At 71.8% G+C, this 111413-nt stretch carries 108 protein-coding genes, 4 tRNA genes, 1 pseudogene and 1 CRISPR repeat array (2 of these 114 cut by a window edge); of the genes and pseudogenes, 71 read left to right on the top strand and 42 right to left on the bottom strand.

Annotated elements, in window-relative coordinates:
• Positions 1–360, top strand: partial view of a hypothetical protein gene (locus HNP84_RS41320; protein ID WP_185055523.1) — the 3' portion only. It extends 93 nt beyond the left edge of the window; the window shows 360 of its 453 coding nt (coding positions 94–453); its start codon lies off the left edge, out of view; its stop codon occupies positions 358–360.
• On the opposite strand, the gene HNP84_RS41315 is transcribed toward HNP84_RS41320, so the two are convergent.
• Positions 357–740 (bottom strand): VOC family protein, encoded by a 384-nt coding sequence (locus tag HNP84_RS41315; RefSeq protein ID WP_185055522.1) that lies wholly within the window; start codon positions 738–740, stop codon positions 357–359. The genes HNP84_RS41320 and HNP84_RS41315 overlap by 4 nt on opposite strands.
• Before the next feature lie 41 nt (positions 741–781).
• The gene (locus HNP84_RS41310; RefSeq protein ID WP_312926862.1) at positions 782–1576 is read right to left on the bottom strand and encodes a class I SAM-dependent methyltransferase; all 795 of its coding nucleotides are present in this window, start codon (positions 1574–1576) and stop codon (positions 782–784) included.
• A gap of 141 nt (positions 1577–1717) precedes the next feature.
• On the opposite strand from HNP84_RS41310, the gene HNP84_RS41305 reads away from it, so the two are divergent.
• Together HNP84_RS41305 and HNP84_RS41300 are read left to right on the top strand one after the other, a co-directional pair.
• The gene (locus HNP84_RS41305; protein ID WP_185055521.1) at positions 1718–3541 is read left to right on the top strand and encodes an acyl-CoA dehydrogenase; all 1824 of its coding nucleotides are present in this window, start codon (positions 1718–1720) and stop codon (positions 3539–3541) included.
• 1150 nt (positions 3542–4691) lie between these two features.
• Positions 4692–4922, top strand: coding sequence for a hypothetical protein (locus tag HNP84_RS41300; RefSeq protein ID WP_185055520.1), 231 nt, complete (start codon positions 4692–4694; stop codon positions 4920–4922).
• Positions 4923–4934: 12 nt separating this feature from the next.
• Here the strand turns inward: HNP84_RS41300 and HNP84_RS41295 are convergent, their stop codons facing one another.
• From HNP84_RS41295 to pdhA, 4 genes are all read right to left on the bottom strand, one after another.
• Positions 4935–5228, bottom strand: coding sequence for a Dabb family protein (locus HNP84_RS41295; protein WP_185055519.1), 294 nt, complete (start codon positions 5226–5228; stop codon positions 4935–4937).
• 84 nt (positions 5229–5312) lie between these two features.
• Positions 5313–6671 carry a dihydrolipoamide acetyltransferase family protein gene (locus HNP84_RS41290; RefSeq protein ID WP_185055518.1) on the bottom strand — a complete coding sequence of 453 codons (1359 nt, stop codon included), beginning with the start codon at positions 6669–6671 and terminating at the stop codon, positions 5313–5315.
• Positions 6672–6683: 12 nt separating this feature from the next.
• Entirely contained in the window at positions 6684–7670 is a 987-nt protein-coding gene (locus HNP84_RS41285) for an alpha-ketoacid dehydrogenase subunit beta (RefSeq protein WP_185055517.1), read from the bottom strand.
• Complete coding sequence (gene pdhA / locus HNP84_RS41280) at positions 7667–8770, bottom strand: pyruvate dehydrogenase (acetyl-transferring) E1 component subunit alpha (protein ID WP_185055516.1); 1104 nt, start codon at positions 8768–8770, stop codon at positions 7667–7669. The genes HNP84_RS41285 and pdhA overlap by 4 nt, the downstream gene beginning before the upstream one ends.
• A gap of 341 nt (positions 8771–9111) precedes the next feature.
• On the opposite strand from pdhA, the gene purS reads away from it, so the two are divergent.
• Complete coding sequence (gene purS, locus HNP84_RS41275) at positions 9112–9357, top strand: phosphoribosylformylglycinamidine synthase subunit PurS (protein ID WP_185055515.1); 246 nt, start codon at positions 9112–9114, stop codon at positions 9355–9357.
• 226 nt (positions 9358–9583) lie between these two features.
• The gene (locus tag HNP84_RS41270) at positions 9584–9982 is read left to right on the top strand and encodes an ATP-binding protein (protein WP_185055514.1); all 399 of its coding nucleotides are present in this window, start codon (positions 9584–9586) and stop codon (positions 9980–9982) included.
• Between the two features lie 272 nt (positions 9983–10254).
• Positions 10255–10525: a CRISPR direct-repeat array (repeat unit 28 nt; unit sequence GGACCACCCCCGCGTGCGCGGGGAGCAC).
• Positions 10526–11262: 737 nt separating this feature from the next.
• On the opposite strand, the gene HNP84_RS41265 is transcribed toward HNP84_RS41270, so the two are convergent.
• Both HNP84_RS41265 and HNP84_RS41260 read right to left on the bottom strand, forming a co-directional pair.
• Complete coding sequence (locus HNP84_RS41265) at positions 11263–11661, bottom strand: hypothetical protein (protein WP_185055513.1); 399 nt, start codon at positions 11659–11661, stop codon at positions 11263–11265.
• Between the two features lie 81 nt (positions 11662–11742).
• Positions 11743–11955 carry a DUF397 domain-containing protein gene (locus HNP84_RS41260; protein ID WP_185055512.1) on the bottom strand — a complete coding sequence of 71 codons (213 nt, stop codon included), beginning with the start codon at positions 11953–11955 and terminating at the stop codon, positions 11743–11745.
• 204 nt (positions 11956–12159) lie between these two features.
• Between HNP84_RS41260 and HNP84_RS41255 the strand changes: the two genes are divergently transcribed.
• The 7 genes from HNP84_RS41255 (at position 12160) to HNP84_RS41225 (ending at position 22247) form a co-directional block, all read left to right on the top strand.
• On the top strand, positions 12160–13491 hold the full coding sequence (locus tag HNP84_RS41255) for a hypothetical protein (RefSeq protein ID WP_185055511.1): 1332 nt from the start codon (positions 12160–12162) through the stop codon (positions 13489–13491).
• Positions 13492–13494: 3 nt separating this feature from the next.
• A complete protein-coding gene (locus HNP84_RS41250; protein WP_185055510.1) occupies positions 13495–14046 on the top strand; it encodes a GNAT family N-acetyltransferase in 552 nt (183 codons plus the stop codon).
• Between the two features lie 434 nt (positions 14047–14480).
• The gene (gene purQ / locus HNP84_RS41245; protein ID WP_185055509.1) at positions 14481–15164 is read left to right on the top strand and encodes a phosphoribosylformylglycinamidine synthase subunit PurQ; all 684 of its coding nucleotides are present in this window, start codon (positions 14481–14483) and stop codon (positions 15162–15164) included.
• A gap of 44 nt (positions 15165–15208) precedes the next feature.
• On the top strand, positions 15209–17428 hold the full coding sequence (gene purL / locus HNP84_RS41240; RefSeq protein WP_185055545.1) for a phosphoribosylformylglycinamidine synthase subunit PurL: 2220 nt from the start codon (positions 15209–15211) through the stop codon (positions 17426–17428).
• Positions 17429–17870: 442 nt separating this feature from the next.
• Positions 17871–19973 carry an adenylate/guanylate cyclase domain-containing protein gene (locus HNP84_RS52160; protein WP_221337377.1) on the top strand — a complete coding sequence of 701 codons (2103 nt, stop codon included), beginning with the start codon at positions 17871–17873 and terminating at the stop codon, positions 19971–19973.
• 93 nt (positions 19974–20066) lie between these two features.
• Positions 20067–20741 (top strand): Crp/Fnr family transcriptional regulator, encoded by a 675-nt coding sequence (locus HNP84_RS41230; RefSeq protein WP_185055508.1) that lies wholly within the window; start codon positions 20067–20069, stop codon positions 20739–20741.
• A 21-nt stretch (positions 20742–20762) separates the two neighbouring features.
• A complete protein-coding gene (locus tag HNP84_RS41225; RefSeq protein WP_185055507.1) occupies positions 20763–22247 on the top strand; it encodes an MFS transporter in 1485 nt (494 codons plus the stop codon).
• Here HNP84_RS41225 and HNP84_RS55565 read toward each other — a convergent pair.
• Positions 22151–22837 carry a TetR family transcriptional regulator gene (locus tag HNP84_RS55565; RefSeq protein ID WP_185055543.1) on the bottom strand — a complete coding sequence of 229 codons (687 nt, stop codon included), beginning with the start codon at positions 22835–22837 and terminating at the stop codon, positions 22151–22153. The two genes, HNP84_RS41225 and HNP84_RS55565, sit on opposite strands and share 97 nt — an antisense overlap.
• An 80-nt stretch (positions 22838–22917) precedes the next feature.
• On the opposite strand from HNP84_RS55565, the gene HNP84_RS41215 reads away from it, so the two are divergent.
• Together HNP84_RS41215 and HNP84_RS41210 are read left to right on the top strand one after the other, a co-directional pair.
• Positions 22918–24357: an MFS transporter gene (locus tag HNP84_RS41215; protein ID WP_185055506.1), complete on the top strand. Its 1440-nt coding sequence runs from the start codon at positions 22918–22920 to the stop codon at positions 24355–24357.
• 277 nt (positions 24358–24634) lie between these two features.
• Complete coding sequence (locus HNP84_RS41210) at positions 24635–25504, top strand: helix-turn-helix domain-containing protein (RefSeq protein WP_185055505.1); 870 nt, start codon at positions 24635–24637, stop codon at positions 25502–25504.
• Positions 25505–25551: 47 nt separating this feature from the next.
• Here the strand turns inward: HNP84_RS41210 and HNP84_RS41205 are convergent, their stop codons facing one another.
• A complete protein-coding gene (locus HNP84_RS41205) occupies positions 25552–25755 on the bottom strand; it encodes a DUF397 domain-containing protein (protein ID WP_185055504.1) in 204 nt (67 codons plus the stop codon).
• Positions 25756–25884: 129 nt separating this feature from the next.
• Here HNP84_RS41205 and HNP84_RS41200 point away from each other — a divergent pair, with 129 nt between their 5' ends.
• The 4 genes from HNP84_RS41200 to HNP84_RS41185 all read left to right on the top strand — a co-directional run bounded on the left by HNP84_RS41200 (position 25885) and on the right by HNP84_RS41185 (position 30583).
• Positions 25885–26859: an AfsR/SARP family transcriptional regulator gene (locus HNP84_RS41200; protein ID WP_185055503.1), complete on the top strand. Its 975-nt coding sequence runs from the start codon at positions 25885–25887 to the stop codon at positions 26857–26859.
• Between the two features lie 987 nt (positions 26860–27846).
• A complete protein-coding gene (locus HNP84_RS41195) occupies positions 27847–28986 on the top strand; it encodes a hypothetical protein (RefSeq protein WP_185055502.1) in 1140 nt (379 codons plus the stop codon).
• Positions 28986–29795, top strand: a complete 810-nt coding sequence (locus tag HNP84_RS41190) for a hypothetical protein (RefSeq protein ID WP_185055501.1) — start codon at positions 28986–28988, stop codon at positions 29793–29795. The genes HNP84_RS41195 and HNP84_RS41190 overlap by 1 nt, the downstream gene beginning before the upstream one ends.
• Before the next feature lie 14 nt (positions 29796–29809).
• Positions 29810–30583, top strand: a complete 774-nt coding sequence (locus HNP84_RS41185) for a hypothetical protein (RefSeq protein ID WP_185055500.1) — start codon at positions 29810–29812, stop codon at positions 30581–30583.
• 12 nt (positions 30584–30595) lie between these two features.
• On the opposite strand, the gene HNP84_RS41180 is transcribed toward HNP84_RS41185, so the two are convergent.
• The gene (locus tag HNP84_RS41180) at positions 30596–30928 is read right to left on the bottom strand and encodes a hypothetical protein (RefSeq protein WP_185055499.1); all 333 of its coding nucleotides are present in this window, start codon (positions 30926–30928) and stop codon (positions 30596–30598) included.
• Between the two features lie 57 nt (positions 30929–30985).
• On the opposite strand from HNP84_RS41180, the gene HNP84_RS41175 reads away from it, so the two are divergent.
• From HNP84_RS41175 to HNP84_RS56930, 3 genes and pseudogenes are all read left to right on the top strand, one after another.
• On the top strand, positions 30986–31426 hold the full coding sequence (locus HNP84_RS41175; RefSeq protein WP_185055498.1) for a GNAT family N-acetyltransferase: 441 nt from the start codon (positions 30986–30988) through the stop codon (positions 31424–31426).
• 219 nt (positions 31427–31645) lie between these two features.
• The gene (locus HNP84_RS41170) at positions 31646–32959 is read left to right on the top strand and encodes an AAA family ATPase (protein WP_185055497.1); all 1314 of its coding nucleotides are present in this window, start codon (positions 31646–31648) and stop codon (positions 32957–32959) included.
• A pseudogene (locus tag HNP84_RS56930) lies at positions 32956–33375 on the top strand (RloB family protein); the annotation flags it as partial. The gene HNP84_RS41170 and the pseudogene HNP84_RS56930, both read left to right, overlap by 4 nt.
• A gap of 242 nt (positions 33376–33617) precedes the next feature.
• Here HNP84_RS56930 and HNP84_RS41165 read toward each other — a convergent pair.
• Positions 33618–35726: a PhoX family protein gene (locus HNP84_RS41165; protein ID WP_185055496.1), complete on the bottom strand. Its 2109-nt coding sequence runs from the start codon at positions 35724–35726 to the stop codon at positions 33618–33620.
• A gap of 134 nt (positions 35727–35860) precedes the next feature.
• On the opposite strand from HNP84_RS41165, the gene HNP84_RS41160 reads away from it, so the two are divergent.
• Positions 35861–36322 carry a sterol carrier family protein gene (locus HNP84_RS41160; protein ID WP_185055495.1) on the top strand — a complete coding sequence of 154 codons (462 nt, stop codon included), beginning with the start codon at positions 35861–35863 and terminating at the stop codon, positions 36320–36322.
• Positions 36323–36344: 22 nt separating this feature from the next.
• Here HNP84_RS41160 and HNP84_RS41155 read toward each other — a convergent pair whose 3' ends face one another.
• Positions 36345–37079: a DUF4190 domain-containing protein gene (locus HNP84_RS41155; protein WP_185055494.1), complete on the bottom strand. Its 735-nt coding sequence runs from the start codon at positions 37077–37079 to the stop codon at positions 36345–36347.
• 572 nt (positions 37080–37651) lie between these two features.
• Between HNP84_RS41155 and purF the strand changes: the two genes are divergently transcribed.
• Both purF and purM read left to right on the top strand, forming a co-directional pair.
• Positions 37652–39097 (top strand): amidophosphoribosyltransferase, encoded by a 1446-nt coding sequence (gene purF, locus HNP84_RS41150; protein ID WP_185055493.1) that lies wholly within the window; start codon positions 37652–37654, stop codon positions 39095–39097.
• Complete coding sequence (gene purM / locus HNP84_RS41145; RefSeq protein ID WP_185055492.1) at positions 39094–40119, top strand: phosphoribosylformylglycinamidine cyclo-ligase; 1026 nt, start codon at positions 39094–39096, stop codon at positions 40117–40119. The genes purF and purM overlap by 4 nt, the downstream gene beginning before the upstream one ends.
• 118 nt (positions 40120–40237) lie before the next feature.
• On the opposite strand, the gene HNP84_RS41140 is transcribed toward purM, so the two are convergent.
• Positions 40238–40471: a DUF3073 domain-containing protein gene (locus HNP84_RS41140; protein ID WP_185055491.1), complete on the bottom strand. Its 234-nt coding sequence runs from the start codon at positions 40469–40471 to the stop codon at positions 40238–40240.
• 152 nt (positions 40472–40623) lie between these two features.
• A complete protein-coding gene (locus tag HNP84_RS41135; RefSeq protein WP_185055490.1) occupies positions 40624–41769 on the bottom strand; it encodes a Leu/Phe/Val dehydrogenase in 1146 nt (381 codons plus the stop codon).
• Positions 41770–41887: 118 nt separating this feature from the next.
• Between HNP84_RS41135 and HNP84_RS41130 the strand changes: the two genes are divergently transcribed.
• On the top strand, positions 41888–42814 hold the full coding sequence (locus tag HNP84_RS41130; protein WP_185055489.1) for a DUF8083 family protein: 927 nt from the start codon (positions 41888–41890) through the stop codon (positions 42812–42814).
• Between the two features lie 324 nt (positions 42815–43138).
• Positions 43139–43342, top strand: a complete 204-nt coding sequence (gene bldC, locus HNP84_RS41125) for a developmental transcriptional regulator BldC (RefSeq protein ID WP_013133571.1) — start codon at positions 43139–43141, stop codon at positions 43340–43342.
• Between the two features lie 1522 nt (positions 43343–44864).
• On the opposite strand, the gene HNP84_RS41120 is transcribed toward bldC, so the two are convergent.
• Positions 44865–45569 (bottom strand): TetR/AcrR family transcriptional regulator, encoded by a 705-nt coding sequence (locus HNP84_RS41120; protein WP_312926856.1) that lies wholly within the window; start codon positions 45567–45569, stop codon positions 44865–44867.
• A 232-nt stretch (positions 45570–45801) separates the two neighbouring features.
• Here HNP84_RS41120 and HNP84_RS41115 point away from each other — a divergent pair, with 232 nt between their 5' ends.
• The 4 genes from HNP84_RS41115 to HNP84_RS41100 all read left to right on the top strand — a co-directional run bounded on the left by HNP84_RS41115 (position 45802) and on the right by HNP84_RS41100 (position 49563).
• Positions 45802–46890 carry a LacI family DNA-binding transcriptional regulator gene (locus HNP84_RS41115; protein ID WP_185055488.1) on the top strand — a complete coding sequence of 363 codons (1089 nt, stop codon included), beginning with the start codon at positions 45802–45804 and terminating at the stop codon, positions 46888–46890.
• A 255-nt stretch (positions 46891–47145) separates the two neighbouring features.
• Positions 47146–47403: a hypothetical protein gene (locus HNP84_RS41110; RefSeq protein ID WP_185055487.1), complete on the top strand. Its 258-nt coding sequence runs from the start codon at positions 47146–47148 to the stop codon at positions 47401–47403.
• A 106-nt stretch (positions 47404–47509) separates the two neighbouring features.
• The gene (locus tag HNP84_RS41105; RefSeq protein ID WP_185055486.1) at positions 47510–48433 is read left to right on the top strand and encodes an N-acetylmuramoyl-L-alanine amidase; all 924 of its coding nucleotides are present in this window, start codon (positions 47510–47512) and stop codon (positions 48431–48433) included.
• A gap of 38 nt (positions 48434–48471) precedes the next feature.
• Positions 48472–49563, top strand: a complete 1092-nt coding sequence (locus HNP84_RS41100; RefSeq protein ID WP_185055485.1) for a quinone-dependent dihydroorotate dehydrogenase — start codon at positions 48472–48474, stop codon at positions 49561–49563.
• A 142-nt stretch (positions 49564–49705) separates the two neighbouring features.
• Here the strand turns inward: HNP84_RS41100 and HNP84_RS41095 are convergent, their stop codons facing one another.
• Both HNP84_RS41095 and HNP84_RS41090 read right to left on the bottom strand, forming a co-directional pair.
• Entirely contained in the window at positions 49706–51340 is a 1635-nt protein-coding gene (locus HNP84_RS41095) for a beta-N-acetylhexosaminidase (protein WP_185055484.1), read from the bottom strand.
• Between the two features lie 28 nt (positions 51341–51368).
• Complete coding sequence (locus tag HNP84_RS41090; RefSeq protein ID WP_185055483.1) at positions 51369–51827, bottom strand: ATP-binding protein; 459 nt, start codon at positions 51825–51827, stop codon at positions 51369–51371.
• 228 nt (positions 51828–52055) lie between these two features.
• Between HNP84_RS41090 and HNP84_RS41085 the strand changes: the two genes are divergently transcribed.
• The 4 genes from HNP84_RS41085 (at position 52056) to proS (ending at position 55851) form a co-directional block, all read left to right on the top strand.
• A complete protein-coding gene (locus HNP84_RS41085; RefSeq protein ID WP_512700971.1) occupies positions 52056–52946 on the top strand; it encodes a Sco1979 family transcriptional regulator in 891 nt (296 codons plus the stop codon).
• A gap of 244 nt (positions 52947–53190) precedes the next feature.
• Positions 53191–53424, top strand: a complete 234-nt coding sequence (locus tag HNP84_RS41080) for a DUF397 domain-containing protein (protein WP_185055481.1) — start codon at positions 53191–53193, stop codon at positions 53422–53424.
• Between the two features lie 99 nt (positions 53425–53523).
• Complete coding sequence (locus HNP84_RS41075; protein WP_185055480.1) at positions 53524–54399, top strand: DUF2268 domain-containing putative Zn-dependent protease; 876 nt, start codon at positions 53524–53526, stop codon at positions 54397–54399.
• Positions 54400–54408: 9 nt separating this feature from the next.
• Positions 54409–55851, top strand: a complete 1443-nt coding sequence (gene proS / locus HNP84_RS41070) for a proline--tRNA ligase (RefSeq protein ID WP_185055479.1) — start codon at positions 54409–54411, stop codon at positions 55849–55851.
• A 13-nt stretch (positions 55852–55864) separates the two neighbouring features.
• Here proS and lpdA read toward each other — a convergent pair whose 3' ends face one another.
• Together lpdA and HNP84_RS41060 are read right to left on the bottom strand one after the other, a co-directional pair.
• Positions 55865–57253, bottom strand: a complete 1389-nt coding sequence (gene lpdA / locus HNP84_RS41065; protein ID WP_185055478.1) for a dihydrolipoyl dehydrogenase — start codon at positions 57251–57253, stop codon at positions 55865–55867.
• A 22-nt stretch (positions 57254–57275) separates the two neighbouring features.
• Positions 57276–58445 carry an alkaline phosphatase PhoX gene (locus HNP84_RS41060; RefSeq protein WP_185055477.1) on the bottom strand — a complete coding sequence of 390 codons (1170 nt, stop codon included), beginning with the start codon at positions 58443–58445 and terminating at the stop codon, positions 57276–57278.
• 327 nt (positions 58446–58772) lie between these two features.
• On the opposite strand from HNP84_RS41060, the gene HNP84_RS41055 reads away from it, so the two are divergent.
• From HNP84_RS41055 to HNP84_RS40985, 15 genes are all read left to right on the top strand, one after another.
• Positions 58773–59417, top strand: a complete 645-nt coding sequence (locus HNP84_RS41055; RefSeq protein ID WP_221337375.1) for a hypothetical protein — start codon at positions 58773–58775, stop codon at positions 59415–59417.
• Between the two features lies 1 nt (position 59418).
• The gene (locus HNP84_RS55560; protein ID WP_185055541.1) at positions 59419–60555 is read left to right on the top strand and encodes an SRPBCC family protein; all 1137 of its coding nucleotides are present in this window, start codon (positions 59419–59421) and stop codon (positions 60553–60555) included.
• The gene (gene gvpJ / locus HNP84_RS41045) at positions 60552–60938 is read left to right on the top strand and encodes a gas vesicle protein GvpJ (protein ID WP_185055475.1); all 387 of its coding nucleotides are present in this window, start codon (positions 60552–60554) and stop codon (positions 60936–60938) included. Before HNP84_RS55560 ends, gvpJ begins: the two co-directional genes overlap by 4 nt.
• Before the next feature lies 1 nt (position 60939).
• On the top strand, positions 60940–61683 hold the full coding sequence (locus HNP84_RS41040) for a GvpL/GvpF family gas vesicle protein (protein ID WP_185055474.1): 744 nt from the start codon (positions 60940–60942) through the stop codon (positions 61681–61683).
• Between the two features lie 12 nt (positions 61684–61695).
• Entirely contained in the window at positions 61696–61908 is a 213-nt protein-coding gene (locus tag HNP84_RS41035) for a gas vesicle protein GvpG (protein WP_246519311.1), read from the top strand.
• Positions 61909–61951: 43 nt separating this feature from the next.
• A complete protein-coding gene (gvpO, locus tag HNP84_RS41030; RefSeq protein ID WP_312926852.1) occupies positions 61952–62254 on the top strand; it encodes a gas vesicle protein GvpO in 303 nt (100 codons plus the stop codon).
• Positions 62251–62670 carry a gas vesicle protein gene (locus HNP84_RS41025; RefSeq protein ID WP_376772033.1) on the top strand — a complete coding sequence of 140 codons (420 nt, stop codon included), beginning with the start codon at positions 62251–62253 and terminating at the stop codon, positions 62668–62670. Before gvpO ends, HNP84_RS41025 begins: the two co-directional genes overlap by 4 nt.
• Entirely contained in the window at positions 62660–63451 is a 792-nt protein-coding gene (locus tag HNP84_RS41020; protein ID WP_185055472.1) for a GvpL/GvpF family gas vesicle protein, read from the top strand. The genes HNP84_RS41025 and HNP84_RS41020 overlap by 11 nt, the downstream gene beginning before the upstream one ends.
• Entirely contained in the window at positions 63429–63641 is a 213-nt protein-coding gene (locus tag HNP84_RS41015) for a gas vesicle protein (protein ID WP_185055471.1), read from the top strand. Before HNP84_RS41020 ends, HNP84_RS41015 begins: the two co-directional genes overlap by 23 nt.
• Positions 63641–63931 (top strand): gas vesicle protein K, encoded by a 291-nt coding sequence (locus tag HNP84_RS41010; RefSeq protein WP_185055470.1) that lies wholly within the window; start codon positions 63641–63643, stop codon positions 63929–63931. The genes HNP84_RS41015 and HNP84_RS41010 overlap by 1 nt, the downstream gene beginning before the upstream one ends.
• Before the next feature lie 266 nt (positions 63932–64197).
• On the top strand, positions 64198–64338 hold the full coding sequence (locus HNP84_RS41005; RefSeq protein WP_185055469.1) for a hypothetical protein: 141 nt from the start codon (positions 64198–64200) through the stop codon (positions 64336–64338).
• A 258-nt stretch (positions 64339–64596) separates the two neighbouring features.
• Entirely contained in the window at positions 64597–66306 is a 1710-nt protein-coding gene (locus HNP84_RS56480; protein WP_185055468.1) for an RICIN domain-containing protein, read from the top strand.
• Positions 66307–66416: 110 nt separating this feature from the next.
• A complete protein-coding gene (locus HNP84_RS40995) occupies positions 66417–66626 on the top strand; it encodes a hypothetical protein (protein WP_185055467.1) in 210 nt (69 codons plus the stop codon).
• Between the two features lie 30 nt (positions 66627–66656).
• A complete protein-coding gene (locus tag HNP84_RS40990) occupies positions 66657–67001 on the top strand; it encodes a hypothetical protein (RefSeq protein WP_185055466.1) in 345 nt (114 codons plus the stop codon).
• Positions 67002–67219: 218 nt separating this feature from the next.
• Entirely contained in the window at positions 67220–69385 is a 2166-nt protein-coding gene (locus HNP84_RS40985; RefSeq protein WP_185055465.1) for an MMPL family transporter, read from the top strand.
• Positions 69386–69400: 15 nt separating this feature from the next.
• Here the strand turns inward: HNP84_RS40985 and HNP84_RS40980 are convergent, their stop codons facing one another.
• From HNP84_RS40980 to HNP84_RS40960, 5 genes are all read right to left on the bottom strand, one after another.
• Positions 69401–70003 (bottom strand): TetR/AcrR family transcriptional regulator, encoded by a 603-nt coding sequence (locus HNP84_RS40980; protein ID WP_185055464.1) that lies wholly within the window; start codon positions 70001–70003, stop codon positions 69401–69403.
• Positions 70004–70528: 525 nt separating this feature from the next.
• A tRNA-Phe gene (locus HNP84_RS40975) sits at positions 70529–70602 on the bottom strand.
• A gap of 27 nt (positions 70603–70629) precedes the next feature.
• Positions 70630–70704: transfer RNA gene (locus HNP84_RS40970), tRNA-Asp, on the bottom strand.
• Positions 70705–70791: 87 nt separating this feature from the next.
• Positions 70792–70864, bottom strand: a tRNA-Glu gene (locus HNP84_RS40965).
• Positions 70865–70948: 84 nt separating this feature from the next.
• On the bottom strand, positions 70949–72592 hold the full coding sequence (locus HNP84_RS40960) for a metallophosphoesterase family protein (protein ID WP_185055463.1): 1644 nt from the start codon (positions 72590–72592) through the stop codon (positions 70949–70951).
• Positions 72593–72667: 75 nt separating this feature from the next.
• Here HNP84_RS40960 and HNP84_RS40955 point away from each other — a divergent pair, with 75 nt between their 5' ends.
• Together HNP84_RS40955 and HNP84_RS40950 are read left to right on the top strand one after the other, a co-directional pair.
• The gene (locus tag HNP84_RS40955) at positions 72668–73009 is read left to right on the top strand and encodes a metallopeptidase family protein (RefSeq protein WP_185055462.1); all 342 of its coding nucleotides are present in this window, start codon (positions 72668–72670) and stop codon (positions 73007–73009) included.
• A 277-nt stretch (positions 73010–73286) separates the two neighbouring features.
• Positions 73287–74585, top strand: coding sequence for an MFS transporter (locus HNP84_RS40950; protein ID WP_185055461.1), 1299 nt, complete (start codon positions 73287–73289; stop codon positions 74583–74585).
• Positions 74586–74588: 3 nt separating this feature from the next.
• On the opposite strand, the gene HNP84_RS40945 is transcribed toward HNP84_RS40950, so the two are convergent.
• Positions 74589–74993, bottom strand: a complete 405-nt coding sequence (locus tag HNP84_RS40945; RefSeq protein ID WP_185055460.1) for a PspC domain-containing protein — start codon at positions 74991–74993, stop codon at positions 74589–74591.
• A gap of 136 nt (positions 74994–75129) precedes the next feature.
• On the opposite strand from HNP84_RS40945, the gene HNP84_RS40940 reads away from it, so the two are divergent.
• The 7 genes from HNP84_RS40940 to HNP84_RS40910 all read left to right on the top strand — a co-directional run bounded on the left by HNP84_RS40940 (position 75130) and on the right by HNP84_RS40910 (position 79757).
• Positions 75130–76287 (top strand): acyl-CoA dehydrogenase family protein, encoded by a 1158-nt coding sequence (locus HNP84_RS40940; protein ID WP_185055459.1) that lies wholly within the window; start codon positions 75130–75132, stop codon positions 76285–76287.
• Positions 76284–76688 (top strand): MmcQ/YjbR family DNA-binding protein, encoded by a 405-nt coding sequence (locus HNP84_RS40935; protein ID WP_312926850.1) that lies wholly within the window; start codon positions 76284–76286, stop codon positions 76686–76688. Before HNP84_RS40940 ends, HNP84_RS40935 begins: the two co-directional genes overlap by 4 nt.
• Positions 76689–76756: 68 nt before the next feature.
• On the top strand, positions 76757–77296 hold the full coding sequence (locus tag HNP84_RS40930) for a sugar O-acetyltransferase (protein ID WP_185055537.1): 540 nt from the start codon (positions 76757–76759) through the stop codon (positions 77294–77296).
• Between the two features lie 7 nt (positions 77297–77303).
• On the top strand, positions 77304–77729 hold the full coding sequence (locus tag HNP84_RS40925; protein WP_246519310.1) for a PPOX class F420-dependent oxidoreductase: 426 nt from the start codon (positions 77304–77306) through the stop codon (positions 77727–77729).
• A gap of 32 nt (positions 77730–77761) precedes the next feature.
• The gene (locus tag HNP84_RS40920; RefSeq protein ID WP_312926849.1) at positions 77762–78553 is read left to right on the top strand and encodes a DeoR/GlpR family DNA-binding transcription regulator; all 792 of its coding nucleotides are present in this window, start codon (positions 77762–77764) and stop codon (positions 78551–78553) included.
• Between the two features lie 95 nt (positions 78554–78648).
• Positions 78649–79587 carry a serine hydrolase gene (locus HNP84_RS40915; protein ID WP_185055458.1) on the top strand — a complete coding sequence of 313 codons (939 nt, stop codon included), beginning with the start codon at positions 78649–78651 and terminating at the stop codon, positions 79585–79587.
• Positions 79588–79685: 98 nt separating this feature from the next.
• Positions 79686–79757, top strand: a tRNA-Lys gene (locus HNP84_RS40910).
• A 146-nt stretch (positions 79758–79903) separates the two neighbouring features.
• Here HNP84_RS40910 and HNP84_RS40905 read toward each other — a convergent pair.
• Positions 79904–80383, bottom strand: a complete 480-nt coding sequence (locus tag HNP84_RS40905) for a MarR family winged helix-turn-helix transcriptional regulator (RefSeq protein WP_185055457.1) — start codon at positions 80381–80383, stop codon at positions 79904–79906.
• A gap of 94 nt (positions 80384–80477) precedes the next feature.
• Between HNP84_RS40905 and HNP84_RS55550 the strand changes: the two genes are divergently transcribed.
• Positions 80478–80612, top strand: a complete 135-nt coding sequence (locus tag HNP84_RS55550; RefSeq protein WP_281396433.1) for a hypothetical protein — start codon at positions 80478–80480, stop codon at positions 80610–80612.
• 218 nt (positions 80613–80830) lie between these two features.
• Here the strand turns inward: HNP84_RS55550 and HNP84_RS40900 are convergent, their stop codons facing one another.
• Entirely contained in the window at positions 80831–81064 is a 234-nt protein-coding gene (locus HNP84_RS40900; protein WP_185055456.1) for a hypothetical protein, read from the bottom strand.
• Between the two features lie 365 nt (positions 81065–81429).
• Between HNP84_RS40900 and HNP84_RS40895 the strand changes: the two genes are divergently transcribed.
• From HNP84_RS40895 to HNP84_RS40880, 4 genes are all read left to right on the top strand, one after another.
• Positions 81430–81636 (top strand): cold-shock protein, encoded by a 207-nt coding sequence (locus tag HNP84_RS40895; protein WP_185055455.1) that lies wholly within the window; start codon positions 81430–81432, stop codon positions 81634–81636.
• Positions 81637–82045: 409 nt separating this feature from the next.
• Entirely contained in the window at positions 82046–82504 is a 459-nt protein-coding gene (locus tag HNP84_RS40890; protein WP_185055454.1) for a DUF5994 family protein, read from the top strand.
• A 92-nt stretch (positions 82505–82596) separates the two neighbouring features.
• Positions 82597–82920, top strand: a complete 324-nt coding sequence (locus HNP84_RS40885) for an STAS domain-containing protein (RefSeq protein WP_185055453.1) — start codon at positions 82597–82599, stop codon at positions 82918–82920.
• Between the two features lie 128 nt (positions 82921–83048).
• Entirely contained in the window at positions 83049–84122 is a 1074-nt protein-coding gene (locus HNP84_RS40880; protein ID WP_185055452.1) for an LCP family protein, read from the top strand.
• Positions 84123–84134: 12 nt separating this feature from the next.
• On the opposite strand, the gene HNP84_RS40875 is transcribed toward HNP84_RS40880, so the two are convergent.
• The 5 genes from HNP84_RS40875 to HNP84_RS40855 are packed head-to-tail and all read right to left on the bottom strand — an operon-like array spanning position 84135 to position 87241.
• On the bottom strand, positions 84135–85217 hold the full coding sequence (locus tag HNP84_RS40875) for a serine hydrolase domain-containing protein (protein ID WP_246519309.1): 1083 nt from the start codon (positions 85215–85217) through the stop codon (positions 84135–84137).
• 35 nt (positions 85218–85252) lie between these two features.
• On the bottom strand, positions 85253–85723 hold the full coding sequence (locus tag HNP84_RS40870) for a Clp protease N-terminal domain-containing protein (RefSeq protein WP_185055451.1): 471 nt from the start codon (positions 85721–85723) through the stop codon (positions 85253–85255).
• Between the two features lie 3 nt (positions 85724–85726).
• Positions 85727–85957, bottom strand: coding sequence for a hypothetical protein (locus HNP84_RS40865; protein ID WP_185055450.1), 231 nt, complete (start codon positions 85955–85957; stop codon positions 85727–85729).
• Positions 85958–85967: 10 nt separating this feature from the next.
• Positions 85968–86729, bottom strand: coding sequence for a cytochrome c oxidase assembly protein (locus HNP84_RS40860; RefSeq protein WP_185055449.1), 762 nt, complete (start codon positions 86727–86729; stop codon positions 85968–85970).
• Positions 86726–87241, bottom strand: a complete 516-nt coding sequence (locus HNP84_RS40855; RefSeq protein WP_185055448.1) for a DUF2243 domain-containing protein — start codon at positions 87239–87241, stop codon at positions 86726–86728. Before HNP84_RS40855 ends, HNP84_RS40860 begins: the two co-directional genes overlap by 4 nt.
• A 134-nt stretch (positions 87242–87375) precedes the next feature.
• Here HNP84_RS40855 and HNP84_RS40850 point away from each other — a divergent pair, with 134 nt between their 5' ends.
• Positions 87376–88296 carry an NAD(P)/FAD-dependent oxidoreductase gene (locus tag HNP84_RS40850; protein ID WP_185055447.1) on the top strand — a complete coding sequence of 307 codons (921 nt, stop codon included), beginning with the start codon at positions 87376–87378 and terminating at the stop codon, positions 88294–88296.
• On the opposite strand, the gene ctaD is transcribed toward HNP84_RS40850, so the two are convergent.
• The 3 genes from ctaD to HNP84_RS40835 are packed head-to-tail and all read right to left on the bottom strand — an operon-like array spanning position 88293 to position 91895.
• Positions 88293–89990: an aa3-type cytochrome oxidase subunit I gene (gene ctaD, locus HNP84_RS40845; RefSeq protein ID WP_185055446.1), complete on the bottom strand. Its 1698-nt coding sequence runs from the start codon at positions 89988–89990 to the stop codon at positions 88293–88295. The genes HNP84_RS40850 and ctaD overlap by 4 nt on opposite strands.
• On the bottom strand, positions 89987–91633 hold the full coding sequence (gene qcrB, locus HNP84_RS40840) for a cytochrome bc1 complex cytochrome b subunit (protein WP_185055445.1): 1647 nt from the start codon (positions 91631–91633) through the stop codon (positions 89987–89989). Before qcrB ends, ctaD begins: the two co-directional genes overlap by 4 nt.
• A gap of 1 nt (position 91634) precedes the next feature.
• Positions 91635–91895: a DUF3040 domain-containing protein gene (locus HNP84_RS40835; RefSeq protein WP_185055444.1), complete on the bottom strand. Its 261-nt coding sequence runs from the start codon at positions 91893–91895 to the stop codon at positions 91635–91637.
• A gap of 161 nt (positions 91896–92056) precedes the next feature.
• Here HNP84_RS40835 and HNP84_RS40830 point away from each other — a divergent pair, with 161 nt between their 5' ends.
• From HNP84_RS40830 to HNP84_RS40820, 3 genes are all read left to right on the top strand, one after another.
• The gene (locus HNP84_RS40830) at positions 92057–93733 is read left to right on the top strand and encodes a RecQ family ATP-dependent DNA helicase (protein ID WP_185055443.1); all 1677 of its coding nucleotides are present in this window, start codon (positions 92057–92059) and stop codon (positions 93731–93733) included.
• 68 nt (positions 93734–93801) lie between these two features.
• The gene (locus HNP84_RS40825; protein WP_185055442.1) at positions 93802–94788 is read left to right on the top strand and encodes an SDR family oxidoreductase; all 987 of its coding nucleotides are present in this window, start codon (positions 93802–93804) and stop codon (positions 94786–94788) included.
• Between the two features lie 108 nt (positions 94789–94896).
• Positions 94897–96600 (top strand): carbamoyltransferase family protein, encoded by a 1704-nt coding sequence (locus HNP84_RS40820; protein WP_185055441.1) that lies wholly within the window; start codon positions 94897–94899, stop codon positions 96598–96600.
• Here the strand turns inward: HNP84_RS40820 and HNP84_RS40815 are convergent.
• Entirely contained in the window at positions 96597–97976 is a 1380-nt protein-coding gene (locus HNP84_RS40815; protein WP_185055440.1) for a N,N-dimethylformamidase beta subunit family domain-containing protein, read from the bottom strand. The genes HNP84_RS40820 and HNP84_RS40815 overlap by 4 nt on opposite strands.
• Before the next feature lie 200 nt (positions 97977–98176).
• Between HNP84_RS40815 and HNP84_RS40810 the strand changes: the two genes are divergently transcribed.
• The 4 genes from HNP84_RS40810 to HNP84_RS40795 all read left to right on the top strand — a co-directional run bounded on the left by HNP84_RS40810 (position 98177) and on the right by HNP84_RS40795 (position 105952).
• Positions 98177–98956, top strand: coding sequence for an SAM-dependent methyltransferase (locus HNP84_RS40810; RefSeq protein WP_246519308.1), 780 nt, complete (start codon positions 98177–98179; stop codon positions 98954–98956).
• Between the two features lie 10 nt (positions 98957–98966).
• The gene (locus HNP84_RS40805; protein WP_185055438.1) at positions 98967–99872 is read left to right on the top strand and encodes a TIGR03619 family F420-dependent LLM class oxidoreductase; all 906 of its coding nucleotides are present in this window, start codon (positions 98967–98969) and stop codon (positions 99870–99872) included.
• 75 nt (positions 99873–99947) lie between these two features.
• Positions 99948–102005, top strand: a complete 2058-nt coding sequence (locus tag HNP84_RS40800) for a multicopper oxidase family protein (RefSeq protein ID WP_221337372.1) — start codon at positions 99948–99950, stop codon at positions 102003–102005.
• 110 nt (positions 102006–102115) lie between these two features.
• Positions 102116–105952 carry a WD40 repeat domain-containing serine/threonine protein kinase gene (locus HNP84_RS40795; RefSeq protein WP_185055437.1) on the top strand — a complete coding sequence of 1279 codons (3837 nt, stop codon included), beginning with the start codon at positions 102116–102118 and terminating at the stop codon, positions 105950–105952.
• Here HNP84_RS40795 and HNP84_RS40790 read toward each other — a convergent pair.
• The 5 genes from HNP84_RS40790 to HNP84_RS40770 form a co-directional block, all read right to left on the bottom strand.
• Positions 105946–106479, bottom strand: coding sequence for a hypothetical protein (locus HNP84_RS40790; protein ID WP_185055436.1), 534 nt, complete (start codon positions 106477–106479; stop codon positions 105946–105948). The two genes, HNP84_RS40795 and HNP84_RS40790, sit on opposite strands and share 7 nt — an antisense overlap.
• Before the next feature lie 109 nt (positions 106480–106588).
• On the bottom strand, positions 106589–107149 hold the full coding sequence (locus HNP84_RS40785) for a PadR family transcriptional regulator (RefSeq protein ID WP_185055435.1): 561 nt from the start codon (positions 107147–107149) through the stop codon (positions 106589–106591).
• A gap of 9 nt (positions 107150–107158) precedes the next feature.
• A complete protein-coding gene (locus tag HNP84_RS40780; RefSeq protein WP_185055434.1) occupies positions 107159–110272 on the bottom strand; it encodes an ATP-binding protein in 3114 nt (1037 codons plus the stop codon).
• Entirely contained in the window at positions 110269–110886 is a 618-nt protein-coding gene (locus HNP84_RS40775; protein WP_185055433.1) for a hypothetical protein, read from the bottom strand. The genes HNP84_RS40780 and HNP84_RS40775 overlap by 4 nt, the downstream gene beginning before the upstream one ends.
• Positions 110835–111413: the 3' portion of an endonuclease domain-containing protein gene (locus HNP84_RS40770; protein WP_185055432.1), read on the bottom strand. Its footprint extends 561 nt past the window's final position; only the last 579 of its 1140 coding nucleotides appear in the window; the start codon falls outside the window, past its right edge; the stop codon is at positions 110835–110837. The genes HNP84_RS40775 and HNP84_RS40770 overlap by 52 nt, the downstream gene beginning before the upstream one ends.

Here is a 111413-nt window from a genome sequence, read left to right as displayed (position 1 = left end):
GTCGCGACCGGCGCCAGCCTCGTCATGGGCCTGCTGCCGCCCAACCCGCCGGACGTCACCTGGGCGCTGAGCCTGGGCATCACCCTGTTCACGCTGGTCGCGGCCATCGGCTCGGTCGCCAAGCCGCACGTCGCCGACCGGGTGACCCGCCAGGCCCGGGTGTGGTCGCTGCGCCACCCGTTCCGGTTCTCCCTGTGGCCGGCCGCCGGCGCCGCCGTGCTGATGTACCCCGTGCAGCTCGTCTTCGACGGCGAGGGCCCGTTCGGCGCCGCCTGGGACGCGGCGTGGGGCGGCGCGCTGGTCTACCTCATCGCCGGCGTGCTCACGCTCACCCTCAAGGGCCGTGCCGACGAGCGCTAGGACCTCTCGGCCTCGCTGCGGACGATGCAGAACTCGTTCCCCTCGGGGTCGAGCAGGGTCACCCACCCGGTGCCGTCGGGGTTGCGGTGGTCCTCGTAGGGCTTGGCACCGAGCCCGACCACCCGTTCCACCTCCTCGTCCCTCGTGGCGCCCCCCACGGGCCACACGTCGAGATGCAGCCGGTTCTTGACCGTCTTGCCCTGGGGCACCTTGATGAACAGCAGGTTCGGCTCGTGCGGACGGTCCGAGGGGGCCTCCAGCAGCACCTCGGTGTCGCCCGGCTCGTAGCCCGCGATGCTCCAGCCGGTGATGCGGCCCCACCACTGCGCCAGCTCGTACGGCTCGGCGCAGTCGAAGGTGACAGTGTGAACTCCGATCATGGCCCCAGCCAACCGCGACACCACCAAAGACGTCAAGCCGGTTATCGTACGTCCCAGGTCAAGGTATGCCGGCGCGCCCTGGGCACCGGCCAGACCCCCAGTGCCACCGCGGCCTCCGCGACCTCGCCCGCCCGCCCCGGATCGAGGCACAGCCGCCGGCAGGCGCTGGCCGCCAGCTCCTCCACCGAGGTGAAAGGGTCGTCGGGCGCCTCGTGCGCGTCGTCGCGCACGTCGTGGCCGAGCGCCGCGGCGATGGCCGCGGCATCGTAGGAGGTGGGCCGGCTCGGCCGCTCGATCCCGTGGAAGTGCCGCCACAGCGGCGCCGCCCAGGTGGTGGGATGCAGCTCGGGCAGCTCCACCACGACCCGCCGCCGCGCGTGCGCGGTCAGCGCGGCGAAGAACTCCGGCAGATCGGGCACGTTGAACACGACGTGCGCGCACATCGCCACGTCGGCCACCGGCGTCTCCCCCGCGACGTCCGGCCACCGCCCCCGGATCAGCCGGGCCCCCGGCTCCAGCTCCCCGAGCCGCTCCAGCATCCCGCCGTTCTCGTCCACGGCGACGAGCCGCGCCCCGCGCGCCCGTACGGCCGGCAGCGAGGCGGCCCCGGTGCCCGCCCCCACGTCGAGCAGCGTGCCCCCATCGGGCAGCGCCTCGCACACCCGCTCGTACGTCGGCCCGCCGGGCGCCGCGAGCAGGGCGTCGGTACGCCGTGTGAACCTCGTCACGATGTGGCCCCACGGATCGACGGGCGCCCTGGCCAGGATCTCCTCCGGAATGGCCCACGCCTCAAGCTCGCCGCGCCACCGGCGTCCCAACTCCGCAACCTCGGTCACCTCCCGGTTATAACCCGGAGATGCAATCCGCAGCCCCGCGAACACCCCCTGATCGCAATAAACAGGGTTACCGACGGGTAGCATTACCCAGTAGTGTTACTCGTGAGTAGGGCGCATGAGCAGGGCGGAGGAGCGGCTGGAATGGGTCACTACAAGAGCAACGTGCGCGATCTGGTGTTCAACCTGTTCGAGGTGTTCGATCGCGGACCACTGCTGGGCACCGGCCCGTACGCCGACATCGACGAGGACACCGCGCGGAACATCCTCGACGAGGTGAACCGCCTGGCCACGGGCGTGCTCGCCGAATCCTTCGAGGAGGCCGACCGCACGCCGCCCACCTTCGACCCCGCCACCGCCTCGGTCACCATGCCCGAGGGGTTCAAGAAGTCGTTCGCGGCGCTGATGGAGGGCGGCTGGGCCCACATCGACCTGCCGCCGGAGCTGGGCGGCCCCGGCATCCCGCGCAGCCTCGCCTGGGCGGCCGCCGAGATGGTGCTCGGCGCCAACCCGGCCCTCTACATGTACGCCGGAGGCCCCAACTTCGCCTACCACATGTGGAAGGTCGGCACCCCCGAGCAGAAGCGGTTCGCCGAACTCGCCATCGAGCGCAACTGGGGCGCCACCATGGTGCTGACCGAACCCGACGCGGGCTCCGACGTCGGCGCCGGGCGTACCAAGGCGATCCAGCAGCCCGACGGCACCTGGCACATCGAGGGCGTCAAGCGCTTCATCACCAGCGCCGACCACGACATGACCGAGAACATCTTCCACCTGGTGCTGGCCCGCCCCGAAGGCGCCGGCCCCGGCACCAAGGGCCTGTCCATGTTCCTGGTGCCCAAGTACCACGTGAACCTGGAGACCGGCGAGCTGGGCGAGCGCAACGGCGTCTACGTCACCAACGTCGAGAAGAAGATGGGCCTGAAGGCGTCGGCCACCTGCGAGCTGACCTTCGGCGAGAAGCACCCCGCCATCGGCACCCTCGTGGGCGGCGTCCACGACGGCATCCGGCAGATGTTCATGATCATCGAGCACGCCCGGATGATGGTCGGCACCAAGGCCATCGCCACCCTCTCCACCGGCTACCTCAACGCGCTCGCGTACGCCAAGGAGCGGGTGCAGGGCGCCGACCTCACCCAGATGGCCGACAAGACCGCGCCCCGCGTGACCATCGTCAACCACCCCGACGTACGCCGCGAGCTCATGCTGCAGAAGACGTACGCCGAGGGCATGCGCGCCCTGGTGCTCTACACCGCCACCCAGCAGGACGCGGTCCAGATCGCCGAGGCCGAGGGCCGCAGGGACGAGGCCGCCGAGGCCCTGAACGACCTGCTGCTCCCGCTGGTCAAGGGCGTCGGCTCCGAACGCTCCTACGAGCTGCTGTCGCGGTCGCTGCAGACCCTCGGCGGCTCCGGCTACCTCCAGGACTACCCGATCGAGCAGTACATCAGGGACGCCAAGATCGACTCCCTGTACGAGGGCACCACCGCGATCCAGGGCCTCGACCTGTTCTTCCGCAAGATCCTGCGCAACCAGGGCGCCGCCGTGGGCGCGCTCCTCGCCGAGATCAGGCAGTTCGCGAGCTCCGAGGCGGGCAACGGCCGGCTCAAGGAGGAGCGCAAGCTCCTCGCCCAGGCCGCCGACGACATCCAGGCCATGGGCGACACGATGGCCGGCTGGGCCCTCACCTCCCTGGAGACCCCCCGCGAGATCTACAAGGTCGGCCTGAACACCACCCGGTTCCTGCTCGCCCTGGGCGACCTGGTCATCGGCTGGCTCCTGCTCCGCCAGGCGGAGGTCGCCCTCACCGCCCTCGCCACCTCCGACGAGGACCAGGCGTTCTACACCGGCAAGGTCGGCGGCGCGTCCTTCTTCGCCCGCACCGTCCTCCCCCGCCTGTCCGCCGAACGCCAGATCCTCACCGCCACCCCCCTCGACCTGATGGACCTCCACGAAGACGCGTTCTAATGGCGCGTGCTCCGCACGGGCGGGGCTTGGGCTGTGCTCATGGCCCGTGCTCCGCACGGGCGGGGCTTGGGCTGTGCTTATGGCCCGTGCTCCGCACGGGCGGGGCTTGGGCGCCTCCAGGGTCGTGTCTTCCCTCGTCGGGCGTGAACCCTCCTTCGTCGGGTTCACGCCCTCCTCAGTCCAGACACGACCCGCGCCCAAGCCCACCACCACCCACTCGCGAGATCCCCGCTACAGAACCCGGTGACCCCGGGCGAGTCGCCCGCTTCCGATGCGGTGACGGCGCCCCGCAGAGCGGAGGTAGGTCCTCGCAGCTCAGCTCTTTTGCGCTGCCACGCCCTTTGCCGTGAGATCCGTGATTCCACCACTCGGCCCTCCCCACGGCCCCGGGCCGGGCTCGGGGGCGGTGCCCACCGCCCCCGAGTGCCCTTCTTGGGGGCGTCCAGCCGCTAGGGCCCGGTGGCCGGTGGGTCCCCGCCACAGATTCGGTGCCCGACACGCCCCCGCCCACGGACCTGGTGACCGACGCGTCCCCGCACGGGCCCGTGGCCGGCCATGGCTACCTGGCTGCCGGTTCCGCCTGCGCCCACCCCAGGTGCAGCGATCCGAGCAGGGGATGGCGGCCCTGCGATCACCTCCGCCGCACAACCCGCGAGTGCCCCTTCGCCGTGCACTCCCAAGCGCGCCGACCCCGCCGAATGGATCCCATCCCCACAGGCCGCGAATCCCCCATCGGCGCGCACCCCAAGCGCGCCGAGCCCCGCCGAGCAGGTACCCAATCCCCCCCCCAGCCGCGCGCACTTATAGGCGGCCGCACCCCGAGCGGGTACCCAATCCTCCAACCCGCGCATCGCCCTAGCGGCGCCCACTCCCAAGCGGCCGAGACCCCACCAAGCAGGCCCCGCAATCCCACAGCCCGCGAAATTCCCGCCCCGTCGCGCGCTCCCGACCGCGCCGAGCCCTCTGTCCCGCGCGCGGGTCGTGAGGGCGCGGCCCGCCTCTTAGCCCCAAGCCCCGATCCCCGAGCACCAAGCCGCGAGCCCCGAGCCCTGGGGCACGGGGGTGCGAGGCGCGGGCCATAAACGGGTATGACCGAGGGCGGACGCGATGTTGGAAGTCAAGACTCGCTCTTGACGAAGGGGAGGCCGGGATGGGCGTCGGGGTCAGCGTGTTCTTCCTCACCCTTGGTGCGATCCTGAAGTTCGCCATCGACGACGACGTGCTCGGTGATGCGATCAGCATCGACACCATCGGGCTCATCTTCATGATCGTGGGCGGGGCCGGTGTGGTGCTCAGCCTGGTGATGACCCCGCGGCGCGGTGCCATGCCCGAGGGCCGGCTCATGCACCGGGAGAACCCGCCACGCGACGACGATGACTAGAGGGTGGGGTGACTAGAGCTCGTACTGCACGGCGGCGCGGGCGGCGACGTACGGGTTGATATACTTGTCGATCACCGCGCGGTGCGCCGGGTGGTCGCGGTAGACGAGGTAGCCGGCCGTGTCGTCGAAGTCGGCCACCACCGCGAACTCGTAGTTGCCCTGGTTGACGCCCGCGTCGTGGCCCACGTGGTAGGCGCGGATCTCGGAGATGGTCTCCGGCAGGGCGCGCAGTTCGCGTGCCACCCGCTCCTTGTCCTCGTCGGTCGCGTCCTCGGTCCAGCGGAACAGCACCACGTGCCGGAACATGCTCGGCCCCCTTCACTCGCCGATCGGTGATCGCGGCCCAGCGTACCCACCCCGGGGCCGGCGGCCCCGGGGTGAGGTGCCGGATCAGCTCCAGGCCAGCATGCGCAGCGGGTCCTCCAGCATCGCCCCCACGTCGCGCAGGAACAGCGAGCCCTGCTCGCCGTCGATGATCCGGTGGTCGAACGAGAGCGCCAGCGTGGTCACCTCGCGCGGCACCACCTGGCCGTCCACCACCCAGGGGAGCTGCCTGACCTGGCCGAAGGCCAGGATCGCCGACTCGCCCGGGTTGATGATCGGCGTGCCCGCGTCCACGCCGAACACGCCCACGTTGGTGATCGTGATCGTGCCGCCGGACATGTCGGCGGGCTGGGTGCGCCCGGCTCGCGCGGTCTCGGCCAGCGTGGTGAGCGCCGCGGCCAGCTCGGGCAGCGTGAGCGTGTGGGCGTCCTTGATGTTGGGCACGATCAGCCCGCGCGGCGTGGCGGCGGCGATGCCCAGGTTCACGTAGTGCCTGACCACGATCTCCTGAGCGGCCTCGTCCCAGGCCGAGTTCACGATCGGGTGGCGGCGCGCCGCCACCAGCAGGGCCCGTGCCACCAGCAGCAGCGGCGAGACCTTCACCTCGGCGAAGTCGGGCAGCTCGCGCAGGCGGCGTACGGCGTCCATGGTGGCGGTCACGTCCACCTGCAGGAACTCGGTGACGTGCGGCGCGGTGAACGCCGAGGCCACCATGGCCTGCGCGGTCGCCTTGCGCACGCCCTTGACCGGGATGCGCTCCTCACGGCCGGCCGGCGCGGGCCGCGCCTCCACCGGCGGCGCCTGCCTGGGCGCCGCGGCGGCGTGCACGTCCTCGCGGGTGATCGTCCCCTGCGGGCCGGTGCCGGTCAGCGTGGCCAGGTCCACGCCGAGGTCCTTGGCCAGCTTGCGTACGGGCGGCTTGGCCAGCACCGTCACCCCGCCCCGCTGGCGCGGCACCGACGGGACCACCGGCGCCGGCGCGGGAGCCGAGGGCTGGGGGGCCTTGCGCGGGCGGCGCTTGGCCGCGCCGAGCTTGACCCCGTAGCCCACCAGGACGGGCTGCCGCTCCGGAGCGGCCTGCTTGGGCGCCGGGCTCCCGTGCACGCCCGGCTCCACCGCGCCCTCGGCGGGCGGGGACGGCACCAGGTCCTCGACGGACGAAGTGCGCCCGGGGCCGGCGTCGGGAGCACCCTCCTCGATCGCGATGATCGGGGTGCCGACGTCCACCGTCTGCCCCTCGTCCGCCAGCAGGGCCGCCACCTCGCCCTCGTACGGGCTGGGCAGCTCCACGATCGCCTTGGCCGTCTCGATCTCCACGATGGTCTGGTTGACCGTGACGTGCTCACCCGCCTTGACGTGCCAGCGGACGATCTCGGCCTCGGTCAGCCCCTCGCCCACGTCGGGGAGCTTGAACTCGCGTCGCATCAGCGCCCCTCCTCAGTACGCGAAGCAGCGATCGACGGCGTCGAGCACCCGGTCCAGGTCGGGCAGGTAGTGCTCCTCCAGCTTGGACGGCGGGTAGGGCGTGGAGAACCCGCCGACCCGCAGCACCGGGGCCTCCAGGTGGTAGAAGCAGCTCTCGGTGATCCGGGCCGCCAGTTCGGCGCCGAAGCCGCTGTAGACGGGGGCCTCGTGCACGATCACGCACCGGCCGGTGCGGCGTACCGAGTCGGTGACGAGCGCGGTGTCCAGCGGGTTGAGCGAGCGCAGGTCGATGACCTCGACGGAGCGGCCGTCCTCCTCGGCGGCGGTGGCGGCCTCCAGGCAGGTGCGCACCATCGGCCCGTACGCCAGCACCGTCACGTCGCCGCCGGGGCGTACGACGCGGGCGGTGTGCAGGTCGGGCCAGCCCGCCGCGGCCTCGGGGGAGGTGTCCACCTCGGCCTTCTCCCAGTAGCGCCGCTTGGGCTCGAAGAAGATGACCGGGTCGTCGCACCGGATGGCCTGCTGGATCATGACGTACGCGTCGGCCGGGTTGGAGCAGGCGACGACGCGCAGGCCCGCCGTGTGAGTGAAGTACGCCTCGGGCGACTCGCTGTGGTGCTCCACCGCGCCGATCCCGCCACCGCACGGGATGCGCACGACGACGGGCAGCTTCAGCGCGCCCAGCGAGCGCAGCGGCATCTTGGCGAGCTGGGTGATGATCTGGTCGGCGGCGGGGAACACGAAGCCGTCGAACTGGATCTCGCACACCGGCCGGTAGCCGCGCAGCGCCAGCCCGATCGCGGTGCCCACGATGCCCGACTCCGCCAGCGGCGTGTCGATCACCCGCAGCTCGCCGAAGTCCTTCTGCAGGCCGTCGGTCACCCGGAACACGCCGCCGAGCTTGCCGACGTCCTCGCCCATGATCAGGACCTTCGGGTCGTCCTCCATCGCCCTGCGCAGGCCCTCGTTGATCGCCTTGGCCAAGGTGAGCGTCGTCATCGCCCCTCGCTCCCCTCGAAGCTCGCGAGATACGCGGCGAACTGCTCGCGCTCCTCCTCCATGAGGGGGTGGCGGTGGGCGTACACGTGGTCGAAGATCGCCAGGGGGTCGGGGTCGGGCATCTCCAGGCACCGCTTGCGCACATCGCGCCCGAGCGCGTCGGCCTCGGCGTCGATCGCCTCGAAGTACGCCTGGTCGGCGAGCTGGTTCTTGAACAGGTACGCCTTCAGCCGCTCGATCGGGTCCTTGAGCTTCCACGCCTCCAGCTCGTCGGCGACGCGGTAGCGGGTCGGGTCGTCGGAGGTGGTGTGCGCGCCCATCCGGTACGTGTACGCCTCGATCAGCGTGGGCCCGTTCCCCTCGCGCGCGTTGCGCAGCGCCTGGCGGGTCACGGCCAGGCAGGCGAAGACGTCGTTGCCGTCCACCCTGATGCCCGGGAACCCGAACCCGCTGGCCCGCCGGTACAGGGGGATGCGGCTCTGCTTCTCCAGCGGCTCGGAGATGGCCCACTGGTTGTTCTGGCAGAAGAACACCACCGGCGCGTTGAACACGCTGGCCCAGATGAACGACTCGTTCACGTCGCCCTGGGAGGTGGCGCCGTCGCCGAAGTACACGATCGCCGCCGCCTCGGCGCCGTCGCGCTGGATGCCCATGGCGTAGCCGACCGCGTGCAGGGTCTGGCTGCCGATGACGATCGTGTAGAGGTGGAAGTTGTGCTCGACGGGGTCCCACCCGCCGTGGTTGACCCCGCGGAACAGGCCGAGCAACTTGACCGGGTCGACGTCGCGGCACCAGGCCACGCCGTGCTCCCGGTAGGTGGGGAAGGCCATGTCGGCGTCGGTCAGCGCGCGGCCGGAGCCGATCTGCGCCGCCTCCTGCCCGAGCAGCGAGGCCCAGATGCCCAGCTCGCCCTGGCGTTGCAGCGCCACGGCCTCCAGGTCGATCCGGCGGACCAGGACCAGGTCCCGGTACAGGCCGCGGATCTCTTCGGGGGTGAGGTCGATGTCGTAGTCGGGGTGCTCGACGCGCTCGCCCTCGGGGGTGAGCAACTGCACGAGCTCCGGGGGTGCCTGAACACCACGAGAGGCGTCGATGGTCACGTGCCGCTCCTGTGCGGTCGGGGCCGGCGAGGTGGGGTCGCCACCGCGGTACGGCCGGGTCGCCACGCGCCCGGGCCCGATGGTGGGGGCCCGTCCGCGTACGGGGACATGGTGACAGAGGGGGTGCCACCGAGCGCAAGACCCGATCGCATCACCTCCTCACCCTCCCCCTATGCCAAGATCTACCCGCCTATATCGGTATGTGCGGGAAGTTTTCCCGATGCGCCGGGCCCCAATCGCCGACCTCCGGACTCGCCGCCCGCCCCCTCGGACCGGTGCCCTCACGTCGTGCAGTACCCTGGGCCCGCGCAACCCCAACCCCCGCGAGCAGGAGGAACACCGTGGCACGCGTCATCGTCGACGTCATGCTGAAGCCGGAGATTCTGGACCCGCAGGGGCAGGCCATCGCCCGCGCGCTGCCGCGCCTGGGCTTCTCCGGCGTCTCCGGGGTCCGCCAGGGCAAGCGCTTCGAGGTCGAGCTGGACGGCCCGGCCGACGAGGCGGCACTTGCGGACGTCCGAAAGATGGCTGAGACTCTCTTGGCCAACACCGTGATCGAGGACTACACGGTGCGGGTCGAGGGATAGAACACAGGCCGTCTACCACGTAAAATGTCCCGTACGACCCGGTAAATCGGGCTCCGGACGTGCCACAATCCCACGGGTTGGCCAACAGTAAATAACAACAACGTTATTTTGCGGTTAGGCCGGATTTCACGGGGAAACCTTCCGAAGGTGATGAACCTCGCCGGGGAGGGGTCCGGTGGATATTGAGTTCTCGCTGGCTCTGCCACGAGATGCGGTGGGCATACCGATGGTCCGCCGAGTGTTGGGAGACGCCCTGCGCTCGCTGGGCGTGACGGAGACGTGCGTGGCCGACATCCTGCTCGCCGCGTCCGAGGCCTGCGGAAACGCCGTACGCCACGGCGGCCCGGCCAACCGCTACGAAGTGGGCGCCGCGATCGGCAACGGCCGCTGCGAACTGCGCGTCATGGACGGCGGCCTCGGCCTGACGACGATCCCGCAGCACTACCCCCCGCCCGACATGGAACACGGCCGCGGCATCCTCATCATGCAGTCGGTGGTGGACGAGATCACCTTCGACGTGACCCCCGGCCGGGGCACCACCGTCCACCTCAAGAAGACCCTGACCTGGGACGACCCCACCCCCACCACCCAGACCGAAACCCCCAAGGTCCTCGCCACGGTCTAACCCCTCCAGGTCCTCCGGCGCTACGCGCATCCGCGCGCTCCGCGCGAGCCGGGCAGTGCTCCCTCGGGGGGCACAGCCCCCGAACCCCCAGGCCCAAAGGTCCTCCGGCGCTACGCGCGTCCGCGCGCTTCGCGCGAGCCGGGCAGTGCTTTCTCGGGGGGCACGGCCCCCCGAACCCCCGGTCAGGAGGGGCAAGCCCCTCGTGGCTCCCCGCTGGCGCCCAAACGATCCGAGACCACCCGATCGCCAGATGCGCACGATCGGGGAGCGGGAGACCATCCCCGCATGCGCGGGGGGCACGCGGCCATTGACGAGGTGTACCGGGAGATCTGGACCACCCCCGCGTGCGCGGGGAGCACACACCGCCGACGGTGCGGCTGACCTCCTGGTAGGGACCACCCCCGCGTGCGCGGGGAGCACCTCGCGCTCTGGGCCGCGTGGACTGTGAAGCCCGGACCACCCCCGCGTGCGCGGGGAGCACAGATGCCGTCCTCGCCGCACCACTGCGGGCCGATGGACCACCCCCGCGTGCGCGGGGAGCACACTCGCTGACCTGCCCTTTCATCCAACGCAGAAGTGGTTTTTCATCACTTTCGAAGAAATGGGCATTCCACCCATCCGTGCTGTCAGCCGACCTCGTCTGCTTGTCCCCGCCAAGAAACGCCGTCCGCTCGCTTCCGGTGTCAGGCCGACGTCATGCCTCGGCTGAGAGTCAGCGTATACGCCTGAACCGGGCTGCCCGTGATGAAAATCGATGGAGATCGTTGGAGAAGCTCAGGGCGGGCGAGGTCTGCCGCTCATCAAGGCGTGTAGCGAGCGGTGGGTGTGGAGGTTCTTTCCGGCGGCAAGCGGATCTGGTTCGGTCTCGGTGGAAGGCGATCCGGCGAAGTCGGCAGTCGAGGGGCCAGTTTGGGCCCCAACTGGGAGCCACGAGGGGCTTGCCCCTCGTGACCGGGGGTTCGGAGGGCTGTGCCCCCCGAGGAAGCACTGCCCGGCTCGTGCGAAGCGCGCGGACGGCCGGAGGACGTTGCAAGGACCATCAGCCTGATGCGTCCACGTTCCGCGGGCTCGTACGCCAGGTGAGGTCCAGCAGCCTGCGGGCGCGCCGTCAGCCGAACATGCGCTCGGGCCTGTCGAGCCAGATGTCCTGTCCACCGGAGTGCACGGTCATGCCGAGCCGCCCGCGCCCCGGCTCGCAGTGGGGGACCCATCGGCAGTGGGGGTCCGCTCCCGTGCCGGTGCGCCCCACGCACACCCGTCCACTGAAGGGTCCCGCGTGCTCAACGGGCGCCGGTCGGGCACCGGTGTGTGACGTGCCGGTTCGGGCAGCACACCACTCCCACCGTGACGAACCGTCCCCCCTGCAACCACTCGCCCCACTGCACGTCCACCCCGCGTGCCAGCATGTCGGCCGCGTGTTCCAGCCGCTCGGCCAGCCCAATCCGATCCGGATGCAGGAACAGTCCTTCCGCCATCTTGTACTGCTCGGCCAGCCACACCGTCGCCCTTTGGAGGTCGGTGAAGGTGCCGGCGATCCGGGAAGCGGGCTTCACCAGCCAGTCCCCCGTCCGCATCGGCGGCAGCGGGGAGGTCGCGAACTCCGGCGAGTCCGGACGGCGTTCTGCCTCCCTGCCGCGGTCGGCGCCGGGGCCGGTCCAGGTGTAAGCATGCCAGTGCATGGGACGGCGCCCCCGTACAGTCGTAGGGGGCGGCCCCTGCTTGCCATCATCAGGCAGGGACCGCCCGGCAGTGGATGATCGCTAGACGGTCAGCCCGGCGGCGCGCAGCTCGTCCCCGGTGAACCGGAGCGTCCCGGCGGCCCGGTTCTTGCTGTCGCGCAGCGCGAACGCGTCGTCGAGACCGGCCAGCGGCGCGATCTCCACGCAGCTCTCCATCTCCTCCTCGTCCTGGTTGCCCCCACACAGGCGGCGGAATGAGCCAGGTTCGGTGTTGGGCTGGTACAGATCCACCATCGGATCTCCCTTCGGTCGGCTCCCGGGTCCGAGAGCGAGCGATGTCCCACTCAGAACCCGCCAAGCACTCGCGGCGTCTCGGCGAGTTCCGCTTTCACGGGGGCGCAGTCCCCACAGGTGCCATGATGGGGAGGTCTCGGGCGATTACGAAGAGCGATTATGTGGTCACCTTCAATGACCACGTGACCACGCGAGGAGGGAGCCTTGGCATACCGTTCCGAACCGGTCGATCCCGCCATTTCGCCGCGGCACCTCATGGGCGCGGCGTTGCGGCACTGGCGTGAGGTCGTATGCCAGACCGGTCTGAGGCCCGTGGCCGAAAAAGCCTGGGTGGACGCCTCGAATTTGGCGAAGTGGGAGCGAGGGGAACGTCTGGTCCCTGGCGACGCGGTCGGTCGTCTCGACACCGTCCTGGGCGCGAACGGATTTCTCGTGGCACTGCATGGTGTGGTCATGGCGCTCGAGCACGCGGCCACGGGTGCGCCGGGCTCAAAGGTGGGGCATGCTGAGGAAATGGACGTTGTTCGACGTCAACTTCTTACGGCCTTAGCCGCGCTCGGCGGTACCGCCGCCCTTCCCGTAGAGGGCCTGGAGAATCTGCGGCTCTTAGTCGAAGGGAACATCGGCTCCCCCCGCGTCGAGGACTGGGAAGAGATCGCCCAGGAGCACGCCCACGCGCTCATCAGCCGGTCCGTTCCCGAAGTCATCGGAGACCTGGCGCTCGATGTACTGGCCGTGCAACGGCTCAAGCAGGCCGCGCCGACTGCCGCCGCCCCGGAATGGGCTCTGGTCAACGCGCAGATGACGTGGCTGCTCGCATTGTCCCTGAACCTGGCCGGGCTTGCACGGGAGTCGCGCCGCTGGTGGATCACCGCGCGCCGGGCGGCTGAAGAGACAGGCGACCCACGAAGGATCGCCCTGGTCACAGGGTACGAGGCCATGCAGATGTTGTATGAGCAGCGACCGATGAGCACGATAGTGGAGCGTGCCGAGAATGCACTCGCACTCGCCCGGCGGACGCCTTGCGCAGGAGTCGCCGAAGCGTTGGCCGTATGCGCCCAGGCCCGTGTCCTCCAAGGCGACAGCGCGGGCGCGCGGGCGGCCCTGGACGAGCAGGCCGACGTCTTCGAGCGGCTTCCCGAGGCGACCAAGAGTGACAAGCTGTCAGTTGTCGGATGGCCGGAGACCCGCCTGTTGCACACCCGCTCCTTCGTCGCGACTCACGCCGGTCACGCCGATGCCCCTCAAGCGCAACGCGAAGCGCTCCAGGCGTACCCAACAGGTCATATACGGCCGATAGCCCAGATCCGGCTGCACGAAGCGCTGAGCGCCGTACGCCGCGGCGACATCGCCGAGGGCATCGACCGGGCCCGCAATGTCATCGCCGCGCTCGCGGAACACGACCGGTCGCCTTTCATCCGCCGAACCGCCACGTCGGTACTGGAGGCGGTCCCGGAAACGGAGGTGACGCGACCCGCCGTGGTCGAGTACCGAGAACTGCTCACTGTGCCGATGCCACCAAAGCAGGGGGTCTGAGACGTGGGAATCGCGTTACGCCACCGGTCGGGCGTCGATGCCGCCACTGTTCTCGACAGCTCCTATGGGGATGCGTACGAGGAGATCTACGCGGAACCGCCGTACAACTCGGGCCCGCTGTTCACTCGGGAGCGGTTCCTGGAGCGTACTCGCGACCAGGTGCACCGGTCCGGGTTCGATCTGGTCTCGGCCGAAGATGGATCGACTCTGGCCGGGTTCACGTTCGGGTTCACCATGGCAGCCGAGCGGTGGTGGGGCGGCGAGAGCACACCCCCACCGGCGAAGGTCGCCGGCGTGCCGAAACTCGCCGTGATCGAGCTGATCCTCCGAAAGCCCTACCGGGGACAGGGCATCGGCAAGCGCCTCCTCAGCACCCTGCTTGACGGGAGAGCCGAGCTGTACGCCACGCTGTTGTCACATCCGGAGGCACCGGCGCATGCCCTCTACGAGAGGTGGGGGTGGGAAGTAGCCGGGACCTGCAGGCCGGCGCCGGACGCACCGGTCATGGACATCATGATCCTCGCCCGCAAGCCTCATGCCCCCCGCTCTGCCTGATGCTCTGTATTCAGAGGTGTCCGGTTCCAACCTGGTTAGTGATCGGGCGTTCTTTCAGGCCGTTGGGCGCCAGCGGGGAGCCACGAGGGGCTTGCCCCTCGTGACCGGGGGTTCGGGGGGCTGTGCCCCCCGATGGACACAGCCCGGCTCGCGCGAAGCGCGCGGACGCGCGTAGCGCCGGAGGACCTTTTGCCGGGTGGCCGGATGCGCGAAGCGCGCGGACGCGCGGAGCGCTGGAGGACCTTTGGCCGGGTGGCGGCCGACGTGCGGCCGAGCGGCGGAGGGGGCTGCGGAGGGGATGAACTGGGCGTACGCGCCGGCGGGTGGGTGCTGTGGGGCATACGGGTGGACCGGATAGCCTGAGACGTACCGCCGATTGCCGCCGCCCGGGTTTCCGGGGTGCGGGCGCGAGTTTGTGGAGGGGAACGACAGCCATGAGTGCTGCCCGGGTGGGCGTGGTCACATTTCCCGGAACTCTGGACGATCAAGATGCCGCGCGTGCCGTACGGCACGCGGGCGGTGAGGCCGTGCCGCTGTGGCATGCCGACACCGACCTCAAGGGAGTCGACGCCGTCTTCCTGCCCGGGGGGTTCTCCTACGGCGACTACCTGCGCTGCGGGGCGATCTCGCGGTTCGCGCCGTTGATGGGCGAGCTGATCCCGGCGGCGAAGGCCGGGCTGCCGGTGCTGGGCACGTGCAACGGGTTCCAGATCCTGTGCGAGGCGCACCTGCTGCCGGGGGCGCTGCTGCGCAACGCCGGGCTGCACTACGTCTGCCGGGACCAGCGGCTGCGTATCGAGAGCACCGACACGCCGTGGACGGCCGACTACGCGCCCGGCCAGGAGGTCGTGATTCCGATCAAGCACGGTGAGGGACGTTACGTCGCCGACGCCGAGACGCTGGCGCGGCTGGAGGCAGAGGGGCAGGTGGTGGTGCGCTACCTGGGCTCCAACCCGAACGGGTCGCTGAACGACATCGCGGGGATCAGGAACGAGGCCGGCAACGTGGTGGGGCTGATGCCGCATCCCGAGCACGCGATCGAGGAGCTGACGGGCGGGCCGGGCACCGACGGGCTCGGGTTCTTCACCTCCATTCTGAAGAGGCTGGTGAACGCGTGAACGTCGATACCGTGGCGCGCGCCGCGCAGACGCCCGACGAGCCGATGCCCCACGTCGAGCTGGGCATGAAGGACGACGAGTACCAGCGGGTCAAGGAGATCCTGGGGCGGCGTCCGACCAGCAGTGAGCTGGCCATCTACAGCGTCATGTGGAGCGAGCACTGCTCCTACAAGTCGTCCAAGGTGCATCTGCGGCAGTTCGGCACCAAGGCCCCCAAGTCCGACGCGCTGCTGGTGGGCATGGGCGAGAACGCCGGCGTCGTGGACATCGGCGACGGCTGGGCGGCCACGTTCAAGATCGAGTCGCACAACCATCCGTCGTACGTCGAGCCGCACCAGGGCGCGGCCACCGGTGTCGGCGGCATCGTGCGCGACATCATGTCGATGGGCGCGCGCCCGGTCGCGGTGATGGACTCCCTGCGCTTCGGTGCCATCGACGCGCCCGACACCCGGCGGGTGCTGCCGGGCGTCGTGGAGGGCATCAGCTCCTACGGCAACTGCCTGGGCCTGCCCAACATCGGCGGCGAGGTCGCCTTCGACGACTGCTACATCGGCAACCCGCTGGTCAACGCGCTGTGCGTGGGTCTGCTGCGCAAGGACCAGATCAAGCTGGCCACCGCGCCCGGCCCCGGCAACAAGGTGGTGCTGTTCGGCGCCCTGACCGGGCCCGACGGGATCGGCGGCGCCTCGGTGCTCGCCTCGGCGACGTTCGAGGAGGAGTCCCACGCCAAGCGGCCCAGCGTGCAGGTCGGCGACCCGTTCATGGAGAAGCTGCTGATCGAGTGCTGCCTGGAGCTGTTCGCGGCCGACGTGGTCGTGGGCATCCAGGACCTCGGCGCGGCCGGCGTCTCGTGCGCGACCACCGAGCTGGCCGCCAAGGGCACCGGCGGCATGGACGTACGCCTCGACCTGGTGCCGCTGCGCGACCCGACCCTCCGCCCGGAGGAGATCCTGATGTCGGAGTCGCAGGAGCGGATGATGGCCGTGGTCACGCCGGAGGACATCCCGGCGTTCATGGCGATCTGCGAGAAGTGGGACATCCCGGCCACGGTGATCGGCGAGGTGACCGACACCGGCCGCCTGGTGATGACCTGGCACGGCGAGACCATCGTGGACATCCCGCCGGGCACGGCCGCCGACGAGGGGCCGGTCTACGAGCGGCCGTACCACGAGCCGGCCGGGCAGGCCGCGCTGAACAGCGACGACCCGGCCGCGCTGGACCGCCCGAGCGGGCCCGAGGAGCTGCGCGCGACCCTGCTGAAGGTGCTCGGCTCGCCGAACATCGCCTCCAAGGAGTGGGTGACCGGCCAGTACGACCGCTACGTGCGCGGCAACACCGTGCTCGCCCAGCCCGCCGACGCCGGCGTGCTGCGCGTGGGCGAGGCGATGCCGGGGGCGACCGAGACCAACCGCGGCATCGCGCTCGCCACCGACGGCAACGGCCGTTACGCGCGCCTCGACCCGTACGCGGGCGCCCAGCTCGCGCTGTCGGAGTCCTACCGCAACGTCGCGGTGACCGGGGCCCGCCCGCTCGCGGTCACCAACTGCCTGAACTTCGGCTCCCCCGAGGACCCCGAGGTGATGTGGCAGTTCGCCGAGGCCGTACGCGGTCTGGCCGACGCCTGCAAGGCCCTGGGCGTCCCGGTGACGGGCGGCAACGTGTCGTTCTACAACCAGACCGGCACCGTCGCGATCAACCCCACGCCCGTGGTCGGCGTGCTGGGCGTGCTCGACGACGTGCGGCGCCGGGTGCCGTCCGGGTTCACCGGCGAGGGGCACCGGGTGATCCTGCTCGGCGAGACCGCCGACGAGTTCGGCGGGTCGGCGTGGGCGCAGGTGGCCCACGGGCACCTCGGCGGCCTGCCGCCGCAGGTGCGCCTGGACGCCGAGCGGGCCCTGGCGGGCGTGCTGGCCGAGGCGTCGGCGCGCGGGCTGCTCACCGGCTCGCACGACGTGTCCGACGGCGGCCTCGCGGTCGCGCTGGCGGAGGCGTGCCTGGCGCGCGGCGTGGGCTGCGCGGTCACGCTGCCGGGCGAGGACCCGTTCGTGGACATGTTCAGCGAGAGCACCGCGCGGGCGCTGGTCACGGTCTCCGCCGAGACGTACGACGCGTTCGCCGCGCTGTGCGCCACCAGCGAGGTCGCGTGCACGACGCTGGGCACGACGACCGGCGACGCGATGCTGACGATCGACGGGCTCGCCCCGATCCCGGTCGAGGAGCTGCGCGAGACCTACGAGGCCACCCTGCCGGCGATCTTCGGCTGATCCGGCCCCGGACCAGCCGGCGATCTTCACTGATCCGGCCCCGGACCAGGCGATCTTCACTGATCCGGCCCCGGACCAGGCGATCTTCGCTGATCCGGCCCCGGACCCCGCGGACGGCCGTGCCCTCCCCACAAAGGGCACGGCCGTCCGCTGCTTTCGGCCGCCCTGAAAAAGATGGTGCGGTTGTTGTCGGGCGTGCGGGAGTTACACGGTTGAACCTCTGCCCGGGTTGACCTCGGGGAAATCACATCTCGGACTCGAACCGATACCTGAGGCGGTTCGCGCGCGCCCTCCGCCAAGGGGATAATCGTGATCGTTCGGGGGACCCGCGCCGTTGTCGCGGGCGAACATCTGGGGCCGTCCATCGACGCACGTGGGCGGGCCGCTGACCTGGAGGGCGATCGTGCCGACCAGCCACCCCTTGTCCCCTAATCCAGGAGTGATGAGCCATGCCGCGGGCACACTGAACGGCGAGGCCGCGCCCGAGAGCCCGGGGCGCCAGACGGAGCCGTACCTGCCTCCGGCGACTCACCCCGTGCGCGCGGTGGTGTGGGCCATCCACCTGATCGTGCCGATGCTCGGGCTCTGGCTGCTGCTGGCCAACCCCGACACCCTCGACATCAAGTGGCAGCACGAGCCGAGCCACTTCTGGCTGATCATCGCCGTGGCGGGGATCAACGTCGTGCTCGGCGGGATGATCAGCCAGGCCGCGGCGCGCCGCCAGGACGCCCGGCTGGTGCTGGTCTCGCTGGTGTTCCTCAGCAGCGCCGGCTTCTTCCTGATGCACGGCCTGACCACGCCGAAGATCATCCTGCCCGCGGGCAGCTACGGCTTCGACCTGTCGCAGCCGGTGGGCCTCACCGTGGCCTCGGCCTTCGCGTTCGCCTCGGCGCTGCCGCTGGGCGATCGGGCCGCGCGGTGGGTGCTCGCCAGGACCGGCGTCCTGCGCGGCGCGCTGGCCCTGTTCCTGGTGTTGTGGGGCTTCGCCTCGCTGGTGCCCGACCTGACCCCGCTCAGCGACCGTCCCCCGGCCGACGGGGCGACCCTGGGCCTGTTCTCGCTGGTCGCGGTGTTCCTCTACACGGCCGCGGCGATCATGGTGTTCCGGATGCACCGCAAGCGGCCGTCGTCCATGCTGATCAGCCTGATCACGGCGTACGCGCTGCTGGCCGAGGCCATGTTCGCGGCGATCTCGCACCGCAACTGGGCGCTGTCGTGGTGGGAGTGGCACATCCTGCTGACCTTCGCGTTCGGGTTCGTCGCCTACAGCGCCTACATCCAGTTCCGGCGCGAGGGGTCCAGCGCGGGCCTGTTCGACTCGATCGCGCTGGCCGCCACCGTACGCCGGCTCCAGGCGCAGTACGACGAGGCGCTGGAGGAGCTGGTCGGCCACCTGCGGCGGCGCGCGGAGTCGCCCGTGCCGGTGGCCACCCGCCTGGCCGGGAAGTTCCGGCTCACCGAGAGCCAGGCGGCGGTGCTCGACCGCGCCGGCGAGGCGCTGGCCAACGAGCGCGAGCTGTCGGAGCGGCTGGCCGCGCTGGTGGACGTCGGGCGCACCGCCCGGGTAGGGCTGGACGAGAAGGAGCTGCTGGCCACGGCCCTGGACCGGGTGCGCCAGGCGTACGGCGACGTGCGCATCGGCCTGGTGGCCGACGGCGTGGTGTCGGTCGCCGCGCGCGACTACTCCGAGCACGACTTCCCCGGCGGCGAGCCGGTGCGGCACGACGACGCGCTGGTGCACCCGCTGACGGTGAAGGGCAAGCTGGCGGGCGCGATGCGGGTGCCCATCGGGCGTACGCCGCAGGACGCCGCGCTGGCCGGGCTGCTGGCCGGGCAGATGTCGATCTCGCTGGAGAACGCCCGCCTGTACGGCGAGCTGTCCACGCTGTTCCGCCAGTACATGTCGCCCGATGTGGCCGCCGCGCTGCTGGCCGACCCCGAGCAGGCGGCGCTGGGCGGCTCGCTGGTGGAGCTGACGGCGCTGTTCGCCGACCTGAAGGGGTTCACCACGTTCTCGGAGAAGGTCGCCCCCGGCGAGATCGTGGACATGCTGAACCGCTACCACACCGCGGCCGTGCCGTGCATCCTCGACAACGGCGGCACGATCGTGCAGTTCGTCGGCGACGCCCTGCTCGCGCTGTTCAACGCGCCGGCGCGGCAGCAGGACCACGCGCTGGCCGCGGCTCGGGCCGGGCTGGCGATGCAGCGGGCCGCCGCCCGGGTGGCCGAGGAGGTCGCGGCCGAGCAGGCCGCCGGGCGGCTGAACGGCGTGGAGTGGCCGCAGTTCCGGGTCGGGGTGAACACCGGCATGGCGCTGGTGGGCAACATCGGCAGCCCGGAGCTGCGCGGCTTCAACGCGATGGGCGACAGCGTCAACGTCGCGGCCCGGCTGCAGGCGCTGGCCGAGCCGGGCACGGTGGTGATCGGCTCGACGACGTACGAGCAGCTCGGCACGGGCGCGCGGGTCAGCTCCCTGGGCGACCTGAGCCTGAAGGGCAAGGAGCAGCCGGTGCACGCGTACGTGCTGCACGCCCTGCCCGAATGAGCGGGAAACGACGAAGCAGCGAAATAAGCCATGGCTAGCCCCAGCGATCCAGAAATATCCTTCTTTCGCGGTCCAGCAGGAAGGCTCATCTCCATGAACCAGACGCTCCCCTTGGAACCGGGCGAGTTCCTGTCGTTGCTCGGCCCGGACGAGGTCGAGGCGCTGCGCAAGAGCGGGCGCCCTCGCCGCTGGGACAGGGGCGCCACCCTGATGACCGAGGGCGACACCTCCGACTGGGTGCTCGTGCTCACCTCCGGCCGGGTCAAGGTCTCCTCGCACACGGCGAGCGGCACCGAGGTCGTGCTCGCGATCCGTGGCCCGGGGGCCCTGCTGGGCGACATGTCGGCGCTCGACGGCGGCGCCCGCTCCGGCACGGTCACCGCGCTGGAGCCGGTCGAGGGCATCGTGATCCGCGACTTCTCCGGGTTCCTGCGCGAGCACGGGCGGATCGCGGTCACGCTGATGAAGCTGATCATCAGCAGGCTGCGCGACGCCGACCGCAAGCGGATCGAGTACGGCGCGTTCGACACCACCGGCCGGGTCGCGACCCGGCTGGTGGAGCTGGCCGAGCGCTACGGCGAGCCGAACAACGGCGGCGTACGCGTGGCGCTGCCGCTGTCGCAGGACGAGCTGGCCGGCTGGACCGGCGCGTCGCGCGAGGCGGTCAGCAAGGCCCTGCGCTCATTGCGCGACCGCGGGCTGATCGAGACCGGCCGCCGCCGCGTGGTCATCCACGACATGGAGGGCCTGCGCAAGCGCGCCCGCTGACCCCGCCCGCCGCCGACCGGCATGGCCCCCGCCCCCCAGGAGCTCCCCGGCTCTCCCGAATACCTGCGACGGCTCAGGCACGCCTGGCGGGTCTGCTCGGTGACCAGCCTCGGGCTGATCCTGATCGGCCTCTCGGGCAGCACGCTGAACGTCGCGCTGCCCGAGGTCGTACGGCACTTCCGCGCCGACGCGTTCGGCGCGAGCTGGATCCTGCTGTCGTTCCTGCTGGTGAACACCGCGACGCTGGTGTTGTTCGGCCGGGTGGCGGACCTGCTCGGCCGGCGCGAGGTGTACCTGGCCGGCTTCGCGGTGTTCACCGCGGCGTCGCTGCTGGCCGGGCTGGCGCCGAACGTACCGGTGCTGGTCGCGCTGCGGGCGCTCCAGGCCGTGGGCGCGGCGATGATCCTGGCCAACGGCACGGTGATCATCACCGACGCGTTCCCGCCCGACCGGCTCAGCCAGGGCATGGGCGTCTACATCGGCACGCTGTCGATCGCCCAGCTCGCCGGGCCCACGGTCGGCGGCCTGATCGCGCAGGCGGCCGGGTGGCAGTGGATCTTCTGGGTGAACGTCCCGGCCGGGCTGGTCGCGCTGTTGTGGGGGGCCCGCACGCTGCGCCGGGTGCCGCGCGGCCCCCGGCAGCCGGTGGACGCGGCCGGCAACCTGATCCTGTTCGCCGCGATGACCGCGACGCTGGTCGCGCTGAGCGAGGCCGGCTCGCGCGGCCCGTCCAGCCCGGCCGTGCTCGCGGGCGGCGCGGTGGCGCTCGCGCTGCTCCCGGCGCTGGTGCTGGTCGAGCGGCGGGCCCGGAATCCGGTGCTGGACCTGCGGCTGTTCGGCGCGCGCATGCTCGCCTTCGCCAACCTGGCCGCCTTCTGCGCCGCGCTCGCCCGCTCGGCGCTGATCCTGCTGGCCGCGCTGTACTTCCAGGCGGCGCGGGGCGTTGACGCGCTGACCGCCGGCGTGGCCGTGCTCCCGGTGCCGATCGGCATGGCCCTGGCCTCGCCCGCCGCGGGCGCGCTGGGGCGGCGGGTGCCGGCGTACTGGATCTCGGTGGGGGGCGCGCTGACGAGCGCGGCCGGCCTGCTGATCCTGATGCTCGGGGCCGGCCCCGGCACCCCGTACGCCGTGCTCGCCGCGGGCCTGTTCCTGTGCGGGTGCGGCAGCGGCGCGTTCCTGACCGGGAACACGACGCAGGTGATGAGCGCGCTGCCCCCGGGCAGCATGGGCGTGGTCAACGGGTTCCGGCTGATGGTGATGAACGTCGGCATCGTGCTCAGCACGGCCCTGACCCTCAGCGTGCTGAGCGGGCCGGTGCCGGCGGACGTACGGCACCTGATCTACCAGGGCACGCTGTCGCGGCTGTCGCCGGCCGCGCTGGACCTGCTGATGACGGGCTTCCAGCGGACCTACGCGGTGTTGTTCGGGGTGGCGCTGGCGGGCGCGATCCTGGCCGCCATGGCCTCCACCCCGCACATGAGGAGGTCCAGGCCGAAGGAGAAGTAGCGCTCGACGTCGGGCGCCGCCCTCATCGTCTCGGCGTAGGCCGAGATGTAGGGGTACTCCTGCTCCGGCAGGGCCTCCAGCGCCAGCCGGTGCTGCTTGCGCCGCTCCTCGGCCTCCTCCGGACGGATGCCGCCGGGGCAGTCGGGCCGCCCGTTGACCAGCGTGATCGCCCCGTTGAGCAGGTACGACGAGACCCAGTACCCCTCTTCCAGCGAGAATCCGGCCTCCGCGAGCAGCCCCAGGGCGATGTCGGTGGCCCGGGTGAAGCTGCCGATCCGCTCCTTCTCCGCGACGTGGAACAGCAGCGGCAGCGACGGATGCTCCCGCATCGTCTCGATGAGCGTCCGCACCATCGTCCGCAGCCGTGTCTGCCAGGGCCCGCCGAACTCCGCCGGCCTGGCCACCCCGGCGAGCAGGTGGTCGGCGACCGCGGTGAGCAGCTCTTCCTTGTTCTTGAAGTGCCAGTAGAGCGCCATCGGGGTCACGTCCAGCTCGCCCGCCAGGCGCCGGACGGTCACAGCGTCCACGCCTTCCGCATCCGCGAGGGCCAGTGCGCGCCGGATCACGGCCTCGCGGGACAACTTGCTCATCACGCTTGACAACTATACGCGGTACAGGTTCAACTATGCGACGTACATGTACGGCGTATAGTTACTATAGGGGGCACTTCGTGGACGACAGACGTAGATGGTGGGCACTCGCCGCCGTCACGCTCGGCACTTTCATGACCTACCTGGACAACAACATCGTCAACGTCGCGCTGCCGACGATCCAGCGTGAACTGGAGCTGGACATCGCCGGCCTGGAGTGGATCGTCAGCGGCTACATCCTGGTCTTCGCCGGCCTCATGCTGGTCGGAGGCAGGCTGGCCGACGTGTTCGGGGCGCGGCGGGTGTTCCTGGCCGGGCTCGCGGTGTTCACCCTCGCCTCGCTCGGGGCCGGGCTCGCCGGCGACGGCGGCACGCTGATCGGCGCCAGGGCGGTGCAGGGCATCGGCGCGGCGCTGCTCACCCCGACCTCGCTCGCGCTGCTGTCGTCGACCTTCACCGACCCGCGCGAGCGCGGCACGGCCGTCGGCATCTGGACCTCATCGGGCGCGCTGTCCATGGCGCTGGGCCCGCTGACCGGCGGGTTCATCAGCGAGTACTGGCACTGGGGCTGGATCTACCTGATCAACGTGCCCGTCGGGGCGCTCACGCTCGCGCTGGCCTACTGGGCGGTGCGCCCGCCGCGCGACGGCCGCGTACGGCGGAGCCTGGACCTGCCCGGCCTGGTCACATCGGCCATCGCGCTGTTCGCGCTGACGTACGCGCTGATCGAGGGCGAGGGGGCCGGCTGGACCTCCGGCGAGATCCTGACCGCGTTCGGCGTCGCCGCGGCGGCGGCGGTCGCGTTCGTGGTCGCCGAGACCCGCGCCGCCGAGCCGATGATCGACCTGTCCCTGTTCCGCGCCCGCGCCTTCAGCGGCGGCACGCTGTCGATGGGCCTGTGGTCGTTCGGGGTCTTCGGCATCTACTTCTTCAGCGCGCTGTGGCTGCAGAACGTGCTCGGCTTCACCCCCACCCAGGCGGGGGCGGCCTTCGTACCGATGGCCCTGGTCATGGCGGTCGTGGCGATCAGCGCCCAGCGCATCAGCCGTCTGCTCGGCAACGGCCCCACGGTCGCGCTCGGCCTGGCCCTGATGACCGGCGCCATCTTCGCCATCTCCCGCGTCGGCGCGGGCGCCGCCTACGGCGACATCCTGCCCTGGTTCCTGCTGTACGGCCTGGGCGGCGGCATGCTGGTCCCGCTGACCACCGTGATCCTCGGCGCCCTCCCCACCGGCCGCGCCGGAGTGGCCTCCGGCGTCCTGAACGTCTCCCGCGAGGTCTTCGGCCTCCTCGGCGTGACGGTCCTGGGCGCGATCCTGAACGCCCGCCAGTCGGCCGCCCTGGAGGACGGCACCGCGCCCCTGGCGGCCTTCCTGGACGGCTACCAGATCTCCCTGGCCATCGCCGCCGCCATCGTCCTGATCGGAGTCCCGGTCAGCCTCTACTCCCTGCGCGCCACCGCCCGCCCCGGACGCCCCGCCAAGGACGACGACGAACGACGCGTTCCGGAACCGGTCTGAACACGCGCTCCGCACCCCCGGGCCGCGGTCCGGCACCCCGAGCGCCGGTCCGCGGCCCGTCGCATAGTCAAGAATCATTATGAATCAGACTGCAAGGACAGGCCACCGATTGTAACTAATTCGGGTCGTTCGTTCACTAATCCATGTCATGCCCGGCATTTCACCAACTCGAAGGCGTTGACAGACCCATCGGGAGGTGCTTTAGTCTCGCATTGCCGCGAATCGGAGTGAATTGATGCGCACTCACGCGGCGAGCCGGCATGGGAGGACGTTCGGCATGGATGGGGCCGGGGGGATCGGAGGGCGGCGGCAGCGGCTCGCGCTGGAGTTGCGCCGCCTGCGCGACCAGGCCGGGGTCACCGGGCGCGAACTCGCGCAGGAGGTGGGGATCAGCCAGTCCAAGGTGTCCCGGATCGAGTCCGGTACCGCGATGCCCTCGGTGCCCGAAGTCCGGAAGTGGACCCTGGCCGTCGGCGCGCCGCGGGAGACCGGGGAGAGATTGATCGAGCTGACCGAGGCCGCGCACCAGGAGGTGCAGACCTGGCGCACGGCCCTGCAGGAGCAGGGCCACTTCCAGGAGCGCCTCAGGGACCGCGAGCTGCGGTCCCACCTGGTACGCAACCTGCAGACCGCGGTGGTCCCCGGGCTGCTGCAGACGGCCGAGTACGCGCGCCGCGTGTTCGCGCTGTTCGAGCTGCCCTACACCGACGACGACCTGTCCGCCGCGGTGGCGGCCAGGCTGCGCCGCCAGTTGGCGCTGTACGAGGAGGACCGGCGCTTCGACTTCCTGATCTGCGAGGGCGCCCTGCGGTGGCGTCCAGGCCCGGCACGCGTGCTGGCGGCCCAGCTCGACCGGATCTCCTCGCTCAGCACGCTGGACAACATCTCGATCGGCATCGTCCCCGCCGACGCGGAGGCCATCGCGCTGCCCCTGCACGGCTTCGTCATGTACGAGGGCGACGACGAAGGCTGCGAGACGTTCGTGGAGGTCGAGACCACCCACGCGCGTGTGGTCGCCGCCCGGAGCGAGGAGGTCGCCCTGTACGACAAGCAGTGGCGGCGGCTGAGCGATGTGGCGATCTTCGATGACGAGGCGCGGGCCTTCCTCGCCGCCCTGATCACCGAGGTACGAGGGGGGAGCCGGTGACCGTCGTGCCGGCGGTGGCACGACGGTCACCGGCTCGCATCGTGGTCCTACAACTGGGTCAGGTCGAACTCACCCGCCCGGACCCCGAAGAGGAACGCCTCCCACTCGCCGGTGGTGAACAGCAGCACCGGGCCGTCGGGGTCCTTGGAGTCGCGCACGGCGATGGCCGTGACCGCGGCGACCTCCACGCAGTCGCCGGCACCGCCGCTGGCGGTGCTCTTACGCCAGGAGCACGCGTCGCCGAACTTCATGATGTCTCCTCTCGTCCGCCGGGCGGCCCCGTGCCGCCCGCGCGAGAGGAGTCCATCAGCGGCCACTGCGCCTGAGACTGCGCCGGCGACTGCGCGCACGACTACGTATCGGACTTTCTGGAGGATCGAGTGGAGATCCGGCTCATCGGCGAGGTCCGGGTGCTCTCGGAAGGACGGGGCATCGGACCGGTCAGCCCCACCCGGCAACTGCTCGTGGCCGCGCTCGCGGCCGAACACGGCCGTACGGTCTCCGGGGAGGAGCTGATCAGGCGGGTCTGGAGCGAGCAGGAGCTCGACCATGCCCGCCGGCAGATCCACCAGCACCTGCGGAAGCTGCGCCGTGAGCTGGAGGCCGGGCGCCCCGAGGCGGGCGAGATCGTCCAGGCCCATGCCGGCGGGTGGCGTATCACCCTCGACCCGGAGCAGGTGGACGAGTACCGCTTCCAGGTGCTGCACGGCCGGGTGCTCGCCGCCGGCGATGCCCGAGAGCGGGCGCGACTGGCCGAGCAGGCGCTCGCCGAATGGGCCGGCGACGTCACCGGCGCACCGCCGGTCCCGCTCGCCGGGCTTCCCGGCACCTGGGCCGAGGGGCAGCGGCGCGCCATGCTGGAGGACTACAAGCAGGTCCGGCTCGCCTGGCTGGAGGCGCATCTCGCGCTGGGCCCCGAGGAGTGGATCGTCTCCGACGCCCTGCGCCTGGCCAAGTCGTTCCCGTTCGACGACGGCGTCCAGGCGACCCTGATCCGCGCCCTGCACCGGCTGAACGGCGCCCCGGCCGCGATCGAGGCGTGGGAACGCTACCGCGACACGCTGCGGCAGGCGTACGACACCGAGCCGGGGCCGGAGTTGCACGGCCTCTACCAGGACATCCGGGCGCACACGCACGCGCTCGCCCCCGTGACGAGAAAGGAGCTCCGCGTGGAGCAGGAGGAGCCCGTACCCGACGCCGACGAGGCCGGTGTCAGCGCGGAGAACAAGGGCGTGCTGGCCACCGGCGCGTACGGGGTGGCCATCGGCACGCAGTGGAACGTTTCCGGCAGCCACGCCCGCATCCAGCACGCCGACCGCGACATACGGATCGAGCAACCCGCGGACGAGCGATGAGCGAGGAGGAGCAGCAGGCCGACCAGCTCGTCGAGGAAGAGACCCTCGCCCTGTCGCCGGGCGAGCGGGCCGAGCGGGACATCCGCGAACGCGGCCTGCGCGACGAGAACCTGCGCCGCCTGTTCGCCGACACCATGAGCGCCGTCTCCCTCGACGGCGGCACCGCCATAGGCACCCAGTTCACCCTCGGCGACCACGGCCGGGTACAGAGCGCGCAGCGCGACTTCATCGTCAACAACTTCGGCCCGACGGCCCGGCACGCCTCCGCCGTCCCGCTCGGCGACGAGCACCTCGCCCGGCTGGACCCCGCGTACGTCGTGCGGACCGCCTCCATGACGGAGCTGGCCGCACGCGCCACGCCCGGCAGGGTCAGCGTCTACGCGGGTTCGACGGGCACGGGCCGGACCTTCGCGGTGCTGGCCGCGCTCGCCCACACCGCCGGCAGGCCGGGGTCGCGGGCACGGCCGGCGATGTTCCCGCGCGGCGTGGACGTCTGGCGGCTCCAGCGAACCGACCTCAAGGGTCTCGACGGGGTCGTGATCGACGCCACCGAGGAGAGGTGGGCCAGGCGTCTGGACGAGTCGCTGCTGCGGCACCTCGTCCACCTGGCGACCGGCGCCGGGTGCGCCGTCGTGGTGCTGACCGGCGACGACGTGGAGTGCACCGCGCAGCAGCTCGACCTGTACGTCGTGCGGCACACCCGCCCCGACATCGGCCAGGTGCTGCACCGCTGCCTGGCCTACTACATGGCGCGCGCCGGCATGCCGTACGCCGACGCCCGCGCGTACCGCGTCTCCGGCGACCCGCGCGTACGCGCCGAGCTGGACGACCGCGCCCGCCCGCAGGAGGCGGACCGGTTCGCCCAGTCCTTCGTCGAGCGGGCGCGCACCGAGGCCGCCTTCGACGAGGTGTGCGACAAGGTGATCGACGAGGTGCTGGCCGAGCGGCCAGACCGGCTGCGGGAGCAGGCGCGCGACATGCTGGGCGGTGGCGGCACCATCTACCAGCAACAGCTTCCTGCTGGCCGCGTCGGTGCTGAACGGGGCGTCGATGGTCAAGATGACCTCGGCCGCGCTCGACCTGGCCGGGCGGATCGACAGCACCTCCCCGCCGGACGTCGCCTGGTCGGCCTTCGACGAGACCCTGCAGCAGTGGCTCCAGTACGCCGACGCCGTCGCCGGCGTGGAGGCCGTGCCCGAGGGACGGCGCCGGATCGGCCTGCGGGTGCCCGCGATGAGCCCGGCCATCCTGTACACGGCCTGGCACAACCACCCCGCGCTGCGCGGGCCGATGACCGCCTGGCTGCACGACCTGGCCGGCGATCCGGAGCCCGAGGTGCAGATCTCGCTGGCCCAGGCGATCGGCAAGCTGGCGACGTACGACTTCGCCGAGATCGACGCGGAGTTCATCCGGAAGTGGGCCACCTCGCGCCGGGTCACCTGGCACCGCATGGCCGCCTGGGCGCTGGAGGCGGCGGCGCAGGACCCGCGGTTCACCGAGAGCATCCGCCGGCGCCTCGTGGCGTGGAGCGAGTCCACGCTCTCGCGCCGGTCGGTGGCGGTGCACGCGTACGGCACCTCCCTTGGCCGGGTGTTCCTCCACGACGGGCTCGCGGGCCTGCGCCGGATCGCCGCCGACCCCCGCCCCGGGCTGCGCGACCACGTGGCCCGCTCCACCGTCGAGCACTTCCTCGGCGGGCGGCGTACGGAGATCGTCACCGAGTTGGGCCTGTGGGCGCGCTCGGGCGTGACGGCGCTGCACGACGTCGCCGCGCGTTGCCTGGTCCGCTTGGCGCCGATCCCGGCCGCCGGCCCCGACGCCCCCCGCCCCGCCCTCCTGACCATGTGCGCCGACCACGAGGCCGACATCGCCGGCCTGTGGCGTGCCGCCCTGCTCGACGACCGGACGAGCGGCATGGCCCTGGAGATCCTGCTCGGCTGGGTCCGGCACGCCGAGGACGCGCCCGGCACCGCCGACGTCCTGAGCCGCCTCGTGGCCCGGCTCGGCGCCGAGGAGCCACCGCACCACACGCTCCGGTTCCACCTCACCCTGTGGCGGCACCGAGGTGAGATCTCCGGTCGCCTCTGCACGACGCTGCTCGCCCATCTGGCCAGAAAGGGCCTGTGATGACCACTTCCCTGCGACGACGGCCGGGCCGGTTCGCCCGGTTCCTCGCCCGGCTGGCGGACCTGTTCCGCGCACAGGCCGACATGCGGGCGCTGACCATCATCGATCCCCCCGTCGAGTACGAGACGCCGGCGCTGCACGACGGCTTCGGATTCCGGGTCAAGGTCCGGCTGCAGTGGACCGTGCGCGGCGAAGGCACGGACGCCGACCTGCACCGCGCCGTCAACGGGCGCAGAGAGGGCTTCCGCTGGCTGGTGGCCGACAAGGTGCGCCATGGGGCGCGGCGCTTTCCGCCGCACCTGCCGGAGCAGGCCGAGGCCCACCTCGCCGAGTCGCTGGTGCCGATCGTGGTCACCGAGCACGACGGCACCCAGGTGACGTGCACGCCGTACGTGTGGATCGGCTCGGCCCGGCCGCTGGTGGAGTTCCGGCAGCGGACCTGGCTGGAGCGCCTGACCGCGGAGACCGCGCACGAGACCGCCCAGGCCGACATCGCCCGGCTGCGCGAGCTGCGCGCCCTGTGGCGGGCCTTCCTGTCGGAGGGGATGGACGACTGGATGACCACCTACGCGCTCCGGCTCGCGGAGCGGAAGCAGGACGCGGCCGGCGTCCACACCGAGATGGTGGACCACCGCCGCGAGGACGCCCAGCGCCTGCTGGAGATGGTGGAGAAGATCATCGCCGGGCACCGGATCACGAACGCGTACGAGTTCATGGTGGACAGCGAGACCGTGCTCAAGCGGACCCTGCAGATGATGGGCGTCCCCCTGCCGCCCGCGCCGCCGAACGGCGCCGCGAGCCCGAACTAGGACCCGGCCGATCCATGATCGACGACACGTTCCCGATCGTGCAGTGCGGCGCCTGCGGCGCGCGGGGGCGGGCCGGGGCGGGCTGCGCGGCCTGCGGCAACGGCACGGCCCCCGTCCACCGCCCCCGGCGCGGCAGGCGGCGCCTGGCCCCCATCGTCCTGCCGGTGGCCCTGGTGGCCGCGGTGGGCCTGGTGGCCCTGGTGGCCGTCTCGGCCCCGATCGCCTGGTCACCGTCGGCCCCGGCACGTCACGAACCCCCCGCCCCGCCGTCCGCCGCCCCGCCGTCCGCCCTCTCGACGCCGCCGCCGTACACGCCACCGCACACCCCGCCGATCCCCGAGGCCGACGCGGCGGCCCAGGCCGCGGCGATCGACGCCCTCCTGTCCGAGAGCCAGGACTCCCGCACGGCGCTCCAGCCGGCGCTGAACGAGGTGGCACAATGCGCTGCCGGGGCACTGGCGACCATCCGTGAGATCACCCGGCAGCGCGAGGACCAGTGGGAAAGGGCACGCGAGTTGCCCGTGGACGCCCTGGCCGGCGGCGTGGAGTTGCGGGACGCGCTGACGGAGGCCCTGCGCGCGTCGTACGAGGCGGATGTGGGCTTCCAGTCCTGGGCCCGCCGCCACCTGGATCTCGGCTGCCAGGGCGACCCCGATGCCGACCCGGACTACCAGTGGGCCCTCGACCGATCCGGGGCCGCCGAGGCCGCCAAGGACCGCTTCGCCGCCCTGTGGCAGCCGATCGCCGACGCGTACGGCCTGCCCCGCCGGACCGCGTCGTCCATCTGACCCGGCCGGGGCCTACTCGCCGTAGCGCTCGCTGAGCCGGGCGTCCATCTCGGGGTCGATCTCGGACGGGTGCACGGTACGCCCCGAGGGCAGGTGGACGCCCTGCCGGAACAGGCCCTGGCGGTGGGCGCGGCAGGTGTAGTGGTCGATCCAGCCGTTCTTGAAGTCCGGGGAGTAGACGTACCGGACCACGGCGGCATGGGGATGCGGCGGCCCGAGCCGGTAGCCGTCGAGCCAGAACGTGTAGTGGTCGTTCCACTGCGCGTGCTGCGCCAGCGTGTTGCCGGCCTCGATCTCGGCCCGGATCAGCGGCGCCAGATGCTCGCACGCCAGTTCTTCCCACATGTGCCCGCCACCCCTCCCGCGTTCCTCGCAGTATCCCGTCCGTACCATGGCCCTGTCATGGTGATCGAGGAGCGCGCGGCGGGCGATCCGGGGCTGGCGGCCCTGCTCGACGCCGCCTTCGCCGAACTGGTCGCCCGATACGGCCCCGAGGGCCGCTCCGGCGTCCACGAGCGCGCCCGCTTCCTGGTCGCCCGCGTCGGCGACGAGGCGGTCGGCTGCGGCGCCGTGCAGCCCGCCGAGCCCGGCGTGGCCGAGCTCAAGCGCATGTACGTCGCGCCCGCCTTCCGGGGCCGGGGAATCGCGCGGGGCCTGCTGGCCGCGCTGGAGGACCTGGCCCGCGCCATGGAGTACCGGGCCCTGCGCCTGGCGACCGGGCTGAAGCAGCCCGAGGCCATCGCCCTGTACGAGAGCAGCGGCTACACCCTCACCCCGCCGTACGGCAAGTACGTCCGCCAGCCCGCCACTCGCTGCTACCTCAAGGAGCTGGCGAGGTGCTGAGGACGTAGCACCGTGAGACCGCGGTCAGGGCGCTGATCTTGTTGACCTTGGCGGACCCGGGCCGGCACAAGCGCGACCCGCGTCCGGCAACCGGTGTGACCTGTGGACATCGATCGGCGCTGCGAGATATAACAACAGCTAGGACGCGTTTTCGACGGCCGATTCGTCGTTGATCGCCCTATTTCAAGATCGAACGGCAGGCTGAAGGCGGGTGAGGGCGTGCTCCTGCGCTTTCGGGTCGCGAACCACCACAGCATTCGCGACGTCGCGGAGCTCTCACTCGCCTCCGTCAACCTGACCGGTACGAGACCGGCCGACGGCGACTGGGTGGCTGCGACCACGAGGGTGGCCGGCATCTACGGGGCCAACGCGTCGGGCAAGTCCAACCTGCTCGACGCACTGCACTTTGCAGGATCGGCGGTGCGCAACTCGGCCACGGCATGGGGAGGTGAGGACACCTTCCCGCACCACCCGTTCGCCCTGGACGAAGCGTCGCGGACTCGCACCTCCCTGTACGAGTTCGACCTGGTCGCGTCGGAGGTGCGATATACGTACGGCTTCGAGTCCGCGCCCGATGGCATCCACAAGGAGTGGCTGTACTCCTATCCCACCGGGCGCAAGCGCGTGTTGTTCGAGCGGTCAGGGCTCACCGGAGACGAGATCGAGTTCGGGCGGCACCTGCCCGGCGAGAACATGCGCATCGCCAGGCTGATGCGGCCGAACAGTCTGTACCTCTCTACTGCCCGCAACAGCAACCATGAGTTCCTGAGTCGGATCTACCTCTGGTTCAGGAACGCGATCAACTATGCGGCGTTCACGGAGATGGACAAGCAGTCACGTCTCCAGTGGATCCACACGGTCCTGGAGCATCCGCAGAAGGCGGCTCAGGTGGTGGAGATGCTCAAGTTCGCAGACCTCGGCATCGTGAACCTGACCCTGGAGACCGAAGAACTCGACGAGCGCACGAAGTCGCTGATCAGCGATCTTCTTAAACTCCTGGAAGGCGTGGCTCCACCGCCCAAGATGTCGGTCGAGGACATCTTGGAGAACATAAGCAAGAAGATCAGCTTTACTCATGTAGGGGCTGGATCAAAAACCTTCTCACTTCCCTTGAGCAGAGAGAGCAGCGGCACCGTCGCGTGGCTCTCGCTGGTGGTCCCCGCCCTGATCGCCTTGGAGTACGGCCAGGTGCTCGTCGTGGACGAACTCGACTCCAGCCTGCACCCCCGGCTCGCCGCGGCGCTGGTGAGCATGTTCAAGGACCCGAAGTTGAACCCGCGCGGGGCTCAGCTCATCTTCACCTCCCACGACACGAACCTGCTCGAACACCTCGCGGGACCCGCGCTCTCCCGCGACGAGGTCTGGTTCACAGAGAAGGCCCCTGACGGGGCGACCGAGCTGTTCGCCCTGACCGAGTTCCCCGGACGCCCCACGGACAACATCGAGCGGCGCTACCTGCAAGGACGCTACGGCGCGGTGCCCATGGTGTCACCGGATGATCTGCACGCAGCCGTCCTGCGGCAAGACCGGTGAGAGCGACGCGCACACGCGGCTCGGCCGACCTGCGCAGAGCCAGGAACACCAGGCAGGAGAAGCCGTACATCCTCATCGTCGCCGAAGGCGAGAAGACCGAGCCTCAGTACTTCCGCGGCCTCGCGAGGGAACTGCGCGCGTCAGGCGTCGAGGTCTACCGGCTGGACATAACGGGACTCGGCCGTGATCCGGCGCGAGTGGTCAGGAAGGCCGCGCAGCTTGGGCGGGACAAAGACTACGACCAGGTCTGGTGCGTGGTAGACGTGGACGACCACGTCACCTTGGCGCCCGCCCTGCGCGAGGCGAAGGCGCTGGCGATCCGAATGGCGGTGAGCAGCCCGTGCTTCGAACTGTGGATACTGTGGCACTTCACGGACCAGCGGGCCCACGTCAGCCAAGCCGTGCTCAGCGACAAGCTGAAAAGGTTCGGCGTCACGGACAAGAACCTGCCGCCCGGTTTCCCGTACCGGCAGTACGCGGCGGCTGTGTCGCGTGCCGTGGCATGCGGCGTGCCTGAGGAATACCTCTGCCGCCGAAGAACCCATCGAGTTCGGTGTGCCTTCTTGTCGGGGTCCTGGCCGGAGGCGGTTCCCTCCCGGCTCTGGGCGAAGGCCCGGCCCCCCGGTAGTGCCGGAGGGCCGGGGCGGCGGCGGATGGGTCAGGCGCCGATCTTCTTGCCCTTGCTGTGCCAGGTGACCGCGACGCCCGGGCGGGGCTGGGAGTCGCCGCCGTCGGGCCAGTGGCTGGCCGGGTTCTCGGGGCTGGCGCCGTCCTTCTCGCCCGGGTGCTGGACGGCGACGAACACGCTGCGCTGGTCCGGGGAGATCAGCGGGCCGCAGGTCTCGGCGCCGACGGGGACGCTGAGGAACTGCCGGACGTACCCGCGCTCCTTGCCCTTCAGCGGCATCGCGAACAGGCCGTCGTTGGCGCCGAGCGCGTTGCCGTCGGTGGAGATCCACAGGTTGCCCTCGGCGTCGAAGGCGACGTTGTCGGGGCAGGAGATCGGCGAGACCTTGGACTTGTCGAAGCCGGCGAAGTAGGTGCTCGGGTCGTTCGGGTCGCCGCAGACCAGCGGGAGGGCCCACTTGAAGGTGAGCGCGCCCGCGTCGTTGCGGTCCTCGGTGATCTCCAGGATGTGCCCGTGGCGGTTGGACGGACGCGGGTTGGCCTCGTCCACCTGGGCCGCGGTGCGGTTGCTGTTGTTGGTCAGCGCCACGTAGACCGAGCCGTTGACCGGGTTGCGCTCGACGTCCTCGGGGCGGTCCATCTTGGTGGCGCCCACCTTGTCGGCGGCCAGGCGGGTGTAGACCAGCACCTCGGCGGCGGTCATGCCCTCGACGAAGGACCGGTCGCCGCTGACCAGCTTGATCCACTGGCCGGTGCCGTCGAAGGCGCCGTCGGAGGGCAGCTTGCCGCTGCCGTCGATCTCCGAGGCCGGGCTGTCGCCGGTGAACTTGGCGACGTAGAGCGTGCCCTCGTCCAGCAGGGTGCGGTTGTTGCGGTCGTGGCCGGGGATGTAGCGGTTCTTGGAGACGTACTTGTAGATGTACTCGAAGCGCGAGTCGTCGCCCATGTACGCCACGAGCCGCCCGTCCCTGGCCAGCGTGGTCGTCGCCGCCTCGTGCGCGAACCGGCCGAGCGCGGTGCGCTTGATCGGCGTGGAGTCGGGGTCGAACGGGTCGATCTCCACGATCCACCCGAACCGGTTGACCTCGTTGTGGTGCTTGGCCAGGTCGAACCGCTCGTCCACGCGGTCGAAGCGCCGGCTGCCGCTCGGGATCGCGGTCGTGGTGCTGATGCCGTACCTGGTCAGGGCCGGCTTCTGCGCCTCGGGCACGCCGTTGCCGCCCACGAAGTACTGGTTGAAGTTCTCCTCGGCGGTCAGCACGGTGCCCCACGGGGTGGTGCCGCCGGCGCAGTTGTTCAGCATGCCGAACACCTTGCGGCCGGTCGGGTCGGCGGGGGTCTTGAGCAGGTCGCTGCCCGCCGCCGGGCCGGAGAAGCGCATCTCGGTGGTGGCGGTGATGCGCCGGTTGTAGCGGCGCCGGCCCTTGGTGACCAGCTTCCACTGGCCGCTGCGCCCGACGCGCTCGATCTCCACCACCGAGCCGCCGTGCGCGGCCAGGCCGATCTTGATCTGCTCCTCGGTGGCCGCGGTGCCGTCGGTGTAGCCGCGGAACATGAGCGCTTCGTCGGTGTACTCGTGGTTCACCCACAGCAGGCCGCGGTTCGCGCCCATCGGGAAGAACGTCACGTAGTCGCAGTTGTAGCCGAACTGCTTGGCCTGCGCCTCGGCGGTCTGGTTGTCGAAGTCGAACTCCGGCGCGCCGGGCAGCACCGGGTCGCCCCAGGCCACGACCACCGCGCTCTCGTACCCGGCCGGCACGGTCAGCTTGTCGTCGTTGTTCGGCGGGACGGGGGTGAAGGTGAGGGAGGAGCGGCCGTGCCCCCAGCCGCCGCGCATCGCCTCGGCGTCGCCGCCGGGGTCGGCCGCCGCGGGTACGGCCGCCGCCAGCCCGGCCGCGCCCGCACCGGCCACCATCGCGCCGACGGCCCCGGCGCGCAGGACTCCCCGGCGCGACATCGCCTCGGCGACGATGTCACCGAAGTAGCGGTTGGCACTGGTGTTGGGGACCTCGTGAGCACATGCGTTGCCGCAACGGAACTGGCAGGTCATCGCGCTGCGGCCACCCTCGCGGGAGCCGTTGAGCAGCGGGAGCAGCCTGCGCGGCGAGGGGTTCGCCACTGATCCTCCAGGGTTTTCCATTGATGTTCCGCCGGGACGCTACGGCGATAGGTCGAACCCAAGGTGAACGAAACCAACCCGTGCGATGAACCGTTCTTCCCGCTTGCCGTCCCACCGGCGTCTCCTCCGCCGCCGGGGCGCGGCAAGATGAACGGGTGCCAGCTCTCAAACCCGATCCCGGCAAGGTGCGCGCGGCGCTCGACGCGCAGCTCTCGGCGCTGGGCGAACCGGCGTACGACGGCCCCGACCGGGCGGCCGACCTGCTCATGGCGTGCGTGCCCGTGGTGCTGCGGGCGTACGAGCGGGGGCTGCGGCCCGAGCGCAACGCCGCCCGCTTCGCCGTACGGCACCTGCTCGACCTGCTCGCCGCCGCGGCCCCGGGCCGCAGCGTGGAGGTACGCGTGCCGCCGTACGCGGCCGTGCAGTGCGTGGCGGGGCCCAGGCACACCCGCGGCACCCCGCCCAACACGGTCGAGACCGACGGCCGGACCTGGCTCGAACTCGCCACCGGCAGGCTGAGCTGGGCGGAAGCGGTGGCGAAGGGCGACGTCAGCGCCAGCGGGGCACGCGCCGACCTGTCGCCCTACCTGCCGGTGGTCGGGCGGTTCCAGAGCTAGCCGCTGACAGGCGCGAGCACGGCTAGCGCGTCTGCACCTCCACGCCGAACTCCCGCTCGATGCAGCGCTGCACCTCGCCCTGCGTCGGCAGGTCCATGCAGTGGCTGAAGTTGCCGAAGAACCAGACGACGGCGAGGACGGCGAGGATCAGCGTCAGCGCGCTCAGCAGGATGCCGATCCAGGCGCGGCCCCGGTTCACGCCCCTGGCCACGGCCACGATGCCCAGGACCAGGCCGATGATCGCGGTGATCACGCCGAGCCCGCACACGAGCAGCAGGAACAGGCTGACGATGCCGAGCACCAGCGCCGCGGTGGCCATCCCGCCGCCGGGCCTGGGCGCGCCGTAGCCGTACCCGTAGCCGGGGGCGGGCGCGGGTCCGGGCGGCTGCCCTCCGCCGTAAGCGCCGGTCCCGCCGTAACCTCCGGTCCCGCCGTACCCGCCGGTCCCGCCGGTGCCGCCGGTCCCGCCGGTTTCACCGGGGCCGCCCGCGCCGCCCTGGCCGCCGCCGGTGCCGCCCGTGCCGTACGGCGGCGGGGGCGGCGGGCGCTCGGACTCGCCGCCGGTCGGCGGGTCGTAGCGGGACGGGCTGACCGCGCCCGGCTGCTCGGCGGGCTCGTCGCCGCCCCAGCCCGGGTAGGACTGCCTGGCCCCACCCGGAATCGGGAAGACCTGCGTCTCGGTCTGGTCCTCCCCCCTGCGGGGCTCGGACGGGGGCTGCTCCCCCTGACGGCCCGCGACCTGCTGCGGCTCGGGCACCTCCGGGGCACCCGGCTCGTCGGGGCCTGGCGGCGGCCCGCCCGGCCGCGGCCGGGGCTCGGGAGCGGGCGGCTGCGGACCCGGAGGTTGCGGACCCGGCTCGGGGCCAGGGCCGGGGCCGGGGCCGGGTCCAGGACCGGGGCCGGGGCCGGGGACCGGCGGCTGGGGCTCCCGGGGCCGGGGCTCGCGCGGCTGCGGGCCCGGGGGCGGTACGGGCGCGGGGCCGGGCTCGGGCCCCGGCGGCGGCGGTTCGCGGTCGTCGGCCGGGCGATCCGGCGGATCCTGGCCCGGCCGCGGCTGGTTGGGGTCACCTGGTGTGGTCACTGCGTTCTCCCGACCTGACGAATAGGGCGTGCCGGATACCCCACCCTTGCCGTACGGCGGCCACGAGAACCGGCTGACACGGCAAAGCATCGGTCATCCTTCGATAGGGCTGCCCAAAGGAGGACGCGGATCACCTCCCCGGCATCCCCGGCGTGGAAGGATGTCCGGCTGTGACCGATCTGTGCCGTGGAGTACCCGTGTGAGCCCCGGGGTCGGAGCAGCGCGCGGCCCGACCTAGACTGAAGCATGTGCTGAAAGGCGACGGCCGGCTGGGCCATGATCTCGACCCCCTCGACCGCGCACCGAAGGACGCGTGTGGCGTCTTCGGGGTCTGGGCATCGGGCGAAGAAGTCAGCAAACTCACCTACTACGGGTTGTACGCGCTGCAGCACCGCGGCCAGGAGTCCGCGGGCATCGCCGTGAGCGAGGGCAAGCGCATCCTCGTCTACAAGGACATGGGGCTGGTGTCCCAGGTCTTCGACGAGTCCGTGCTCGGCACCCTGCGCGGACACATCGCCATCGGGCACTGCCGCTACTCCACCACCGGGTCGAGCGTGTGGGAGAACGCGCAGCCCACGCTGAGCTCCACCGACGTCGGCGGGCTCGCGCTCGCGCACAACGGCAACCTGATCAACACCCCCGAGCTGGCGAGCCGCCTCGAACCCGGCACGATCCGGGCCACCACCGACACCGAGGTGCTGACCACCCTGCTCGCGCAGGACCGCGGCCGATCCGTCGAGGACGCCGCGGCGAACCTGCTGCCGCAGGTCAAGGGCGCGTACTCGCTGGTGTTCATGGACGAGAAGACCCTGTACGCCGCGCGCGACCCGCAGGGCATCCGGCCGCTGGTGCTGGGCCGGCTGGAGCGCGGCTGGGTGGTCGCCTCCGAGACCGCGGCGCTCGACATCGTGGGCGCGGCGTTCGTGCGCGAGATCGAGCCGGGCGAGCTGATCACCATCGACGAGCGCGGCGTGCGCTCGCGCCGCTTCGCCCTCGCCGACCCCAAGGGCTGCCTGTTCGAGTACGTCTACCTCGCCCGCCCCGACACCACGATCGCGGGCCGCGGGGTGCAGGTCACCCGGGTCGAGGTCGGCCGCAGGCTGGCCAGGGAGCACCCCGTCGAGGCCGACCTGGTGATCCCGACCCCCGAGTCGGGCACCCCGGCCGCGATCGGCTACGCCGAGGAGAGCGGCATCCCCTACGGCCAGGGCCTGGTCAAGAACTCCTACGTCGGCCGCACCTTCATCCAGCCGTCCCAGACGATCCGGCAGCTCGGCATCCGGCTCAAGCTGAACCCGCTGCGCGAGGTGATCGAGGGCAAGCGCCTGGTGGTCGTGGACGACTCGATCGTGCGCGGCAACACCCAGCGGGCGATCGTGCGCATGCTGCGCGAGGCCGGCGCCACCGAGGTGCACGTGCGCATCTCGTCCCCGCCGGTCGCCTGGCCGTGCTTCTACGGCATCGACTTCGCCACCCGCGCCGAGCTGATCGCGGGCTCGCTGAGCGTGGAGGAGATCCGCGCCTCTCTCGGCGCCGACTCACTGGGCTACATCTCGATCGAGGGCCTGACCGCGGCCACCACGATCCCGGCCGAACGGCTGTGCCGGGCGTGCTTCGACGGGTCCTACCCGATCCCGATCGACCGCGACAACGTGGGCAAGTTCCTGCTGGAGGAGAAGGCGGCGGCCGTATGACCAGCTACGCCGCGGCCGGTGTGGACATCGAGGCCGGCGACCGCGCCGTCGAGCTGATGAAGTCGCGGGTGGCCAGGTCGCGCCGCCCCGAGGTGATCGATGACGCCAGCGGGTTCGCCGGGCTGTTCGACGCCTCGGCGTTCCTGCGCTACCGCAGGCCGCTCCTGGCGACCTCCACCGACGGCGTCGGCACCAAGGTGATGATCGCCCAGGCGCTGGGCAAGCACGACACGATCGGCATCGACCTGGTCGGCATGGTCGTGGACGACCTGGTGGTGTGCGGCGCCGAACCGCTGTTCATGACCGACTACATCGCCTGCGGCAAGGTGGTGCCCGAGCGGATCGCCGACATCGTCGGCGGCGTCGCCGAGGGGTGCCGCCTGGCCGGGTGCGCGCTGGTCGGCGGCGAGACGGCCGAGCACCCGGGCGCGATGGGCCCCGACGAGTACGACCTCGCGGGCGCGGGCACCGGCGTCGTCGAGGCCGACGCGCTGCTCGGCCCCGACCGGGTGCGGGCGGGCGACGTGGTGCTGGCCATGGCGTCCTCCGGGGTGCACTCCAACGGATACTCCCTGGTCAGGCACATCGTGAAGCAGGCGGGCCTGAAGCTGGAGCAGGAGCTGCCGGAGCTGGGGCGTACCCTCGGCGAGGAGCTGCTGCAGCCGACCCGGATCTACTCCCTCGACTGCCTGGCCCTGCTCCGCGCCACCGAGGTGCACGCGTTCGCGCACATCACCGGGGGCGGCCTGGCCGCCAACCTGGCGCGGTCGCTGCCCGCCGGGCTGGGCGCGGTGCTCGACCGGTCCTCCTGGACCCCGCCGCCGATCTTCGGCCTGCTGGCCGAGCGCGGCGGCGTGCCGCAGGAGGAGATGGACCGCACCTTCAACCTGGGCGTCGGCATGTGCGCCGTCGTCCCGGCCGGCTCGGCCGACGCGGCGCTCGCGCTGCTGGCCGAGCGCGGCCTGCCGGCGTGGGTCCTCGGCGAGATCACCGAAGGCGAGAGCGGCACCCGCTACCGGTGACGGGTGACGGGTGCCGGTGAGAAGCGCGTGCCGGTGAAAAGCGCGCACGGAGAAGACACCCGGTGGCGTGATGCCCACCGGGTGTCTTCTCTTGTGTGTCGAACTGCTAAAGGATCACCTAGCTGCGGCGAGACTGCCGGTCGTCCCGGTCGTCGTCACCGTAGTCGTCGGCGTAATCGGCATACCGATCGGCCAGCTCATCGGTTGAGTCGTAAGCATCGTCGTCGTGGTGGTTGGAGTCATGGCTGACTCCGAGCTCCTCGCGAAGACGATCAAGATCGGTGCCGCCGCTGTTGTACTTCAACTGGCGAGCAACCTTCACCTGCTTGGCCTTGGCTCGGCCGCGCCCCATCGGCTCGACCCCCTCATGCGGGGTCGTGCCCGACCCCTCGTCGCTAACGCATCACGCACTGACGCCACCTGACTTCCGGCGTCAGCTCACTCGTTCGCCTATTACCGTACCTGTTTTGCGCCCAGCTCGGTACGCCGTATGGGCGTGGGCCGTCATTGGCCCAACCAAATGGCCCTAATCCGCCCGACTTCCGACATTCTGCGCTCTGCCAGCCTATCGGCTGCGACCGCGGGCGGAACCCCCTCCTCCGCCGCGATCCGGAAAATCTTGAGAGTCGTGTCGTAGATCTGGGCCGCTTTTGCCCTGGCCCGATCCATGTTGAACCCGTGGATCTCGTCGGCGACCTGGATCACTCCGCCGGAGTTGACGACGTAGTCGGGGGCGTAGAGGATGCCGCGGTCGGCGAGCTGCTTCTCGACGCCGGCGTGCGCGAGCTGGTTGTTCGCGCCCCCGCACACGATCCGGGCGTTCATGCCGGCCACGGTGTCGTCGTCGAGCGAGCCGCCCAGCGCGCAGGGCGCGAACACGTCGATCGGCTCGGCGATCAGCTCGGCGCGGCCGGCCACGGCCGCCACCTGCGGGTGGCGGCGGCGTACGCGCTCGACCGCCTGCTCGTTCACGTCGCAGACCACCACCTCGGCGCCGTCCTCGACCAGGTGGTCCACCAGGCGGTGGCCGACCTTGCCCACGCCCTCGACGCCGACCCTGCGCCCGCGCAGCGACGGGGTGCCGTAGACGTGCTCGGCGGCGGCCCGCATGCCCTGGAAGACGCCGTACGCGGTGAGGATCGAGGAGTCGCCCGCGCCGCCGTTCGCCACGGTGCGGCCGGTGACGTACCGGCTCTCCCTGGCGATGACGTCCATGTCCTCGCTGTAGGTGCCCACGTCGCAGGCGGTGAGGTAGCGCCCGCCCAGTGACTGCACGAACCTGCCGTACGCCCGCAGCAGCGCCTCGGTCTTGTCACGGGAGGGGTCGCCGATGATCACGGCCTTGCCGCCCCCGTGGTCGAGGCCGGCCAGCGCGTTCTTGTAGGCCATCGCCCGTGAGAGATTGAGCACATCCGCGAGGGCCGCCTGCTCGCTCGCGTACGGGTAGAACCTGGTGCCCCCGAGGCTCGGGCCGAGGGCGGTGCTGTAGATCGCGATGATGGCGCGCAGGCCGCTGTGCTCGTCGGCACAGAAGACGACCTGCTCGTGCACGCCCTGCGTGCCGGAGGTGCCGGCGCTGCCGGCGGTGCTGACATCGTTGCCTGTCACAGGGCCCGTGTCCTTGTGGGACAGCCCGAAGACGTCGGTCACTGTGGTGACTCCCGGTCCGGTCCGCCGCTCCTTGCGCGGCGGGAGATCACTCTCAGCGTATCCACAAGCGAGCCGGTGAGACCGGACAACAGAGGGTCCTTCATGACACGATGCCATCGTGCTGCCCTATGCCGCGTACCTTCGCGTCTACGAGCCGCTCAGCGCGTTCTCCGAGCAAGAGCGAAAGATCTGGACCGCCTATGCGGCCTCCCGTGACCGGCCGCGCCGCGCCACCGCGCTGCAGGCCGAGCACGGCGAGTCGGTCCGCCGACTGCTGAGCATCCCGCCCCTGCCCGCTCCCGCCCAGGAGTCGCCCAACGCCTACCTGCGCCGGGTGGACGACGTGCTGTACGTCTGCCCGTGGCAGAGCAGGCTGCGCTCCTGGCTGGCCTTCTCCCGCCTGCGCGGCACGACCCCGCTCAAGGTGATGGACCGGTTCCTGCCCAAGGCGATCGTGGAGCAGACCGCCGACGACTTCGACCGCTACAAGCAGCGCGGCGGCTCGGCGGCGCTGCGCACCTACATCCACACCACCACCTGGCACGTGCCCACGGCCTGGTTCGTGCCCTTCGACGCCGCCGAGCGCTGGCTCGTGCTCGACGGCAAGGGCGCCGACGGCAAGCCCGGCCCCGCCGGGGGCAACGGCGCCGACCAGCCCCCCACCGGCCCCCAGGAGCCCGGCTCCACCACCACCGCGCCCATGCGCAACCTCCTGTACGTCACCTCCATGGGCCAGGCGCGCAAGCGGGCGGCCCGCGCACTGTCGGTGATCCGCCGCTACGCCGGCGAGGTGGCGACCGCGGCCGAGGTCGAGCAGGTGGCCCGGTGGCTGGAGGAGTTCCATCCCCACTCCCTGGTCGAGCTCGACTACGGCGGCCTGGTGCACCTGATGGACGACGAGACCCTGCGCTCCGACCAGTCGGTGGCGGAGCTGGCGGCGGCTCTGACCGGTTTAGAGACGGGTCAGCAAGAACTTGCGTTCGCCATGTATCAGAGGGTGATCCTCAGGTGGAAGTCGATACAGCTCCTGGAATCTGCCAACTGAGCCCCAAATCATCCCTCTGACCTGCATCGGTTGGTCAGGTGAGCCCCCGGCGCGCTTCTGCGAACTGAGTAGTTTGCCGTTTTCACTGCGATACCACGAAACGTGTCGCTAGAATCACCGAGCGTGACATCACCACGTGGACATGGAGTTGGGCCCTAGAAGGACTCGCCAATCGCTCTACGTGGCTGTATGGTCACATCGGGTGATGCCGCATATGGCCTGGAAAAGCCGCACGCGAAGGGCCATAAGGGGACATCCGTGACGCAAGCGCAACAGCAGTCGCAGGATCGCTCGCCGGTCCACCACGGAGGAGAGGCCGCACAAATGTCAGCTCGTACACCCGAGGCCGAGCCATTGCTCACGCCCGCAGAGGTCGCCACCATGTTCCGCGTAGACCCCAAGACCGTCACGCGGTGGGCCAAGGCGGGCAAGTTGACGTCGATCAGAACCCTCGGCGGTCACAGGCGATACCGCGAGACCGAGGTCCGGGCGCTGCTCGCGGGCATCCCACAGCAGCGCTCCGAATAGGTTGGGGACCATCTCGACCAGGGGGGATTTCGGCGCGCTCGCGTCATCTCCATCGATGTGAGCGCGCCGGCCGCGGACCCAGGCGCCGCCCGCCCGGCGCCCGGCCGAACGCGCGCCATATCGCCCCCAAGGTCCCCACCACCCCTCCGGCCGACGTCACACCGAGCATGACACCCTAGCCGCCCGCCCGTCCCGGCTCTCCCCGAGCCGCCCAGCGCACACCGGGCGGGCCCCCTCCGGCCGACGTCGTCCGGCCGGAGCCCAGGCGGACACAGAGTGTGACGCGCGTGCGTACACGGCCACGCACTGAGCCCCGGGCACAGACTGTGACGGCACCCAGCGCAGGCGGGCCACCCAGCCCAGGCAGGCCCCGCGCAGGCGGGCCACCCAGCCCAGGCGCACACGCAGCCCAGGCGCGCGGACGGGACCGCGGCACGGGACACGCGGCGCACAGGGGCCCCGGTGCACAGGCGCACAGGCGCCCGGCGCAGAGGGGCGCACGGGACGCACCTGGCAGAGGCAGCCCACGGGGCACGCGGGCGCGGGCGGCGAAGGGCCGCACCCGCCCCACCCCACCGCACGTGGCTCACGTGGGCGCGACGGGGCGCACGCAGTGCAGGCGGGCGCCGTGGCGGGGCCGGAATACAGCCCGGCCAGAGCGGCAGGCGCAGGCACGAACACAGGCCGTCACGCGCACGCGATACCCACACCAGAGCCGCCGAGGGGTGCGTGACCCGACGCGCGCGAGTTTCCGGATTCCTGGCCGCCCCCACCAGAACCCGCGCGGGCAAGCATCGCACCTGCCCCTACGTGGCACGCGACACAGCACCAGATGCCGCGCGCCCCGGAGGCGGCACCAGGGGGCGCGTCAGGCACGACGCCAACGCGAGACGGCGGGTCAGGTGCCGCGCGAGCACGAGACGGCGCGTCAGGTGCCACGCGGGCGCGAGAGGGCCAGGCGTCCGGTAGGCGCACACGACCAAGCGCCTCGCGGCGCTACACCGCCAGCGCCCCGCAACCGCCACACCGCCGACGCCGCACAGCCGCCACACCGCCGACGCCGCACAGCCGCCACACCCCCAAGCACCGCACAGCCGCCACACCGCGAAGCACCTCGCAGCCACCAGACTGCAAGGCATGTGGCGATCCCGGCCCCCTCACACACCGCCTGCCACAAAGCCCGGCGACGGTGCGCCGGAGACGGTGGACATGCCCCGCCGGGTGGAGCGGGCCGAGCGCCATGCCCCTGAGGAAGGCTGACGACCGCGCCAGTCTGACGGGCGTGCCGCGAACGCATCCGCGATCCCCCCTCACACACCGCCTGCCCCCGGCCCGGCGCCCGGTGTACCGGAGACGGTGGGTATGACCGGCCGGGTGGGGTGAGCCGGCCGCAGTGCCCCTGAGGAAGGTTGACGACCGCGCCGGTAGGCCGGGCGGGCCCGCGGACGCATCGACGGCGCGGGCGTGCTGGGCCGTTTCACCTGCACCACGATGCCGACGCTGGGGTGTGGACGAAGGGGCGTCAGGGGGATGGGGGGTCGGGGATCAGGGTGGTGAGGATCTCGGTGGCTTCGGGGGTGTGGGTGGTGGCGGCGCGGAGGAGGGCGATCATTTGGGCGACGAGCAGCTGTTCCAGGGTGGCTCGGTCCATGTCGCGGTGTTCCAGCCAGTCCAGGCCCGCTGTCTCCACCGACGCGATCCAGGATCTCAGGGTGACGCGTAGGGCCGGGGTGGGCTCCGGGACGCGCATCTGCTTGACGATCAGGCGGAACAGGCGCCTGCGTACGCCATCGACGATCTCGCCCACTTCGCCGCTGCGGTTCGCGGGGCCGCCGCGGAGGAGGGCGGCGAAGCCGGCGGCGTGTTCCTCGACGAAGTCGAAGTAGCGGGACAGGCCGGCGGCCAGTTCGTCGAGGGGGCGGCGGGGGGCCTGGGGGGAGTCCTGGGGGCGTAGGCGCTCTTCTAGCTGGGCGGCGGCACTCTTCAGGGCGGCGACGTAGAGTTCCTGCTTGCCGCCGAAGTAGTGGTAGACCAGGGCGCGGGAGGCGCCGGCCGCGGTGGCCACGTCGTCGATGGAGACGTCCTCGGCGTCGCGTTTGCTGAACAGTTCGAGTGCCGCCGCCATGAGTTCCTCGCGACGCCGATCGACGCTGAGCCTGCGGCGCGCAGGCCGGGCGCCGGCGGACATCGGGCCGTCCCGCTCGGCGGCTTCGGAAGTCGGAGCCACAACCCAGACACTAGCCGGTGCGTGGCAGCCCCAACGTGGTGATCACTTAGCGCGACCGCGGGGAGCCGCCGCGTACGGCCGCGCGACGCGCTGCTGATGATCGGATACGCCGCGTCGCGCCCGCGCGGTCAGACCGGCTGAAAACCCGGGTTCTGCCGAACTGGGCCGTACCCTGTGCGGATCTCGATCGTTTGGTGTGGCAGGTGCCCATCCACGCCTCGCGGGGAGACACATGTCAGGACCGCCCGTCAACACCACCACCGCCCGTGCCCGGGATGTGGCCGAGGCCGTCACGTCCGACGCCTACGGCCCGCGTCCCCGGCCCACCATCCGAAACGTCGCCGAGCGAGCCGGTGTCTCCAAATCGCTGGTCTCCCTGGTGTTACGCGGCTCGCCGCATGTCAGCGAGCACCGGCGGCAGGCCGTGCTGCAAGCGGCGAGAGAGCTCGGCTACCGGCCCAACGCGGTCGCGCGCAGCCTGGTCGAGGGCAGGACGCACCTCGTCGGCGCGCTCGTCGCGGACCTGCACAACCCGTTCTACGCCGAGTTCCTGGACGGGCTCCAGGAGAGCCTGCACGGCGACGGGCTGCGCCTGCTGATCGGCAACAGCCAGTGGGAGCCGGCGCTGGAGGACGAGGCCGTGGAGGCGTTCCTCGAACTCCGCGTGGACGGCCTGGTGCTGCTCGGCATCGCGCCGACCAGCGACACGCTGGTGGAGGCCACCTCGTACACGCCGACCGTGGTCGTCGGGGAGCGTGACACCGACCTGGAGGGCGTGGACATCGTCGTGGACGACGACGAGATGGGCGCGCGGCTCGCGGTGGACCACCTGGTCCAGCTCGGGCACCGCCGGATCGCGCACATCGAGGGCGCGCGGTCGTCGTCGGCCAGGTACCGGTGCGAGGGGTACCTCGTGGCGATGCGCAGGCACGCGCTCGCGCCGTACATCATGGTCGAGCACGGCGACTCCACCGAGGAGGGCGGCAGGCAGGCGGCGGCGAGCCTGCTCGGCCGCGACCCGCGCCCGACCGCGATCTTCGCCGCGAACGACATGGTGGCCCTCGGCGTGCTCGCCGCGGCCAGCGAACTGGGCCTGCGGGTGCCCGAAGACCTGTCGGTGATCGGCTACGACAACACCCACCTGTCCGGGGTGCACCACATCTCCCTCACCACGGTGGACCAGCCGCGCCGTGCCATGGGCCGATCGGCGGCGGCGCTGCTCAGCGACCGCATCGGCGATCCGGGCAAGAGCGCGCGCCGCCGTCAGGTGACGCCCAAGCTCGTCGTACGCCGCAGCACCGGCCCCGCCGCGTCCGCGTGACCCGCCGTCGCCCCCGGCCGCGACCGCGACGGGTCGGGGGCGTCTCCGGAGATGGCCAAGGCTGGGTAATCCCGGTGAGCGGCCCGGCACCCCTGGTGTTCACTCGGACGGTGACGACGACCCCCTGCGGGCCGCCCGGCCGGAATCCCCGGTGTCCCGGGGACCGGACCGCTCGCTTGTCACGGAGGCAGCGAGGAGGGGCGCCAGCGTGCCCGCCGGGTGAACGGTCGCCGTCTGACCGGGGGGTGTCACAGTATGCGTGATCCAGAACTGGTGTCCTGCGCCCAGCGCGCGGCGGCGGAGCTCGAACGGGCCTGGAGCCTTTGGCGTACGGCCCGGGGCCGGGAGGGCGAGAGCCTGGCCGAGTCGGTGGCCAGCTACGTCGCCCACTCCATCGACCACCCCTGGGGGCGCCCGCGGGTGGTGCTCGGCCTCGACGCCGAGGACGCGCACGAGCTGGCCGCTCTGCTGCACCGGCAGAAGCAGGAGGTCGGCGAGCGCGTCGGCGGATAGCCGCATCCGGGCCCCGGATCGGGGCGTTAGGCCACGTTCACCTCATCAGGCCACGTAAGTTGGGTAGCTGACGCTTCCACGGGTCGATGGTTTCGAGGGGGACGCAGTGAAGAGTCGAGCGGTCGCGGCGGCGTTGCTCGCGCTGGGCGGGCTGACGGCCACCGCCTGCGGAGGCACGGCGAACGGCGCCGCCACGGCGCCCCCGTCCGCCACCCGGGGCGGTCCCGAGGCGCAGGGCGTGGACGCCGCCGAGCGCACGTCCCCGGCCGAGCCGGCCGCGCCGCAGCCCGGCTCGGGCGCGGGAAGCGATGGCGCGGGGCGCGATGGCGCGGGGCGCGATGGCGCGGGGCGCGATGGCGACACCGCCGCCAAGCCGCTCGCGGGCAAGGTCGTGGTGATCGATCCGGGGCACAACGGCCTGAACTACAAGCGGCCCGACGTGATCAACCGGCCGGTGAACGTGCTCACCAAGCGCAAGCCGTGCGACACGACCGGCACCTCGACCGGCGACGGCTACTCCGAGGCCGCCTTCACCTGGGACGTCTCGCAGCGGCTGGCCAAGCTCCTGCGGGCGCAGGGCGCCACGGTGAAGCTCACCCGGTCCGACAACTCCGGCGTGGGGCCGTGCATCACCGAGCGCGCGGCGATCGGCAACAGGGCCAAGGCCGACGCCGCGATCTCGGTGCACGCCGACGGCGCCAGGCCGAGCGACCGCGGCTTCCACGTCATCATGCCCAAGAAGATCAACGGGCCGGTGGACAAGGTGGTCGGGGCCTCGCGCAGGCTCGGCATCGACGTGCGCGACGCCTTCCGCGACGGCACCGGGCTGCCGTACTCGACCTACATCGGCGACAAGGCGCTCGACTTCCGCGACGACCTGGGCGGGCTCAACCTGTCCACGGTGCCCAAGGTGTTCATCGAGTGCGGCAACATGCGCAATCCGGGCGAGGCGGCCAAGTTCCGCAGCGCGTCCTTCCGCCAGAAGATCGCCCGGTCGCTCGCCGAGGGCGTGGCGAACTACCTGACCTGAGCTGAGGGCCGCCGGGCGCGGCGGTAGTGTGGCGGCTGATGTATCGCTTCGTGTTCTCCCAGATACTCGCGCGCCGCGACGCCGAGGAGGCCCACCATCTCGCGCTGGGCGCGCTGCGGGTGCTCTCGGCGGTGCCGCCCGCGCGCCGGCTCGCCTACCGGCTGCTCGCGCCGCACGACCCGATCCTGCGGGTGACGGCGTTCGGGGTGCACTTCCCCGGGCCGTTCGGGCTGGCGGCCGGCTTCGACAAGGACGCGCGCTGCGTCCCGGCGCTGGGCGCGCTCGGGTTCGGCCACGTCGAGGTCGGTACGGTCACCGCGCACGCGCAGCCGGGCAACCCGCGCCCGCGGCTGTTCCGGCTGATCCGGGAGCGGGCGATCATCAACCGGATGGGCTTCAACAACGCGGGCGCCCCCGCGGCGGCGCGCAGGCTGCGCCGGCCGCGCGGCGTGCCGGTGGTGGTCGGGGTCAACATCGGCAAGACCAAGGTGGTGCCCGAGGCCGAGGCGGTCGCCGACTACGTGGCCAGTGCGAAGGAGCTGGCCCCGCTCGCCGACTACCTGGTGGTCAACGTCAGCTCGCCCAACACCCCGGGCCTGCGCGACCTCCAGGCGGTGGAGCTGCTGCGCCCGCTGCTCGAAAGCGTGCGGCAGGTGACCGAGGGCACGACGCGGCGCACCCCGCTGCTGGTGAAGATCGCCCCCGACCTGGCCGACGCCGACATCGACGCGGTGGCCGACCTCGCGCTGGAGCTGGGGCTCGACGGCATCATCGCGACCAACACCACGATCACCCGGCCGCCGGGCGTGGAGGTGCGGGAGGCGGGCGGCCTGTCCGGGCGTCCGCTCAAGGAGCGCTCGATCGAGGTGCTGCGCCGGCTGCGCGCCCGGGTGGGCGACCGGCTCACGCTGGTCTCGGTGGGCGGCGTCGAGGACGTGGACGACGTGTGGGAGCGCCTGCTCGCGGGGGCGACCCTGGTGCAGGGCTACACCGGCATGATCTACGAGGGGCCGCTGTGGGCCTCGCGCATCCACCGGCAGCTCGCCCGGCGGCTGCGCCGCCACGGCGCGTCGTCGGTGGCCGAGATCATCGGCCGTACGAGCCCGCAGGGCGCCGCTCGGGGCCGGTGAGGCGCCGCCCGGGGCCGGTGAACGCCGCCAGCGGCCGGTGAGCGCCGCCACCCGGCATGAGCCGGTGAGCGCCGCGCCCCGCATGCGGCAGCGCGCGGCGTCGCCGCGTCCGTGGTGGTCTCTGTGGTGGTCTCTGTGGTGGTCACAGGATCGACGGGCGGGTGGAGTCGGCCGCCTCGGTCATGCGGTCGAGCCGGGCGGTCACCGTGGCCACGTCGATCACGCCGGGCCGGTGGGCGCGCCGGCCCGCGCCGCCGCGCTGCCAGGGGCGGGGGCCGTCAAGGGGGCGGTACTCCACGCCGAACGCGTCGAGCCTGCGCAGGTGGGCGGGCAGCCAGGCGGCGAAGTCGGGCGACGGGCCGTGCCAGGTGACCTCGGCCAGGGCGCAGCCGCGCGGCCAGGCGCGGTAGTCGAGGGTGCGGCCGTCGGGGATGCGCTCGCTCCAGAGCTGGAACTGGGCGCCGAGAACCCGGGCGGCCTCCTCGTCGGTCCACGATTCGGGCGCCGGGCGGAAGGCGGCGACGTCGGCCACCGTGATGGCCTCGCCGATGGCCCGCGGCTCGTCGGCGGAGGCCGCCTCGGCGTAGTCGAAGTAGAGCGGGAACACCGGGGTCATCACCACGTCGTGCCCGGCCGCGGCGGCGCGGCGGCCTACTTTGGGGCCGCGCCAGGGCATCACGATGGTGTCGGGCCGCAGCGCGCCGCTGACGAACGCCTCGTCCCACACCACGGCCCGGCTGCCGCGCTCGGCGAGCAGGTCGGCGAGGCGGCGCAGGAACCACGCGTGCAGCTCGGCGGGGGTGGCCAGGCCCAGTGACCGCTGGTACGCCGTGATCTCCGCCGACTCGGCCCACGCGTCGAGCACGCATTCGTCGCCGCCGATGTGCACGTGCGCCGGCGGCCGGCCGGAGATCCCTGTGGCGTCAAGGATCTCCTCGAAGATCGCTGTGAGAAATGTCACAGTGGGTGGCAGGGGCGACAGCAGCGCGGTGGAGATGCCCCAGCGGTCCAGGACCCGGGCGGGCGAGCCGGGGGCGCCGTACTCGGGGTAGGCGGCCAGCAGCGCGGAGGCGTGGCCGGGCACGTCGATCTCGGGCACGATCGCGATCGCGCGGTCGTGCGCGTAGGCGGCGATCTCGGCCAGGTCGGCGAGGGTGTAGTAGCCGCCGTGCGGCACCTCGTCGTAGGCGAGCTCCTCGCCGTAGTGGCTGCTCACGGTGCGGGGGCGGTGGGAGCCCACCTCGTGCAGGCGGGGGAACGCCCGGCTCTCCACCCGCCAGCCCTGGTCGTCGGCCAGATGGAGGTGCAGCCGGTTGAGCCGGTGCGCCGCCATGATGTCGATCATCCGGAGGATCTCGCGTTTGGGCAGGTAGTGCCGGGCGACGTCGAGCATCGCGCCGCGCCAGGCGTACGAGGGACGGTCCTCGACGCGTCCGCAGGGGATGTCCCACCCGCCGCCCACCGCGACGGCCCGGTACGCGTCGGGCGGCGCCATCTGCCGCAGCGCCTGCCCCGCGTAGAACGCTCCCGCGCGGTCTCCCGCCCGCACCTCGATTCCCTCGGGGCTGACGGCCACCGTGAAGCCCTCGGGGCCGAGGACGGGATCGAGGGTGGCCCGGACCGCCGCGTGCCCGTCAGGGCGCAAATCGAGGACGCTCAGCGCCGTGCGCAGCCCGGCCACGGCGTCGGGATCGCCGCCGATCCCCGCGCCCACGTCGAGCCGGTACGCGCCGGTCCCGGCCTCCGCGTGCCGCGGGGCGGGCAGAAGGTGCCACATGCCGCACATCATCCCGCAGCGGGAGGCGTCAGGGGTTCAGTACGGCCCAGACGAGCTTGCCCCGGTCCTTTGTCACGATGCATCCCCAGCAGGCGCTCAGCGCCTCGACGAGGTGCAGCCCGCGTCCGCATTCGGCGAAGCAGTCGTCGTCCTCGGTCATGACCGGGAGCGCCTGGCTTGAATCGGTTACCACGCAGGCAACGTGCTGACCGTCGCGTAAGAGACGGACCTGCACCAGGCCGCCGGCATGGCGGATGGCGTTGGTGACCAGCTCGGAGATGACGAGCTGCGCGTCGAAGACCTTCTCGTCCCGGCCCCACCCCGTCAGTGTCGTCCGGGTGAAGTCCCTGGCGACGCCGGCGGACGCCGGGTCCCCGCTGTCGAGGTCGGCGAGCACGGCATGGCCGTCATCGACCAGTGCCGTGAGCAGCCACTCCGGAGGGGGTCCCCCCGTCGCGGCTTGCCGGCGTGCTACGGGTGTCGTCATGGAGTCCCCAGAGCGATAAGGATGTTACGCGCGGTCCGGGCAAGTCGTGCAGAAGACCATCTTTGCCGTGACCGAATTCTGATGCAAGTACATCAGGACCGTGCGGATGCAAGTCCCGTTGGAAAGGTGCGTTTGCACGTGCATCCGCACATGCAGGGTACTGTACGTAATTCCCGTGTTGTGGGACACTAATTGATTGTTCAGCAGGCTCGGCAGGGAGCACGCGTGATCGGACAGCCGGCGGAGGGCACTGTCGCCCATCCCCCCTCTTCAGGTGGCCCCACCATTCTCAGAATGCTTCTCGGCACGCAACTCCGCAGGCTGCGCGTGGCCAAGGGCATCTCCCGCGAGGACGCCGGACACGCGATCCGCGGCTCGCACGCCAAGATCAGCCGTCTGGAGCTCGGCCGGGTGAGCTTCAAGGAGCGCGACGTCGCCGACCTCCTGACGCTGTACGGGGTCCTCGACCCGGAGGAGCGCGCCCCGCTGCTCGCCCTGGCGCGGCAGGCCAACACCCCGGGCTGGTGGCACAAGTACAACGACCTGCTCCCGGCCTGGTTCGAGGTCTACGTCGGCCTGGAGGAGGCCGCGACCACGATCAGGTCCTACGAGATCCAGTTCGTGCCCGGCCTGCTGCAGACCTGCGACTACGCGCGTGCGGTCATCATGCTGGCGCACGGCGGCGCCCCCGACGAGGAGCTCGACCGGCGCACCTCGCTGCGCATGCGCCGCCAGGACCGGCTGACCGGCCCCAACCCGCCCACCGTCTGGACGGTGATGGACGAGGCCGCGCTGCGCCGGCCCATCGGCGGGCCGAAGGTGATGCGCCGCCAGATCGAGCGCCTGATCGAGCTGACCGAGCTGCCCAACGTGACCGTGCAGGTCGTCCCGTTCGCCCGGGGCGGGCACGCGGCGGCGGGCGGGCCGTTCAGCATCCTGCGCTTCGCCGAGCGCGAGCTGCCCGACGTCGTCTACATGGAGCAGCTCGAAAGCGCGCTCTACCTCGACAAGCGCGAGGACACCGACAAGTACGTCCAGGTCATGGACCGCCTGTGCGTCCAGGCCGAGACCGCGGCGGCGAGCAAGAAGTTCCTGGCCGAGATCCGCGACAGCTTCTGACCGAAACGTTCCCACCGGCGCCCCGGCCCTGCCCGATATGGACGGGGCCGCTTTCATGCCCGTTTCTCCTCATCTAGCGCGACCATGGCCGTACCCATTGTCGTAGTTTCCATGGATCGTTCCGGCCTGGAGGTACTTATCCCGGAGTCAGCAAGGTATAGCCCGCCGGTATGGCGTATCTTGCCACTGCAAGGGCAAATGCACGTGCATTCGTACGCACATGCGCGTCTCCGGGGAGAAGAGCATGGATGAGATCACCAACGGCGTCGCCGCCAACCGGCTGCCGGTCTCATGGCGCAAGAGTCGCTACAGCAACCCCAACGGCAACTGCGTCGAGGTCGCGACGCTGCCGCAGGGTGGCATCGCCATGCGCAACTCCCGGCACCCCGAGGGTCCCGCGCTCATCTACACGCCGGCCGAGATCGCGGCGTTCATCCTGGGCGCGAAGGACGGGGAGTTCGACGACCTGATCGCCTGAGCGCACGACACGGCGGGGAACGTTCCGGCGGAACGTTCCCCGGGCGGTCCGGAAAACGGGCTTGAGCCTCACGTAACGTGAGTCCCTACGGTCGAGGGCATGGAGATCAACGTTCTCGACACACCGTCCGCCATGCTGCGGATGCAGGAGCTGCCGCAGGAGCGGCGGGCCGACGCGCTGCGCGAGATGCTCGCCCCGATGGCCGGGGCGCTGCCGCCGGGCGACCCGGTGCAGATGCACCACTTCGCCGGCGGCTTCCGGGTGGACCGCGACGACCCCCGCTACGCCGAGGCGCTGCGCCGCATGATCGACGCGGACGTCACCGGCCAGATCGAGACCGCGCTCCGGGGCGCGCTCGACCACCTCCGGGCCAAGGTCCCGGGCATCAAGCACGCCGAGAAGCTGCAGGTCATGCTGATCCTCGGCGATCCCGACGACGAGCACCTGATGAAGGTCATCGGCGGCTACTACGGCATGGGCGGCGCGCCCGGCTGGCTCTACCTGGTCGCCTGGCCCACCGAGGAGAACATCGGCAAGATCGCGCACTGCGCCGTGCACGAGTTCCACCACAACGTGCGGCACAGCAACGTGGAGTGGAACCCGGCCACGGTCGTGCTCGGCGAGCACGTCATCTCCGAAGGGCTGGCCGAGGCGTTCGTACGCGAGCTGTCCGGGCCCGAGGCGATGGGTCCCTGGGGGCGCGATCTGTCCCCGGAGGAGCTGGACCGGGCGTACCGGAAGATCACCGAGAACATCGGCATGACCGGGATGTTCAAGTTCGGCGCGTACGTCCTCGGCGACACCACCGCCCGCCGCATGGGGCAGGAGCCGGTCGGCGTGCCCGACATGGCCGGCTACCCCGTGGGCCTGCGCATCGTGGACGCCCACCTCGCCGCCACCGGCCTGACCGTGGCCGAGAGCACCGTGCTGGACACGGCGGAAATCCTTTCGAACGCGGGGGTGGCCACTGACTAGTCTCACACCATGGACGCCGGACGCGACGAGCGGAGCGTGACCCCGCAGAGCGAGGACTTCTCGGCCTGGTACAACGAGCTGGTCCTGCGGGCCGGGCTCGTGGACCGGGGCCCGGCCAAGGGCACCATGGTCATCCGCCCCTACGGCTACCGGCTGTGGGAGCTGCTCCAGGCCGAGCTGGACCGGCGCATCAAGGAGACCGGCCACGACAACGCCTACTTCCCGCTGCTGATCCCCGAGAGCTACCTGCGCCGCGAGGCCGAGCACGTCGAGGGGTTCTCGCCGGAGCTCGCCGTGGTCACCCACGCCGGCGGCAAGGAGCTGGAGGAGCCGCTGGTGGTGCGGCCCACCTCCGAGACGATCATCGGCGAGATGATGTCCAGGTGGATCTCCTCCCACCGCGACCTGCCGCTGTTGCTCAACCAGTGGGCCAACGTGGTGCGCTGGGAGCTGCGTCCGCGCATGTTCCTGCGCACCACCGAGTTCCTGTGGCAGGAGGGCCACACCGCGCACGCCGGCGAGGCCGACGCGATGCGCGAGACCATGCTCGCCCTCGGCCTGTACGAGGAGGTGGCCCGCGACATCGCGGCCATGCCGGTCGTGCCCGGCGAGAAGACCGCGGGCGAGCGGTTCGCCGGGGCGCAGCGCACGTTCACCATCGAGGGCATGATGCGCGACGGCCGCGCGCTCCAGGCCGGCACCTCCCACTACATGGGCACCAACTTCGCCCGCGCCTTCGACATCTCCTACACCTCCGCCGAGGGCCGGCTCGAACCGTGCCACACCACATCGTGGGGCATGTCCACCCGGATGATCGGCGGCGTCATCATGACCCACGGCGACGACAAGGGCCTGGTGCTGCCGCCCCGGATCGCGCCGTACCAGGTGGTGATCGTCCCGGTCGGACGCGGCGGCGAGGAGGTGCTGGCCGAGGCGCGGGAGCTGGCGATCCGGCTGCGGGCGGCGGGCGTACGGGTGCACGTGGACGACCGCCCGCACCTGTCGCCCGGCTACAAGTTCAACGACTGGGAGATGCGCGGCGTCCCGGTGCGCCTGGAGCTGGGCCCGCGCGACCTGGCCGCGCGCACCGCCCTGATGGCCCGCCGCCTCACCGAGCACGGCAAGGAGCCGATCCCGCTGGACACCGCCCCCGGCGTGCTCCCGGAGGTGCTGGACGACTTCCAGGCGCTGCTGCTGCGCCGGGCCACCGCCTTCCGCGACGACCACACCCGCGAGACCGGCGACTGGGACTCCTTCACCGAGGCCGTCGCCACCGGCTGGGCCCTGGCCGGCCACTGCGGCGACCCGGTCTGCGAGGAGGACATCAAGGCCCGCACCGGCGCCACCCCCCGCTGCGTACCGCTCGACGGCCCGCCCTTCAGCGGGCCGTGCGTACGGTGCCACGCGCCCGCCGCGTACGGCAAGCGCGTGATCTTCGGCCGGGCCTACTAGCCCCCGGCCGGCCTCACATGTTGATCATGTGGCCGGCCAGGCCGTGGATCGCCTCCTTGACGGCCTCGCCGAGGGTCGGGTGGGCGTGTACGTTGCGGGCCACCTCGTGCACGGTGAGGTCCCACTGCTGGGCCAGGGTCAGCTCGGGCAGCAGTTCGGTGACCTCGGGCCCGATCAGGTGGGCGCCGAGGAGCTCGCCGTGGGCGCCGTCGCTGAGGATCTTCACGAAGCCCACCGTGTCGCCCAGGCCGTGGGCCTTGCCGTTGGCGGTGAACGGGAACTTCTGCACGCGCACGTCGAAGCCGCGCTGGCGGGCCTGCGCCTCGGTGAAGCCGAAGCTGGCGATCTGCGGCTGGCAGTAGGTCGCGCGCGGGATCATCACGTAGTCGAGCTCCATCGTCTCGGCGTCGCCGATGGTCTCGGCGGCGATGATGCCCATCGCCTCGGCCGCGTGCGCCAGCATCAGCTTGGCGGTGACGTCGCCGATGGCGAAGATGTGCGGCACGTTGGTACGGCACCGCCCGTCCACGTCGATCGCGCCCCGGTCGGTCAGCCGCACGCCGGTGCGCTCCAGGCCGTAGCCCTCCACCCGGGGCTGGAAGCCGATGGCCTGGAGCACCTTGTCGGCCTCCAGTGTGAGCCGCTCGTCGCCGCGCGACACCGTCACGCGTACGCTGTCGCCGGAGTCGTCGATGCCCTCGACGCGGGTGGAGGTCATCACCTCGATGCCGAGCCGCTTGTAGCGGCGGGCCAGCTCGGCCGAGACCTCCTCGTCCTCCAGCGGCACCAGCCGGTCCAGGAACTCCACGATCGTCACCTTGACGCCGTAGCTGTTCAGGACGTAGGCGAACTCGACGCCGATCGCGCCCGCCCCGGCGATGATGATGCTGTCGGGCAGCGAGTCGCTGAGGATCTGCTCCTCGTAGGTGACCACGCGCTCCGACAGCGAGGTGCCCGGCAGCAGCTTGGTGGTCGCCCCGGCCGCGATGATGCAGTGGCCGAACGTGATCGTCTCGCCGTTGCTGAGCGACATCGTGTGCGGGTCGGTGAACGTGCCCCGCGCGTCGTACTCGGTGATGCCGTTCTTCTTCATCAGGTAGTGGACGCCCTTGACCCGCCCGTCGGCGACCTTGCGGCTGCGCTTGAACGCCTCGCCGTAGTCGAAGGTCACCTTGCCGTCCACCTGGATGCCGAAGGTCTTCGCCTCGTGCTGGAAGAGGTGGGCGAGTTCGGCGTTGCGCAGCAGCGCCTTGGAGGGGATGCAGCCCACGTTGAGGCACACGCCTCCCCAGTAGCGCTCCTCGACGACCGCCGTCTTCAGCCCGAGCTGCGCCGCCCGGACCGCCGCCGTGTAACCCCCCGGCCCCGCGCCCAGGACCACCACGTCATAGTGACTGCTCATGCGAGGGACCATAGTGGACGGGTCAACCCCCGGCGCGGAAGGGTCCGGTGACTTCGTAGGTGATGCCACCGCTGCCCGTGGAGGAGCCCGAGGTGCCGCGCTGGGAGGAGAAGTACAGCCTGGTGCCGTCCGGGGAGAACGCCGGGCCGGTGATCTCCGAGGACGACTGGCCGAGGATGCGCAGGAACGGTGCCACGACGCCGGTCGCGGTGATGATGTTGATCTCCATGTTGCCGCCGTCCTCGGCGACGTACAGGTCGCGGCTGTTCGGGGCGCCGGTGATGTTGTCCACCCCGGTCAGCGGGGCGGCCCCGCCGGTCACCAAGGAGTCGTCGTACGCCAGGTCCAGCGACTCGGCCGCGGTGTCGTACGCCCAGACCCGGTTGTCGCCCTTGGTGGTGAAGTAGCAGATCCCCTCGTCGTACCAGCAGCCCTCGCCGCCGTCGAAGCGCTTGGCGGCGCTGACCTGCTTGCGGGTGGGGAGCGGGAAGCCGTCGCGGTCGGGGATGTCCGCCCAGGTGACCGGGCCGGTGACCTGGCCGGCGGGCGCGCAGAGCACCTGGAGCCGCCCGGTGCGCAGGTCGCCCCATGTGTCGGGGATGAACCGGTAGAAGCACCCGTCGGGCTCGTCCTCGGTGAGGTAGACGACCTCCCGCACCGGGTCGCAGGCGGCGGCCTCGTGCTTGAACCGCCCCATCCGCGTACGCTCCTCGCCCGCGCGCCCGCCGCCGGGCCAGGTCTCGAAGACCCGCCCGAGCGCGATCTCCTCGCAGGACAGCCAGGTGCCCCAGGGCGTCGCCCCGCCCGCGCAGTTGAGGTTGGTGCCCGACAGGATGCGGTACGCCGAGACTATCGAGCCGTCGGCCGCGAACCGCACCGCCGAGGCCCCGCCGGCCAGCGGGATCTCGGAGTTGGAGACGTAGATCCAGCCGCTGCCGTCGGGGAAGCAGGCCCCGCCGTCGGGCGCCCAGTGCCAGGTGTATCCGGCGACCCGCTGCCCGGAGCGGGCGATCACCCGGCTGGTGAACCCGGCGGGCAGTTCGATCCCGTTGCCGTCGGCGGCGAGCAGGCCGCCGTACGGGCTGGGGCCGGGCTGGGCGACGGCGCCGAACGCCTCACCCCACAGCGCCCCGGAGAACGCCGCGCCGCCGACCCCGACAATGCCGAGCCGTAATGCCGTCCTACGATCCATCGTCGTACCGCCACCTTCCGGTTCGCCCGATCTCGCACCGACTGACCGGAACGTAGGCCGCCGAGGCGACAGGCGCCACTCGGTCGCGTGAACGGGCAATGTCGTTTCCGCATAGCGAGCGGCGTTCGTGGCCTCGGGACGGGCGGCGCTCGTGGTCTCGGGACGGGCGGCGCCGGGACGTAGATCGTGGGTTTACCGCACGGCAAGTTTCTCCCTCATTGAGAGCTTTGTGATTCCGTATCCGGTTTACGGGCACCAGGACGGACGGGGTGCACGTATCCGGCGCATCCGGCACGGGAGGCGATGATCATGAAAGAGGGAGTACGGGTGGGGCTTGCCGTCGCCGCCGGCTACTACCTCGGCCGACGTCACAAGCTGCGCGCGGCGGCGTCCCTGGGCACGGCGATGCTGCTCGGCCGGCTGCGCGGCCGCCAGGGCGAACTGGTACGCCAAGGGCTCAAGGCGCTCGGCTCGTCCCCGGAACTGGATGAGCTCACCAACCGCGTACGCAACGACCTGATGCAGGTCGGCAAGGCGGCGGCCATGGCCGCGACCAGCAGGCAGATCGACTCGCTGAGCAACAAGCTGCACGAGCGCGCCGAGGCCATCCGCGTCCCCGGCGCGAGGCAGGCCGCGGAGGCCGCCGGCACGGTCAAGGACACGGCCACGGACACGGCCGGGACCGCGAAGGACACGGCCACGGACACGGCCGGGACCGCGAAGGACACGGCCGAGCGAACGGCCGGCACCGTCCGAGACACCGCGACAGACACGGTGAAAGACACCGCCAAGGGCCCGCTCAAGGCGGACACCCTCAAGGACACCGCCGCGACCGCCCTCGGCCGGCAAAGTCGGCAGGGCCGCGAGAGCGGGGAGCCGGAGGGCGAGGAGGAACAGCAGGTGCCGAGGCCGCGCGTCACCAGGCGGCCCGTGACCGTCCGCCGTCGCCCGAGCAGCCGGGGAGGTGACTGAGATGGTCGCGCAGCCCACGGAGCAGGCCGAGCGCGTCACCGAGCAGGCCGAGCGCGTCACCGAGAAGGCGCCGCTGCCGAAGCTGCCCACCGACCGCCTCGCCCATGAGGCGCAGAACCTGCTCGCGGCCGTGGGCGAGCGCATGCTCAGCCGCGCGGCCGACAAGGTGACCGGCCTGACCGGCCGCCTGACCGACTACGTGGAGAACGAGGGGACCGGCCTGGTCTCCGCCATGACCGGCGGCCAGGGAGGGGCCAAGGGCGCCGTCCTCGGCGGCCTCGTCGGCGGGGTGACCGGCGGTATCAAGGGCGCCGTGAAGGGGCTGTTCCGCGGCAAGGGCGGCAAGGGCGGCAAGACCGGCCCGCACAAGGTCACCAACATCGTCGAGTCGATCGACATCGGCGCGCCGGTCCACGTCGTCTACAACCGGTGGACCCGCTTCGAGGACTTCCCGACCTTCATGAAGAAGGTCGAGCACGTCAAGCAGGAGACCGACGAGACGCTGAACTGGAAGGCGCAGGTCTTCTGGTCCCACCGCACCTGGAAGGCGAAGATCGTCGAGCAGGTGCCGGACAAGCGGATCGTCTGGCGCTCCGAGGGCCCGAAGGGCAGCGTGGACGGCGCCGTGACCTTCCACGCCCTCGCCCCCGACCTCACCCGGGTGCTGGTCGTGCTGGAGTACCACCCGCAGGGCCTGTTCGAGCGCACCGGCAACCTGTGGCGGGCCCAGGGCCGTCGGGTGCGGCTGGAGCTCAAGCACTTCCGGCGGCACGTGATGTCGGAACTCCTCCCCCGCCTCGACGAGGTGGAAGACGACGGCTGGCGTGGCGAGATCCACGGTGGCCAGGTGGTGCCCGCGGAGGAGGCGGAGAAGGGGGCCGAGGAGGCCGAGGAGGCCCCGGAGGAAGCCGAGGCAGAGGAAGCCGAGGCAGAGGAACCCGAGGCCGCCGAGGAAGCCGAGGAAGAGGAACCCGAGGAAGAGTACGAAGAGGAAGAGGAGGAGGAAGAAGAGGCGCCGGTGCGTGGCGGTGGCGCCCCGGAGGGCCGTCCCGCTCGGGAGGCTCGGGAACGTCCGGTACGCCGGCGTCGCGAGCCGGCCGTGGTGCGCACGCGCGGACGGGGGCGACCGGGGACATGACCGTTCAGCCTGCGGGCGGCCCGGCCTCCAGCGGCCTCGCCGACGTCATCGACACGATCCTGGACAAGGGCCTGGTGATCGACGCGTACGCGCGGGTCTCCCTCATCGGCATCGAGGTGCTCGCGGTCGAGGCGCGCGTGGTGGTGTCCAGCGTGGACACCTACCTGCGCTTCGCCGAGGCGATGAGCCACCTGGAAGAGGAGATGGAGGAGCGCGCGCCGGCGGAACAGGTCGAGCGCGAACCCCTGCGGGGGGAGATCGAGCGGGAGCCCCAGGAGCGGGAGCTGACCGGTACCGCCGAGGAACTCCAGGCGGAGGAGCTCCGGCCGGAGCAGGCCGAGGAGCGCGCCCGCGTCCGGCGCCGCAGGCGAGAGGAGGACTGAGGTGGCGGCAGCGTCCTATGTGTATGGCATCGTCCCCGCCGACGTGGAGGTAGCCCCGGGCACGCTCGGCGTCGGCGAACCCCCGGGGGAGGTGTCGCTGGTCACCTTCGGCAAGATCGCCGCCCTGGTGAGCGAGGTCGATGTGGAGCGCGGGCCGCTCGGCAGGATGGAGGACCTGCGTACGCACCAGCGACTGCTCGACGAGACCGCCGCCGAGGTGCCCGTGCTGCCGTTCCGCTTCGGCGCGGTGATGACCGGCCCCGGGGCCGTGGCCGACGAACTGCTCGCCCCGCACCACGACGAGTTCGCCTCCGCCCTCGACAAGCTGGAGGGGCGGATCGAGTACGTCGTCAAGGGCCGGTACGTGGAGCGGGAGATCCTGCGGGAGATCCTGGCGGAGAACGAGGAGGCGGCGCGGCTGCGCGAGGCGATCCGCGGCCGGGACGAGGCGGTCACCCGGAACGAGCGGATGCGGCTCGGCGAGATCGTCGAGCAGGCGATCTCGGCCAAGCGGGAGGAGGACACCCGCGAGGTGATCGACGCGCTCGCCCCGCTGTGCGTGGCGGTGAGCGAACGCGAGCCGACCCACGAGCGCGACGCCGCCTACGTCGCCCTGCTCGTGGAGGACGAGCGGCAGGACGACCTGCGCCGGGCGGTGGAGGAGCTGGGCGAACGGGTCCGGGACCGGATCGAGGTACGCCTGCTCGGGCCGCTCGCGCCCTACGACTTCACACCTCCGGAGTGACGAATGGGCCTGATGACGATGATCCTCGGCTTCCCGCTCGCCCCGATCCGCGGCGTGATCAAGCTGGGCGAGCTGCTGCAGGAGCAGGTCGAGCGCGAGCTGCGCGACCCGGCGGCGGTCCGCCGCCGGCTGGAGGAGATCGAGCAGGCCAGGGCCGCCGGCCGGATCTCCGCCGAGGAGGAGGCCGAGGCGGTCAACCGGGTTCTGCGAGGAATGCAGACGTGATGCCGCGAGGGACGCGGGACGTGATACTGCGAGGGATGAGGACGTGATCGAAGAGGAACAGGCGCAGCGGGCCGGGGAGCTGACCGCGGCCGACGCGGGCGGGGCCGGGTCCCGGCACATCGCCGGCCTGACCGGCAAGGAGGTCGAGGGGGTCACCCTGGTGCAGCCCACCGAGACCGGCTGGCTGGTGGGGGTCGAGGTGACGGAGGACCGGCGCATCCCGTCGTCCGGCGACATCCTGGCGCTGTACGAGGCCGAGCTGGACCTGGACGGCGAGCTGGTGTCCTACCGCCGGGTGCGCCGCTACAAGCGCAGCAGCGCCGAGGCTTCCGAGGGATACCGGTGAGCGGCCCGGCCTGGCCTGGCGGCACACCGGTACGCCGCTCGTCCATCCCGGGCGCGCCGGCGCAGCGCGAGTCGGCCAACCTGGGCGACATCCTGGAGCGCGTGCTGGACCGCGGCGTGGTGATCGCCGGGGACATCCGGGTGAACCTGCTGGACATCGAGCTGCTGACGATCAAGCTCCGGCTGCTGATCGCGTCGGTGGACACCGCGCGCGAGATGGGCATCGACTGGTGGGAGCACGACCCGTGGCTCACCGGCGCGAACCGCGAGCTGGACGCGGAGAACCGCAGACTCCGCCGCCGCCTCGCCGCCATGGAGGACGCCCTGGCCCTGCGCGCCCCGGAGGAGAGCGCCCGCGAGGAGCGGCAGGGGCGCGTCCAGGAGGAGGAGGAGGTGGACGAGCGCCATGACCGGTGAGCACGGCGTCTACCTGTACGCGGTGACGCGCGGCGCCCCCCGCCTGTGCCTGGACGACCTGACCGGGGTGGCGTCCCGGCCGGTGCGCGTGATCGAGGAGGGCGAGCTGACGGCGTACGTCAGCGACGTGCCGCTGACGGAGTTCGGCGAGGAGCCGCTGCGCCGCTCGATGGAGGACCTGGCCTGGCTGGAGGAGACCGCCCGCGCCCACCACCGCATCGTCGAGGCCGTGGCGCGCTCGGCGCCCACCGCGCCGGTGCGGCTCGTGACCGTCTACCACGACGACGCCCAGGTACGCGAGCTGCTCCGCGAGCGCCACTCCGACTTCCTCACCGTGCTCGCCCGCGTCGCGGATCGGCGGGAGTGGGGCGTCAAGGCGTACGCCGTCCAGGTCCCGGCCCAGCCGGCCGCCCCCGAGCCGGAGACGGGGCCGGGGACGAGCCCGGGGCGGGCGTACCTGCAACGCCGCCGCACCGCCCTGCGCGGCCGGGAGGAGATGTGGCGCACCGCCGCCGCCCAGGCCGAGAAGCTGCACGACGCCCTGACCGGCATCGCCGCCGCCTCCACCCGGCACCGGGTGCAGGACCCGAAGCTGTCGGGCCGGGAGGAGCCGATGGTGCTCAACGGCGCGTACCTGGTGGACAGCGCACGCGAACGGGAGTTCGCGGCGCTCGCCCGCGACATGACGGACCTGGAGGTGGAGATCACCGGCCCGTGGGCCCCGTACTCCTTCACCGCCCTGCCCGGCGAGGCCGCCCATGACGACTCCGTCGCGCGTTGAACCGAGAGGCTCCCGCCTCGCCGCCGAGGACCGGCTACCGGCCGAGCGCGTCGCGCTGGTGGACCTGCTCGATCGCCTGCTGGCCGGTGGCGTCGTGCTGTCGGGCGACATCGTCCTGTCGATCGCCGACATCGACCTCGTACGCATCTCGCTGCGCGCAGTGATCATGTCCGTACGGTCGGAGCCGTGATGAGCGAGCCGGAACGCGCCTGGCGCCTGAGAACCGACCCCGAAGCGGTGGAACGCGACCTCAGCCGCCTGGTGCTCACCCTGGTCGAACTGATCCGCCAGCTCGTGGAGCGCCAGTGCGTCCGCCGCATGGACCAAGGCGACCTCACCGACGAGCAACTGGAGGCCGTCGGCCTGACGCTGATGCGTCTGGAGGAGGCCATGACCGACCTGTGCGCCCGCTTCGACCTGTCCCCCTCCGACCTGAACCTCGACCTCGGCCCCCTCGGCACCCTCCTGCCCAAGGACTGACCGCCCTCACGATCCGCCGAACCGACGCCTGAGGCAGCGGAGAGGCGTCCGCGGCGCCCCCCTGTGACCTGCACCCGATCTCCGGTACGGAGCACACCCCGCTCGTCCACGGCATCCGCAGGTCCGGCCACTCCCCCGGTCAGGGACGGCTTTTTCGAGCCGGCCGGGCGCGTGCCGCCGGAACCCCCGTCTTCGGTCACGTATTGTTAATCATCCGCCCAGCTCACTCGCCGGGTGGTCCCCGCCCGGCCGGCAAGGAAGGCCCCATGAGCAAGCACGTCCACGTCCGCGTCCGCCAGGGTATGGCCGTCAGCGAGAACGGCGACCTGATCGAGGAGTACCGCTGCGGGTGCGGCGCCACCTGGACCATGGTGCACCGGATCGACGAGGGCCCCGTAGAGCCCTGACGCCCCCCCGCCGACCGACCGGGTGGCCTCCCCCCTCACTCACCCCAACCTTCGAAACTTTCGTCAGCCTCCCATGTATCGCGGCTGGTCAGCAGAGTGCAAACGCTGCCGCTCTCGAAACGTTTCAATGCATTCTTGACACATTTCGGAGCGGCTTCTCAGACTGATCAGCGGCTGGACCTCCGCGCGGTGAACAGCCCGTCCCGCCGATCGCCGGTCGGCGGTCGCTTCCATCACCCACCCGGAAGGAGAGGCTCAGTGATCATCAGCTCGGGCCGCTCTAAGATCCGCACGGCGGTCGTCGCGCTGGGGGCCGCGGCGACGCTCGCGGTCGCTGGAGCGCTGACGACAGGAGACGCCGAGGCCGCCGCGCCCTTCGCGGCCGGTGTCGAGGACGAGGGCGCCGACTGCCCGGTGCCCGGCCTGCCCGACGCGGGATCCCTGCCCACCAACTCCAGGCTCCCCGACCCGTTCAGGAAACTGGACGGCACGCGCATCTCCACGAAGTCCGAGTGGCGGTGCCGGCGGCAAGAGATCAAGAAGCTGGCGGAGAAGTTCGTCTACGGCGAGAAGCCGGCGAAGCCGTCGAACGTCACGGGGACGGTCTCGCGTACCGGCATCAGCGTGAACGTGTCGCACAACGGCAGGAGCTCCAGCTTCTCGGCGAGCGTGGACCTGCCGAGCGGCAACGGACCTTTCCCCGCCGTCGTCGTGCTGGGCGGCTTCGGGGCCGACACCGCCGCGATCAAGGCGGCCGGCGCCGCCGTCATCAACTACGACCCGTACGCCGTCGGCCGCGAGGGCACGCCCCGCACCAACAAGCAGGGCGCGTTCTACAGCATCTACGGCTCCTCCAGCAGCACCGGGCTGCTGGTCGCCTGGGCCTGGGGGGTGAGCCGGATCATCGACGTCATCGAGCAGTCGGGCGGCGGCATCCTCAAGGCGGACGCGACCGGCGTCACGGGATGCTCGCGGTTCGGCAAGGGCGCCTTCGTGACCGGCGCGTTCGACCAGCGCATCGCGCTGACCATGCCCATCGAGTCGGGCAGCGCGGGCGTCCCCATCTTCCGCGGGATCCCCGGTGAAGGCGCCCAGAGCCTGAGCAGCGCGTACGGCGAGCAGCCGTGGCTGGGCGACGCGTTCGGCTCCTTCACCGGCAGCCCGGCCAGGCTGCCGGTGGACACGCATCAGACAGTCGCCATGATCGCGCCGCGGGGACTGTTCATCATGGACAATCCCCACATCACCAACCTCGGCCCCAGGTCCGCCAGCGTGGCGGCCCTCGCCGGCGCGGAGGTCTACAAGGCGCTCGGCGCGGGCCAGAACATCACCTACTGGTCCGACGTCCAGGACGGCAACCACTGCGCCAGCAGGTCCGAATGGCGGACCCCGTTGCAGCAGAGCATCCAGAAGTTCCTGTTGAACACGGGCAACGCTCCCGGCACGATGCGGATCTCGTCCCGGGCGAGCGGCAACCTGTCCGAGTGGCGCGACTGGCAGACCCCGACGCTGGGCGACTCCAGCCCCACAGCCACGCCGACCGTCACCCCCACCGTCACCCCCACGGTGACACCCACCGTCTCCCCGACCGCCACGACCGAGTTCCGCCTGCGCAACGAGGCGTCCGGCCGCTGCGTCGACTCCCCCGACAGCGCCACCGCCAACGGCACCCAGCTCCAGATCTACGACTGCCACAACAACCCCAACCAGCGCTTCGCCTACAGCTCCAACAGACTCCAGACCCTGGGCAAGTGCCTGGACTCCCCGACGAACGCCGGCTCGGGCACCCGCGTACAACTGTGGGACTGCCACGGCAACAGCAACCAGCAGTGGATCTTCAACTCCAACGGCACGGTCACCAGTGCCGCCAACAACCTCTGCCTGACGGCCACCGGCACCGGCAACACCTCCGCCGTGACCGTCGCCACCTGCAACGGCCAGGCCACCCAGCGATGGACCAGGTCCTGACCAGAAGCCGGCCGGCGATGGACTAGGACCTGACCAGAAGCCGGCCGGGGCCGGCCCACCGGGTCCAGGCCGACCACGCCTGGACCCGGCTGATCGCTAGGGTGGCCGTCGTGCTCACCAAACCCCCCGGGTGGCTCTTCATGACGGCCGCCGTCACCGCGACCTGCGTCATCCTGTACTGGGCCAGCGTGCCCTACTGGTACGACATCGAGATGACCCTGTTCGCGATCTTCGTCGTGGGGCCGCTGGTCATCATCTGGTTCATCCGGATCGTGGTGGCCGACCTCAAAGGCGCCCCCTCCCTCGTGGAACGCTTGTAGCGCTGGTTCCTCCCCTGGTTCCTCGTTCCGGTGACCGTGCTCGCCCTCCTCACCGACGCCCCGTTCCGGGTGCGATTCGCGATCTCCAAGCCGAGCCTGGAGACCTTCGCCAAGACCGCGAGCCTCACCGAGGACAAACCCATCGATTCATGCCGCTGGGTGGGCCTGTACTACATGTGCTGGGCATACCGGTACGAGACCGCGTCCGGCGTGCACTTCCGCGGCGGCGCCACGTTGTCGTCCAGAGAATGGGCCATCGAGACCAACACCGGCTTCGTCTACCTCCCCAAGGGCCGGCCCGAGGAGACTCTCGACGACAGCTACCGTCACCTGGGCGGACCTTGGTACGGCTGGCACGGCTGGGACAGTTGGTGACCGCGCCCAGAGAGCACCGGCGCCTCCCCTCATGCCCAGAAGGCAGACGCCCCGCCTGATCGACCGCCTCCTGAACATGATCGCCCACCTCCCCCCGGACAGCCGTCCCATACCAAGCGGCCTCTCCACAGGTCCCCCCACCTGCGGTTGACATCGTCAACCGGCCGGGCTAGGTTGACGCCGTCAACCTAGCGGATCTCTTTCGCAGAGGCGATGTCATGTTCGTTGTCCTCGGACGGTTCGTCCGCGAGCGCCGCCGGCTCGTACTCGTCGCGACTGCCGTGCTCACGGTCCTGGCAGGCGTGTGGGGAGCCGGCGTCTTCTCGGCGCTCGGTGGCGGCGGCTATGACAATCCCGCCTCCGAGGCGGCGCGGGCGGCCGCTCTGATCGAGCGCGAGTTCGGCCGGCAGGACGCGGTCGATGCCGTCGTGGTGTACCGCGCCCAGGGCGGCGACCTGAAGGTGGACGACCCGGCCTTCGCCGACGTCGTGAACGCCGCGCTCGGGGCGATCCCGCCGTCCCGGGTGAGCGAGGTGGTGAGCTACTGGACACCGGGCCTGACCGCCGGCAAGCGCGCCGAACTCGTCTCTCGGGACCGCACGGCGACCGCCGTCGAGCTGACCGTCGCGGGAGAGACCGAGGCGGAGCGCCTGGCCAACTTCCAGGCCGTGTCCGGCGCCCTGCGCGTCGAGGGACTCGACACCTACCTCGGCGGCGGGCTCGCCGGCCTCGACCAGCTCAACACCGCCGCGGCGAGCGACCTCACCCGCGCCGAGCTCATCGCCATGCCCGTGCTCATCGTGCTCCTGATCGTCCTGCTGCGCGGCGTGGTGGCGGGCCTGCTGCCGCTGCTGACCGGCGTCATCGCCATTCTCGGGGCGATGGCCCTGCTCCGCGCGGTCACCTACGTCACCGACGTGTCGATCTTCGCGCTCAACATCGCCACACTGCTCGGCCTGGGCCTCGCGATCGACTACGGGCTGTTCGTGGTCAACCGCTTCCGCGAGGAGCTGGCCCGCGGACGCGACGTCCCCGACGCGCTCACGAAGACCGTCGCCACCGCCGGCCCGACCGTCGCCTTCTCCGGTGTCCTCATCGCCATCGCTTTCTCCGGCATGCTCTTCTTCCCGACCGCCGCACTTCGCTCGATCGGGTGGGGCGGGATCGCGATCGTGCTGGTGGACGTACTGGCTGCGCTCGTGGTGCTCCCCGCGCTCCTCGCCGTCCTCGGCCGCCGGGTGGACGCCCTGCGCCTGCCGGGGCGACGGACAGCGGCCGCCGGCGGGCGCTGGGCGGGCATCGCCGCCGTGGTCATGCGACGTCCCCTCGCCTGGCTGCTCGCGGTGGGCGCCGTGCTGCTCGTGGCCGGCGCGCCCCTGGCCTCGCTGCAGCCGGGCACCGTCAACCATCGCTACCTGCCGCCGGGCAGCGATGACCTCATGGTCGTGAAGATCCTCGACGAGGAGTTCGCCTCGCGGGGGAAGTACTACGTGGACGTCGCGGTCTCCGGGGACGTCGCCCGTACCGAGCTGGACCGCTACGCGGCCGATCTCGCCCGCCTGCCCGGAGCGTTCGGCGCGGAGGTGTTCCGCACGAGCGGGGATGTCGGCCACGTACGGGTCGGCGTCATCGGCGAACCGGACACCGACGTGAACCTGCAGCTCGTCCGGGAGATCCGGGCCCTGCCGGAGCCACGGGGAGCCGGCGAGGTACTGGTCGGCGGCCAGCCGGCGGCGACCGTCGACAACGTCGAGGCACTGGTCACCTCCGCGCCCCTGGCCCTGCTCTTCGTGGCGGCCCTGACCTTCGTCGTGCTGTTCTGCGCCTTCGGCTCGCTCATCCTGCCGATCAAGGCACTGCTCGCCGCGTTCCTCTCGCTCGGCGCCTCGGCCGGGGTCATGATCTGGGGCATCCAGGACGGCGCACTGGCCCCCCTGCTCGGCTTCACTCCGGCGGGAACCACGGACCTCGGCAACCTGATGATCGTCCTATTGATCATCTTCGGCCTGGCGACGGACTACGAGCTGTTCCTGGTCAGCCGGATCCGCGAGGAGTATCTCGCCACCGGCGACAACGCCCGTTCGGTGGCGACCGGCCTGCAGCGTACGGGCTCGATCATCACCAGCGCCGCCGTACTGCTCGGCGTGGTGCTGGCCACCATGGGGCTGACGTCAAGCGGCCTCGTACTGACGACCATCGGAGTCGGCATGACGGTGGCCCTGGTCGTAGACGCCACGCTCGTACGCACCATCCTGGTCCCGGCGACGATGCGACTGCTCGGCGACCGGAACTGGTGGCTCCCCAGCCCGCTACGCCGCCTGCACGACCGAGTCGGCCTGTCCGAAGAGGACCACTCCGACCCGGCCCCCGCCCCCGCCCGCTGACCGCCCCACCTCACCTCAGGTGCAAGAAGAACTCCCCGCCGCCACCCTCGCACTGACCCGCAGATACCCGAACAGATCCTCGACCAGCTCGTCCGGCGCGACCTTGCCCTTCCCGTCAGCGGCCAGATGCCCGGTAAGGGCCAACTCGACGGCCCCATGAGCGGCCGCACGCAACAAAGCCGCCATCCGCTCAGGATCATCACCCGGCAGCCCTCCGGCCCGCTGCGCGGCCGCGGTCGCCGCGACCAGCACGTCCCAAGCCGCCGCCGCGGAAGACCCCAACGTCTCACTGTGGTGACTCCACCGCCCGAACACGAGCGCGAACCGAGCCGGCCGCTCCAGCGCCCACGCGACATACTCCCGCAAGGCCCGCCGCAGAACCTCCTCCGCCGCGACCCCCTCGGCCTGCGCCGTGACCATCACCTCACGCAAATGATCGAGCTCCCGCGCGGCGACAGCCGCCAGCAACATCTCCTTGTCCGCGAAGTGCTTGTACGGAGCATTGTGCGAGACACCGGCCCGATTCCCGACCTCACGAAGCGTCACACCGTCAACCCCGCCGACGTCGAGAAGATCGGTCGCGGCAGCGATCAACGCGTCCCTGGTGCTCGTGGCCACGCCTCATGCTACCGCCAGGTTGACACCGTCAACCAAGACCCGGCGTGAGGTGGTGACAACACGTGGAGGCGGATCGAAGGCACCCGGACACGAGTCATCACCAGCAGCCGCAAAGAGACCGGAGTGTTGTTACTGCATGTCATCGTCACACGTGGGCCGGGCATCATCGACACCAAAACGCGACAATCAAGCACACAGCAGGCGCGGGTTCGGCCTCAGGGGGTCTTGATCACTCGGCCAGCCTCAGCACACCGCCGATTCACCCAACCTGTCGAACGCGCCCATGCGCCATGGGCTTGCGCCAAAAGGCTCGCGGCGCCTCCTGGGTCCTTCGTGTAGCGGCCGAAGGTCACTTCCAGCACCCCCTGCCCTGACCGTCACCGCAGCGGGCCTGAGGGGCCCGCCCGGTAGGGCGGGGGGTGGCGGGTGGGTCAGCCGCAGAAAGCATCACGCGACCGCGCAAGGACACGCGGGAAACCGAAAACGCCCCGGCCGACAAAGGCTCGGGGCGTAAGGGAGGAGATGTGGTCAGGGGCGGGGTCGAACCGCCGACCTTCCGCTTTTCAGGCGGACGCTCGTACCAACTGAGCTACCTGACCTCGGTGGTGGCTGGACGCCTACCAGAGCGGTCCTGACGGGACTTGAACCCGCGACCTCCACCTTGACAGGGTGGCGAGCACTCCAAACTGCTCTACAGGACCTTGCTGCGTTCGTTCGGCTTGCTTAGCTTACCAGTTCTCCGGTGGTCGTTGACCGCTCCGTCGTGCTGGTGAGCATCTGCTCGCCGGTGCCCCCAACGGGATTCGAACCCGTGCCGCCGCCTTGAAAGGGCGGTGTCCTAGGCCGCTAGACGATGGGGGCTCAGGACCGAAGTCCTGGTCCGTGGCGCCTTCCGTCGGGGACCTGTTAGAGCATAGGGGACGTTGGCCCCTGATGCCAAAGCGGTTAATCCGAGTCGGGCGTCGCGGTGGGCTCGGCCGATCCCGTTGGCGACGGGGCGGTGGTTGCCTCGGGGGAAATTGTACGCTCCGGGTCCGGCTCGACGTGACGCTGGATCTGGACCGACTGCTCCCCGAGGCCGCCCAGGGTGATGTCGTCCCAGGCCTCCAGGCGGTGGGTGTCCTTGTCGAAGTACAGGACCGAGGCCATGACCGGGGTGGGCTCCTCGTGTTCCAGGGCGCGCAGGCCGGCGCCGCCGGTGGAGCCCTGGACGAAGACCCTGGTGCCGCTGGGGAGGAGCTGGGTGGAGCGGGCGTGGGCGTGGCCGGCCAGGGCGATCGGGACGTGGCCGGAGAAGCCCTTGGCGACGTTGGGGTCGTGGACGGCGACGATGTCCACCGCCTCGTCCTGGTTCTGCGCCTGCTTCTTGGCCGCCCTGGTGGAGGCCGTGCCGGTCGGCGGGTGGGCGGCGGTCAGGTCGGTGGCGTGGCTGCGGCCGTACGCCAGGAGGGTGTTGGGGTCGGAGTTCTCGGCCACGGTCTTGTCGGGGGTGAAGCGGGGGTCGCCCAGGCCGTAGATGCGCAGGCCGGCGACCGTGGCGGCCTTGTCGTCCAGGACGACGGCGTTCTTCTGGCGGGCGACGGCGCGCTCGGTGGCGCGCGAGTCGTGGTTGCCGCGGACGAAGACGTACGGCAGGCCGAGCCTGCCGATCTCCTTGACGAAGGTGTCCTCGGGGCGGCTGCCGTGGTCGGTGAGGTCGCCGGTGTCGATGATCAGGTTCACCTTGAACTGGGAGCTGACCGAGCGGATCAGGTTCCAGGCGATGGGGTTGATGTGGATGTCGGAGACGTGCAGGACCCGGATCGTGTTCGGGTCGGCGTCGTAGACGGGGAGCGTATCGACCGTGTTGTAGAGCTTGGAGACGTTGCTGACGAGTTTGGTGAGCTGCGCCCGGTACGACTCGAAGCGTGTGACGATCGACTCGGCGCTGCCGACCAGGGACGGCGCGCCGGCGAGGATGCCGGTGTAGCGGGGCTCGACCAGCGCCTGAGGACGGAATGTGAGCGCGACCAGGCCGGCGGTGCCACCGACGGCCAGGACCGTGGCGGAGAAGGCCGCCAGGGCCGTCCTGAGGCTGCGGAAGACGATCAGGCCGGCGAGCGCGGCGCCCAGGAAGGCGAAGAGGACGGAGCGGGCGATCAGCGAGATGAGCCCTTCGCGGAGGTTGTCCTCGATCAGGGCCGGGAGCCGGTCGGCCAGGCGGGGGTCCTCGATCATGCTTCTGGCCTGGTCCTGGTCGATGTTCTCTAACGTGACGCGCAGCCGTACGGGCGCGTCGTGCGTGTCGAACAGGAGCGTGCCGAGGGGGTGGACGTCCACGACGGTCTCGCCGGACCACGCCGGGCGTAGGGTCATGCCGACGTCCACCGGGCCGACCGGGGTGCGGACGCCGCCGCTGAGCGCGACGCCGAGCCAGGCGCCGAAGCCGGCCACCAGGACGACCGCGAAGATCTTGAGCGTGGCGCCCGCGCCGCGGCGTACGGCGGGGTGGCGGCTCCAGGGGGCCGCGCGCCCGGCCCACTCCCCCGTACGCCTCAGGAGGGACCTCGGCCACGCCGCGAGTTCGTCCGTCAGTCGCGTGAAGTTCATCCGCTTCCTGCTTACCCGATTCGGATGCCAAACGTGTAAACGGCACGGCGACACACCTGGAGGCACAATGGCTGGGTGATCGATGTGTCGCGGGAGAAGTTCGAGGAGCTCGTGGCCGAGGCGCTGGACACGATCCCGCCGGATCTGACGCGCATGATGGACAACGTCGTCGTGGTGGTCGTCGACGACCCGCCCGAGCCCGGCCTGCTTGGGCTCTACACCGGAATCCCCCTCACCGAGCGCGGAGACTGGTACGCAGGAGTTCTGCCCGACCGCATTGAGATCTACCGCAATCCGATAAGCGAGATCTGCGAGACCGAGGACGAAGTGGTGGACGAGGTGCAGATCACCGTGGTTCACGAGATAGCCCACCATTTCGGCATCGATGACCAGCGGTTGCACGAGCTGGGGTGGTGAGCCGGGGAGTTCGATGAGGGCTCTCCTCTGGGGCGGTACGCGCCCGTGGGATTGCGGTGTTCCAGCAGGTGGGGGCGTGAGCCGAGGGTGTGATCGGGGCGGCATCGTGGGCCGCGCCCTGGTGAGCCGGGGTTTTGGGAGGGTTCGCCCCGGCGGCGGTTACTGATTGTCAGGTGCTTGGCTGCATTGGGTTGCGGAGGGGCGGCGCACCAGGCACCGTAGGTTACACACCGAACACCCTCTGTCAGGTTCGCCTGCAAGCGCTCACCGGAGTCCAATGGCGGCCACGAAGCCTGTCCGGCTCAGCGGCAAGCACCGCCGCGCCCGCGCGTCCGAACGACGAGCGACCTACGGCGAGGTCGTCACCGTCGGCGAGTTCCGTGCGCTCTGGCTGGGGCAGGGCCTGTCGCTGCTCGGCGACCAGCTCGCGCAGGTGGCCCTCGCCCTGCTGGTCTACAGCCGCACCCAGTCCGCCCTCGCGACCGCGGCCGTGTACGCGCTGACCTACCTGCCGCCGATCGTGGGCGGGCCGCTGCTGGCGGGGCTCGCCGACCGTTACGCGCGCCGCCGGGTGATGATCATGTGTGATCTGATCCGGGCGCTGCTGGTGGCCGCGATGGCGATACCCGGCATGCCGTTCCCGGCGCTGTGCGTGCTGGTGTTCTGCGTGGTGCTGCTGAGCGCGCCGTTCTCCGCCGCCCGTGCCGCGCTGCTGCCGGAGATCCTGGAGGGCGACCGGTACGTCGTGGGCTCCGCGCTGCAGAACATGACCAACCAGGCGGTGCAGATGCTGGGCTTCGCGGCCGGGGGCGCGCTGATCGCCGGGATGGGCCCCTACCGGGCGCTGGCGCTCGACGCCGCCACCTTCCTGGCGTCCGCGCTGATCCTGGTCTCGGGGGTGGGGCGCCGCCCCGCGCCCGCCCGCGACGACGCCGGCCGTCCCTCGATGTGGACCATGACCAGGGCGGGGGCCGCGCTGGTCTTCGGCGACCGGCGGCTGCGCACGCTGGTGCTGTTCGCCTGGCTGTGCGGGTTCTACGTGCTGCCCGAGGGCATCGCCGCCCCGTACGCCGCGCGGCTCGCGTCGGGCGAGATCGAGGTGTCCGTGGTGACCGGCCTGCTGATGGCCGCCATGCCGACGGGCACGGTGATCGGTGCGTTCTGGTTCAGCCGGTTCGTCACGCCCTCGGGGCGGCTGCGGGCCATGGGGTGGATGGCGATGCTGGCCTGTGCGCCGCTGATCCTGTGCGCGCTGGACCCGCCCCTGCCGGTGGTGCTGGCGCTGTGGGTGATCTCCGGGGTCGGCGGGGCGTACCAGCTCGCGGCGAACGCGGCGTTCGTGCAGTGCGTGCCGGCCGAGCGGCGGGGCCAGGCGTTCGGCCTGGTCCAGTCGGGCCTGCTGGCCGCGCAGGGCCTGGGCATCCTGATCGGCGGCGCCGCCGCGCAGGAACTCGGCCCGGAGCCCGTCGTCGCCCTGGCCGGGGCGGCCGGGCTGGCGATGGCGGCCATACTGGCCATGCTCTGGACCGAGTCCCGTTCGGACATCATCGCTCGGGTACGGGCGGAGGCCACCTGACTGTCACGCGCCGGTCGGCGGCTCCGGGCTCCGGGGGGCGGCGGGGGCGTCCGAGGGCTCAGGCGCGACGTACGGCGCCTGCGGCGGGTACGGCTGCTGCTGCTGCGGCACGCCGTACGGGGGCTGGTCGGTGGCGGAGTGCCAGTTGCCACCCCAGGTGCCGTCCGCCCGCTGCTTGTTGATCAGGTCCTGGACGATGGAGGTGTCCTTGTTCTCATCGGGCAGGAGCAGCCAGCCGATCGCGTAGACGCCGACGCCGAGGCCGCCGAAGAAGGAGGCGATGGCGAGGGCGATCCGGATGATGTTGGCGTCGATGCCGGTGTATTCTCCGATGCCGGAGCACACGCCGGCGATGATGCGGCCCCGCTGGGTCCGGCGGAGCTTCTTGACACCCGTAATCTCGTTCATGTATATAAGCCTGCCCCGGCGACGGCGTGTCGCACATCGGGATTCCCCCTGGGGCTACCCTGGCTCCACCCCTCAGGCGCCGATGCGCATACCCTGGCTCGTGCACGACCGGTGCCGCGCGCGGAGGGATGCCGTCATGGACGACCTGCTACGCATCGAGGACGAGCTGTCGGAGGAGCAGCGGCTGGTCCGCGACACGACCAGCGCCTTCGTCACCGACAAGGTGCTGCCGCACGTCGGCGACTGGTTCGAGGAGGGCACGTTCCCCGCCCGCGCCCTCGCCCCCGAGCTGGGCGGGCTCGGCCTGCTCGGCATGCACCTGACCGAATACGGCTGCGCGGGCCTGGACGCGGTCTCGTACGGCGTGGCGTGCCGCGAGCTGGAGGCGGGCGACTCGGGCCTGCGCTCGTTCGTGTCGGTGCAGGGGTCGCTGGCGATGTTCCCGATCTGGAAGTACGGCTCGCAGGAGCAGAAGGAGCAGTGGCTGCCGCGCATGGCGTCCGGCGAGGCGATCGGCTGCTTCGGGCTCACCGAGCCCGACCACGGCTCCGACCCGGGCGGCATGCGCACCACCGCGAAGCGCGACCCGTCGGGCGACTGGGTGCTCAACGGCTCCAAGATGTGGATCACCAACGGCTCGATCGCGGACGTGGCCGTGGTGTGGGCGCAGACCGACGACGGCATCCGCGGGTTCGTGGTGCCCACCGACACCAAGGGCTTCTCGGCGCAGGAGATCCACCGCAAGCTCTCGCTGCGCGCCTCGGTCACGGCCGCGCTCTACTTCGACGACATGCGCCTGCCCGGCGACGCCGTGCTGCCGGGCGTACGCGGGCTGAAGGGGCCGCTGTCGTGCCTGTCCGAGGCCCGCTTCGGCATCCTGTGGGGGGCGGTCGGGGCGGCCCGCGCCTGCCTGGAGGCGGCGGTCGAGTACGCCAGGACCCGGGTGCAGTTCGACCGGCCGATCGGGTCGTTCCAGCTCACCCAGCAGAAGCTGGCCTGGATGTACGTCGCCGTCGGCCAGGCCCAGCTCACCGCGCTGCACCTGGGCCGGCTCAAGGACGCGGGCGCGATCACCCCGCAGCAGATCAGCTTCGGCAAGCTCGCCAACGTACGCGCCGCGCTCGACACCGCCCGCCAGGCCCGCACGATCCTGGGCGGCAACGGGATCACGCTGGAGTACCCGGTGATCCGGCACATGACCAACCTGGAGTCGGTGCTGACCTACGAGGGCACCGAGGAGATCCACACGCTGGTGCTGGGCGAGGCGCTCACGGGGCTGCCGGCGTACCGGTGAGAGGCCCTGCACCGGTCACGGTGGACGACGGCCGCACGATGGTGTGGGATGAGTGGATGGTCACGGTTCAGGACGTACGGGGCGTGGCGCTGGCGCTGCCGAGGACGAGCGAGCACCTGATCCGCGACCACGTGAAGTTCCGGGTCGGGCGCATCGTGTACGTCGCGATCTCGCCGGACGAGACGATGATGGGCTTCGGCTTCCCCAAGGAGGAGCGGGCCGCGCTGGTCGCGGCCGAGCCGGAGAAGTTCCAGATGCCCGCCCCGCGTGACGAGCGCTACAACTGGGTCGAGTCGCGGATGGCAGCGCTCGACGCCGAGGAGATGCGCGAGCTGGTCATCGACGCGTGGCGGATGTGCGTGCCGCGCAAGGTGGCCGCGGCGTACCTCGGCTCGCCCTGACCCCGGCAGGGGCCGGTGAAGTACGCTCGGGACCCGTGACGGACGACACCCGTACCAACCGAGAGCGCATGCTGGCCGGCGACCCGTACGTCGTCGATGAGGAGCTGGCGGCGGACCTCACCCGGGCCAGCCGGCTGGCGCACCAGTACAACGAGGCGTACGGGCGCGACCCCGAGTCGGCGCGGCCCATTCTGGAGAAGCTGCTCGGCTCGATCGCGGCCGACGCCTACGTACGCGCGCCGCTGACCGTGGACTACGGGGCGCACATCACCATCGGGCCCGGCACCTTCGTCAACAGCGGCCTGACCGCGCTGGACGTCGCGCCGATCACCATCGGCGCCGACGTGCAGATCGGCCCCCAGGTGCAGTTGCTCACCCCCAAGCACCCCATCGACCCCGAGCAGCGGCGCCGCAAGCTGGAGTGGGCCGAGCCCATCGTGATCGGCGACAACGTGTGGCTCGGCGGCGGCGTGATCGTGCTCGGCGGGGTGACGATCGGCGAGAACAGCGTGATCGGCGCCGGAGCGGTGGTCACCAGGGACGTCCCGCCGAACGTCGTCGCCGTGGGCAACCCGGCCCGCGTGCTGCGCGAGATCCCCGGCTCGTGACCCGGGAATGGCGCGCGGACGATCGCTGTTCGAGCCGTACATGACGGCGACCATCCCCGAAGCCCTTGCCGACTTGCTGGAACGACCGCTGTTCTGCAGCCTCGGCACCGCGCGTCCCGACGGGACCGTACAGGTGAACCCGATGTGGTTCGAGTACGACGGCGAGAACATCCGCTTCACCCACACCACGAAGCGGGCCAAGTACCGCAATCTCCAGCACAACCCGTCGATGACCGTGCTCGTGATCGACCCCGACGACCCCCTGCGCTACCTGGAGGTCCGCGGCACGCTGAAGGAGATCATCCCCGACCCGACGGGCTCCTTCTACGTCAGGCTCGGGCAGCGCTACGGCAACCCCGGCCAGCAGCCCCCGCCCGACGCCCCCGACCGCGTCATCCTGGTCATGACCCCGACCCGGGTCAGCACCCGCTGAGGGACCCCCCGAGTCGCACTACCATCTGAGAGGTGGCGGTGAGCAGATACGAGCGGTGGAACACCCTGCTGGAGCTGCTGGCCGAGCACGGGCACCTCGATGTGGAAGAGACGGCCGAGCGGCTCGGGGTGTCCACGGCCACGGTACGCCGCGACTTCGACGAGCTCGCCGCCCAGCAGCTCCTCACCCGCACCCGCGGCGGCGCCTCCGCGCACAGCGTGACGTACGACCTGCCGCTGCGCTACAAGGTCGCCCGGCAGGCCCCCGAGAAGCAGCGCATCGGCGCCGCCGCCGCGGCCATGGTCGCCCTAGGCTCCACGGTCGGCCTGAACGGCGGCACCACCCTGAGCGAGGTGGGCCGGGCCCTGGCCACCCGCCCCGACATGAACACCGACCAGCGCGGCCCCCTGGTCACGGTGGTGACCAACGCGCTCAACATCGCCAACGAGCTGGTCCTGCGCCCCCAGATCCAGGTCGTCACCACCGGCGGGTCGGCGCGGCCGCAGTCGTACGAGCTGATCGGCCCGGTCGCGGCCGGCATGCTGGAGCGGATCGCGCTGGACATGGCGATCCTGGGCGTGGACGCACTCGACCTGGAACACGGCGCCAGCGCCCACAACGAGGGCGAAGCCGCGATCAACGCCCTGATGGCCTCCCGCGCCCAGCGCGTCATCATCGCCGCCGACAGCTCCAAGCTCGGCAGACGCGCGTTCGCCCGCATCTGCCCGGTCAGCGCCATCGACACCCTCGTCACCGACACGGCGGCCCCCGAGGACCAGATCGCCCGCTTCACCGAGGCGGGGGTAAAAGTCATCCGCGCCTGACGCCCCAAGGCGGGTGACCTGCGGCCGACGAACCCCTGAGACGTGTAACCACCGGCTAACGCCCCGGCAACAGCCCCCTCGCGAAACTCGCCGCCATGATCCTCCGGCGAGCCGCGACGGCGCTGACCTCTGCCGGGTGCGCTCTGCTCGTGACCCTGGCCCTGACCCCTCCCGCCGTGGATGGTGGTCACATGCCCCCAGAACCGCCCAGGCTCCCCACCACCGCGACATCCCCGCCCGTGTCCCCGCCCGTGTCCCCGTCGTCAAGCCCCGCCGCCCCCACCTTCTCCCGCTCCCGCCTGACCCAAGCCCTCGACCGCTACCTGCGCGACCGTCCGGGCGCCCTGTCGATCTCCGTACGCGACCTGTCCACCGGCCTGTCGTACACCTACAACCGCGAGCTCCGCACGGCCACGGCCAGCATCGTCAAGGTCAACATCGTGATCGCCCTGCTGCTCCAGGCCCAGCGCGGCCACCGCGGCCTCACCGCCGCCGAACGCGACCTGGCCGCCCGAGCCATCAAGGTCAGCGACAACGACGCCGCCAGCGCCCTGTGGTACCGCATCGGCGGCGCCCCCGGCCTGGCCGCCGCCAACCGCAAGCTCGGCCTCCGCGCCACGACCCCCGGCCCGGGAGGCGCCTGGGGCGCCACCACCACGACCGCCGCCGACCAGGTCAGGCTCCTCAACACCCTGGCCTCCCGCAAGAGCCCCCTGACCCCGAAGAACCGCCGCTACGTCCTCAGCCTGATGTCCCGCGTCGCCCCGGAACAGTCCTGGGGCATAACCGCCGCCGCCGACCCCAAGGCCCGCACCGCCGTCAAGAACGGCTGGCTCCCCCGCCCCTCTCAGAACAACCTGTGGACCCTGACCAGCATCGGCCGCGTCCGCAACGACCGCCACGACCTCCTGATCGCCGTCATCTCCGAACGCCACCCCTCCTACGGCACCGGCGTCAAGACCATCGAACACGTAACGAGAACCGTCACCCAGTCCCTCACCCAGCCGCTCCCCCGACCCGATCGGCTATCCTGAGACCCACCGACCAGCCGGGGCACACATGTTGCGGTAGGTTCGCGTCCCAGAACAACTCCATCGCCGTGGGCGGGGTGTACACTGTACGCTTCACTCAAGGGGCGCTAGCTCAATGGTAGAGCTGCAGACTTTTAATCTGTAGGTTCAGGGTTCGAGCCCCTGGCGCCCCACCTCAACGACCTGGGCAGACTCCCCACTCGCCATGATCGGAAAGCCTGTCCGGTCGCATGTCCCGTTGCGGTCGGCCGTCCCGGAGTGCCCGGTCCATCCGCGCCGTCGCGTCCACGGCCAGGACCTTGGTCACGTGGGTGTAGCTCTAGACCGGTTCGCCGAGGTCTTGGGCGATCCAGCCCGGGGCGTTCAGGCGTATGGGGCGAGCGCCGACCAGCGCCGTCAGGTGCCTTTCGAGGTTCGCGAGTTCCTCGGAGCCGATCTGGCGCTCCCACTGGTCGCGCAGCTCGTCGAAGATCGCCTCGCCCTGTCGTAGTACCTCGAAGCCTAGAGGGGTGACCCGGAGGCGTTTGCGGCGGGCGTCGAGGAGGTCCGTGTCGCGTTCCACGTATCCGTGCTCTTGCAGTACCGCGATGGTTTTCGCCGCCGCCTGCTTGGAGACCGACAGGCGGCGGCCCAGTTCTGAAGCGCTGTCCGCGCCGGCGGCGATGGCGCGCATGGCGAAATCGTGGACGGGACGCACGTCCTCGTAGCCGCGGCGGGCCAGCTCGGCGGTGGCGGCGTCCACCAACGAGCGGAAGCCGCCGAGCAGGAGCAGTGCGAGATCGGCGCCGGATCGTGACATGCGAAAAGACTACGGCGGCTTGGACAAGGACAACCTTGTTGTCTAATTTGCACTCGCGGTGGGGGTGGGCGGAGGCCCCTTCAGGGCGGACACGATGTCCCGGGCCGCGGCAACCGCGGTGACCTCGGTGTCACTCGACGGCGTGGGGCACTACGTCGCGATGGAGGCCCCCGACGAGCTGGCGAAGGCCGTCCTCCAGTTCGTCGGAGACGTCGATGCCGGCCGTTAGCCGAGGCAGCATGCCGTGAGTGCCGACCGTTCACCCCTGTTTCAGCGGGTGATCGCCTCGGGCGATGGTTCGAGGCCGAGAAGATCGCGGACGTCGCCGGGTGGTGTGTGTGCGTGCCTCTATCGGGGCGCCGTCACCGGCACGTCCTCAGGGGCGCCGCGCGCGCTGGCTGTGCTCCGGCAGCGCCCCCGAGGTCGTCGTTCATCGGCGTGGCGGACTTATACGTAGACCTCCAGTGCGATGCCGCCCGCGACCTGCCTGCACCTCCACGGGATGGGGTAGGGGGCGTGGGAGATGGACTGGCCGGACGCGTTGCAGCTTGCCCAGCTACTGTGGACGCTCACGGTCTTCCAGGTCGCCGCCTGGGCGGGGCCGGTGAACAGAACCGCCGCCAAGGGCACCGCCGCCGCGGTGGCGGCGGCCAGGAGCCGCCAGGTTCTCCTTGCTCGCATGGTGACCTCCACGTCAGGAATGGAACGGTCAGGGACGTCGGCGACAGACTAGGGCGACCTTGTGCTCGTTCTGCGGCTCCGGAACGCGCACCGTCGTGGGTTGCGGGAGGCCGCGCTCGTACGGCGGTGTGGGCAGTCACGGTCGTGCGACCTGTCGTGGGCGGGGATCATGGACTGCCTGCGGTGGGCGTGCTACAGTGAAAGCGTTGCAGTTGTGGTACCCATATGAACGTTATGTGCGCCTGATAGTTGTGACTCTCAGGCGCATTTCTGTTTTCACCGGTCATCTCCGGATGGGCTTATCGCGGCGGCACGGGGCCCGCGCAGGGTGGGTCCCCAGCTCTGCCAATCAGAAGGAGAATGACATGGCCAGCGGAACCGTGAAGTGGTTCAACGCCGAAAAGGGCTTCGGCTTCATCGAGCAGGACGGCGGCGGCGCCGACGTCTTCGCTCACTACTCGAACATCGTCTCCCAGGGTGGCTACCGCGAGCTGCGGGAGGGCCAGAAGGTGTCCTTCGACATCACCCAGGGGCAGAAGGGCCCGCAGGCCGAGAACATCGTCGCCGCCTGACGCGGCGTCCGGCGACCGGACGGGGCTCGTTCTCTCAGGAGTGCGGGCCCCGTTCGTGTTGTCGGCGTCTCCTTGGGCGGGGTCGCCGGTCGGGCCCCTGGTGGCGGCCATGGGGGCCTCTATTACGCGTGATCCAGGGCGGGCGTGTGCCGTCGTCTCCGTGGACGGGTCGCCGGTCGCGGTGGCGGGCATGGGTCCTCTATTGCGCGTGGTCGCGGGGGCGGGCATGGGTCGTCTACTGCGCGTGACCGAGGTTTGACCGCATCGGCGGTCGGGATCCCGGGATTCGGGGCGCGGATGAGGTAGATTGAAAACACCGAGGAATTCCGTGCGCTGACAGTCAGGTCGGCGTCGCCGCGGCGATAGATCATCAGCGGGTCCCGTCGGGGCCCGGACAGGCCAGGCGACCATGACGCCGACATTTCTCACCTATCCCGATCCGCTCAGCGCCGTGGCCGTCAGGGTTCCCGAGGTCGATTCCACCGTCCGGCTCAGCCTGGACGCGGTGCGCGGCCGGCGTGCCGGCGTCGATGGCGCCTGGTGGCCCTACTCTCGCGACGCCGCCGCGGAACTGCCCGGACTCATCGCGGCCGTTGACCAGCGGCTCGGCCGGACGACGCTGCGTGTCGAAGTGCGTATGGAGTCCTGGGAGAACGTCCCGCGGCAGATTCCCGCACGCGGACGCCGGATCAGGGTCGGCCGATTCCACGGCTCCGACCCGCGCCTGATCACCTTGATCCTCTCGGACGGCGAGCCCATCGTCCTGCTGGTCATCCCGCCGGACACGATCGGCGGTGGGGCCGGGACCGCGCTGGGCCTCACCGCCAGGGACGCCGCCCACCTCTGCGCGACCCTCCGGGGCGCCTGAAGGCGCACCGTCTGCCGCCTCACGGCTACGGCAGCGGCCCGCGTGACCGCCGGCCCGCCGCTTTCGTCCCTCTGCATCGATCGGAGAAGATCATGACCGTCACCGACACCGCCCCGCTCGGCAGGGCGGGCCCGTCATCGCCCACCACCGTCACCCTGTCCGGCGACATCGACGTGCTCACCAGCGCGGCGCTGCGGCAGGACCTGCTCGCGACGCTGCGCTACAGCCACAGCATGCTCGTGCTCGATCTGTCGCAGGTGTCGTTCTGCGACGCGTCCGGCCTGGCCGTGCTGATCGGCATCCAGCAGCGCGCCCGCGCGCAGGGCGTCACCCTGGTGCTGGCCGCGCCCAGCCCGCGGGTGTCGCGGATACTGCACATCACCGGCCTGGACCGCAAGCTGCCGATGATGGCCTGACCGCCTCGGGCGGTCGGCTCCCCTTACGCCTCGGCGCCACCGCTCGGTACACTCGATCATCCCACCGGCCCCCTTCCAGGTGCGTAAGGACCGGTCCGGTCACCCTGGCCCTTTTCCTGGAGACTCGCGTGAGCAGTGGGTTGCTCGATCTGCAGCCGGCGTCCGAGGACCCGCCGCGGCCCCGGCGCCGGCGCCGCTGGTTACTGTGGGCGCTGGTCTTCCTCCTCGTGGTGATGCTGGCGGGGGCCGGGGCCGTGTACAGCGTGTACGCGCGGCTGACCGGGAACGTGCGGCACATCGAGGTCACCCGCGAGGACCTGGGCGACGCCCGCCCGGCCAAGACGGCGACCGCGGCGGTGAACATCCTGGTGGTGGGGTCCGACCGGCGGGAGGGGCCCGACGCCGAAGCCGGGGAGCGTACCGACACGATCATGCTGGCGCACCTGTCCACGGCGCGGAACGAGGCGGTCGTGGTCAGCTTCCCGCGCGACTCGCTGGTGCAGTTGCCCGCCTGCCGCGCCCGTGACGGGCTGCCGGGGCAGCAGGGGCACCTCGGCATGATCAACTCCTCGTTCGCCAGGGGCGGGATCGCGTGCACCTGGAAGACGGTGGAGAAGCTCACCGGCATCCACATCGACCACTTCGTGCAGATGGACTTCACCGGGTTCAAGGGCATGGTGGACGCGATCGGCGGGGTGGACGTGTACCTGCCGGAGCCGATCCACGACGAGTACGTGCGGCTCGACCTGCCCAAGGGGTGGCGGACGCTGAACGGCGAGGAGGCGCTGGGGTACGTGCGGGCCCGCTACAGCCTGGGCGACGGGACCGACATCGAGCGGATCGAGCGGCAGCAGGACTTCGTCCGCGCGATGGCGAAGAAGGCGATGAGCGGCGAGACGCTGACCGATCCGACGCGGTTGTTCGGGTTCCTGGACGCGGCCACCAAGTCGGTCACCACCGATCCGGCCCTGACCCCGGGGGTGATGCGGGATCTGGCGATGACCGCGCGGGGGCTGACCGGCGACCGGATCCACTTCGTCACCGTGCCGTGGCGCTTCTCCACGGCGTACCGGGGGCGGGTGGAGTGGCTGCCGCAGGCACGTACGCTGTTCCGCTCGCTCGCCGCCGACGAGCCGCTCACGGCCGGCGATCCGGCCACCCCCGATGATGCTGCCGGTGCGAAGACCGGTGGGACTCGGTGACGTTCGTGAGGCTCAGTCCTGGCAGAACTCGGCGTGGAGCATGTCGGTGAAGATGCCGATGGGGTCCTGCCACGGGCCGGTCGCCCAGTCGCCGTTGACGTTGACGGCGAGCACGCGCCGGCCGTCGCGGGTGCCGTAGGCGTAGGAGTAGGAGCCGAAGATCGCGCCGCCCATGCCCCACACCTCGGCGCCGCAGGGCAGGGTCAGCACCGAGACGCCCAGGCCGTAGCGGGAGTCGGCGAGCCAGTCGCGGGTCGCGACCGTGGTGAACATCTCCCGCTGCTGCTCGGGCGGGAGCAGCCGGCCGCCGAGCAGCGCGGCGAAGAACCGGGTGAGGTCGCCGGCCGTGGAGATCATGTCGCCGGACGCCCAGAACGGGGCCGGGTTCAGCTCGGTCGCGTCCAGGATCTCGGCGTCGGGTTCGGGGCGGAACAGCTTGGTGTAGTGCCGTGAGTGCGGGCCCTGGATCACGGGGTCGTCGTCTCGCGGCAGGTACGTGCCGGACAGGCCGAGCGGCCCGGTGATCCTGCGGGCGATCTCCTCGGCGAGGTCGTGGCCGGTGACCCGCTCCACGATCATCCCGGCGAGGACGTAGTTGGTGTTGGAGTACGCCCAGCCGGCACCGGGAGCGAAGGCGGGCGGATGGGCCATCGCCACGCGGACGAGCTGTTCCGGGGTGGGGTGCTCGTGGACGTTGACGGCCTCGGGGTCGCCGGTGTGGCTGAAGATCCCGCTGGTGTGGTCGAGCAGCCGCCTGATGGTGACCTTCGTGCCGTCGTGGCCGTTGCCCGTGACCAGGCCGGGCAGCCAGGTCGCCACGGTGTCGTCCAGGCTCAGCCGGCCCTCGGCCGCGAGGAGCAGGACCACGGTGGCCACGAACGTCTTGGTGGTGCTGCCGATGCGGTAGCGGTGCTCCGGATCGCGCCCGGCGCCGGTGGCGGTGTCGGCGGCTCCGGCCGTGCCGGACCAGCGGCCGTGTTCGGTGCGCAGCTCGGCGAGGATGCCGGGCACACCGCCTTCGGTCACGGCGCGGTCCAGCAGGCGCCGCAGCGGCGGGGCAGGGGTGGTCACGGGGCCGGGCATGGGGGTGGTCATCAGGGGATCGTTCCTTCGGTGGGAGGAGGTGTGGGTCAGGCCGGCAGTTCGCGGCGCACGGCGGCGGCCAGCTCGGCCGCCTCGACGCCGGCCAGGGCGAGGGCCCGCGGTACGGTGCCGGCCTCGGCGAGCAGGACGCCGAGCAGCAGGTGCGCGGGGCGCAGGTCGCGCTTGCGGGAGACGGAGGCGAAGCCGCGTTCCAGGGCGAGTTTGGCGGAGGCGCCGAGCTTGGGGCGGTCGAGCGCGGGGCTCGGCCTCGGGAGGCGGAAGCCGGAGAGCGACACCCCGGCCGCGCTCAGGCTGTGCTCGAACTCCCGCTCCAGCGCCGCGCGGATGGCCTGCTCGTCCAGCCCGGCCGAGGCGAGGACGCGCCGGGTGGCCGGGTCCTGCCCGGCCGCGACGGCCAGCAGCAGGTGCTGGGCCTCGACCGCCGCCGCGCCCTCCTGCCGGGCCTCCTCCACCGCCCGCTCGGTGATGGCGTTGATGTACTCGTCGATGGCGGCCATCGTTCATCGTCTCCTCAGCTTGACCCCGGCGGCGATGAGCCGCCTGGCGTGCTTCTTGTGCACCGCCTGGCGCGTCACGCCCAGGGCCTCGGCGACCTGCGGCCAGCTCCAGCCCGAGCGCATCGCCTGCTCGACGGCGGCGTCTTCGAGCCGGTCGGCGAGGCGGCGCAGCGCGGCCACGGCCGCCAGCGCGTCGGCGGGGTCGCTGACGGCGGGGATGTCTTCGCCGGACATGCGAGCAACCCTAGTTGACTAATTCCGACTTAGTCAACTCAGGTTGCTTAACCGGGCGCCAGGTGGTCACCAGGGCCAGGGCCAGCAGCAGCTCGGCGAGATCGCCGCCGTAGTACATCAGCTCCGCGGCGGCGCGCAGCTCCCCCGGCGGGGCCGGGACGTCCACGAGCAGGCCGGCGTACATGAGCTGGGCGAGGCCCGCGTGCACGGCGACGGCGACGCCGAGCACCACGAGCCGGAACGGCACGGACGGGCGGCGCGGCGCCGGGTCGGGGCCCGCGACCGACCAGGCGAACAGGTAGCCGGCCAGCAGGAAGTGCAGGTGGAGCAGGTGGTGCGGCAGCATGCCCGTCTGGCTGAGCCGGTACAGCGGTGTGCAGTACAGCGCCGCCATGCCGCCCGTGCTCAGCAGCAGCGCGGTCACGGGATGGCCGAGCACGCGTACGGGCCCGCGGCGCAGCACGGCCGTGACGCGGCGGGCGTACGGCGGGGGCAGCGAACGCAGGACCAGGGTCATCGGCGCGCCGAGCACCAGGGCCGTCGGCGCGAGCATCCCGATCAGCAGGTGCTGGGCCATGTGCGCCGGGAAGCCGGTCCCGATCGGGACGGCGAGGGCCAGGGCGAGCAGCGCGCACCCGGTCACGAAGCTCGCGGTGCGCCACCGGCTCCACCGGCGTGGGCCGGGCCGCGCGGCGAGGGCCGCGTACGCGAGGGCGAGCGCGGCCACGCCCGCGAGCGGCGCTGGCTCGTGGGCGGTCAGGGGCAGGATCATGTGCGGGACCGGCACAGGTCCACGGCGCCGGCGGTGCGTTGCAGCGCCCATCCGGCCAGCACCAGCAGCGCGCCCAGCAGCAGGAACCCCAGGTCCCACCAGAGCTGGTACGGGCCCGTCCGCACGTGGTGGATGCCCAGCAGGTGGTGGTCGATCACGCCCTCGACCAGGTTGAACATGCCCCAGCCCGCCAGCACCCAGCCCCACAGCGCCCGCGAGCGCCACACCCGGCCGCGCGAGCGGGTCACCCGCGAGTACAGCAGGCCGATCCCGGTCAGCACGGCCAGCCAGGTGAAGGTGTGGAACAGCCCGTCCCACAGCGTGTTCATCTGCAGGCCCGGCACGGTCTCCGGGGAGTAGTACCGGATGCCGATCCTGTCGGTGTCGGTGCTGCTCAGCATGTGGTGCCACTGCAGGATCTGGTGCAGCGCGATGCCGTCCACGAACCCGCCGAGGCCGACGCCCAGGATCGCCCCGGGCACCGCGATCTCGCGGCGCGTGATCGTGTCCATGCTGGTCCGCCCCTCTCCGTCGTGCCGGGCCTACCCGGCGGGCCCGGCGGCAATCTCCAGGGCAGGCCGCCGGACGGCGCGGAGTTGGTAATGGGCGGTTTGACATGCGCCGACGGGGTTACAAGGGGCCCGATATGGATTGCGACGTATTGGTGATCGGGGGCGGCGCCGCCGGGCTCAGCGCGGCGCTGGTGCTCGCGCAGGCCCGCAGGCGGGTGCTCGTGGTGGACGCGGGCACGCCCCGCAACGCGGCGGCGGCGCACGTGCACGGCTACCTGTTCCGCGAGGGCGCGGCCCCCGGCGACCTGCTGGAGCTGGGCCGGGCCGAGGTGCGCGAGGCCGGGGGCGAGATCGTCACCGGGACCGTGACGGGCGTGCGCGGCGACGGCCGGCGGGGCTTCGAGGTGGCGCTGGAGGGACACCAGGACGTGCGGGCGCGGCGGCTGCTGGTGGCCACGGGCGTGCAGGACCTGCTGCCCGATCTCCAGGGCCTGACGGAACGCTGGGGCCGCGACGTGCTGCACTGCCCGTACTGTCACGGGCAGGGCGTGGAGGACCAGCGGATCGGCGTCCTCGGCACCGGCCCCGAGGGATCGCAGCACGCGCTGGAGCTGCGCCAGTGGTCCCACGACGTGACGCTGTTCCAGCACGAGCCGCCGCTGTCCGGGGAGGAGCGGCGCAGGCTGGCGGCTCGCGACGTGCGGGTGGTCGAGGAGCCGATCGCCCTGCTGGTGGTCGAAGGGGACCGGCTGACCGGGGTACGGCTGGCCGGCGACGCCTTCGAGCCGCTGGTGGCCCTGTTCGTCATGCCGGGCTGCACCGCCAACGACACCCTGCTGACCGGGCTGGGCTGCGCCCGCGACGAGTCGGGCTGGGTGCGCGCCGACGACACCGGCGCGACCAGCGTGCCGGGGGTGTGGGCGGCCGGGAACGTCGTGGACTCCTCCGCCCAGGTCATCACCGCGGCCGGCGGCGGGCTGACCGCGGCCGTCGCGATCAACGCCGACCTCATCGAGGACGACGTACGGGCCGCGCTCGCCCGCGACCGGGCCTAGTGGCCCGGTTCGAGCCGCTCGGGGTAGTCCCGGGCCGTGTCCACGCCCCGGCGCAGGTGGGGCCGGCGCAGGTCGAAGGCGGGCCGCTCGGAGCGGATGCGCGGGATCGAGGTGAAGTTGTGCCGGGGCGGCGGGCAGGACGTCGTCCACTCCAGGGAGTTGCCGAACCCCCACGGGTCGTCCACGTGCACCCAGCGGCCCTTGCGGGCGGTGTGCCAGACGTTGTACATGAACGGCAGCGTGGACAGCCCCAGGATGAGCGCGCCGATCGAGGAGACCAGGTTGAGGCCGGTGAACCCGTCGGCCGGGCTGTAGTCGGCGTACCTGCGCGGGAATCCGATGACGCCGAGCCAGTGCTGCACCAGGAACGTGGTGTGGAAGCCGATGAACAGCATCCAGAAGTGGATCTTGCCCAACGGCTCGTTGAGCATCTTGCCGGTCATCTTCGGCCACCAGAAGTAGAAGCCGGCGAACATCGCGAACACCACCGTGCCGAAGACCACGTAGTGGAAGTGGGCCACCACGAAGTAGGTGTCGGTGACGTGGAAGTCCAGCGGCGGCGAGGCCAGGATGATGCCGGTCAGCCCGCCCAGCAGGAACGTGACCAGGAAGCCGATCGCGAACAGCATCGGCGTCTCGAAGCTCAGATGGCCACGCCACATGGTGCCCACCCAGTTGAAGAACTTCACCCCCGTCGGCACCGCGATCAGGAAGGTCATGAAGGAGAAGAACGGCAGCAGCACCTGCCCGGTGGGGAACATGTGGTGCGCCCAGACCGTCATCGACAGCCCGGCGATGGCGATGGTGGCCGAGACCAGGCCGACGTAGCCGAACAGCGGCTTGCGGCTGAACACCGGCAGCACCTCGGTCACGATGCCGAAGAACGGCAGCGCGATGATGTACACCTCCGGGTGGCCGAAGAACCAGAACAGGTGCTGCCACAGGATCGGGCCGCCGGTCGTGGGGTCGTAGATGTGCGTGTTCAGCTTGCGGTCGGCCTCCAGCGCCAGCAGCGCGGCGGCCAGCACCGGGAACGCCAGCAGCACCATGATCGAGGTGAGCAGGACGTTCCAGGTGAAGATCGGCATCCGGAACATCATCATGCCGGGCGCGCGCATGCAGATGATGGTGGTGATGAAGTTCACCGAGCCCAGGATCGTGCCCAGGCCGGCCACGACCAGGCCCATGATCCACAGGTCGCCGCCCACGCCGGGCGTGTAGACCTCGGTCGAGAGCGGCGTGTACGCGAACCAGCCGAAGGACGCCGAGCCGTCGGGGGTGAAGAACCCGGCGACGGTGATCAGCCCGCCGAACAGGAACAGCCAGTAGCTGACCGCGTTCAGCCGCGGGAAGGCGACGTCGGGCGCGCCGATCTGCAACGGCATGACCACGTTGGCGAAGCCGGCGAACAGCGGGGTCGCGAACAGCAGCAGCATGATCGCGCCGTGCATGGTGAAGAGCTGGTTGTACTGCTCGTTGGTGACCAGTTGCAGGCCCGGGTGGGCCAGCTCGGCCCGGATCACCAGCGCCATGATCCCCGCCGCGAGGAAGAAGCCGAACGACGTGATCAGGTACAGGTAGCCGATCACCTTGTGGTCCGTCGTGGACAGCCACGAGGTGATGATGCTGCCGACGGGCCTGCGGGCCGGCACCGGCATCACGTGCGCCTGGGGCGACGGTTCCACCCTGGTCATCGCGTCTTCCCTTCGCCGTGCTCGCCGCGGCGGGCGGCCACGGCGGCGCTCTCGCCGGTACGCTCGTGGCCGTCGCCCTCCAGCGGCGCCTTCTCCCCGCCGTACGTCCGGCTCATCCAGATCCGCAACCGGCCGAGGGGCCCGCGTGCGGCCTGGGGCAGGACCTCGCCGTCCGGGCGTCTGCCGTCCGCCGACTCCAGAACCGGGACCGGCTTCTTGCCGCGCACGTGGGCCGCGATGTCCTCGGCGGGCGGCACGTGGATCTCGGTGTACTCGCCCTGCGGGGAGCGCCGGATCACCCCGGACTCCACGCCGTGGTGCAGTAGCTGCGCGTCCCGGCGCTGCAGGCCGACGCAGATGCGGTAGGTGATGACGTACGCGATGGCCGGGCCGAGGAAGAAGGCGAAGCGGCCGAACCACGTGGTGGCGAACAGCGAGACGTACAGGTTCGCGGAGAGCAGGTCGTTCGCGCCGATCAGCAGCAGCACGCCGTAGAACGTGATCGCCGCGACTCCGATCGCCGTGCGGTGCGGGTTGTTGCGCGGACGGTCGCAGATGTGGTGCTCGCGCCGGTCGCCGGTGATCCAGCGTTCCAGGAACGGATACAGCACCAGGCCCGTGAAGATCAGCCCGATCGGCCCGAGGGCCGGGATGAGCACGCTCAGCGTCAGCGTGTACCCCAGGAAGTTGATCTCCCAGGCGGGCATCATGCGCAACGAGCCCTCCAGGAAGCCCATGTACCAGTCGGGCTGCGAACCCGCGGAGATGTCGGCCGGGGTGTACGGCCCGAACAGCCAGATCGGGTTGATCTGCGTGAACGTCGCCAGCCCGGCCAGGACCGCGAAGGTGAACATCAGGTAGGCGCCCGACTTGGCCATGAACGCCGGCATCAGCGGGGCCCCCACCACGTTGGCCTCGGTACGTCCCTTGCCGGGCATCTGGGTGTGCTTCTGCACCCACATCAGGATCAGGTGGACGGTGATCAGCGCCACCAGGATGCCCGGGATGAGCAGGATGTGGATGGTGAAGAAGCGCGGGATCACGTCCTCGCCGGGATACTCGCCGCCGAACAGGAAGAACGACAGGTACGTCCCGACCAGCGGGATCGACAGCAGCACCCCTTGGGTGATGCGCAGGCCCGCGCCCGACAGCAGGTCGTCCGGGAGCGAGTAGCCGGTCAGGCCCTCGACCAGGGCCAGGGCGAACAGCACGATGCCGATCAGCCAGTTCAGCTCGCGCGGCTTGCGGTACGCGCCGGTGAAGAAGATCCGCAGCATGTGCACGACCAGGCCGGCCACGAACAGCAGCGCGGCCCAGTGGTGGATCTGCCGCATCAGCAGCCCGCCGCGCACCTCGAAGCTGATGTGCAGCGCCGAGTCGTACGCGGCCGACATGCCCACGCCCTTCAACGGCTCGTACGGCCCGTCGTAGACGACGTGGTGCATGCTGGGCTGGAACCAGAACGTCAGGAACGTCCCGGTGAGCAGCAGGATGATGAACGAGTAGAGCGCGATCTCGCCGAGCAGGAACGACCAGTGGTCGGGGAAGATCTTGCGCAGGTTGCGCCGGAGGAAGTTCCCGGCGCCGAGGCGATCGTCGAGGTACGCGCTCGGCCCCGCGATTGCCTTGGGCATTTCGGTCATGTCATCCCCACAGCGTCACGGCGATCATGATCATCACGAACGTGGCCATGGCCGCCAGCACGCCCACCAGTTCCCACGCGCCCACCTCCTGCCCGGTCGCCGCCGGGCGGTCCCCGCCGTCCGGCCCCCGGCCGTCCCGCGGCGCGTGGGCGTCCAGCAGCGTCATCGCCGCCTCAAGCTCGGGACACTCCCGCCGCAGCACGCGTTCCATCTCGTCCAGGACCCGGCGCTCGCGCCGCAGTGAGCCCAACCGCCCTTTCACGGCCTGCTCCGGCGACGCGGGCGCGGCCCCCCGCGCAGCGCTCTCTCGGTCATGGGTAGTCGCTTCCCTGCAAGTGAGCGGGGATGCGCCGGGTTCGTATGGGTCAGGTATGGAAGAACCCAAAGAAGGGATACATGCCCTGATCTGGGCAGATGACGGAAATGACCGATCAGGACAGCGCGCAGGAGCGGGTGCTCACCGCGGCGCGCGAGCAGTTCGGGCTCGACGAGCTGCGCCCGGGACAGCTCACCGCCATGACCGCCCTCGCCACCGGCCGCGACACGCTGGCCGTCATGCCGACGGGCTCCGGCAAGTCGGCCATCTACCAGGTGCCCGCGCTGCTGCTGAAGGGCCCGACGCTGGTCGTCTCGCCGCTGATCGCGCTCCAGCGCGACCAGGTGCGCAGCCTGCGCCACCTGGAGGAGGACGCGGTGAGCGTGAACGCCGACAAGTCGGCCGGGGAGCGGAACGCCTCCTTCCAGGCGCTGCGCGACGGCGAGGCCGAGTTCCTGTTCTGCGCCCCGGAGCAGCTCGCCCGCCCGGACGTGCTGGAGGAGCTGAAGGCGACCCGGCCCTCGCTGTTCGTGGTGGACGAGGCCCACTGCGTCTCCGCCTGGGGCCACGACTTCCGGCCCGACTACCTGCGGCTGGACGCCGTGATCGAGGCGCTGGGGCACCCGCCGGTGGCCGCGCTCACCGCCACGGCGGCGCCGCCCGTACGGGCCGAGATCGTACGCCGGCTCGGCATGCGCGACCCGGTCCAGATCGTGCGCGGCTTCGACCGGCCCAACATCGGCCTGGAGGTGCGGCACGCCCGCGGCGCCAAACAGACCGACAAGCAGGACGACAAGCAGGACGACAAGCAGGACGGCGTCGCCGAGGCCGCCCGGGGCGGCGGCACGGGGATCGTCTACGTGGCCACCCGCCGGGAGACGGCCGAGTACGCCGAGCTGCTGTCGTCCCTGGGCCTGCGGGCCACCGGCTTCCACGGCGGCATGTCGCGCCGGGACCGGGAGCGGGTGCAGAAGGCGTTCATGACCGGCGAGCTGGACGCGGTCGTGGCGACCAGCGCCTTCGGCATGGGCATCGACAAGCCCGACGTCAGGTACGTGGTGCACGCCGACGCCCCCGGCTCCCTGGACTCCTACTACCAGGAGATCGGCAGGGCGGGCCGCGACGGCGCCCCCGCGCGGGCCGTCCTGTGCTACGACCCGGACGACCTGCGCCTGGCCCGGTTCTTCACCGGAGGCGTGCCCGACGCCGGCGACCTGGCCCGGGTGCTGGAACTCGTCCGGGAGGCGGGGAAGGAATCGGGGCAGGGCACGGATCGGCGGGCACTGGCCGCGGCGACCGGTCTGTCGCCGCGGCGGGTCACCTCCCTGCTCAACCTGCTGCAGCAGGCCGGCGCCGTACGGCTGAGCACCCGCGCGGTCGTGCCCGTGCCGCGGGAGGAGTCCGTGCCGGAGGCGGCCGAGGAGGCGCGCCGCCTCGCCGAGGAGCACCGCGACGTGGAGCGCAGCCGGATCGAGATGATGCGCCGCTACGCCGAGACCCACGACTGCCGCCGGGTCTTCCTGCTGTCCTACTTCGGCGAGGACATGCCCGGCCCGTGCGGCGACTGCGACAACTGCCGGACGGGGCGAGCCGGCGGCGAGGAGCCGGAGACCCCGGGCCCATTCCAGGTGCACGCCCGGGTGGAGCACGCGGCCTGGGGCGGCGGCGAGGTGATCCGCCGTGACCCCGACCGGCTCACGGTCCTGTTCGACACCGCGGGCTACCGCGAGCTGGCCCTGGAGACCGTCCTGGAGCAGGACATCCTCCGCGAGACCCCCGGCTGAGCGCCGGAGCGCGGCCTCCGGGCGAGGGCGTGCCGTTTAGGGCACGCCCGCGGGGTAGCCCGGAGGACATGGCTACTCCTCTGCCTCCTCTGCACAGATCGGTCGTGGTCGTCACCGGAGCGTCGAGCGGCATCGGGCGGGCGACCGCGCTGGAGTTCGCCCGGCGGGGCGCCTCGCTCGTGCTCGCCGCACGCAGCGGCGAGGAACTGGAACACGCCGCCGAGGAGTGCCGCCGGCGCGGGGCGACCGTGCTCGCGGTGCCGACGGACGTCACCGACGAGACCGCCGTACGCGAGCTGGCCGCCCGCGCCCGCGCGCGCTTCGGCCGCATCGACACCTGGGTCAACTGCGCCGCGGTCACCATGTTCGGCACCGTGGAGACGGCGCCGATGCGCGACTTCCGGCAGGTCGTGGACACCAACCTGTTCGGGTACGTGCACGGGGCGCGGGCCGCGCTGCCCATCTTCCGGGAGCAGGGCCGGGGCGTGCTGATCAACGTCTCCTCCGTGGCGGGCGAGGTGGCGCAGCCGTACACGGCCGCCTACACCGCCACCAAGCACGCCGTACGCGCGCTGAGCATGTCGCTGCGCCAGGAACTGCTGGTGGACGGCGTGCGCGGGGTGCACGTGTGCACGGTGCTGCCGGGCAGCATCGACACGCCGCTGTTCCAGCACGCCGCCGACTACACCGGACGGGCGGTGCGCCCGATGCCTCCGGTCTACACGCCCGAGCGGGTGGCGCGCGTGATCGTACGGCTGGCGCGCAAGCCGCGCCGCGAGACGTACGTCGGGCCGGCGGCCCGGTTCATGGCCTGGCAGCAGCGCAGCATGCCGGGCAGGACCGAGCGCCGGATGGCCAAGATGACCGAGCGGCACCACTTCGCCCGCCGCCGCGCCGCCCCGGCGACCTCCGGCAACCTCTACACGCCGATGCCCTCCGCCGTGGGCGGGGGCTGGCACGGCAGGCGCAAGACGGCCATGCGGCGCCTGTTCACGGCCGCCGGGCTGGTCGCCGCCGGCGCCCTGCTGGCCCGCCGCCGCACCCACGCCGCTTAGTACAAACCCTGACGAAAGGGAGATTCCTGACCCGTCGCAGAGATGGCGGCGAGACGACCCCGGGTACCCAAGCGGGGGTCTTCTTCTGACGTTCCAGGGGGGAACCAGATGACGCGCATCGTGGTCGGCATCAACCGCACCCAGGACGGCTCCATCGCGGTCGCCCGCGGCGAGGACGAGGTGTACAGCCTGCAGAAGGAGCGCATCAGCAGGCGCAAGCACCACTGGGGCCGGCTCGGCGACCTGCCCGACCGGTACCTGCCGCACATGCCGCTGCTGAAGGAGACCGTCGATCTGGTGGTCGAGGGCTACTCCTCCGACGCGGAGATCGCCCACCTGGCCGACTACCACGAGGAACTGCGCGAGACGCTGAGCCTGCGCGAGGACACCCCGATCATCCGGGTCTCGCACCACCTCACCCACCTCTACAGCGCCTTCCCGCCCTCGCCGTTCCAGGAGGCGGCCGGCCTGGTCGTGGACGCCCAGGGCAGCCCGGTGCGCGACTTCACCGAGCCGGTCGAACTGCCCCCCGGCACCGGCCCGGACATGCTGGAGATCAGCTCCTTCTACCGGTGCGAACGCGGCCGGGTCGAATGCCTGGCCAAGCAGCTCTGGGACGGCGACTGGGCGCGCCCGGCCGGGCTGGGCTGCTTCTACTCCCTGCTGACCCGGATGCTCTGGCCCGAGGGCGAGGGCAACGAGGGCAAGGTGATGGGCCTGGCCCCGTACGGCGACCCGGGCGCGCTCGGCCTGCCGCCCCTGGACGTACGCGGCCACGAGGTGCACATCCCGCCGGAGTGGCTGGCGGTCTTCCAGGGCGACCGCGACGGCTACCGCTACGGCGAGGCCCCCTTCGCCCGGTGCGCGAACCTGGCGGCGGCCGGCCAGCGCGCCTTCGAGGACGCGCTGTCACAACTCGTACGCCGGCTGCACGAGCGCGCCGGCTCGGCCAACCTGGTCTTCGCCGGGGGCACCGCGCTGAACTGCTCGGCCAACGGCATCCTGATCCGCGAGTCGCCGTTCCAGGAGATCTTCATCCCGCCGAGCCCGCACGACGGCGGCACCGCGGTCGGCTGCGCCCTGTACGGCCTGATCGAGCACCTGGGCATCGACAGCCGGTTCCGCTGGCGCGACGACTTCCTCGGCCCCGAGCCCGACGAGAGCGCCATCGCCGCCGCCGTACGCGGCCTGCCCGGCGACCTGGTCGCCGAGCGCCCCGAGGACCTGATCGCCGCGATGGCCGAGCTGCTGGAGAGCGGCCGGGTGGTCGGACTGCACCACGGCCGCAGCGAGTCGGGCCCGCGCGCCCTGGGCCACCGCAGCGTCCTCGGGGACCCGCGGCTGCCGCAGATGCGCGACTACATCAACTTCGAGGTCAAGGGCCGCGAGTGGTTCCGCCCTCTCGCGCCGCTGGTCCTGGCCGAGCACGCCCCGCGGATCTTCGACGTGGACCGCCCGGCGCCGTTCATGCAGTACGCCGCCGACGTCCGCCCCGAACACCGCGACGCCCTCCCCGGCATCACCCACGTGGACGGCACCGCCCGCCTGCAGACCGTGACCGAGGACACCACCCCCTTCCTGCACGCCCTGCTGCGCCGCTGGCACGAGCGCACCGGCTGCCCGGTCCTGATCAACACCTCGCTCAACGGCCCCGGCGCCCCCCTGACGGAGACCCCGGAACACTCCATCGAGACCCTGCGCGCCACCCACATGCACGCCCTGGCCATGCCGCCCTACCTGATCCGCAAACGCAATGAGCCCCCCGTCCCCGGCCGCGACTGGCCCCCCGCCCACGAAGACCGGCCCGGTTAGGGGCGGGAGAGCGCGTTCAGCACGTTCCTCGTCATCTGGGCCACCTCGGGGCAGGTGTCCAGGGCGCGCGGCCAGTCGGTGGTGGCGGCGTTGAAGACGGTGCCGCAGGGGGTGTGAAGGCCCAGGGTGGCGGCGCCGTTGCCGTGGCCCCAGCCGCTGGGGCGGATGTCGCCCACGGCCAGGATGAGGAAGCCGGGCGGGGTGCCGTCGGCGCCCGTGGGGCGGGCGGGGGCGCCCGCCTCGTAGGCGGAGCGGTCGAAGACGGCGCCGTCGCACTCGTAGCCGATCAGGTAGTCCTGCTCGCCGAAGACGTCGCCGTCGCGCAGGCCGGTGCCCGCGTAGACCCAGTGGCCGGCGTGCTGCACCCGGTAGCCGACGGGCCGCGGGTGGTCGTCGCGGTCGCGTTCGCCGCCGTTGCGGAAGCTGACGCCGATGAGGGTGTTCTCCGGGTGCCCCTGCTCGTGCCAGAAGCCGACGCGCGAGAAGGTCGTCTCGTCGTGGAAGACCACCCGCCACCAGCAGGTGTTGCCGCCGAAGAAGGCGGCGTGCCCGCCCGCGGCCACGTGCTCCTCCACCGCGGCGCGCATCGCGTCGCTCCAGTACTCGTCGTGCCCGGCGCTGACCAGCAGCCGGTACGGCTCCAGCAGCGCCCGCCCCTCGCGGTGCAGGTCCACGTCGGTGCAGAAGTCCACCGGGTACCCCTCGCGCTCCAGCCAGGCCACGAACCGGCCGTCCCAGTGCACGTAGGTTTGCCGCGGGGTGGGGTCGAACGGGTCGTGGTTCCCGATGTCGTACGGCGTGCCGCCGGTGCCGCCGCCGGGCCGGTGCAGCCCCACGCCGGGCGGGACCGGGGTGGGCAGGTCGCCGGGGCGGGGCGTGTTGTACAGGCACCAGTGCCCCTCCCCCGAGGCCGGGTCGTACGCGCGGCCGTCCACGAGGTTGTAGGCGTGGTAGGTGAGCAGCGGGAGCTTGTACAGGATCGGGGCGGCCGGGCGGCGCGGGCGTACCACGAACAGGGCCCTGGCGTCCCGCCCGTCGGGGGTGGTGCGGTCGGGGTCGGTGGTGTCGCGCCCGCGGCCGTCGCCCTCGACGAGCACCGCGACGTACACGCCGGGCTCGGCGGGCGCCGGGAGCGGGTAGGCGGCCCACGGCGCCAGCGCCTCCCCGCGCAACCCGGTGCCGGGCCGGCCCCAGTCGTGGAAGGGCAGGTGCTGGGGCGCGTACACCCCGGGCAGCCACGGCGTCTTGTCGCACGGGACCAGCCCGTCGCCGCACCGGTACAGCTCCACCCGGAACTCCGGCGCGTCGGTGGCCACGCGCAGCGTCACCTGGCCGCCCGCGCGGGGGCTGGGCTGCTCGGCATACCCTCGGATCATCTGGCGTCCTCCCGCCGGCCGTCCCCCGACGGCCCCAGGGGTGCGACTACCCCGCAGTCCGGCGCCTCACGACTCACGCGCCCATGTCGTACGCCGGGGGCCGATCGCCGCCCAGACCGTACACGGGTGTACAAAAGATCGATAGGCTGGTCGTACCAACCGGTACCGACGCCGGAACCCGAGGTGCCTCAGGAGCGCGCTTGGACTTCGATCCGACGACGCCCAACGTCGCTCGGCTGTACGACTACTACCTGGGCGGCAAGGACAATTTCGCGGCCGACCGCGAGGCGGCGGAGAAGATCCTCGCCGTCGCCCCGGAGCTGCGGCTGGCCGCGCGCGAGAACCGCGCCTTCCTGGGCCGGGCGGTGCGGTTTATGGCCCGCGAGGGCATCACCCAGTTCCTGGACATCGGCACCGGGCTGCCCACGCAGGGCAACGTGCACGAGGTCGCGGGCGAGGTCGTCACCGAGCCGCACGTCGTGTACGTGGACCGCGACCCGGTGGTGCTCACCCACGCCCGCGCACTGCTCGCGGGGGCGGGCAGGGGGACCACGATCGTCCAGGGCGACCTGCGCCGGCCGGAGGAGATCCTGACCCATCCCGACGTGGTGAAGGCCCTGGACTTCAGCCGGCCGATCGGGCTGCTGCTGGTCGCGGTCATGCACTTCATCACCGAGGACGACGGCCCGGCCCGGATCATGGCGACGCTGCGCGACGCGCTGCCGCCGGGCAGCCTGCTGGCCCTGTCCCACGGCACCCGCGACGCGCGGGCCGCCGCCGTGGACAAGGGCACCGAGGTCTACCAGAAAGCCACGTCCCCGCTCGTGCTGCGCACCCGCGCCGAGATCGAGGCGCTGTTCACCGGCCTGGAGCTGGTGGAGCCCGGCGTGGTCTGGCTGCCGCAGTGGCGCCCCGACCACGACCCGATCGACCCTCCGGACACATCGCTCATCCTGTGCGGCGTCGGCCGCAAGCAGTAGGGAGGACCCGGTGGACCTCGGCTTGGCAGTGGCCCAGTACGGGGCGTTCGCCTCGCTGGGCAGCGTCACGGCGGTGGCGACGGGCGCGGAGCGGATCGGCTACGACAGCCTGTGGGTGGGCGACCGGCTGCTCAGCCCGCTCCGGCCGCTGGACCGCTACCCGGGCGGCGACGGCACCATCCCGCCGCAGCACCGTACGTTCCTGGACCCGGTGGCGGTGCTGTCGGTCGCGGCGGCGGTGACCGAGCGGGTGCGGCTCGGCACCAGCACCCTGAACGCCTGCTGGTACTCCCCGCCGCTGGTGGCCCGATCGTTCGCCACGCTCGACCGGCTCAGCGGCGGCCGGGCCGTGGCGGGCTTCGGCCTGGGCTGGTCCCGGGAGGAGTACGCCGCCAACGGCCGCCCCTGGGCCGACCGCGCGGCCCGTCTGGACGACATGCTGGACGCGCTGGAGGCGATCTGGACCTCCGACCCCGTCGAGTACTCCTCCGACCGGTGGACCATCACCCCCAGCACCATCGAGCCCAAGCCGCAGAACCTGCCGGTCTACCTGGCCGGGTTCGCGCCCGCCGCGCTGCGCCGCGTCGGCCGCCGGGCCGACGGCTGGCTCACCGCGGCCCTGCCGCTGCCCATGCTCACCGGCATGTGGACCGCGATCCGCCAGTCCGCCGAGGAGGCCGGGCGCGATCCCGACCGGCTGCGGATGGTCCTGCGCTGTAACCCCAAGGTGACCGGCTCCCCCGCGCCGGAGGGGGCGGTGCCGCGCAGCGGCACGGTCAAGCAGATCGCGGAGTACCTGAGCGCCGCGGCCGAGGCGGGCGTGCACGAGATCCTGCTCGACCTCCAGCTCACCACCACCGAGGACGCCGAGCTGCTGGACCTCGCCGCCGCCTTCCACGACGCCCTGAAGGGCTAGCGAAAGGCCAAGGGCCGGTAGCGTCCCCGAGTGTCGCGTCGCCTCCCGCGGGTGACGGCTGCGATCGTGTCCGTCTTGCAGGAGCGAGACGGGGGGACGTACGTGACGGCCTTCGGGGGAGACTGGGCTACTCGGCGGGAGGCGCTGGCGGGGGCCGCCGGCGCGGTGCTGGCCGCGGGGATCGGCGGGCGGGTGCCCTGGGCCGCGCCCCGCGACCCGGCCGATCCCGGCGAGCCCATGCCCCGCTTCGCGCGGGCGGGCGATCCGCCGGCCGATTCGGCGCTGGTGCTGCACAAGTTCGTGGACCGGCTGCCCATCCCGCCGGTGGTGCGGCCGGAGCGGGCGGGGCGGCACTGGGAGCTGACGATCCGGATGCGGGCCGCGCAGCGGCGGATGCACTCGCAGATGCCGCCCACCCCGATGTGGACCTACGAGGGCGTCTTCCCGGGGCCGACGATCGAGGTGTGGCGCGGGCAGCGGGTGCGCATCGCCTGGGAGAACGAGCTCGCCGCGCCCTTCCCGGTGCTCGCGCTGGAGCTCGGGGGCGCCGGGCTGCGCGGCGAGCTGCCCTCGGCGAACCGGCCGGGGCACGCCGGGTCGGCGCGGGTGGACGGCTCGGTGCGCGGGCTGCCCCCGTGGGCGGCGGTGCACGTGCACGGCGCGCGTACGGGCGGCGGGAACGACGGCTGGGCGGAGAACGCGGTCTTCCCCGGCGACGCGCAACTGTCGGAGTACCCGAACGACCAGCCCGCCACCACGCTCTGGTACCACGACCACGCCATGCACCTGACCCGGTTCACCCTCTATGCCGGGCTCATCGGGATGTACCTGATCCGCGACAAGGAGGAGGAGTCGCTGGGGCTGCCCAGCGGCCGGTACGAGCTGCCGCTGGTGCTGTGCGACCGCAACTTCGACCTCGGGGCCGACGGCCGGCCCAACGGCAGGCTGCTGTACAAGCTGACCCGCGACCCGAGCCAGACCACCGCCGGCGGCTTCTTCCTCGGGCCGTACAACGTGGTCAACGGGGTGGTGTGGCCGTACACGGAGGTGGAGCCGCGCTGGTACCGGCTGCGGGTGCTGAACGCGTCGAACGCGCGCACGTACCGGCTGATGCTGCTGGACCGCGACGGCCGCCCCCGGCCGGAGCTGGTGAGGGTGATCGGCACCGACGGCGGCCTGCTCGGCAAGCCCGCCGAGGTCAAGGGCGCGATCGTGCTCTCGCCGGCCGAGCGGGCCGACCTCCTGGTGGACTTCCGCCCGCTCGCCGGGCAGAAGGTCTGCCTGAGCAACACCTACCCGGGCGTCACGCCGGGCAAGGCGAACCCGAAGACCGCCATCGCCGAGTCCGACCTGATGCGCTTCCACATCGGGCCCGAGCGCGGCGGGAGCCGGTTCGCGGTGCCCGCCAAGCTGTCGGACTCCTTCCGCCCGGTGGCGCCGCAGGAGGCCGAGGGGCGGGTGCGCTGGATCGTGCTGCCGCCGAACGCGGTCATCGGCGACGGCCCGGCCGAGATCGGCCTGTGGGAGATGGTGGAGGTCGATCCGCGCAAGGTGAAGATCCCCTCGACCGGGGTGATCCAGGTCAAGGGGCCGAACGGCAGGGTGGTCACGCTCAAGCGGGTGGCCGGCGACTACGCCGACGGCGACGCCTTCGTCATCCCGCGCGGCGGGCGCGAGACCTGGCGGTTCCTGTCGCTGGGCCGCCCGCCGCACCCGATGCACCTGCACATGGTGCGCTTCCAGGTGCTCGGGCGGGACATCTACGACGGCAGCGGCTGGAACGCCAAGATCCGCGGCACCACCAAGCCGATCAGGTACGTCCGCGCGGGCACGGTCCAGCCGCACGAGCGCGGCTGGAAGGACGTGGTCAGGCTGCAGGACACCGAGCTGGTGACCGTGACCGGCCGGTTCGACCAGGTGGGCCGGTACGTCTACCACTGCCACATCCTGGAACATGAGATGCACATGATGCGGCCGTACGTGGTGATGCCGCCGGAGGTGCTGGCCCTGCACCACCACGGGACCGGCGGCGGACGGCCGGGGCAGCCGGCGCCGGGCCGGCGCGGGCCGGGCGGTCACCACAGGCCCACCGGCCACCGGGGACAACCGCACCAGGGGCACCAGGGGCACTAGCGGCACCACTGCACCAGCCGCACCGGCCGCACCTCGGGGCGCCGCGCGCCCGGACGCCGACGGTATCTTCTCCCTGTCATCCACGGGGTCGAGGTACGCGAATGGCGGACATGAGCGGCGGCACAGGGGGCGGCACGGCGCCGGCGGTGGGGCGCGACCGCGGCGAGGCGGGGCTGCGGGCCGGAGACCCGCGGGCGATCGGCGACTACGTGATCGCGCGCAGGCTCGGCTCCGGCGGGCAGGGCGTGGTGTACGAGGCGTACGACCCGGCCGGGCGGCGGGTGGCGGTCAAGGTGGTGCACGTGCACCTGGCCGGGAACGCCGAGGTGCGCGCCCGCTTCGCCAAGGAGGCGATGGCGGCCCAGCGGGTGGCCTCGTTCTGCACCGCCCGGGTGCTGGAGGCCCGGCTCGACGGCGAGCGGCCGTACATCGTCAGCGAGTTCGTGGACGGGCCCAGCCTGGGGCAGGCGGTCGAGCGCGCGGGGCCGTACACCGGGGACGCGCTGCACCGCATGGCGACGGGGATCGCGACCGCGCTGGTCGCCATCCACCAGGCCGACGTCATCCACCGCGACCTCAAACCCGACAACGTGCTGCTCGGCTCCGACGGCCTGCGGGTGGTGGACTTCGGCATCGCGCGCACCGCCGAGATGTCGCTGACCAGCACCGGGCACATCGCGGGCACTCCGTTGTACCTGTCGCCGGAGGCGGCGGCGGGGCGGCGCACCGGCCGCCCGGCCGACGTGTGGGCCTGGGGCGCGATCGTCGTGTACGCCGCGAGCGGCCGGCACGCGTTCGCCGGGACCGGCGCCGGACACGTCCTGCACCGCATCCTCACCGACGAGCCCGATCTCGGCGCGGTGCCCGAGCCGCTGCGCGACCTGGTGCGGGCCGCGCTGGACAAGAACCCCGACCGGCGGCCGTCCGCGATGGACCTGCTGGTGGCGCTGGTCGCCGGTCCCGGGGCCCAGGGAGGCGCGGGCGGCGCGGCCGACCCGGTCGCGACCGGCAGCCGGGCGGCGTCCGGCCTGCGGCCCCCGGTGGAGCTGGCCGGCGCCCCCTCGCTCGGCGCGGTGGCCGAGCGGGTGTACGAGGGGCTGGACCCGGAGGCGCGGGCGGCGGTGCCGCAGCTCCTGCTGCGCATGGTCATGCCGGCCACGCCCGGCGTCGAGATGCCCCGGGTGCTCACCACCGTCGAGGTGGAGTCCCTGGCCCGGGACTCGGCGGCGACCGGCCCGCCCGGCGCCGGCACGGCGGTGGAGCGCGGGCTGGGCGGGCTGCTGTCGGCGGGGCTCGTGGTGCGCGAGGAGGACGGGTTCACCCTGGCCAGCCCGGCGCTGCCGCGCGCCTGGCCCAGGATGCGCGGCTGGCTGGAGGCCGACCGCGAGGGGCTGCTCGTCCACCACCGGATGAGCGACGCGGCGCGGCTGTGGCACGAGCACGGCCGCAAGACCGCCGACCTGTACCAGGGCACGCGGCTGGAGGAGGCGCTGCGCTGGGCCGCGACCGGCCGCCACGTGGTCACGCTGAACCGGATCGAGCGCGACTACCTGGACGCGGGCGTCGCGCTCACCCACCGCCGCACCCGCAGGCGGCGGCTGGTCACGGTCGCGCTGTCGGTCATGCTGGCCGTCTCGCTCGGGGCCGGGGCGCTGGCCGAGCAGCAGCGCCGCGTGGCCGACGGCGAGCGGCGCAAGGTGGCCGCGCAGCTCACCGAGGCGGTCTCGCGCCAGCTCGTGGCCGAGGCCGAGACGCTGCGCCCCACCGACCCGGCGCTCGGCATGCTGCTCACCGCCGCCGCCTGGCGGCTGACCGAGACCGACGTGACCCGGGGCGGCCTGTACGGCTCGCTGGCCCAGCCCGAGCTGGACGTGTTCACCGAGCCGGGGGCGCGCGGCGGCGCGGCGCACGGGATGGCCGCCGACGGCACGACCTTCGCCGCGGTCTCCGACGGGCGGGCCCGGGTCTGGGACGTACGGACCCGGAGGCGGATCGCCGACTTCCCCGTCACCGGCGTGGAGAACGTGACCGCGGTCGCGGTCAGCCCCGACGGCGGCACCGTGGCGGTGGGCGGCGCGAAGGAGGTCCGGCTGTGGGACGTGCGGTCCGGGCGGCAGGTGGGCGACCCGATCGCGGGGGCCGTCACGGGCGGCGGCGGCCTGGAGTCGTTCTGGCCGGGGCGCGGGCCCGTCGTCGGGTTCAGCCCCGGCGGCGGCCTGCTGATCACCCGGGGCGACTTCGACGACGGCGTACGCGTGTGGGACCTGGAGGACCGTCGCGTGGTGCTGGGCGGCCGGGAGAAAGAGCCCGACATCGGCAACGTGGCGATCTCGCCCGACGACAAGGTGGCGGCGGTCGTGGCCAGGACCGGGCCCACCGGCGTGACCCCGCTCCGGGTGGAGCTGTGGGACCTCGCCGGCGGGGGCCGGCTGCGCACGCTGCGCCTGCCCGCAGAGGAGGTCATCGAGTTCACCGGGCTCGCCTTCAGCCCCGACGGCCGCACCGTGGCGGTGAGCGGCTCCAAGGGCGTGGTGCTGTTCGACACGGGCACGGGCGCGCGGCAGGGCGAGGCGCCGTACGCGTTCGGGGCGGAGGACCTCGGCGGCTCCGGCGAGAACCTGCAGCTCACGCCGGCCGTCTTCACCGCCGACGGGCGATACCTGGCCGCCGCCGACGTGCGCGGCACGACCAGGATCGGGCTGTGGCGCGTCGGGCGGCCGCACGACGCGGCGCACGTGTTCCCGGGAGAGCACGGCGAGACGGTGCCCGGCATGTGGTTCGAGCCCGGCGACACCGCGTTGCGGGTGCTGACCGGGGGCGGCTCGGTCACCCGCCTGGACGTGGGGCCGTTCACCCGCCCCATCCGCTTCGCCGTGGACGAGACCGGCCCGGCCGCCCTGATCCGGGCCCGGCGCGCGCTCAGCCCCGACGGCCGGCTCCTCGCCACGATCAACGCCACCACCCGCGACGGGAACGGCGCGGTGGTACGGCTGTGGAACGTGGGCGACGGCGGCCGGGCGGGCGACCCGGTGGCCGAGCTGCGCGCCGACACCGGCGGCGACGCCGGCGAGGAGGTCACCCTGGTCAACGTGGCCTTCAGCGGCGACGGCCGCACCCTCGCCGCGCTCACCGGCCAGGTGACCGACCGGACGGTGACCCTGTGGGACGTGCCGACCCGCGACAAGCGCGGCTCGTTCCCCCTGACCTCCGGCCAGGACGACATCCCGGTGACGGGCGAGCGGATGGCGCTGGACCGCGACGGGGGCCTGCTGGCCACCACGTCCGCGGGCGCGAGCGGCGCCGGGACGAGCGTGCACGTCTTCGACGTGCGCGAGCGGGCCCAGCTCGGCATGGTCTACGCCCCGTACGCCGACACGCTCGCCTTCGCCCCCGGCGGCGGCACGCTGGCGGTGAACGGGCAGGAGAGCCCGCTGATCGCCCTGCCCGGCGTCCGGGCCGCCGAGCAGCCCTTCGGGCCGAACTCCTCCCACGTCAGCGGGGTCGCCTACAGCGCCGACGGCCGTACCGTCGCCACCGTCACCAGCTCCGGCAGGATCTCGCTGTGGGACGCCCGCACCCGCGACCGCATCGGCCTGCCGATCGAGGGCCCCGACAGCCCGCTCGGCACGACCGTGCTCAGGTTCTCACCCGACGGCCGCATCCTCGCCCTGGCCACCGGGCACGAGGTGCACCTGTGGGACGTCGCCACGCACCGCAGGCTCGGCCTGCGGTACGCCCAGCACGCCCAGGACGTGAACGACCTCGCGTTCTCCGCCGACGGGTCCACCCTGTACAGCGTGGACGAGGACGGCGCGCTGCGGGCGTACGTGATCGACCCGGAGCGGGCCGCCGAGCGGGTCTGCGCCCGCGCCGGCCGCGACCTCACCGAGGCGGAGTGGCGCCGTCACGCGGGCGAGCTGCCCTACCGGCCCGTCTGCGGTCAGTAGTCCCCGTAGTCCCCGTGGTCCCCGTAGTCGGCGTCGTCAGCGTCGTCGCCGGCGTGGCGCAGGATGCGCACCGAGACCAGCACCGAGCCGTCGTTGTCGCCCAGGCACCTGTCGGCGTCGTTGATCCGCAGCCGCAACCACCCGCTCCCGCCCGCGCGGTACTTCTTGTAGCGGCCCAGCGTGAACGCGCCGCCGCTGACCTTGCCGAGCAGTGTCCCGTAGGTCCGGTCGTCCCTGATCTTGCACCCCTGGTAGATCCGCCGGTCGGTGCCCCAGCCATACCCACCGGCGGTCACGTAGGGGAAGTTCGTCTCGTCCACCGTCCACCGGCCGCCCAGGTACGCGACCGAGTACACGTCGCCCCGCTCGATCCAGACCCCGGTGTTCTGCCAGCCCACGGTGGCGCTCACCCGTACCCGCCGGGCGGCCTGCGCCTCCTCCTCCGAGGCCGCCGCGGAGGTCGTGGCCGGCACGCACACACCGGCCGTGGTCATGGCGAGCAGGAGAGCGGCGAGGCGCTTGCGCATGTCAGGATGCCCTTTCTCCAGGTGCCGAAGATCCCGCTGCCCGGCACGGTACGCCGCGCCCCCGCGCGATCCGCAGCCCCGGAACGCGCACCCTCGGCAGCGGGGCCGGTCAGTCCCAGGCGAGGCGGCCCGCGCGCAGGTCCTCGGTCAGCGACGCCACCCACATCAGCTCCGCCGCGAGCAGGGCGCGGCGGTGCTCCTCCTCCAGCAGCGCCCGCCGCGGCAGGCGGCCGGTCGCCGCCGCGATCTCCTCCTGGAGCCGGGCGAGCCGCTCGCTCAGCCGGGCCCGGCGCCGTTCGAGCTGGCGCAGGGCGTCCTCGGCGGGGAGCATCGGCAGGCAGGAGACCGCCGCCGGGAACTCCGGGTACTCCTCGCGCGGTTCGGCCAGCATCTCGCGCAGCCAGCGGGTGAACGCCTCCCGGCCGGCCGGGGTCACCTCGTAGACCGTGCGCTCGGGGCGGGCCGTCTCGCGCACGGTCTCACGGACGGCGATCAGGCCGTCTCGGTGCAGCCGGTTCACCGTCTGGTACAGCCCCGCCCGCTGCCCCACGTTCACCACGCGGTCCTTGCCGCGCCGCCGGATCGTCCGCTGCAGCTCGTACGGGTGCGCGGGCGCCTCCATGAGCAGGCCGAGCAGCACGAGAGCGAGGGGAGAGCGGCGCGGCTGCATGATCAAACCCTAACCAGCGTTCCGTGCGGCGCGCGCGATGACCTCCTCGGACGCCAGCGGGCTGCGCGGGTGACGGCTCAGGCACATCGGCGCCCGCACCTTCACGAACGGCGCGCCCTCCACCGCCGCGTAGAACTGCCCGGTACGCAGTTGGGCGATGTCGCCGACCCCGCTCCCCTTCGCCCGCGCCATCTCCTTGGCGGCCTCGATCTGGATCGGGCTGTTCAGCATCCCGAAGAACTGCGTGGCCGCGTTCCCCGGGATGCGGTTGTGCAGCCCCTTCGGCGCCTGGGTGGCGAACACCAGGCCCAGGCCGTACTTGCGGGCCTGGGACGCCAGGGCCAGCGTGCTGCGGGTGCACGCGGTCATCGATCCGGAGGGGGCGAAGGTCTGGGCCTCGTCCATCACGAACAGGCCGCCGAGCGGGCGCTCCCCCGCCGGGTTCCGCTTGATCCAGGCGAACAGCGCCATCTGCAGCCGGTTCACGAACCCCTGCCGCTGCTCGTCCCCGGGCAGCCCCACCAGGCTGATCACCGAGATCCTGGCCCGCTTGCCCGGCGGCGGGGTCAGCAGCACGCCCGGATCGACCGGCGTGCCCTGGCCGCCGAACAGCGGGTCGTTCACCATGGCCGCGCGCAGCGCCTCGGCCAGGTCGGCCGCGATCCGCTGCGCGTTGCCCAGCTCGCTGACGCCCTCGGGCAGCTCGGCCAGCAGGTCGGCGAGGCCCTTGAGGGTGGCCGTGCCGGGCCGCCGCCCGTAGTGCCTGACGGTCTCGCGCAGCACCGCCTGCCCGAGCTGCGCCCTGGTGGTCCTGGCGTCCAGCTTCACCCGGGGCACGATCGCGGCCACCGCCGACTCCACGGCCTCGGCGTACTCGTCGGGGTCGCCCGCGACCCCCGCGAAGTCGGGCAGCGGCTGGAAGGTCAGCGGCCGGCCCGCCGCGCGTCCCGGCGTCCAGATCACGACGTCGGTGCCCTCCAGGTACCGCGCGGCGCGCTCCGCGTCGCCCTCCTCCCAGTACGCCGGCGGCTCCGGCCACGCCTCCCCCAGCCGGGCCAGGTCGTTGTTGGGGTCCAGCACGATGGCCGAGACGCCCTGGAGCGCGCACTCCTCGACCAGCCGCCGGATCAGCACCGTCTTGCCCGACCCCGACCCGGCGAAGATCGCGGTGTGCCGCCGCAGGGCCTCCAGCGCGACCCGCACCGGGGCGTCCCCGCCCTCGACGGCCCGCCCCACGACGAGGGAAGGCACGCCGTCCGCGACGGGCGCCTCCGGACGCGGTTCAGGCGCCGGTACGCGCGGCTCGGGATCGCTCCACACGTCCCCCAGCGCCTCGGCCAGCACCTTGACGTCCTGGGTGGGCCGCCGGTCCACCAGCCACGCCTGGAGGTTCGGCGGGTCCTCGGCGAGCAGGTCGCGCAGCGCGGCCAGAATCCGCAGGTCCGCCTCGTCCACGCTCAGCCGCCGTCCCCCGGCCTGCTCGAAGGCCGTGACGGCCTCGCGCGTCCGCTTGCCGCCGGACCACTCGTCGTTGCGCAGGATGAACAGCCGCCGCTTCGGCGCGTCGGAGGTCAGCCCGGCCGCCACGCACGCCTTGCGCAGCCGGGTCAGCGCGGCGATCGGGTGCTCGGCGGCGATGGCCCGGAACGCCCAGTGCGCCGCGTCCTCGGTGACGTCGTCCAGGTTGCGGCGCAGGCGGGCGTGCAGGACGGGCTTGGCACTCGGCGGCGGGTCCTGGCCGAAGGCCCGGCCGCCCTCGCCCAGCTCCACGATCCGGGCCGCGAGCCCGGCGGACAGCAGGGCGGGCATGACCGCGTCCTCCTTGGCCGGGTTGAGCGCCCCCGACACGTCGGCCCAGTCGCGCAGCTCGGCGAACTTGGCGTCGAGCACGGTCAGGTCGTCGTCGGGCACCTGCCGGGGCGGCACCACCTGCTCGGCGTCGGACGCCGCGCCGAGCTCGGCCAGCTCGGTCACGCGCTCGTCGAGCACGCAGTCGCGGATGTGGGCGCCGACCCGGATCAGCAGTTGCCTGGCGGTGTACTCCGGGGCGCGGTCGAACGCGGACGGCTTGATCGGCCAGGTGGGATAGGGCGGGGTGAACCCGGCGGTGTGGTAGCGCACCGCGAACCGCTTCTCGATGATCTCGCGGCCCGTCCGCGCGTCGGGGACGTTGCCGAGGGGCCTGGTCTCGCGGAACCGGTCCTGGAGGGTGTCGGTGGCGATCTCGCGCAGGCTGACCCAGGTCTGCGGCAGCGCGCAGAGCACGGTGAGCGTCCTGCGGGTGATCTCGCGCAGCGCCATCAGGCCGTGCCCGATCTGCTCGATGACCAGGGCGTGCTCCCACTCGACGCCGCCGTCCCCCTTAGTGGCCAGCGCCGACTGGGCGACGAGCGCGTCGATCTGGTCGATCGCGATGACCGTGGGGCCGGTGAGCGCGAGCAGGTGCGAGACGTCCCGCACGATCTCCTGCGGCGTCCGGTCCACCTGCCTGATCCCCCAGCGCTCGCGCTCGCCCCGCTCCTCCTCCGGCTCTGAGGACAGGAACAGCTCGCCCACGTCCTGGGCGTCCGGGTCCTCGGCGGCCAGCAGCACCAGGGCCCGCGCGGTGTCCTGGGCCCGGCCGCCGAGCGCCCGGTCGAGGCGGCGCAGCGCGCCGACGAAGGAGTCCAGGTGCTCCCTGGTCAGCGCACCGTCGCCGATGACCGCGCGGCGCACGGTCCTGCTCACCCCGGCCTGCTGGCACAGGCGTTGCAGGAACAGCTTGAGCTGGCTCCAGCCGTCCACGCTCTCCCGGGACAGGCCGTCGAGCAGCGCGACCACCACGCTCTGCCAGAACGACTTGGCGTCGAGCAGCGTGACCAGGAAGAAGTAGCCGTGGTCGCCCTGGATCTCCTCGCGCACCCAGCCGAGCAGGTGCGTCTTGCCCGAGCCCCGGCGCCCCTGGACGACCACGCCGAGCGGGTTGTCGCCCTCCCTGGCCTCGGCGAAGCCCTCGCGGAGCGTCCGCAGGGTCGCGCGGTGCATGCCGTCCACGTGGAACTGCGAGGGCCGCCACACGTCGTCGGGGTTCTGGACGGTGTTGAAGCGCAGCGCGGCCAGCGCGCTCAGCTCGCGGGCCGTCATCGCGCCTCGATCGCGATGAGGTGGAGCTCCTGGTCGCCGATGGTCACCGCCGCTTCCCTGTCCGCGCGCGTGAGGATCTTCTGGTTCGACTCGGGGATGATGCTCACCTCGGGCGAGTAGACCATCCGCCGCAGCGCCTCATCGACCTGCGCCTTCTCGGCGGGCACGCGCGGGCGCAGGTCCGTGAGGCTCACCCAGCCGCCGGGCTCGCGGGCCAGGTCGGCGTACGCGGCGCGGATGGCGTCCTCCAGGTCCACCTGCGGCGGGGTGTAGAAGAACTCGGCGGGCCGCCGGCCGGTGCGGTCGAGGTCGCGGTCGATCGCGGCCAGCAGGGCGCGCACCACACCGCCCATCGCCCCGCCCCTGGGGGTCTGGACGCCCGCCCTGATCTCGTCCGTCATGCGCGCCCAGCCGCCGTCGGTGAGGACATGGACGTTCCTCCGGCCGACCCTGCGGGTCTCGACCAGCTTCATGTCATTGAGCGCGATGCGGTTCTTACCGCTCAGATCGATGCCGTACACCTCCCTGAGCTCGGTGTTCGGAATCTCCCTGGCCTCGGCCATCAGGACGAGCAGGGCGGCGAGCTGGGTGAGGGTGAAGCCGTGTTCCGGCATGGTCGTTCCTTCCTTCGATCCGTCACGAACCGGCGGATGCGCTGGACGACCGCCTCGGTGGCGTGCTCCACCTCGGCGTTCGTGACCCGGAGGACCGCATAGCCCTCCGCTTCGAGGTCGTGGTCGCGTTGCCGGTCGGCCTCGGCCTTCCGGCGGTGCTCGTCGCCGTCGATCTCCACCACGCAGCGTTCGGCGCGCCACAGCAGGTCCACCCGGATCGGGTTGTGCAGCGGGCCGAAGCGGTGGGTCTGGTTCCACTCGCGGCCGGCCGCCCAGTCGCAGGCCGACAGGGCGCGCTCCAGGTGCCGCTCGATCCGGCTGAACGGATGCGGCCTGCCGGCCAGCGCCGGGAAGTACGCGCCCCGTGCCGGCCGGGGCAGGCGCGTCGCGGGCTCGGGCAGGGTGACGGTGACGGAGTCGATGTGGGCGCCGGTGTGGCCGTCGATGTGGGTGTCGATGTGGGTGCGGCTTTCGGTGTGGCCGTCGGTGTGGCTCGCCGTGGCGAGCGGGGTGCCGGTGAGCCAGAC

The sequence above is a fragment of the Thermocatellispora tengchongensis genome (assembly GCF_014202315.1).
Classification (GTDB): domain Bacteria; phylum Actinomycetota; class Actinomycetes; order Streptosporangiales; family Streptosporangiaceae; genus Thermocatellispora; species Thermocatellispora tengchongensis.
This window is presented reverse-complemented; position numbering and strand designations above follow the sequence as displayed.

What these genes read in the sequence shown, in the direction of transcription:
- HNP84_RS41290 (WP_185055518.1), bottom strand. Translation starts at nt 6,671, where the DNA reads ATGCGACGCGAGTTCAAGCTCCCCGACGTGGGCGAGGGGCTGACCGAG.
- HNP84_RS41260 (WP_185055512.1), bottom strand. Translation starts at nt 11,955, where the DNA reads ATGGTGGATCTGTACCAGCCCAACACCGAACCTGGCTCATTCCGCCGC.
- HNP84_RS40815 (WP_185055440.1), bottom strand. Translation starts at nt 97,976, where the DNA reads ATGATCCGAGGGTATGCCGAGCAGCCCAGCCCCCGCGCGGGCGGCCAG.
- HNP84_RS41190 (WP_185055501.1), top strand. Translation starts at nt 28,986, where the DNA reads ATGACCACTTCCCTGCGACGACGGCCGGGCCGGTTCGCCCGGTTCCTC.
- purL (WP_185055545.1), top strand. Translation starts at nt 15,209, where the DNA reads ATGCCCCACGTCGAGCTGGGCATGAAGGACGACGAGTACCAGCGGGTC.
- HNP84_RS40875 (WP_246519309.1), bottom strand. Translation starts at nt 85,217, where the DNA reads ATGACCACCCCCATGCCCGGCCCCGTGACCACCCCTGCCCCGCCGCTG.
- HNP84_RS41265 (WP_185055513.1), bottom strand. Translation starts at nt 11,661, where the DNA reads ATGCACTGGCATGCTTACACCTGGACCGGCCCCGGCGCCGACCGCGGC.
- ctaD (WP_185055446.1), bottom strand. Translation starts at nt 89,990, where the DNA reads ATGACCAGGGTGGAACCGTCGCCCCAGGCGCACGTGATGCCGGTGCCG.
- HNP84_RS40960 (WP_185055463.1), bottom strand. Translation starts at nt 72,592, where the DNA reads ATGAACTTCACGCGACTGACGGACGAACTCGCGGCGTGGCCGAGGTCC.
- HNP84_RS40775 (WP_185055433.1), bottom strand. Translation starts at nt 110,886, where the DNA reads ATGCCGGAACACGGCTTCACCCTCACCCAGCTCGCCGCCCTGCTCGTC.
- HNP84_RS40790 (WP_185055436.1), bottom strand. Translation starts at nt 106,479, where the DNA reads ATGCGCAAGCGCCTCGCCGCTCTCCTGCTCGCCATGACCACGGCCGGT.
- HNP84_RS41090 (WP_185055483.1), bottom strand. Translation starts at nt 51,827, where the DNA reads ATGACGACACCCGTAGCACGCCGGCAAGCCGCGACGGGGGGACCCCCT.
- HNP84_RS40850 (WP_185055447.1), top strand. Translation starts at nt 87,376, where the DNA reads ATGGATTGCGACGTATTGGTGATCGGGGGCGGCGCCGCCGGGCTCAGC.
- HNP84_RS40855 (WP_185055448.1), bottom strand. Translation starts at nt 87,241, where the DNA reads ATGGACACGATCACGCGCCGCGAGATCGCGGTGCCCGGGGCGATCCTG.
- HNP84_RS41075 (WP_185055480.1), top strand. Translation starts at nt 53,524, where the DNA reads ATGGAGATCAACGTTCTCGACACACCGTCCGCCATGCTGCGGATGCAG.
- HNP84_RS41035 (WP_246519311.1), top strand. Translation starts at nt 61,696, where the DNA reads ATGACGATGATCCTCGGCTTCCCGCTCGCCCCGATCCGCGGCGTGATC.
- HNP84_RS41060 (WP_185055477.1), bottom strand. Translation starts at nt 58,445, where the DNA reads ATGGATCGTAGGACGGCATTACGGCTCGGCATTGTCGGGGTCGGCGGC.
- HNP84_RS40915 (WP_185055458.1), top strand. Translation starts at nt 78,649, where the DNA reads ATGATCCTCCGGCGAGCCGCGACGGCGCTGACCTCTGCCGGGTGCGCT.
- HNP84_RS40985 (WP_185055465.1), top strand. Translation starts at nt 67,220, where the DNA reads ATGTTCGTTGTCCTCGGACGGTTCGTCCGCGAGCGCCGCCGGCTCGTA.
- HNP84_RS41140 (WP_185055491.1), bottom strand. Translation starts at nt 40,471, where the DNA reads ATGGGGCGCGGCCGAGCCAAGGCCAAGCAGGTGAAGGTTGCTCGCCAG.
- HNP84_RS40870 (WP_185055451.1), bottom strand. Translation starts at nt 85,723, where the DNA reads ATGGCCGCCATCGACGAGTACATCAACGCCATCACCGAGCGGGCGGTG.
- HNP84_RS41205 (WP_185055504.1), bottom strand. Translation starts at nt 25,755, where the DNA reads ATGAAGTTCGGCGACGCGTGCTCCTGGCGTAAGAGCACCGCCAGCGGC.
- HNP84_RS41115 (WP_185055488.1), top strand. Translation starts at nt 45,802, where the DNA reads ATGTCAGGACCGCCCGTCAACACCACCACCGCCCGTGCCCGGGATGTG.
- purQ (WP_185055509.1), top strand. Translation starts at nt 14,481, where the DNA reads ATGAGTGCTGCCCGGGTGGGCGTGGTCACATTTCCCGGAACTCTGGAC.
- HNP84_RS40785 (WP_185055435.1), bottom strand. Translation starts at nt 107,149, where the DNA reads ATGCAGCCGCGCCGCTCTCCCCTCGCTCTCGTGCTGCTCGGCCTGCTC.
- HNP84_RS40795 (WP_185055437.1), top strand. Translation starts at nt 102,116, where the DNA reads ATGAGCGGCGGCACAGGGGGCGGCACGGCGCCGGCGGTGGGGCGCGAC.
- HNP84_RS41100 (WP_185055485.1), top strand. Translation starts at nt 48,472, where the DNA reads ATGTATCGCTTCGTGTTCTCCCAGATACTCGCGCGCCGCGACGCCGAG.
- HNP84_RS41225 (WP_185055507.1), top strand. Translation starts at nt 20,763, where the DNA reads ATGGCCCCCGCCCCCCAGGAGCTCCCCGGCTCTCCCGAATACCTGCGA.
- HNP84_RS41015 (WP_185055471.1), top strand. Translation starts at nt 63,429, where the DNA reads ATGACGACTCCGTCGCGCGTTGAACCGAGAGGCTCCCGCCTCGCCGCC.
- HNP84_RS55565 (WP_185055543.1), bottom strand. Translation starts at nt 22,837, where the DNA reads ATGAGCAAGTTGTCCCGCGAGGCCGTGATCCGGCGCGCACTGGCCCTC.
- HNP84_RS40825 (WP_185055442.1), top strand. Translation starts at nt 93,802, where the DNA reads ATGGCTACTCCTCTGCCTCCTCTGCACAGATCGGTCGTGGTCGTCACC.
- HNP84_RS41080 (WP_185055481.1), top strand. Translation starts at nt 53,191, where the DNA reads ATGGATGAGATCACCAACGGCGTCGCCGCCAACCGGCTGCCGGTCTCA.
- HNP84_RS41315 (WP_185055522.1), bottom strand. Translation starts at nt 740, where the DNA reads ATGATCGGAGTTCACACTGTCACCTTCGACTGCGCCGAGCCGTACGAG.
- HNP84_RS40865 (WP_185055450.1), bottom strand. Translation starts at nt 85,957, where the DNA reads ATGTCCGGCGAAGACATCCCCGCCGTCAGCGACCCCGCCGACGCGCTG.
- HNP84_RS40890 (WP_185055454.1), top strand. Translation starts at nt 82,046, where the DNA reads ATGACGCCGACATTTCTCACCTATCCCGATCCGCTCAGCGCCGTGGCC.
- HNP84_RS41010 (WP_185055470.1), top strand. Translation starts at nt 63,641, where the DNA reads ATGAGCGAGCCGGAACGCGCCTGGCGCCTGAGAACCGACCCCGAAGCG.
- HNP84_RS40925 (WP_246519310.1), top strand. Translation starts at nt 77,304, where the DNA reads ATGGCGCGCGGACGATCGCTGTTCGAGCCGTACATGACGGCGACCATC.
- HNP84_RS40905 (WP_185055457.1), bottom strand. Translation starts at nt 80,383, where the DNA reads ATGTCACGATCCGGCGCCGATCTCGCACTGCTCCTGCTCGGCGGCTTC.
- HNP84_RS40895 (WP_185055455.1), top strand. Translation starts at nt 81,430, where the DNA reads ATGGCCAGCGGAACCGTGAAGTGGTTCAACGCCGAAAAGGGCTTCGGC.
- HNP84_RS40900 (WP_185055456.1), bottom strand. Translation starts at nt 81,064, where the DNA reads ATGCGAGCAAGGAGAACCTGGCGGCTCCTGGCCGCCGCCACCGCGGCG.
- HNP84_RS41295 (WP_185055519.1), bottom strand. Translation starts at nt 5,228, where the DNA reads ATGTTCCGGCACGTGGTGCTGTTCCGCTGGACCGAGGACGCGACCGAC.
- HNP84_RS41230 (WP_185055508.1), top strand. Translation starts at nt 20,067, where the DNA reads ATGAACCAGACGCTCCCCTTGGAACCGGGCGAGTTCCTGTCGTTGCTC.
- HNP84_RS40940 (WP_185055459.1), top strand. Translation starts at nt 75,130, where the DNA reads ATGGACGACCTGCTACGCATCGAGGACGAGCTGTCGGAGGAGCAGCGG.
- HNP84_RS41165 (WP_185055496.1), bottom strand. Translation starts at nt 35,726, where the DNA reads ATGGAAAACCCTGGAGGATCAGTGGCGAACCCCTCGCCGCGCAGGCTG.
- HNP84_RS40930 (WP_185055537.1), top strand. Translation starts at nt 76,757, where the DNA reads ATGCTGGCCGGCGACCCGTACGTCGTCGATGAGGAGCTGGCGGCGGAC.
- HNP84_RS41180 (WP_185055499.1), bottom strand. Translation starts at nt 30,928, where the DNA reads ATGTGGGAAGAACTGGCGTGCGAGCATCTGGCGCCGCTGATCCGGGCC.
- proS (WP_185055479.1), top strand. Translation starts at nt 54,409, where the DNA reads ATGGACGCCGGACGCGACGAGCGGAGCGTGACCCCGCAGAGCGAGGAC.
- HNP84_RS41185 (WP_185055500.1), top strand. Translation starts at nt 29,810, where the DNA reads ATGATCGACGACACGTTCCCGATCGTGCAGTGCGGCGCCTGCGGCGCG.
- HNP84_RS40860 (WP_185055449.1), bottom strand. Translation starts at nt 86,729, where the DNA reads ATGATCCTGCCCCTGACCGCCCACGAGCCAGCGCCGCTCGCGGGCGTG.
- HNP84_RS41110 (WP_185055487.1), top strand. Translation starts at nt 47,146, where the DNA reads ATGCGTGATCCAGAACTGGTGTCCTGCGCCCAGCGCGCGGCGGCGGAG.
- HNP84_RS41210 (WP_185055505.1), top strand. Translation starts at nt 24,635, where the DNA reads ATGGATGGGGCCGGGGGGATCGGAGGGCGGCGGCAGCGGCTCGCGCTG.
- HNP84_RS40950 (WP_185055461.1), top strand. Translation starts at nt 73,287, where the DNA reads ATGGCGGCCACGAAGCCTGTCCGGCTCAGCGGCAAGCACCGCCGCGCC.
- HNP84_RS41270 (WP_185055514.1), top strand. Translation starts at nt 9,584, where the DNA reads ATGGTCCGCCGAGTGTTGGGAGACGCCCTGCGCTCGCTGGGCGTGACG.
- HNP84_RS40820 (WP_185055441.1), top strand. Translation starts at nt 94,897, where the DNA reads ATGACGCGCATCGTGGTCGGCATCAACCGCACCCAGGACGGCTCCATC.
- HNP84_RS41005 (WP_185055469.1), top strand. Translation starts at nt 64,198, where the DNA reads ATGAGCAAGCACGTCCACGTCCGCGTCCGCCAGGGTATGGCCGTCAGC.
- HNP84_RS41020 (WP_185055472.1), top strand. Translation starts at nt 62,660, where the DNA reads ATGACCGGTGAGCACGGCGTCTACCTGTACGCGGTGACGCGCGGCGCC.
- lpdA (WP_185055478.1), bottom strand. Translation starts at nt 57,253, where the DNA reads ATGAGCAGTCACTATGACGTGGTGGTCCTGGGCGCGGGGCCGGGGGGT.
- HNP84_RS41095 (WP_185055484.1), bottom strand. Translation starts at nt 51,340, where the DNA reads ATGTGGCACCTTCTGCCCGCCCCGCGGCACGCGGAGGCCGGGACCGGC.
- HNP84_RS55560 (WP_185055541.1), top strand. Translation starts at nt 59,419, where the DNA reads ATGGTCGCGCAGCCCACGGAGCAGGCCGAGCGCGTCACCGAGCAGGCC.
- HNP84_RS40885 (WP_185055453.1), top strand. Translation starts at nt 82,597, where the DNA reads ATGACCGTCACCGACACCGCCCCGCTCGGCAGGGCGGGCCCGTCATCG.
- HNP84_RS52160 (WP_221337377.1), top strand. Translation starts at nt 17,871, where the DNA reads ATGAGCCATGCCGCGGGCACACTGAACGGCGAGGCCGCGCCCGAGAGC.
- HNP84_RS41300 (WP_185055520.1), top strand. Translation starts at nt 4,692, where the DNA reads ATGGGCGTCGGGGTCAGCGTGTTCTTCCTCACCCTTGGTGCGATCCTG.
- purM (WP_185055492.1), top strand. Translation starts at nt 39,094, where the DNA reads ATGACCAGCTACGCCGCGGCCGGTGTGGACATCGAGGCCGGCGACCGC.
- gvpJ (WP_185055475.1), top strand. Translation starts at nt 60,552, where the DNA reads ATGACCGTTCAGCCTGCGGGCGGCCCGGCCTCCAGCGGCCTCGCCGAC.
- HNP84_RS40830 (WP_185055443.1), top strand. Translation starts at nt 92,057, where the DNA reads ATGACCGATCAGGACAGCGCGCAGGAGCGGGTGCTCACCGCGGCGCGC.
- HNP84_RS41305 (WP_185055521.1), top strand. Translation starts at nt 1,718, where the DNA reads ATGGGTCACTACAAGAGCAACGTGCGCGATCTGGTGTTCAACCTGTTC.
- bldC (WP_013133571.1), top strand. Translation starts at nt 43,139, where the DNA reads ATGTCAGCTCGTACACCCGAGGCCGAGCCATTGCTCACGCCCGCAGAG.
- qcrB (WP_185055445.1), bottom strand. Translation starts at nt 91,633, where the DNA reads ATGACCGAAATGCCCAAGGCAATCGCGGGGCCGAGCGCGTACCTCGAC.
- HNP84_RS40780 (WP_185055434.1), bottom strand. Translation starts at nt 110,272, where the DNA reads ATGACGGCCCGCGAGCTGAGCGCGCTGGCCGCGCTGCGCTTCAACACC.
- HNP84_RS41285 (WP_185055517.1), bottom strand. Translation starts at nt 7,670, where the DNA reads ATGACGACGCTCACCTTGGCCAAGGCGATCAACGAGGGCCTGCGCAGG.
- HNP84_RS55550 (WP_281396433.1), top strand. Translation starts at nt 80,478, where the DNA reads ATGTCCCGGGCCGCGGCAACCGCGGTGACCTCGGTGTCACTCGACGGC.
- HNP84_RS41175 (WP_185055498.1), top strand. Translation starts at nt 30,986, where the DNA reads ATGGTGATCGAGGAGCGCGCGGCGGGCGATCCGGGGCTGGCGGCCCTG.
- HNP84_RS40945 (WP_185055460.1), bottom strand. Translation starts at nt 74,993, where the DNA reads ATGAACGAGATTACGGGTGTCAAGAAGCTCCGCCGGACCCAGCGGGGC.